The organism is Paenibacillus sp. GYB003, from assembly GCF_036577625.1.
In the GTDB taxonomy this organism is placed as follows: domain Bacteria; phylum Bacillota; class Bacilli; order Paenibacillales; family NBRC-103111; genus Paenibacillus_AB.
Genome location: NZ_JARBDC010000075.1, coordinates 115,344 through 230,686, shown reverse-complemented (window position 1 = coordinate 230,686; position 115,343 = coordinate 115,344). Strand labels below are relative to the sequence as shown.

Annotated in this window: 97 protein-coding genes (2 of these 97 cut by a window edge); 37 read left to right on the top strand and 60 right to left on the bottom strand. The window is 59.9% G+C overall.

Annotated elements, in window-relative coordinates:
* The 10 genes from PV407_RS25025 to pyk form a co-directional block, all read right to left on the bottom strand.
* Positions 1 to 218: the start of an SAF domain-containing protein gene (locus tag PV407_RS25025; protein ID WP_332092739.1), read on the bottom strand. The gene continues 508 nt to the left of window position 1, outside the view; 218 of the gene's 726 nt are visible here — the first part of the coding sequence; its start codon is at positions 216 to 218; its stop codon lies beyond the left edge, outside the window.
* A gap of 130 nt (positions 219 to 348) precedes the next feature.
* Positions 349 to 6,645 carry a PKD domain-containing protein gene (locus tag PV407_RS25020; RefSeq protein WP_332092738.1) on the bottom strand — a complete coding sequence of 2,099 codons (6,297 nt, stop codon included), beginning with the start codon at positions 6,643 to 6,645 and terminating at the stop codon, positions 349 to 351.
* 891 nt (positions 6,646 to 7,536) lie between these two features.
* Complete coding sequence (locus tag PV407_RS25015; protein ID WP_332092737.1) at positions 7,537 to 8,739, bottom strand: S-layer homology domain-containing protein; 1,203 nt, start codon at positions 8,737 to 8,739, stop codon at positions 7,537 to 7,539.
* 629 nt (positions 8,740 to 9,368) lie between these two features.
* Positions 9,369 to 10,106: an oxygen-insensitive NADPH nitroreductase gene (nfsA, locus tag PV407_RS25010; protein WP_332092736.1), complete on the bottom strand. Its 738-nt coding sequence runs from the start codon at positions 10,104 to 10,106 to the stop codon at positions 9,369 to 9,371.
* A complete protein-coding gene (locus PV407_RS25005; protein WP_332092735.1) occupies positions 10,103 to 10,711 on the bottom strand; it encodes a TetR family transcriptional regulator in 609 nt (202 codons plus the stop codon). The genes nfsA and PV407_RS25005 overlap by 4 nt, the downstream gene beginning before the upstream one ends.
* Before the next feature lie 79 nt (positions 10,712 to 10,790).
* Positions 10,791 to 11,957 (bottom strand): YhgE/Pip domain-containing protein, encoded by a 1,167-nt coding sequence (locus PV407_RS25000; RefSeq protein ID WP_332092734.1) that lies wholly within the window; start codon positions 11,955 to 11,957, stop codon positions 10,791 to 10,793.
* 341 nt (positions 11,958 to 12,298) lie between these two features.
* Positions 12,299 to 13,471, bottom strand: a complete 1,173-nt coding sequence (locus PV407_RS24995; RefSeq protein ID WP_332092733.1) for a GGDEF domain-containing protein — start codon at positions 13,469 to 13,471, stop codon at positions 12,299 to 12,301.
* 55 nt (positions 13,472 to 13,526) lie between these two features.
* Complete coding sequence (locus tag PV407_RS24990; protein WP_332092732.1) at positions 13,527 to 14,714, bottom strand: MFS transporter; 1,188 nt, start codon at positions 14,712 to 14,714, stop codon at positions 13,527 to 13,529.
* Positions 14,715 to 14,806: 92 nt separating this feature from the next.
* Entirely contained in the window at positions 14,807 to 15,313 is a 507-nt protein-coding gene (locus PV407_RS24985; RefSeq protein WP_332092731.1) for an NUDIX hydrolase, read from the bottom strand.
* Between the two features lie 94 nt (positions 15,314 to 15,407).
* Positions 15,408 to 16,841 (bottom strand): pyruvate kinase, encoded by a 1,434-nt coding sequence (gene pyk / locus PV407_RS24980; protein WP_332092730.1) that lies wholly within the window; start codon positions 16,839 to 16,841, stop codon positions 15,408 to 15,410.
* Between the two features lie 129 nt (positions 16,842 to 16,970).
* Between pyk and PV407_RS24975 the strand changes: the two genes are divergently transcribed.
* A complete protein-coding gene (locus PV407_RS24975; protein ID WP_332092729.1) occupies positions 16,971 to 17,756 on the top strand; it encodes a helix-turn-helix transcriptional regulator in 786 nt (261 codons plus the stop codon).
* Positions 17,757 to 17,840: 84 nt separating this feature from the next.
* Here PV407_RS24975 and PV407_RS24970 read toward each other — a convergent pair whose 3' ends face one another.
* The 4 genes from PV407_RS24970 to PV407_RS24955 form a co-directional block, all read right to left on the bottom strand.
* Positions 17,841 to 18,464: an MBL fold metallo-hydrolase gene (locus PV407_RS24970; RefSeq protein ID WP_332092728.1), complete on the bottom strand. Its 624-nt coding sequence runs from the start codon at positions 18,462 to 18,464 to the stop codon at positions 17,841 to 17,843.
* Between the two features lie 17 nt (positions 18,465 to 18,481).
* The gene (locus tag PV407_RS24965; RefSeq protein WP_332092727.1) at positions 18,482 to 19,048 is read right to left on the bottom strand and encodes a thioredoxin family protein; all 567 of its coding nucleotides are present in this window, start codon (positions 19,046 to 19,048) and stop codon (positions 18,482 to 18,484) included.
* Positions 19,049 to 19,217: 169 nt separating this feature from the next.
* Entirely contained in the window at positions 19,218 to 19,838 is a 621-nt protein-coding gene (locus tag PV407_RS24960) for a DedA family protein (RefSeq protein WP_332092726.1), read from the bottom strand.
* A 179-nt stretch (positions 19,839 to 20,017) separates the two neighbouring features.
* A complete protein-coding gene (locus PV407_RS24955; RefSeq protein ID WP_332092725.1) occupies positions 20,018 to 20,944 on the bottom strand; it encodes a LysR family transcriptional regulator in 927 nt (308 codons plus the stop codon).
* 115 nt (positions 20,945 to 21,059) lie between these two features.
* Between PV407_RS24955 and PV407_RS24950 the strand changes: the two genes are divergently transcribed.
* From PV407_RS24950 to PV407_RS24930, 5 genes are all read left to right on the top strand, one after another.
* Positions 21,060 to 21,527 (top strand): HPP family protein, encoded by a 468-nt coding sequence (locus tag PV407_RS24950; protein ID WP_332092724.1) that lies wholly within the window; start codon positions 21,060 to 21,062, stop codon positions 21,525 to 21,527.
* A 126-nt stretch (positions 21,528 to 21,653) separates the two neighbouring features.
* Positions 21,654 to 22,142, top strand: a complete 489-nt coding sequence (locus tag PV407_RS24945; protein ID WP_332092723.1) for a cupredoxin domain-containing protein — start codon at positions 21,654 to 21,656, stop codon at positions 22,140 to 22,142.
* 71 nt (positions 22,143 to 22,213) lie between these two features.
* Entirely contained in the window at positions 22,214 to 22,540 is a 327-nt protein-coding gene (locus PV407_RS24940) for a dehydrogenase (protein ID WP_332092722.1), read from the top strand.
* 163 nt (positions 22,541 to 22,703) lie between these two features.
* Entirely contained in the window at positions 22,704 to 22,859 is a 156-nt protein-coding gene (locus PV407_RS24935) for an anti-repressor SinI family protein (RefSeq protein WP_332092721.1), read from the top strand.
* A 148-nt stretch (positions 22,860 to 23,007) separates the two neighbouring features.
* The gene (locus PV407_RS24930) at positions 23,008 to 23,328 is read left to right on the top strand and encodes a helix-turn-helix domain-containing protein (RefSeq protein WP_332092720.1); all 321 of its coding nucleotides are present in this window, start codon (positions 23,008 to 23,010) and stop codon (positions 23,326 to 23,328) included.
* Positions 23,329 to 23,397: 69 nt separating this feature from the next.
* Here PV407_RS24930 and PV407_RS24925 read toward each other — a convergent pair whose 3' ends face one another.
* The 3 genes from PV407_RS24925 to hisC form a co-directional block, all read right to left on the bottom strand.
* Positions 23,398 to 24,288: a phosphotransferase gene (locus tag PV407_RS24925; protein ID WP_332092719.1), complete on the bottom strand. Its 891-nt coding sequence runs from the start codon at positions 24,286 to 24,288 to the stop codon at positions 23,398 to 23,400.
* A gap of 52 nt (positions 24,289 to 24,340) precedes the next feature.
* Positions 24,341 to 25,726 (bottom strand): protoporphyrinogen oxidase, encoded by a 1,386-nt coding sequence (locus tag PV407_RS24920; RefSeq protein ID WP_332092718.1) that lies wholly within the window; start codon positions 25,724 to 25,726, stop codon positions 24,341 to 24,343.
* A 543-nt stretch (positions 25,727 to 26,269) separates the two neighbouring features.
* Positions 26,270 to 27,340, bottom strand: a complete 1,071-nt coding sequence (hisC, locus tag PV407_RS24915) for a histidinol-phosphate transaminase (protein ID WP_332092717.1) — start codon at positions 27,338 to 27,340, stop codon at positions 26,270 to 26,272.
* A gap of 131 nt (positions 27,341 to 27,471) precedes the next feature.
* Between hisC and pdxR the strand changes: the two genes are divergently transcribed.
* Complete coding sequence (pdxR, locus tag PV407_RS24910) at positions 27,472 to 29,004, top strand: MocR-like pyridoxine biosynthesis transcription factor PdxR (RefSeq protein ID WP_332092716.1); 1,533 nt, start codon at positions 27,472 to 27,474, stop codon at positions 29,002 to 29,004.
* A 55-nt stretch (positions 29,005 to 29,059) separates the two neighbouring features.
* On the opposite strand, the gene PV407_RS24905 is transcribed toward pdxR, so the two are convergent.
* Genes PV407_RS24905 through PV407_RS24895 form a run of 3 tightly spaced genes read right to left on the bottom strand, consistent with a single transcriptional unit; the run spans position 29,060 to position 33,131 of the window.
* On the bottom strand, positions 29,060 to 30,655 hold the full coding sequence (locus PV407_RS24905) for a sensor domain-containing diguanylate cyclase (RefSeq protein WP_332092715.1): 1,596 nt from the start codon (positions 30,653 to 30,655) through the stop codon (positions 29,060 to 29,062).
* 53 nt (positions 30,656 to 30,708) lie between these two features.
* Complete coding sequence (locus tag PV407_RS24900; RefSeq protein WP_332092714.1) at positions 30,709 to 31,329, bottom strand: NUDIX hydrolase; 621 nt, start codon at positions 31,327 to 31,329, stop codon at positions 30,709 to 30,711.
* Positions 31,326 to 33,131: a B12-binding domain-containing radical SAM protein gene (locus PV407_RS24895; RefSeq protein ID WP_332092769.1), complete on the bottom strand. Its 1,806-nt coding sequence runs from the start codon at positions 33,129 to 33,131 to the stop codon at positions 31,326 to 31,328. The genes PV407_RS24900 and PV407_RS24895 overlap by 4 nt, the downstream gene beginning before the upstream one ends.
* A 174-nt stretch (positions 33,132 to 33,305) precedes the next feature.
* Here PV407_RS24895 and PV407_RS24890 point away from each other — a divergent pair, with 174 nt between their 5' ends.
* The gene (locus tag PV407_RS24890) at positions 33,306 to 34,544 is read left to right on the top strand and encodes an aminopeptidase (protein ID WP_442951704.1); all 1,239 of its coding nucleotides are present in this window, start codon (positions 33,306 to 33,308) and stop codon (positions 34,542 to 34,544) included.
* 217 nt (positions 34,545 to 34,761) lie between these two features.
* On the top strand, positions 34,762 to 35,529 hold the full coding sequence (locus tag PV407_RS24885) for a sugar phosphate isomerase/epimerase family protein (protein ID WP_332092712.1): 768 nt from the start codon (positions 34,762 to 34,764) through the stop codon (positions 35,527 to 35,529).
* A 124-nt stretch (positions 35,530 to 35,653) separates the two neighbouring features.
* Here the strand turns inward: PV407_RS24885 and PV407_RS24880 are convergent, their stop codons facing one another.
* The 3 genes from PV407_RS24880 to PV407_RS24870 form a co-directional block, all read right to left on the bottom strand.
* On the bottom strand, positions 35,654 to 36,091 hold the full coding sequence (locus tag PV407_RS24880; RefSeq protein ID WP_332092711.1) for a hypothetical protein: 438 nt from the start codon (positions 36,089 to 36,091) through the stop codon (positions 35,654 to 35,656).
* 220 nt (positions 36,092 to 36,311) lie between these two features.
* Complete coding sequence (locus PV407_RS24875; protein WP_332092710.1) at positions 36,312 to 38,558, bottom strand: FAD-dependent oxidoreductase; 2,247 nt, start codon at positions 38,556 to 38,558, stop codon at positions 36,312 to 36,314.
* Positions 38,559 to 38,655: 97 nt separating this feature from the next.
* Positions 38,656 to 38,871 carry a hypothetical protein gene (locus tag PV407_RS24870; protein ID WP_332092709.1) on the bottom strand — a complete coding sequence of 72 codons (216 nt, stop codon included), beginning with the start codon at positions 38,869 to 38,871 and terminating at the stop codon, positions 38,656 to 38,658.
* 313 nt (positions 38,872 to 39,184) lie between these two features.
* Between PV407_RS24870 and PV407_RS24865 the strand changes: the two genes are divergently transcribed.
* Positions 39,185 to 40,000: an AraC family transcriptional regulator gene (locus PV407_RS24865; RefSeq protein WP_332092708.1), complete on the top strand. Its 816-nt coding sequence runs from the start codon at positions 39,185 to 39,187 to the stop codon at positions 39,998 to 40,000.
* A 95-nt stretch (positions 40,001 to 40,095) separates the two neighbouring features.
* Here the strand turns inward: PV407_RS24865 and PV407_RS24860 are convergent, their stop codons facing one another.
* Both PV407_RS24860 and PV407_RS24855 read right to left on the bottom strand, forming a co-directional pair.
* On the bottom strand, positions 40,096 to 41,229 hold the full coding sequence (locus PV407_RS24860) for an ABC transporter permease (RefSeq protein ID WP_332092707.1): 1,134 nt from the start codon (positions 41,227 to 41,229) through the stop codon (positions 40,096 to 40,098).
* On the bottom strand, positions 41,226 to 42,221 hold the full coding sequence (locus tag PV407_RS24855; protein ID WP_332092706.1) for an ABC transporter ATP-binding protein: 996 nt from the start codon (positions 42,219 to 42,221) through the stop codon (positions 41,226 to 41,228). Before PV407_RS24855 ends, PV407_RS24860 begins: the two co-directional genes overlap by 4 nt.
* A gap of 213 nt (positions 42,222 to 42,434) precedes the next feature.
* Between PV407_RS24855 and PV407_RS24850 the strand changes: the two genes are divergently transcribed.
* From PV407_RS24850 to PV407_RS24820, 7 genes are all read left to right on the top strand, one after another.
* Positions 42,435 to 43,367 (top strand): RluA family pseudouridine synthase, encoded by a 933-nt coding sequence (locus tag PV407_RS24850; RefSeq protein WP_332092705.1) that lies wholly within the window; start codon positions 42,435 to 42,437, stop codon positions 43,365 to 43,367.
* A 135-nt stretch (positions 43,368 to 43,502) separates the two neighbouring features.
* Entirely contained in the window at positions 43,503 to 44,138 is a 636-nt protein-coding gene (locus PV407_RS24845; RefSeq protein WP_332092704.1) for a class I SAM-dependent methyltransferase, read from the top strand.
* Complete coding sequence (locus PV407_RS24840; protein ID WP_332092703.1) at positions 44,135 to 44,737, top strand: DedA family protein; 603 nt, start codon at positions 44,135 to 44,137, stop codon at positions 44,735 to 44,737. Before PV407_RS24845 ends, PV407_RS24840 begins: the two co-directional genes overlap by 4 nt.
* A 4-nt stretch (positions 44,738 to 44,741) precedes the next feature.
* Positions 44,742 to 45,437 (top strand): response regulator transcription factor, encoded by a 696-nt coding sequence (locus PV407_RS24835; protein ID WP_332092702.1) that lies wholly within the window; start codon positions 44,742 to 44,744, stop codon positions 45,435 to 45,437.
* 46 nt (positions 45,438 to 45,483) lie between these two features.
* Positions 45,484 to 46,455, top strand: coding sequence for a HAMP domain-containing sensor histidine kinase (locus tag PV407_RS24830; RefSeq protein ID WP_332092701.1), 972 nt, complete (start codon positions 45,484 to 45,486; stop codon positions 46,453 to 46,455).
* Between the two features lie 145 nt (positions 46,456 to 46,600).
* Complete coding sequence (locus PV407_RS24825; RefSeq protein ID WP_332092700.1) at positions 46,601 to 47,194, top strand: TetR/AcrR family transcriptional regulator; 594 nt, start codon at positions 46,601 to 46,603, stop codon at positions 47,192 to 47,194.
* Positions 47,195 to 47,224: 30 nt separating this feature from the next.
* Positions 47,225 to 47,659 (top strand): DoxX family protein, encoded by a 435-nt coding sequence (locus PV407_RS24820; RefSeq protein WP_332092699.1) that lies wholly within the window; start codon positions 47,225 to 47,227, stop codon positions 47,657 to 47,659.
* Positions 47,660 to 48,072: 413 nt separating this feature from the next.
* Here the strand turns inward: PV407_RS24820 and PV407_RS24815 are convergent, their stop codons facing one another.
* Positions 48,073 to 48,810 carry an SDR family oxidoreductase gene (locus PV407_RS24815; RefSeq protein WP_332092697.1) on the bottom strand — a complete coding sequence of 246 codons (738 nt, stop codon included), beginning with the start codon at positions 48,808 to 48,810 and terminating at the stop codon, positions 48,073 to 48,075.
* 183 nt (positions 48,811 to 48,993) lie between these two features.
* Between PV407_RS24815 and PV407_RS24810 the strand changes: the two genes are divergently transcribed.
* Positions 48,994 to 49,920, top strand: a complete 927-nt coding sequence (locus PV407_RS24810; RefSeq protein WP_332092696.1) for an AraC family transcriptional regulator — start codon at positions 48,994 to 48,996, stop codon at positions 49,918 to 49,920.
* 82 nt (positions 49,921 to 50,002) lie between these two features.
* Here PV407_RS24810 and PV407_RS24805 read toward each other — a convergent pair whose 3' ends face one another.
* From PV407_RS24805 to PV407_RS24780, 8 genes are all read right to left on the bottom strand, one after another.
* On the bottom strand, positions 50,003 to 51,214 hold the full coding sequence (locus PV407_RS24805; protein ID WP_332092695.1) for a bis-aminopropyl spermidine synthase family protein: 1,212 nt from the start codon (positions 51,212 to 51,214) through the stop codon (positions 50,003 to 50,005).
* 434 nt (positions 51,215 to 51,648) lie between these two features.
* Positions 51,649 to 51,768 (bottom strand): stalk domain-containing protein, encoded by a 120-nt coding sequence (locus PV407_RS29650; RefSeq protein WP_442951707.1) that lies wholly within the window; start codon positions 51,766 to 51,768, stop codon positions 51,649 to 51,651.
* Positions 51,725 to 51,904 carry a stalk domain-containing protein gene (locus PV407_RS24800; protein ID WP_332092694.1) on the bottom strand — a complete coding sequence of 60 codons (180 nt, stop codon included), beginning with the start codon at positions 51,902 to 51,904 and terminating at the stop codon, positions 51,725 to 51,727. Before PV407_RS24800 ends, PV407_RS29650 begins: the two co-directional genes overlap by 44 nt.
* Positions 51,862 to 52,209 carry a hypothetical protein gene (locus PV407_RS29645; RefSeq protein ID WP_442951703.1) on the bottom strand — a complete coding sequence of 116 codons (348 nt, stop codon included), beginning with the start codon at positions 52,207 to 52,209 and terminating at the stop codon, positions 51,862 to 51,864. The genes PV407_RS24800 and PV407_RS29645 overlap by 43 nt, the downstream gene beginning before the upstream one ends.
* Positions 52,210 to 52,645: 436 nt before the next feature.
* Positions 52,646 to 56,425 (bottom strand): heparinase II/III domain-containing protein, encoded by a 3,780-nt coding sequence (locus PV407_RS24795; protein WP_332092693.1) that lies wholly within the window; start codon positions 56,423 to 56,425, stop codon positions 52,646 to 52,648.
* Between the two features lie 224 nt (positions 56,426 to 56,649).
* Entirely contained in the window at positions 56,650 to 57,360 is a 711-nt protein-coding gene (locus tag PV407_RS24790; protein ID WP_332092692.1) for an HAD family hydrolase, read from the bottom strand.
* 50 nt (positions 57,361 to 57,410) lie between these two features.
* Positions 57,411 to 57,908 (bottom strand): GNAT family N-acetyltransferase, encoded by a 498-nt coding sequence (locus tag PV407_RS24785; protein ID WP_332092691.1) that lies wholly within the window; start codon positions 57,906 to 57,908, stop codon positions 57,411 to 57,413.
* Positions 57,909 to 58,058: 150 nt separating this feature from the next.
* The gene (locus PV407_RS24780) at positions 58,059 to 59,399 is read right to left on the bottom strand and encodes an ABC transporter substrate-binding protein (RefSeq protein ID WP_332092690.1); all 1,341 of its coding nucleotides are present in this window, start codon (positions 59,397 to 59,399) and stop codon (positions 58,059 to 58,061) included.
* Positions 59,400 to 59,644: 245 nt separating this feature from the next.
* Between PV407_RS24780 and PV407_RS24775 the strand changes: the two genes are divergently transcribed.
* A complete protein-coding gene (locus PV407_RS24775) occupies positions 59,645 to 60,508 on the top strand; it encodes an AraC family transcriptional regulator (RefSeq protein WP_332092689.1) in 864 nt (287 codons plus the stop codon).
* A 269-nt stretch (positions 60,509 to 60,777) separates the two neighbouring features.
* Complete coding sequence (locus PV407_RS24770; RefSeq protein ID WP_442951702.1) at positions 60,778 to 61,419, top strand: cell wall hydrolase; 642 nt, start codon at positions 60,778 to 60,780, stop codon at positions 61,417 to 61,419.
* Positions 61,420 to 61,515: 96 nt separating this feature from the next.
* On the opposite strand, the gene PV407_RS24765 is transcribed toward PV407_RS24770, so the two are convergent.
* The 6 genes from PV407_RS24765 to PV407_RS24740 form a co-directional block, all read right to left on the bottom strand.
* Positions 61,516 to 62,412 (bottom strand): hypothetical protein, encoded by an 897-nt coding sequence (locus tag PV407_RS24765; protein WP_332092688.1) that lies wholly within the window; start codon positions 62,410 to 62,412, stop codon positions 61,516 to 61,518.
* A gap of 65 nt (positions 62,413 to 62,477) precedes the next feature.
* Entirely contained in the window at positions 62,478 to 62,990 is a 513-nt protein-coding gene (locus PV407_RS24760; RefSeq protein ID WP_332092687.1) for a GyrI-like domain-containing protein, read from the bottom strand.
* A gap of 12 nt (positions 62,991 to 63,002) precedes the next feature.
* Complete coding sequence (locus PV407_RS24755; RefSeq protein WP_332092686.1) at positions 63,003 to 63,791, bottom strand: VOC family protein; 789 nt, start codon at positions 63,789 to 63,791, stop codon at positions 63,003 to 63,005.
* A 22-nt stretch (positions 63,792 to 63,813) separates the two neighbouring features.
* Complete coding sequence (locus PV407_RS24750; RefSeq protein ID WP_332092685.1) at positions 63,814 to 64,998, bottom strand: VOC family protein; 1,185 nt, start codon at positions 64,996 to 64,998, stop codon at positions 63,814 to 63,816.
* A gap of 3 nt (positions 64,999 to 65,001) precedes the next feature.
* Positions 65,002 to 65,442, bottom strand: a complete 441-nt coding sequence (locus PV407_RS24745; RefSeq protein WP_332092684.1) for a VOC family protein — start codon at positions 65,440 to 65,442, stop codon at positions 65,002 to 65,004.
* Between the two features lie 43 nt (positions 65,443 to 65,485).
* Positions 65,486 to 65,893: a VOC family protein gene (locus tag PV407_RS24740; protein WP_332092683.1), complete on the bottom strand. Its 408-nt coding sequence runs from the start codon at positions 65,891 to 65,893 to the stop codon at positions 65,486 to 65,488.
* A gap of 341 nt (positions 65,894 to 66,234) precedes the next feature.
* On the opposite strand from PV407_RS24740, the gene PV407_RS24735 reads away from it, so the two are divergent.
* Positions 66,235 to 66,846, top strand: a complete 612-nt coding sequence (locus PV407_RS24735; RefSeq protein ID WP_332092682.1) for a TVP38/TMEM64 family protein — start codon at positions 66,235 to 66,237, stop codon at positions 66,844 to 66,846.
* A gap of 721 nt (positions 66,847 to 67,567) precedes the next feature.
* On the opposite strand, the gene PV407_RS24730 is transcribed toward PV407_RS24735, so the two are convergent.
* Positions 67,568 to 68,788, bottom strand: coding sequence for a GTP-binding protein (locus tag PV407_RS24730; protein ID WP_332092681.1), 1,221 nt, complete (start codon positions 68,786 to 68,788; stop codon positions 67,568 to 67,570).
* A gap of 1,177 nt (positions 68,789 to 69,965) precedes the next feature.
* On the opposite strand from PV407_RS24730, the gene PV407_RS24725 reads away from it, so the two are divergent.
* Positions 69,966 to 71,063 (top strand): CobW family GTP-binding protein, encoded by a 1,098-nt coding sequence (locus PV407_RS24725; protein ID WP_332092680.1) that lies wholly within the window; start codon positions 69,966 to 69,968, stop codon positions 71,061 to 71,063.
* A gap of 14 nt (positions 71,064 to 71,077) precedes the next feature.
* Here PV407_RS24725 and PV407_RS24720 read toward each other — a convergent pair whose 3' ends face one another.
* Together PV407_RS24720 and PV407_RS24715 are read right to left on the bottom strand one after the other, a co-directional pair.
* Positions 71,078 to 72,121, bottom strand: coding sequence for a TIGR03943 family putative permease subunit (locus PV407_RS24720; RefSeq protein WP_332092679.1), 1,044 nt, complete (start codon positions 72,119 to 72,121; stop codon positions 71,078 to 71,080).
* 60 nt (positions 72,122 to 72,181) lie between these two features.
* Positions 72,182 to 73,180 carry a permease gene (locus PV407_RS24715; protein ID WP_442951706.1) on the bottom strand — a complete coding sequence of 333 codons (999 nt, stop codon included), beginning with the start codon at positions 73,178 to 73,180 and terminating at the stop codon, positions 72,182 to 72,184.
* A 268-nt stretch (positions 73,181 to 73,448) separates the two neighbouring features.
* On the opposite strand from PV407_RS24715, the gene PV407_RS24710 reads away from it, so the two are divergent.
* Entirely contained in the window at positions 73,449 to 74,282 is an 834-nt protein-coding gene (locus PV407_RS24710; protein ID WP_332092677.1) for an AraC family transcriptional regulator, read from the top strand.
* An 81-nt stretch (positions 74,283 to 74,363) separates the two neighbouring features.
* On the opposite strand, the gene PV407_RS24705 is transcribed toward PV407_RS24710, so the two are convergent.
* Complete coding sequence (locus PV407_RS24705) at positions 74,364 to 75,332, bottom strand: sugar phosphate isomerase/epimerase family protein (protein ID WP_332092676.1); 969 nt, start codon at positions 75,330 to 75,332, stop codon at positions 74,364 to 74,366.
* Positions 75,333 to 75,410: 78 nt separating this feature from the next.
* Positions 75,411 to 76,499, bottom strand: a complete 1,089-nt coding sequence (locus tag PV407_RS24700) for a Gfo/Idh/MocA family protein (RefSeq protein ID WP_332092675.1) — start codon at positions 76,497 to 76,499, stop codon at positions 75,411 to 75,413.
* Positions 76,500 to 76,833: 334 nt separating this feature from the next.
* Between PV407_RS24700 and PV407_RS24695 the strand changes: the two genes are divergently transcribed.
* The 4 genes from PV407_RS24695 to PV407_RS24680 all read left to right on the top strand — a co-directional run bounded on the left by PV407_RS24695 (position 76,834) and on the right by PV407_RS24680 (position 78,959).
* Complete coding sequence (locus tag PV407_RS24695) at positions 76,834 to 77,481, top strand: hypothetical protein (RefSeq protein ID WP_332092674.1); 648 nt, start codon at positions 76,834 to 76,836, stop codon at positions 77,479 to 77,481.
* Entirely contained in the window at positions 77,474 to 77,992 is a 519-nt protein-coding gene (locus PV407_RS24690; RefSeq protein WP_332092673.1) for an accessory gene regulator ArgB-like protein, read from the top strand. Before PV407_RS24695 ends, PV407_RS24690 begins: the two co-directional genes overlap by 8 nt.
* A 3-nt stretch (positions 77,993 to 77,995) precedes the next feature.
* Positions 77,996 to 78,142, top strand: a complete 147-nt coding sequence (locus PV407_RS24685; protein ID WP_332092672.1) for a cyclic lactone autoinducer peptide — start codon at positions 77,996 to 77,998, stop codon at positions 78,140 to 78,142.
* 157 nt (positions 78,143 to 78,299) lie between these two features.
* Positions 78,300 to 78,959: a hypothetical protein gene (locus PV407_RS24680; RefSeq protein WP_332092671.1), complete on the top strand. Its 660-nt coding sequence runs from the start codon at positions 78,300 to 78,302 to the stop codon at positions 78,957 to 78,959.
* A gap of 64 nt (positions 78,960 to 79,023) precedes the next feature.
* Here PV407_RS24680 and PV407_RS24675 read toward each other — a convergent pair whose 3' ends face one another.
* A complete protein-coding gene (locus PV407_RS24675; RefSeq protein ID WP_332092670.1) occupies positions 79,024 to 80,157 on the bottom strand; it encodes an N-acetylmuramoyl-L-alanine amidase family protein in 1,134 nt (377 codons plus the stop codon).
* A gap of 245 nt (positions 80,158 to 80,402) precedes the next feature.
* Between PV407_RS24675 and PV407_RS24670 the strand changes: the two genes are divergently transcribed.
* Both PV407_RS24670 and glsA read left to right on the top strand, forming a co-directional pair.
* Positions 80,403 to 81,893, top strand: a complete 1,491-nt coding sequence (locus PV407_RS24670) for a sodium:solute symporter family protein (RefSeq protein ID WP_332092669.1) — start codon at positions 80,403 to 80,405, stop codon at positions 81,891 to 81,893.
* A 196-nt stretch (positions 81,894 to 82,089) separates the two neighbouring features.
* Positions 82,090 to 83,028 carry a glutaminase A gene (glsA, locus tag PV407_RS24665; RefSeq protein WP_332092668.1) on the top strand — a complete coding sequence of 313 codons (939 nt, stop codon included), beginning with the start codon at positions 82,090 to 82,092 and terminating at the stop codon, positions 83,026 to 83,028.
* A 244-nt stretch (positions 83,029 to 83,272) separates the two neighbouring features.
* Here glsA and PV407_RS24660 read toward each other — a convergent pair whose 3' ends face one another.
* The 5 genes from PV407_RS24660 to PV407_RS24640 all read right to left on the bottom strand — a co-directional run bounded on the left by PV407_RS24660 (position 83,273) and on the right by PV407_RS24640 (position 87,560).
* Entirely contained in the window at positions 83,273 to 83,413 is a 141-nt protein-coding gene (locus PV407_RS24660; protein WP_332092667.1) for a hypothetical protein, read from the bottom strand.
* 700 nt (positions 83,414 to 84,113) lie between these two features.
* A complete protein-coding gene (locus PV407_RS24655) occupies positions 84,114 to 85,562 on the bottom strand; it encodes a nicotinate phosphoribosyltransferase (RefSeq protein ID WP_332092666.1) in 1,449 nt (482 codons plus the stop codon).
* Positions 85,563 to 85,605: 43 nt separating this feature from the next.
* Positions 85,606 to 86,163, bottom strand: coding sequence for a cysteine hydrolase family protein (locus PV407_RS24650; RefSeq protein ID WP_332092665.1), 558 nt, complete (start codon positions 86,161 to 86,163; stop codon positions 85,606 to 85,608).
* A 55-nt stretch (positions 86,164 to 86,218) separates the two neighbouring features.
* Positions 86,219 to 86,995, bottom strand: coding sequence for an NUDIX domain-containing protein (locus PV407_RS24645; protein WP_332092664.1), 777 nt, complete (start codon positions 86,993 to 86,995; stop codon positions 86,219 to 86,221).
* Positions 86,996 to 87,155: 160 nt separating this feature from the next.
* On the bottom strand, positions 87,156 to 87,560 hold the full coding sequence (locus PV407_RS24640) for a hypothetical protein (protein WP_332092663.1): 405 nt from the start codon (positions 87,558 to 87,560) through the stop codon (positions 87,156 to 87,158).
* A 206-nt stretch (positions 87,561 to 87,766) separates the two neighbouring features.
* Here PV407_RS24640 and PV407_RS24635 point away from each other — a divergent pair, with 206 nt between their 5' ends.
* Positions 87,767 to 88,300, top strand: a complete 534-nt coding sequence (locus tag PV407_RS24635) for a 5' nucleotidase, NT5C type (protein WP_332092662.1) — start codon at positions 87,767 to 87,769, stop codon at positions 88,298 to 88,300.
* A gap of 4 nt (positions 88,301 to 88,304) precedes the next feature.
* Here the strand turns inward: PV407_RS24635 and hflX are convergent, their stop codons facing one another.
* The gene (hflX, locus tag PV407_RS24630; protein ID WP_332092661.1) at positions 88,305 to 89,582 is read right to left on the bottom strand and encodes a GTPase HflX; all 1,278 of its coding nucleotides are present in this window, start codon (positions 89,580 to 89,582) and stop codon (positions 88,305 to 88,307) included.
* A 454-nt stretch (positions 89,583 to 90,036) separates the two neighbouring features.
* Positions 90,037 to 91,440, bottom strand: a complete 1,404-nt coding sequence (locus PV407_RS24625) for a M23 family metallopeptidase (RefSeq protein ID WP_332092660.1) — start codon at positions 91,438 to 91,440, stop codon at positions 90,037 to 90,039.
* Between the two features lie 244 nt (positions 91,441 to 91,684).
* Between PV407_RS24625 and PV407_RS24620 the strand changes: the two genes are divergently transcribed.
* The gene (locus tag PV407_RS24620) at positions 91,685 to 93,598 is read left to right on the top strand and encodes a WG repeat-containing protein (RefSeq protein WP_332092659.1); all 1,914 of its coding nucleotides are present in this window, start codon (positions 91,685 to 91,687) and stop codon (positions 93,596 to 93,598) included.
* 114 nt (positions 93,599 to 93,712) lie between these two features.
* On the opposite strand, the gene PV407_RS24615 is transcribed toward PV407_RS24620, so the two are convergent.
* From PV407_RS24615 to PV407_RS24605, 3 genes are all read right to left on the bottom strand, one after another.
* The gene (locus tag PV407_RS24615) at positions 93,713 to 95,530 is read right to left on the bottom strand and encodes an ABC transporter ATP-binding protein (RefSeq protein ID WP_332092658.1); all 1,818 of its coding nucleotides are present in this window, start codon (positions 95,528 to 95,530) and stop codon (positions 93,713 to 93,715) included.
* The gene (locus tag PV407_RS24610; protein WP_332092657.1) at positions 95,518 to 97,380 is read right to left on the bottom strand and encodes an ABC transporter ATP-binding protein; all 1,863 of its coding nucleotides are present in this window, start codon (positions 97,378 to 97,380) and stop codon (positions 95,518 to 95,520) included. Before PV407_RS24610 ends, PV407_RS24615 begins: the two co-directional genes overlap by 13 nt.
* A gap of 417 nt (positions 97,381 to 97,797) precedes the next feature.
* A complete protein-coding gene (locus PV407_RS24605) occupies positions 97,798 to 98,925 on the bottom strand; it encodes an N-acetylmuramoyl-L-alanine amidase (protein WP_332092656.1) in 1,128 nt (375 codons plus the stop codon).
* 213 nt (positions 98,926 to 99,138) lie between these two features.
* Here PV407_RS24605 and PV407_RS24600 point away from each other — a divergent pair, with 213 nt between their 5' ends.
* The 3 genes from PV407_RS24600 to PV407_RS24590 all read left to right on the top strand — a co-directional run bounded on the left by PV407_RS24600 (position 99,139) and on the right by PV407_RS24590 (position 106,423).
* On the top strand, positions 99,139 to 100,059 hold the full coding sequence (locus PV407_RS24600; protein WP_332092655.1) for a polysaccharide deacetylase family protein: 921 nt from the start codon (positions 99,139 to 99,141) through the stop codon (positions 100,057 to 100,059).
* A gap of 440 nt (positions 100,060 to 100,499) precedes the next feature.
* Positions 100,500 to 102,767 carry a M60 family metallopeptidase gene (locus tag PV407_RS24595; protein ID WP_332092654.1) on the top strand — a complete coding sequence of 756 codons (2,268 nt, stop codon included), beginning with the start codon at positions 100,500 to 100,502 and terminating at the stop codon, positions 102,765 to 102,767.
* A gap of 152 nt (positions 102,768 to 102,919) precedes the next feature.
* Complete coding sequence (locus PV407_RS24590) at positions 102,920 to 106,423, top strand: M60 family metallopeptidase (protein WP_332092653.1); 3,504 nt, start codon at positions 102,920 to 102,922, stop codon at positions 106,421 to 106,423.
* A 609-nt stretch (positions 106,424 to 107,032) separates the two neighbouring features.
* Here the strand turns inward: PV407_RS24590 and PV407_RS24585 are convergent.
* The 4 genes from PV407_RS24585 to PV407_RS24570 all read right to left on the bottom strand — a co-directional run bounded on the left by PV407_RS24585 (position 107,033) and on the right by PV407_RS24570 (position 112,631).
* Positions 107,033 to 108,157 carry a nitric oxide synthase oxygenase gene (locus PV407_RS24585; RefSeq protein ID WP_332092652.1) on the bottom strand — a complete coding sequence of 375 codons (1,125 nt, stop codon included), beginning with the start codon at positions 108,155 to 108,157 and terminating at the stop codon, positions 107,033 to 107,035.
* A gap of 229 nt (positions 108,158 to 108,386) precedes the next feature.
* Positions 108,387 to 109,712 (bottom strand): ABC transporter substrate-binding protein, encoded by a 1,326-nt coding sequence (locus PV407_RS24580; protein ID WP_332092651.1) that lies wholly within the window; start codon positions 109,710 to 109,712, stop codon positions 108,387 to 108,389.
* A gap of 2 nt (positions 109,713 to 109,714) precedes the next feature.
* Positions 109,715 to 110,803 carry a glycoside hydrolase family 76 protein gene (locus PV407_RS24575; RefSeq protein ID WP_332092650.1) on the bottom strand — a complete coding sequence of 363 codons (1,089 nt, stop codon included), beginning with the start codon at positions 110,801 to 110,803 and terminating at the stop codon, positions 109,715 to 109,717.
* Between the two features lie 640 nt (positions 110,804 to 111,443).
* Entirely contained in the window at positions 111,444 to 112,631 is a 1,188-nt protein-coding gene (locus PV407_RS24570; protein WP_332092649.1) for a GntR family transcriptional regulator, read from the bottom strand.
* Between the two features lie 197 nt (positions 112,632 to 112,828).
* On the opposite strand from PV407_RS24570, the gene PV407_RS24565 reads away from it, so the two are divergent.
* The 3 genes from PV407_RS24565 to PV407_RS24555 all read left to right on the top strand — a co-directional run.
* The gene (locus tag PV407_RS24565; protein WP_332092648.1) at positions 112,829 to 113,137 is read left to right on the top strand and encodes an antibiotic biosynthesis monooxygenase; all 309 of its coding nucleotides are present in this window, start codon (positions 112,829 to 112,831) and stop codon (positions 113,135 to 113,137) included.
* A 346-nt stretch (positions 113,138 to 113,483) separates the two neighbouring features.
* Positions 113,484 to 114,053: a TetR/AcrR family transcriptional regulator gene (locus PV407_RS24560; protein ID WP_332092647.1), complete on the top strand. Its 570-nt coding sequence runs from the start codon at positions 113,484 to 113,486 to the stop codon at positions 114,051 to 114,053.
* Between the two features lie 76 nt (positions 114,054 to 114,129).
* On the top strand, positions 114,130 to 115,343 hold the 5' portion of the coding sequence (locus tag PV407_RS24555; RefSeq protein WP_332092646.1) for an MATE family efflux transporter. Its footprint extends 142 nt past the window's final position; the window shows 1,214 of its 1,356 coding nt (coding positions 1-1,214); its start codon is at positions 114,130 to 114,132; the stop codon falls past the right edge of the window.

Below are 115,343 nucleotides of genomic sequence, written 5' to 3'. Positions count from 1 at the left end.
AACATCCCTTCCTCCAGAGACCCGGCCAGCACGGGCTTCATCGCGAGCATTCCGGCTTCGATCATCGTGCCGGCGGGAATGAAATCTTTCGGCACGACGACGTTGACCGTCTGTTGCAGCTCCACCTGCCTCAGCTGCAGCTTGTATACGCCATAGACGAGAAACGCCGCCAAGAGCGCAGCCGAGAAGCTGATCAGCAAGTTTCGTTTTTTGTTCACCGGCATATCCCCCTCAAGTAACGAAAAAGGACGCAAACGGTCGGTTGCCCGATCGCCTGCGTCCTTCGCAAACGTTTCTCGCACATGCTATATTCATATAATACCATTTATGTTCCAAATTGTAAACCGCCTATTGCCGCCGATGTACGTCGACCGCATCGTTAACGTTGCCGATAATCCGCACCGGGACGTCCTGCTTTTTGACGACTCCGTTCGCATAGCGGATTTGAAAATGGATCGGCAGCACGCCCACGGGAATCCCTTCGGTCGCCGACATGAATTTGTCGTCGTAAAGCCGTCCTTCGAAACGGGTCGCGTCGGAGTCGGATACGGCCAGCACAGTGGATACGGTTAAGGCGTTTCCGTCGATTCCGACGGTGTCGATCCATGCTTTCGCTTCGCTTACCGGCGCGGGTGACGAGACCGTCTGCACGACGAATATTTCGCCGGAATAAAAATCGATCGGCACCGTCGTCGTGTTGTTGCCTTTTTGTTCATGGATGGCCAGCCACTGCGGCGTATGGCGAACTTTCGCGTCGATCGTCAGCGGCAGCGCTTCGAGCGTTTTCGTGATGCGGCTCTCGGCATATCCGTCGGAAACGGTAAGCGTCACGGTATACGAACCGGGCACCGGAAAAAGCTGAACCGCGTCGGGCGTGCCGCATGTGCGGACCGTTCCGTCCGTCATCCGGATTTCCCAAACGGAAGAAAGCGCGTTGCCGTCCGGATCGGACGACAAATTGTCCAAATGGACGGTGTCCCCTTCCCAAATCGGCTTCGGCGACCAATCGAAATCGGCAACCGGCGGCCGGTTCGTGAGCAGCCATTTGTCGCCGGACCATGGCGACCAGACGTATCCGTCGAATACACGCACGCGAACGCGCAGCTTTTGCCCCGCCGGAAGCGCGGTGCCGACCAGATGGCTTTGCGTCGTTGCGGACGTATGTTGCGACACTTCGCCGGAATCGTAGACGAGCGCCGTGTTCGCTTCGTTCGCGATATGCACCTGATATTTCAAAAATACGGTGCCCGGGTCCGGGTCCCACTGGTTCCACGCAATCGCGGGCTGCGGGCCGGAAATCGTCGGGCTCGCTTGCGATCCGGACGGATACGCGACGTCCGCTCCCGGCGAAAGGTTGATGCGCAGCCAGCCGGTATTCGACCAGTCCGACCAAAGCGCGCCGTCATAAACCCGCACGCGCGCCTGCAGCGGTATGCCGGTCGGCAGATCGGCGGTCACCGTCATGCTTTGGCTCGTCGCCTGCGTCCATTGGCCGGCGGCGTAATCGTAAACGAGCGAACCGTCCTCGCCCATGATTTGGACGTGGTAATGCTGGAACACGTTGCCGTACGCCAAGTCCGGATCGTATTGGTTCCAGGACAGCGTCGGGCGCCGGTTGTCCTGAAGCAGGTTCGCCGCCCCGGCCGAGGGACCGTTCGGGAACGTAAGCACCGCGGACGGCGGGCCGTTGACGATCATCCAGCCGACGTTCGACCAGTCGGACCACGTTTCGCCGTCGCTCGCCCGCACTTGCACCTGCAGCTTCGTTCCGTACGGCAAGTCGACCGGCACGGTCCAGGCGGCGTAATTCGAGCTCGTCCATTGCGGACTTTCGCCGCTCTCGACGACGATCGCGCCGGAGCTGTCGGCAACTTTGACGTGGTAGCCCTGGAAAACCGTCCCCGGCGTGTCGTGCTGCTCCCATGTGATGGTCGGCCGTCTCGTATACACGAGGCTCGGGCTCGCTTGCGATCCGTTCGGAAACGTCAGCGTCGCCGTCGGCCGGTTATTGGCCGGCGGAATCGTCCCGATCGTTATCGTCTGCGAAACCGGGTAGCTCCAGGCGCCGTATTCGTCTCGCACTTTCAGGCCGACCGTATAGACGCCGGTTTCCGTCGGCCGCGTCAGCTTGCTTTGTACGTATTGGCCGCTCGGCGACACGTAATAGTAAAGCCGCTCCATAATGCCGCGCGTCGCCCCGTAATCGATGCCGGTCGCATCCGGGGGCGAGTACGTCCCGGCGTTCACCCATCGATCGGGGTCGTAGCTGGCGTCGCTATAGCCTACCGTACCGTCCCCGTTTATCCATGCAGACATGACGGCGACCGGTCGCCGGTGCACGATGAGCCGCTTCGCATAGGCGTTCGAGTCTTTGCGGTAGCTGTCGAACACGCCGCTCGGCCACAAATAGCTCGGATGCGGATCGTCGCGCGCGCGAAGCGTAATCCAGTATTCGCCGACTTTATCGAAATATTGCTGCGGCCCGGCGAACGTTTGCCCGTTCAAGCCCGATACGCCTTGGTTATTCATAAATTTCGGCACATGCGCGATCGACCAACGGAACCCGCCCGACACCGGATCGTTCTCCGGATCGGCGTACGCAATGTTTTCGTAGCGCGCCTCCGCCCGGGCCGAGCCTTCTTCCCAAATGGCGTATTGCGTCAGCCATTCGACATTTTGCTTCGGAATGCCCTTGAGCGACACGCCTTTGAAGCTGACGTACGATTTGGTCGTAAACGGCCCGAGCTTGCCGCCCGCGAACGTACCGTCCGAGACGGATACGTACGGAACGCCGTTGAGCGTAACGTCGATTTGGCTGCCGGCCATTTTCACCCGGAACGCATAGTCCGTATTCGGCTGGAACGGGTACGGAATGCGGGATAGTACCGTTCGTGCGCCCCCGATATAGCGCGAAACGTAGATCGTAGCGGCGTCCGCTTCGACCGCGTACCGGTTCGTCGGATCCTGCATCCGGAACGAAAATCCGGCGAGTCCCGTATCGATGCCCGGACGTTTCATGTTCATCGTGAACGACAGCTCCGTGTCGTCGTAAGCCGTCCCGGACATGAACTGGCCGAGCCGGAAGCCGCTCCTCACGACGGTTTGCCGCGGCGTTCCTTTGGCGATATAGATGTACCGTTTGCCGGACAAGCCGCCTTGGGAATTCGACTGGTAGTCTTGCTGGTAAATGCCGAGGAACACCCCGTCGGCAATATATTCGCCGCTGACCAGTTCGTCGTTTTTCTCGGATTCGTGAAAGCCGAGATCGTCGCGCCGGGTGTTGTACAAGCCATCGCCCCAGCTGCGGCTCGTCCCCGAATCGTCCGTGATCGTGCTTGGTCCGGAGAGCGGACCGTAGCCGCCGCTCGGCAGGATGCCGAATCCGCCGGACATGTTGCTGATCGGCGTTCCCGACCAGTTCGAAAGCGCGCCGGTTGTTCCGTTAAGCAGTTCCTGGTAGTTCGTGACCGTCGGCACCGTGCATCCGTTGCAATACGTCTGGTAGTAGCTGCGCGTGATCAATTCGTTCGTTACCGGGTTGTAGGCGGCTACCGGACGGCTTTCCCAGTTTTGATCGAACGTCCCCACATCGTGCCTGTACCCGATTCCGCGGAGCTTGGTGATCCAGGCGAGCGACAAATCCGCATTTATTTTGTACGCATAATAGGCGATCGGGTAAGATTGTTCCGCCCCTTTCTTTTTGCACACTTCCTGGATAAACGAGAAGTACTCGCCGTCCAGCCCTTTATACAGGCCGATCGGAATCGTGTAGTAGCAGCTCGTTCCGTCGGCCTCGACCCGGCCCGGGAACGTGACCGTATTTTTACGAATCGTGTTCCCCTGCGGATCGATCTCGATTTGTTCGATATGCATATCGCCGCCGAAAAAGTTGTACGGGCCGCTTACCAAAACGGCGTTGTCCCCTTTGTCGTACATCGTGAAATAGCGGCTCTGTTTGCCGGTATGCTGGAACGGCGTTCGCAGCGATGACGCGAACAAGTCCTCGTTATCCAGCCGGACGTTTTTTTGCGCCCCGGTATACGAATCGTACGAAATGACGCCGACGGCGACCTTGGAAGGGAGGTCCGAGCCGTTATACCCGACTTGCACGACGCAATTGCACCCGGATTGGGTTTCCTCGTCGTAGTATTCGAACGACTCGTAGGCCGCTTTGTACTTGCTGCCGCCGCCGATGAATTTGTAGATCGTGCTGCCGGCCACCTCGAAGCCGTACAAATGGGGGAGATTGTACGTGAGCGTCGTGAAGCCTTTTGCGCCGGAATAGTCCCCGTTCTTGATTTTGTCGGCGTTTTTCCTTATGTCGTCGTAGCTTTTGTACAAAGGCACGGCGTATGAAATCGCGTCGTAAATCCCGTTGCCGGAAATCGTATAGTCGTACGGATCGCCCCCCTCGGGCCAGCGATGCTTCAGCGAAGAACCGAACTGGCTGCTGTTGTCTTTGGAATATTCCGCTGCATACTTCGGCATTTTGCTCAAATTGTACCCTTTGAGCGCGTTCGCGTAGCCGTCGTAGCCCAACATATCGAAAATGAGGTGCGTCTTGTTCGTCTTCAGGATGCTTCCGAACTCCACCGGCTGCAAGGTGGTTATGCCGCCCGAAGCGACCGGCACCAATAAAGGCTGCGACCGGCTCGTATCGAGCGTCTCGATGCCTTTGTAAGGGGAGATCCGGTTCGCCCCGAACCCGTTGTCGGTGTACGGGTTGAAGTACGGCTTGTACGTATTGCCGCCTCCGCCGCCCCAACTGTAGTAGTTGTAAATGTCGTAATATCGTTCCATCCCTTTGCCGAGGCCGGCGGTCAGCGCGCCGTTCGCGTCGCTCCATGCGAAGGCATGGTTTGCAATCCGGTTGTTCGTGTTGACGTCGTACAGCGGCCACGAAAGCATTGCTTGGACGCCGAACGTAACCGGCACGTTGACTTCGGGCTGCTCGTTTTTGCCGAACAGATCGAACGAAACGGTCGGCGCCAGGTTGATCGTATCCAGCACCATGATGCCGACGGACTGCGTAGCCGATGCATACGCGCACTGGCCGTAGTCTTCGCACACGTACACGTCGAACAAATATTTGCCGACGCGGTTCGGCGTAAACGACGATTTCGCCAGCGTACCGGACAGCGATTGCCACGGATCGTCGGCGAAGCCGTTGTTCGCCGCATCGTATTTGTACCGGTAAGCGGCGCTGACGAGCGCATCGTCGTCCGGGCTGTACGATTTGTTGAACAGCTCGTACGTTTGCCCGCGAAGACCGAGCGGCGGCACGTCGAGCTTGCCGACCGGCGGCTTGTCCGGCAGCACATCGATCGTACACGTCGCCGGGGCGAGCGACCGGAGGCCGGCGCTGTCGTAGACGTAAAGCTGCACCTGAACCTTGATCGGTTCCGACGTCGGATTGCTGTACGACGTTTGCTTGTTCGTCCACGCGTTGCGGCTTTCGTCGATCGTACGCCCGACCGGACTAAAGCTGCCTTTCGCGCTGAACTTCGCCGGATCGACCGGCCGGTTCGCCTTGACCGGCGTCGGAACGCTGCAAGCCGCGATCGGGTTCGGCGGGATTACGTCCAAAAAGACGGTACGGCTCGTTTGCGCGCCTCGCCGATCCGTTCCGGTTACGCGTATCGCAAAATTGCCGACTTGGTCGGCTTTGATATTGTAGAAATGATCGTCGCGATTATCGAAGCCGTAGGTCGACGGCAAGCTTCGTATCCAGCCGCTGCTACTTCCCGCGAAGTCCCATCGCCATGTAATCGGGTAATCTTTCTCGGCGTCATACGGCGACGGCGGCGTCGAGCTTGGATCCTGGATAATGCGCAGATTGACCATCGAACCGACGACGACTTGCGTAACCGGATCGGTACCGGTACGGTTATGTTCCAGGAAAAATCCGGCCCGAAACTCGGGCGGCGTGTTCTCGGTACCCGACTCGTTCACGACAAACGGTTTTTCCTTGATCCATCCCGAGTCGCCGCAGCTCGTGTAGATTTGCAGAGCGACCCTGCTGGTGCTGACGGACAAGTTGTCCGGGTAATTCGGATAAGCAAAGGACGTTGCCGCCGTTTGTCCGTTGACGTTGGCCGTCGTCCATGTAATTCCGTTTTGAATGAAGCGATAGTTATGGTATTTGTACGTACAGCCGTTCGGGATTTCGAACTGCTTCGGCACCACTTTGAAATCTTCCGTATATCGGATCGAAGAAGGAACCAGGTCGAAATCGCCGTCGATCCCAACGTTGACGGGAAACTCGAATTCGGCCGTATTGTTCAGTTCGCCGTCGGGGGGCTGTTCCTCGATGTCGTTGTTATAATCGACGATCAAACGGAACTTTACCGTTTGCGGGCCGAGCGGCGTGTAGGAGAATGTGCCGGATAGAAGCTGTTCGGTGTCCGCGCCATTAAATGAAGCCTGGCTCACCTTTCCGCCGGTAATCAGGTTTTGCACGTAGACGGTGAACGGCCGGTTTTCGATCTTTTTGCCTTTGTTTTTGAATTGGTACGTAAACGTTTTTGCTTCGCCTATTTGGACCGGGCCCGTTGTGGTGATGGTGATGGGGACGAGGTCGGGTTTAGACGAGTCGACTTCTTCATACGTTACCCTTAGCGTATATGGCGGGTATTTGTATGTCATAGCGTCGATATCTACGTCGAAGGCAGAAAAATAAACCATGACCTTGGCGCCGTAGGCTGTGAGATTCTTAGAATATCCGGAATCTCCGTTGAAATTTTGATAGTATTGAACGGCAAACTCGCTGGCATCTGATTTCAAGATAACATTGATCGGTTGTGTGCTTGGGTCAGATACGCCATATAAAACATTTGGAAATAGGTCGGCGGGCGCTCCGACTGAAGCTGAATAATCCACTGTAGCTATCCCCACTGCCTCACTTGTATCGACAGCCTGACGATTAATTACAATTCCTTCTGATGTTTTAAAATCCTTATCTAATGCCCCGCTTAGGATTAAGGAATCATCGTCACATCCGGGATATGCGTACATCCCCGTCTCATCTTTCGGTGGCGATATGTCAGATGGATTTGATGAGAGATCGGGACAAGCGCGCTGCTCCCCATATTTGTTGTAGCCACTATCGATTCTTATAAAATTTGCATACCAATCTTTGCGGCTATCTGTTGTAGAATACCGATACCAAGCATAATATCCTTGTGCTGTTTTATTCCCAATTGAATGAATGGGAGTGTCTGTACCTTCAAGGGTAGCTGTCCCGGTCCAAATAGTTTGGCCCGCAGCTGCAGGAATATCTTTTACAATCGTCTCTTCGTTTAGAATCACGGCTTCTTTAATTTTGTAGCCGGGTTTCGATAATTTAATTTCACTTGATGTTAAACTTTTATATTTGCTATAGCCGTTGGACCAACTGTCTGTATTAAAAGTAATGGCCTCATCTGCATAAACCAAATTGGGGGAAGGATAGAGCAGGATACTACTCAACAGAAAACTGACGAGCACAATGGCTGCCCCAGTAATCCATTTTTTCTTAATTCGCATTAGCGGCTCACCCTACTCTATCGACTCCGGTACTTTGGAGTTCAGCAGATATTTTGTGTAAATATTATTAGGAGGAATTGCCGGCGCACTAATGTTAATTGAGATTTCGCCACGAGTTTTAACCTTTTTGGGAATTACTTTTGCTGGATAATCTCCTAGTTTATTTTGGTATATATTACTTACCCCGCTTATTATTCCATTTTCCATATCCTGACGATCGGTCAAAATACCTGAAATGTTTTGAGAGGCAAAAACATCAGAATTAACATAAGTAGATGTATCCCGGTTGTAAGCTACTCGACCTTTAAAATAAATAACATAACAGTTACTTAATTCAAACACAGACTGCCCATTTCGTGTAAAAGGGTTCCACCATTTCAGTTTAGAAACATCCCCCAACAAATTACGATGAGGGTCACTCGGATCATCCATATCAATGGCAATAACGCTATCCAACTCAGCTCGGAAATTCCCATCAGGCGTTTCAACAAACAAATTGTCCGGATTCCAGCCGTCTGTAAGAACGACTCCATTATTGCTTATTGGCAACACCTTCCCAAAAAACTCAGGCATCACCGTAAAAATATTCGTCTTATGCCAAGCCAACTCCGCGCGGTTGACGGCGTATTTGTCTACCTCCAGCTTGCCGCCGCCGTTGACGGTCAAAATCCGCTCGATGACCGTCACCGACTGCGCGCGCGTCGTCGCTTCGCCCTCGCCGAGCTCGCCGCCGCTTAAGCCTTGGATCAGCCCGGCCTTCGTCGCCAAATACATCAGCTCGCCGTCCGGCTTGTTCGTCTCCGCCTTCTGCAGCTCCCGATCCGTAGCCCGAACGACCATCCGCGCCATTTCCTGCCGCGTAATCGGCGTATTCCAATCGCCTCCAGCGAAATCGCTCCAGCGATGAATGCCGGCGCTCACGGCGGCGTTCGCATACGGTACGTACCATTCGCCGCCGTCGGTTTTACCGCTGACCGGGAGCTTTAAGGCGGTGACGACCATCTTCACGAATTCGCCGCGGCTTACTTGTCGGTCCGGACGGAACGTTTTGTCCTCGTAGCCGTCGACGTAGCCTTTGCCGACCGCCTTTTCGATCGATTCCTTCGCCCAATGGGAGGCGCTGTCCGCAAACGAAGCCGAAGCCGTCTCCCCCCCGGCTGCAGACGCTGCGAGCGCAGCCCCCAGAAATACGGGCACGGCCAACTGTTTCCACATCATCCATTCCCCTTTTCGACGCAACTGATTTTACACGTAGTATCCCATGAAATCCGTTCGTCCGTCCACAATTTTCCACATCATCCAGTGTTTATGACGATCCGTCCCCCCTCCCTGTCCCAAAACAAAAACCGCCACTACGCGCGTCCTTTCGAACGCAACATAATGGCGGTGCTTCCGCTTATCGTGTATATTCCAAAACTTAACATATCCTGCAGGTCGTGTCAAGATATCATACTGCCGTTCAAAGTGATCGCATCGGACTCCCGGAACAATCGTGTCGTGGGTAGACCGGCTTCAAGTTGTAAAAACGGGAAAACCTCCCGTAATTTTTCTCAATTTGCCCACTGACGGCCACATTAGCGGGAAAACCTCCCGATAACTTCACCCGAATCGCTCTTATTACCGAGAGGACGCAACATATACGGGAGCTTTTCCCGATAAAACGAACCGCCCCCTATTCGGGGACCAATTAACGGGAGGAATTCCGGTTATCACCGAATTCATTCATTCGTTCCGCCTGACAACCCAAGGAACGCCTGTACGCGGGACGAAAGGGGCCGCCCACCGCACGCACGCCCTACTTCGTTTGCCCCGACCAGCAACAACACCCTTCCAATCCCGTCCCGTTAGTCGAACCGAAACCCCTGCTCCTCCAAATAGTCGCGCACATACGCGCGGGCGGGCCTGCCGAATTTGTCGGCCATCTCCTTCGACCACGTCGTGTCTCGCTTGCCTTTCGTCCGCTCGAGGTAATATTCGCGCATCGTCTTGTCGTACTCGGCGACGGCGGCGGCGTACACGCCCGCATCGTACGCTTCGCGATGCAGAACGGCTCGCAGCGGCAGGCGGGGACGTACGCCCGACGGGCCTTCCGGATACCCCAAGCACATGCCGAAGATCGGATAAACGAGCTCGGGCACGTTCAGCAGCCGCGTCACTTCCCGCAAATCGTTGCGCAGGCCGCCGATGTAGACGATGCCGAGGCCGAGCGATTCGGCGGCGACGGCGGCGTTTTGCGCGGCCAGGGCGACGTCGACGGTCGCGACGATGAAATTTTCCATCGTGCCGGATACCATCGTCACGCCTTCGTTCGCGCACGCAAGCCGGTCGCGGCTTAAATCGGCGCACCAGACGAGCAGCACCGGACACTGCTCCACGTGCCGCTGGTTGCCCGCCACGACGGACAGCGCCCGCTTCGTCTCCGGATTCGTGACGGCGATGACGGTGTAAGCTTGTACGTTGCTCGAGGTCGACGCCATTTGCGCGCAGCGGACGATCGTCTCCAGCATGTCGTCCGAAACCGCATCCGGCTTAAAGCTGCGAACGGACCGGTGCCGCAGCAGCAATTCGGTCACGTCGTTCATACGTAATCCTCCGCCTTTCCCGGTACGCCCAGCCCCCGAAATATAAAAACGGCGGCGTCGCGGTACATATTGTCGAACGTCGGTACGCCGTCGCTCAGGAGCGGCAAAAAATAATCCGTATTTTTATGGAACAGCAGCGCCCCCATGATGAAAAACATCGTGTTGTCGAGCGAGCGGAATCGAAACACGCCCGACCGCCTTCCTTGCTCGAGCAGCTCGCGCACTTTTCGCCATACGGGAAAAATGTTTTCCTGGATCGTCGCCACCCGCGGGGACTGCTTGAATATTTCCTGCTGAATGATGATGACGAGCTCGGGATCGTTCAACCGGAAGCGGGTCACCTCTTCGACGAGCTTCTTGATGCCGACGACCGGGTCGTGAAAATAAGGCTCGTATTCCTCCATCCGGTTGCCGGGAAAAAACGTCTTGAACAAGGCGCCGAACATATTGTCTTTGCCGCCGAAATGGTACGAGACGAGAGCCACGTTGGCCCCTGCCTCCTCGCATATTTGCCTAACCGACGTGCCGTCGAACCCTTGCTTCGCAAACAGTTTTTTGGCCGCCAGCAAAATTTTCATTTTCATGTCTTGTTCCGAAGCGGACATGCGCATCCCCTCAACCATCGTCGTTGCGTGAAGCGGTCGCGTCGCTTAGCGCGTTACGTTTATTATGTCGTTTATCCGCTCAATTCGCAAGCTGCGGCCCGGTAGCGGCGACGGCGGCGGCGGGAGCTTTGTCCTTGCGAAGCCCCGCGATCAGCAAACCGATCGCCAGCGCGACGAGCGCGATAAGCGACAGTCCCCCTACGGCTCCCCCGATGCCTTGCCCTCCGAACAGCAAATCCATGTTGCCTTCCACCGCATACGTCGCCGGCAAATAGCGGCTCAGTTCGTAATAAAAGCCGGACAGCAGCTCGCGCGGCACCATCGCCCCCGACGATACGAGCTGGGCGGACAGCGCGATAATGTTGAGCAGCATGCCCGCATTGCCGAGCAGCAGGACGAACAGCTGCGAAAACGACATGAACGCGAACAGGCAAAGCGCCTCGAACCCCCACAGCTGCATAAAGCCGTGAACCGACTGTCCGCCGAGCAGCAAAACGAACGACGAGCCGACGAACGACGTCACGATCGCCGCGGCCGCATTAAGAACGACGCGGGCGAAAAATTTATGCAGCCGCCCGATTTGGGCGCCGATCATTTGCGACGACTGCTGCATGTTCATGCCCATGATCATCGAGCCGACGTACGACGCGAGCACGAGCATCATCGGAACCATCTGGTTGTTCATGCCCGATACCGGATTCATCGACTGAACCGATCCCGTCACCTTCTCCGCCATCGCTTCCGCCGTTCCTTGCGCCTGGGCCGCCGGAACGTTCATCTGCGTCAGCACCGCCTGGGCGCCGGCCGCTACGGCCTGCTTGTTCACCGCCGCCGTTACGTTCGCCGACACGCCGGACATGATGCTTTTGATCAAAGCCGGGTTCGACTCGTTGATGTAGTAGTGCAGCTCGCCCTTCTGTCCCGGCGTCTGCAGCTGCTTGGAAAATGCGGCCGGAATGTGGATGACCATCTGCACGTCCCGCCCGTTCAACCGCTCCTTCGCTTCGTCCAACGAAGACGCGGCCGACACCCGGAACGGCAAAGTCGTCCGCAATTGCTCGGCCACCTGTTGGCCGAGGCCGGCGTCCTCGTTGACGACGGCGATTTGGAGCTGCGACGTATGGTCCGTAACTCCGTTATAGCCGGTCATCCAGACGACGCTGAAAATAAGCTGGAACATAATCGCCGCCATAATGCCGATTTTCGTCGGCGTCTTTTGCAAAAAAGCTTTTAACGCATTTCCCATTCGCAAACTCCCTCCGCAGCTTGTGTTAAACATTCGTTTTAATTAAACGTTTGTTTAACACTATACCAGCGACATATGCGGCTGTCAACATCCCCGGCATTTTAGTGCGAAGCGCCGATAAGCCGAGTAAAAACGGAAGCCGTTCGAGCCGAATGAGGGCAACCGCGACCTAACGCCGGTCAAGCCGATCGACGTTCGACTCGGCCTTAACGGGACGCAGGTATCGCTGCGTGCGCTGCGGTCGGCGGGAGGTCCCATCGAGGCTTGCGTTCGGCCGGAAACGGGACGGAGTTATCGCTTGCATGCGGCCGCCGGCAAAGCCGAACGCCCCCCGTGCCCGCTCAGCCGACCGTCGTCCGGCCGCCGCCCGCCGACTTCGATTCGTACAGCGCCCGGTCGGCCGATTCGATCAATCGCCGAAAGTCGCCGTCCCGCGGATAAGCCGTCGCCGCCCCGGCGCTGATCGTCACGTACCCGGTGCGGGAAGCGGCGTGCTCGAGCCGCAATGCGCCCACGGCTTCGTGCAAATAGCCGGCCAGCTTGACGACGCCGGCTTCGTCCGTTTCCGGCAGCACGACGGCAAATTCTTCGCCGCCATAGCGGGCGATAAAATCTTTGGACCGCCTCAAGCTGCCGCGAAGCGCCCCGGCGACCGCGACCAGGCAATCGTCGCCCCGCTGGTGTCCGTTTGCGTCGTTATACGGCTTGAACAGGTCGATGTCGATCATGATCAGGGAGAGGCAGCGGCCGTTTCGCAGCGCCGCCCCCCACTCCTCGGCTATGCGCGCGTCGAACGCCCTCCGGTTGAATACGCCGGTCAAGCCGTCTTTGTAGGAAAGCCGTTCCATCGCGTCGTGTTTCCGTTCAAGCTCTTTGCGCTGGGCGAATTCCACGATTTTATACCGCTCCATCACGTAGCCGACGACCGCCGAGCCGATGAACGTGGACAGCAAATACAAATTGCCGTTAATGTAGGACAAATAAGCGGTATCGCCCGCATGAAGCCGGAACGGCTTCTGGACGACGTACACCGTCAGCGCGTAGCCGGCGATCAACAATACGGAAACGGCCGTAGCCTGAATCCAGCGCAAGCCGAACAGCGTATAATTGCCGAACAAAATCAGCATCAAGCCGGCGAAATAAAAATAGTTGGCCGGCTCCTCCGGCGACAGCACGGCGATAATCCCGACCGAGCCGGCTCCGGAAACGAGCTGCACGACAACCATGACGGTCTGCTGCCGCTCCCGGAACAGCTTCGTAAACGTCATTGCGTAGCCAAGCAGAAAAAACGGCACCAAAATGCCGTACCGAATGCCCCACGTTTCGTATTTCGAGAACGGCGCCGCCCAAATATCATCGATGCCGAGCAGGGCGAACAGAAGCAGGGAGACGAGCAGGCCGAAACGGAGAATGGGCAAATGCTTCTCGACGAAATACCGGTCGAACTCTTCCTCCGAATCGGGATCGAGATGAAGGTCGAGTCTTTTTTTCAATCCGGAAACCCAGCTTTTCAAAACCGCTCCACACTCCACCTCGAATTGTCGGGCCGTCTTCCGCTCGCCCGCCGACTCAGTCTCCCGCCGCGGCGGCCGGCCTGCCGAGCCGCAAGCCGTACCAGCCGCAGACCGCGAGCAGCAGCGCCGCAAAGCCGAACGCCGCCGGCAGGCCGGCCATATGCAGCAGCAGCGAGCCGCCCATCGGTCCGAGCGTCATGCCCATATACCGCAAAAAATTGTATACGCCTACGGCCGTAGCCCGCTTATGAAGAAACGCCGACGTCAGCAAGGCGGTTTGCACCGGAAGCGATAAACCGACGAACAGGCCGAACAGCATGTCCGCCGTCAGCAGCAGCCCGAGCGAACGCGAAGCCGTGACGATAAACAGAACGACCGCGGCGGCCGTCAGCAGCGAAGTGGCCGAGAGCAGCCGCTCGGGACGCAGCTTTCCGGCGATTTTGCCCCCGGCGAAGCTGCCGATGACGAGGAACAGGGAGATCGAGACGAACGCCATGCCTTTCTGCGACGAGTTCATCCCGTAATCGGCGGTCAGCACGTCGGGCAAAAACACCAAATAATGATAAAGCGCGTAATACTGCACAAAGCCGAGCGCGGCGACGAACAGCCCTACCGGGTGCGTAATGACGGCCGCATAATCTTTCCACGAAAACCCCCCGGCCGAGCGGACGGCGGGCTTCGTCTCCGGCACGAGCCAAACGTTCAGCGCTATCACGGCGCAGCCGACGCCGAACAGCACCAAAAAAACGGAATGAAACTCGATCCATTGCGAAATCCAGCCTCCGGCCACGGGGCCGAGCACCGGACCGAGCGCGACCATCATTTGGAACGTCCCCATGGCTTTGCCGCGCTTGCCGCCTTCGAACAAATCGCCGATGACCGTCACGGCGACGACCGAGCCGGCGGCGATGCCGATCGCCTGCAAGCCGCGAAACAGAAGAAGCGTCCCGATCGTATCCGACGCGTAGCAGCCGAGCGAAGCGGCCAAATAGATGACGTTGCCGGCCAGCAGCACTTTTCGTCTCCCGATCGAATCGGTCAGCGGGCCGTATACCATCTGCATGAGCGCGAGGCACAGCGTGTACAGCGATACGGTCATGCTCACCCAAAAGGCGGTCGTATGAAAAACGCCGGCCACCTCGGGCAAAACGGGCGTGTAAATCGTCTGCGAAAACGGCCCCAAAAACGCCGAAAACGACAACAAATAAGCGATGCCTCGAATCGGCTTGCGCGTTTGATCCATCCGTCTCTCCCCCAGCCGTATTCGGTATTTCCTCGAAGCACGACAATCGGGACCGCCACGGTTCGTGCGGTCCCTGCTTCATTCTATTTGCGCTATGTTTGAGCCAAAAAGAGGCGGGCCGGCGCTTCCGCGATCGTCCACGTCGCTTCGTTATGCGGAGGCAGCCACTCGACCCTGGCGTTCAAAAAGCCGCGCCGGTTCAAAATATGGTCCAAAAAGTCCCGATGGTAGCCCGGCACGTTTTCGTTCGCCGCGATCCCGTCCAGCTCGACCCAATGGGCGGTCTGCTTGTCCGGCTCGAGCGTTTGAAGCGTTCCGCGCACCTCGCGCGCCGCAAGCAAAAAACAGACCGAATGATACTCGGCCGCAAGGTTCAAAAACGTGACGACGCCGACCATGTCCAGGCCGGAGACGTCGAGTCCGGTTTCCTCCCGCATCTCGCGGATGCACGCCTGCTCGATCGTCTCGGTCAGTTCCACGTGACCGCCCGGCGGGATGTACTTCATGTACGTTTTGTAAACCGGATTCAGCTTTTGGATCATGGCGATGCAGCCGTCGCGCACGGCGATGCACGATACTTGGACGCGGACCGACGACATTGGCGAACCTCCCATCCGGTAGCGAAACCGTTTTTGTTCCGACCTTCGGACATTCTACGCGAGCAAGGCCAAATCCTCTTTTGCCGCAGAAAAATTACGCGTCCGCGAACGCCGGAACTTCGGCGATTTTCATCAAGTTCGTCGCTCCGCTTCGCCCGACCGGCACCCCCGCGGAGACGATAACGGCGTCGCCCGGAGACAGCGCCCCGCTCCGGACGGCGCTGCGCATCGACGACTCCAGCATCTCGTCCGTCGTCGCCGCCGGCTGGCCCAGAACCGGCACGACGCCCCACAGCAGGCAAAGGCCGCCGAGCACGTTCTCGTTCGTCGTCACCGCGACAATCGGCACGTTCGGCCGGTATTTCGACACCATGCGCGCCGTAAAGCCGGTTTCCGTCGGCGTCAAAATCGCCTTCGGCCCGAGCTCGAGCGACGCTCCGACAACCGATTGGCTGATCGCCTCCGTTACGCCGGCCGGGTGCCAGGCGACTTTTTGCTCGAACGATTCCCGGTACGGCAGCATCGTTTCCGTCTTCTCGGCGATCCGCGCCATCGTCGCGACCGACTCGATCGGATAGCGGCCCGCCGCCGTTTCACCGGACAGCATGACGGCGTCGGTGCCGTCCAGCACGGCGTTCGAGACGTCGCTCGCTTCGGCGCGGGTCGGCCGCGGATTCGTCTGCATCGACTCCAGCATATGCGTCGCCGTGATGACCGGCTTGCCGGCGGCGTTGCAAGCCCGGATCATCCGTTTTTGCACGAGCGGAACGTCCTCGACCGGAATTTCCACGCCCAAATCGCCGCGGGCGACCATGATGCCGTCGGACGCTTCGACAATCTCGTCCAAATGGTCGACGCCCTCTTCGTTCTCGATCTTGGAAACGATCCGTATGTGCCCCGCTCCGTGCCGCTCCAGCAGCTCGCGGATTTGCACGATGTCGGCCGCCTTGCGCACGAACGAAGCGGCGATGATATCGACCTTCTGTTCGACGCCGAAGGCGATATGCGCGATGTCGCGCTCGGTGACGCCCGGAAGCGAGGTGCGGACGCCGGGCAAATTGACGCCCTTGCGCGGCTTCAGCTTCCCGCCGTTCACGACGCGGCAGACGACCTCCGTTCCTTCCGTCTGCTCGACTTCGAGCTCGATCAGGCCGTCGTCGATCAATATTTTCGAGCCGACGCGCACGTCTTTGGGCAGCTCCGGATAGTTCACCGACACGCGCTTCCCGTCCCCCGCAATCGGCTCCGTCGTCAAGACGAACGTCTCGCCTTCCGTCAGCTCGTACATCGGCTCGGCCAGCGCGCCGATCCGCACCTCCGGCCCTTTGATGTCCATCAGGACGGCGACGACCGTTCCCGTTTCCTCGGCCGCCCGGCGCACCCGTTCGATGCGCGCGGCATGCTCCTCCAAGCTGCCGTGCGCCATATTCAAGCGGGCGACGTTCATGCCCGCGGCAATCATTCGTTTGAGCACGTCGATCGAATCGCAGGACGGCCCCATCGTACAGACGATTTTCGTTTTGCGCATAACGTGAATTCGTTCCTTTCGCGGATGATGTCGTTCCTATTGTAAGCCGATCCCCGAATCGGCACTATGAAATATAGTACGCATCGTGTAAAATAGTACGTATCAATCTGACGCGAAGGTGACATCGCCATGCTGCAAGTCGAGGACGTCCGCCAGGACAAAGGAACGGGCTGGTACCGGGAAGCGAACCCCGCCGAGCCGCTCCGCACGCTCGTTCTCGTCACGTACGGCTCGTGCGTATACTGGATCGAAGGCGACAAGGTCGTCATGGAAAAAGGCGACGTCCTGCTCATAGCCGACCGGGCGTCCTATTACGGCAAAAGCATTCCGACCGTGCTCCACGAAAAATACGTCGTCTCGTTTCGGCTGACGGAAGGCGGCCCGGAGCTGCCGCTGCTCGCCGAGGAGCCGTACGTGTCGTGGAAAACCGGTCTGTACGACCTGCTCGCCGACCGGCTCAAAACCGCCTGCGACGGCTGGGCCGAGAGGCTGCCGTACCGGGAGCCGATGGCGGCGGCGCTGCTGCTGGAGGCGCTCGTCCATGCGAACCGCGAGCTCGATCGGAGGCGGCCGTCCGGCGAGAAGCAGCGGCTCGCGGAAGCGATGCGCGGCTATATCCAGCTGCATCACCGCGAACCCGTCACGAAGGAACGCCTCGGCGCGGCGATCGGCAAAAGCCCGAACTACGCCGCGACGCTGTACCGGTCCGTGACGGGCCAGACGATCGGCGAAAGCGTCCATGCCGCGAGAATGAAAACGGCGCAGTACATGCTGCGCCATTCGCTGCTGACGGTCGCGGAAATCGCCGAGTACGTCGGGTACGGCGACCCGTCTTACTTTTACCGCATGTTCAAGCGGCATACCGGCCGCGTTCCGTCCGAGCTGCTCGCCGAAAGGGATACGTCGCGGGACTGACCCGGCGGCTCGAGCCGGCGCCAACGCCCCGAGCAACGCAAAGAAGCTTCGCTTCGCCTCCCGGCGTCGCAAAGCTTCCGTTTTTTACACGTAAGGATTGTACTGCTTCTCGTACCCGATCGTCGTCGGCCTGCCGTGACCCGGGTACACCTTCACGTCGTCCGGCAGCTCGAACAGCGTGCCGTGGATCGACTCGAGCAGCTCGCGCTCGCTGCCTCCCGGCAAATCGGTCCGGCCTACCGACAGCCGGAACAGCACGTCGCCGCAAAACAGCCGGTCGCCGAGCAGCAGGCTGACGCTGCCGGGCGAATGGCCGGGCGTATGAAACACCCGGAATTTCTCGCCGAGCAGCTCGAGCGTCTGTCCGTCGTCCAGCGCATATTCCGCCGGTTCCGTCACGATCGGACCGCCGAGCTCCGGCCATCGGGCGGAGCCGTTCTTTTTCGGATCGGTCAGCCAGTCGGCTTCGGCGTCGTGCACGTAGACGGGACACGTTTTCCATTTGCGCAGCTCGTCCACGCCGCCGATATGATCGAAATGCGTATGGGTGAGCACGATCGCTTCGATGTCCATCGTTTCGATGCGCTTGAACAGCGGCTTCGGATTCATGCCGGGATCGATGACGATTCCTTTCGTCCGCTCCGCGTTCGTCAGCAAGTAGGCGTTCGTTTGCAGCGGTCCGAGCTCGAAAGCTTCCACATTCAGCATCGCAAGTCTCCGTCCGTTCAAAAAGTGGAAAGCAGCTCGCGCAGCTCCTGCGCAATCAAGGCATGGTAGCCGGTGCCTTCGCCGTAGCGGGCTTTAATCTCGGCGCGAGTCGCCTTCAAATTTTCTTCGTAATCCGGCGCGTTCCGGTCCGGATTTTGCTGCTTGAATCGGACCATCGGCTCCTGCACGTGCCGCGGACGCGGTCCCCACTGCCCGAGCACGAAGCCGCCCGTATCGGCGAAAATGACGACCGGAATGGAGCGCCCGCCCATCGTCAAAAACTGGTCCATCGTGTCCAGGTTTTCCTCCATGATCAGCACTTCCACCGGAATGCCGGAGTTTTCGAGCAGCCGGAAAACGACCGGCACGTTGCGGACGACGTCGCCGCACCAGTCGGCGGCGATAATGAGACAGCGCAAATCGTCGCGGTTCGAGAGCGATTCGAAAAAGTCGCGGTCGCCGTCCGAGCCCCATTCGAAGCGGTTGTACCAGTCGAGAAATTGTTCCCGGTTTTTCGTCATGCCGTCGATAAACTGCTGCGGCGTCAACCCTTTGCCCAGCTTGTCGGCCACGTTTTTGCTCATCGCCATTCCTCCCTCGTATGTATGGATGCCTCTATATTAGCTAAAAGACGGACCCGTGTCCATTCGACGAAAATACGGCGCCGGCCGTTTCGTCCCGAAAAAAAAGCCGCCGAAGCGGAGCTCCCGGATCTCCGTCCGCGGCTTCGTCGGCTGCGCCTTGCGCCGCCGTTCAGCGGCCGCCCTTTTTCCGTTTCGACCGTTTGTAAATCAGGTAGCCGGCGTACAACACCGTCAGCCCGACAGCGCCCCACATCAGCTCGGTCATATATTGCGAGGCAGTCTCGTCGATATTTTGCCAATTGTCGCCGAGCGTCATGCCCAAATAAACGAACAGCATCGACCACGGAATGACCGCCAGCGTCGTCAGCAGCGTAAACCTCGACAGCGGCATGCGGGCCATGCCGGCCGGCACCGAAATCGCATGGCGGACGACGGGAATGAACCGCGCCGTGAAAATGACGCCCGTCCCGTATTTGTTGAACCATTGCTCCGCCACGTCGATATGGTGCTTGTTGATCAAAATGTATTTGCCGAATTTCTCCAGCACCGGTCTGCCGCCGTACCGGCCGATCCAGTAGACGAATATTTGCGCGATGACGCCGCCGATCGTGCCGAACAGCACCGCCAGCCAGTAATTGATTTCGCCGAGAGACACCAAATAGCCGCCGAAGGCGAGCACGATTTCGCTAGGAATAATTTCGATCATAAGGCCGATCATAATGCCCCAATAGCCAAGGTCGGTCAACCACGCGGTCGCCGTATCGATCAAACCGTGAAGCCATTCGCTCATCCGTACCCAACTTTCCTCGTATGATGGAGCGCCGCCGCGGCGAACGAAGCTGTCCCGCGCCGCCGGCCTGTCCGCTCGCCCCCTATTCTATCATATGGCCGCTAATCGCGCACCCGGACCCTAGGCCGGGCTCCGTCCCCGCGACTCCCTCTTCCCGTGCCGGCAAACGGCCGAACGCCTTACCCTCCGGCCGCGAAAAAATCGAGGAGCGACTGCTTCAGCCGTTTGGGCGCCGCGTTCAGCTCCCGTCCGCCCCGCGCGACGAGGCCGTGCGTCAGCGGCACCGGCTCCGCCCGGAGCGCGCACAGCTCGCCGGCGCGAATTTCCGCCTCGACGCCGACTTCGGGCAGCAGCGCGACGCCGAGACCGCTCCGCACCGTTTGCTTGATCATCTCGAGGCTGGCGAATTCCAGCGCGTCGCCGTCTCCCAGTCCGTGCGCCGACAAAAGCTCGCTCGCGTACGTCTGGTACACGCACCTGCTGCCGAAGCCGACGACCCGCACGCCCCGCAGCCCTTCCCATCCTTCTCTCTCGTGGATGCGCCCGATCTCCGGCGACGCGACGACGATCAGCTTCTCTTCCCGCAGCGGGAAAAAATCGAGATCGCTCTGCTGCGGGCGCTGCGACACGATGCCGAGATCGACCCGGCCGTTCGACACGCTTTCGACCACCTCGCGGTAAAAGCCCGTCTCCAGATGAAGCCGGATGTCCGGATAAGCGGCGAAAAAGGAGCCGAAAAACCGCGGCAGACGCGTCACGCAAAACGACTCGAGCGCCTGCAGCCGGACCGTGCCGCGCGGAGTCTCGATCCGGCTCATCGCCTCCTCGAGCGAGTCGCTCAGGCTGGCGAACTGGCGGGCGAATTTCGCCATCTCGACTCCCGCCTCCGTCGGCTCCACGCCGCGCGCCAGCCGGTCGAACAGCTTTTTGCCGCATGCCTGCTCGAGCGACCGGATGTGCGCCGTCACCGTCGATTGCACGTAGCCGAGCTTGTCGGCGGCCCGGCTGAAGCTTTTTTCGCGAAACACCGCCAGAAACGTTTTGAAAAAACGGCCTTCGAGCTGTTCGATCAACCGGCTCTCCCCCTCGTCAACGCGTTCTGTCATTTCAATTTCGAATACATCCTATCGAAATCATTCGCATCTCAAATCGATAGCATTATGGTATCATCGACCGTACGGATTGACAACAGCCGATACTGATCGACCCGGAGGAATGATGATGCCTTCTGTTCAACGAATGGTTCGCCTCGCCTTGCCCGGACTGGGCGGCTTTCTCGCCGTCTGGCTCGCGCTCGCCGTCGGCGACGCCGCCCGTCTGCCGCTCCTGATCGCCCCCTTCGGCGCCACGTGCGTGCTCGCCTTCGCCCTGCCCGACAGTCCGCTCGCCCAGCCGCGCAATATCGTCGGAGGCCACGTCCTCAGCGCGCTGATCGGCCTGGCCGTGCAGCAGCTGGCCGGGAGCGAGCCCTGGAGCATGGCGCTTGCCGTCGGTCTCGCCATCGCCGTCATGCAGTGGACGAAAACGGTCCATCCGCCCGCGGGGGCCGACCCGCTCGTCGTCATGCTGTCCGGAGCCGGGTGGCCGTTCTTGCTTTCCCCCGTCCTGCTCGGCTCGCTGTTCGTCGTAACGGTCGCCTGGGCGTATCACCGTTTGTCCCGAACGCCTTATCCGAGGCGATGGCTGTAAGCGCGGGGCTCCCGCGCTTCTGTCATGACGAAACAAGCCTTCTCATACGCTAATAAGGAGGAATAGCGCCGCGAGGCTTGCCGGACCGGGTCCGGAAGTCTCCCGGGAAGAGGAGGAGGGACACCGATGGGGTACGACCCGATGCGCCGCAAGCCGGACAAGCGCGGAGCCGTCCGCATATTCGTCTTCGGCAGAAGGAAGCTGCTGCTCGCCGCCGGCATCGCGCTTCTGGCGGCGGCCTACTTGCTGTACGTCCGGCAGGAGCGGACGGCTTTCGTTTCCGGTACGCCCGCCGGAGAACGCACCGTACATATGGTGACCGGCGAATTCAAGTCGACGCTGGAAAACGGCAAAGAAATCGAAGCCTACCGCTGGGATCCCGGAACGGTCGTCGTTCGCAAAGGCGAGAAGGTGAGGCTGAGCATTACCGGCGTGAACGGAGCGAGCCATCCGTTCATCATCGAAGGGCTTGGCATCCGCGGCGAGGTGAAGAAGGGCGAAGAAACGATCGTTTCGTTCAAGGCGGACAAACCGGGCATTTACCGGATCATTTGCCTCACCCATCCCGACTTCGCGCACGGCGGCCCGATGATCGGCTATATCGTCGTGGATTGAGCGGACGGCCGCAGTAGCCTAGCGGCCTCTCTCTGCATAAAGTAACAGCAGAGAGGAGCGATGGTTGGCGCATGATCAAACCTGCGGGCGAAAAGCACAGCGAGAAGCATAACCAAAATTTGCCGACGCTTCGGAAAATACGCCGGGCTTGCAACAAAGAGCTGTACCGGACGGTCAAACGGCTGAAAGTATGGATTCCCCCTGCCCAGCTGGCCGAAGCCGAGGAGCTGTATTTGAAAAAAGTGGTCCTGAATTTGCCGTATATCGCGGAAAACAGCAGCAACCGGAAGCTGCTGTCCGATTGGTGGGACGAAAACGTCAGCGCGGACATCGCGCAGCTGTGGAACGTCGATCGCGCCGAGCTTTCGAAAGCGTTTCGGGACGCGTTCGGCGGCTGACGTTCGCCGCCGCCCGCAAGCCGTAATCGATCGATTATGGCTTGCGCTTCGTTTTGCCAAAAAATTCCTGCCCCCCTCAAAACGGAGGACAAGCGCGAATACTATGATACGACGTCACTTGCATTCAAGCGACAACCACCGAAGCTATTGGGGGAGTTCGAACATGCAAGGCTTGCGCCACTATCAGTACGAAACGAAGAAGCTGGACCCGAATTGGATTCATCTCATGATGGCCGCCAAACAAATCGGCATAACCGTTGAAGAGATACGACAGTTTTTGTGGCAAAGTTCGCCGAGAGAAAAGAAGCCCGAGAATTAACGGGCTTTTGCGGTTCGATTGTTATGAAAGCGCTTAACGGCTTCTCGCCGCTCTGCCGTCTCCTTCTTTGAGTGGACGTAGATACGCGTTTTTCATATAATGAAACTAAAGAAAGAGGAATGCACGTTCAATTCAAAGGGGTAATCGCATGATTGGCAAACGCGTGAAAGAACTCCGTCTCGGAAAAGGGCTATCGCTCAGCGAATTGGCCGAAAAGGCCGGTGTCGCCAAGTCGTACTTGAGTTCGATCGAGCGTGACATCCAGAAAAACCCGTCGATCCATCTGTTGGAAAAAATTTGTGCCGTTTTGGAAATACCGGTCGAAGATTTTTTGAACGATAAAAAAAACGCGGCGCGGGAGCTGGACGCCGAGTGGATCGCGCTGATTCGGGAAGCGATGGATTCCGGAATCAGCAAAGAGCAGTTTCTCGAATTTTTGGAATTCAATAAATGGCGCAACAGCAGATAAGCGGTTGCGCTTCTTTTTTTGCCCCTCTATTGCGCCCGCCGACTTCCTCCGCTCGACCGCTGCTCCGGCTTAAAAGAGAGGCGGCCGCGCGTTCCATTCGTGCAATTCGGCCGAGCCGTGCACGCCCAGCAGCAAATACAGAAACCGGTACGGCGCTCTGACTTGCGACAAATCCGGTATGGCTCGCAGCGACGCGTAGCCTTCCGCGAAAGGCTTGGCCGCGGCGGCGTCCAGCACGTATTCGAGTCCGACGAAGTCCAGCTCGGGCGGGGCGATCACGTAGGCTTCCGTATCGACGATCGCCGTAATCCGGCCGCCGCTCGCGAGAAATTGCGAAGGGTCCATATCGACCAGGACGGGCGCGCATCCGTCCGGATGCGGCAGCCCCGCCGTCAGCGCCGAGATTCGCGCCAGCTCGTCCTTCATCTCGGGGCGGTCGCCGTGCTCGTTTGAAACGAGGCGCTCCATCGTCGACAGCATATGCCGGTGAAACTCATTTTTATGGATCGCCCGGGTGCCGGCCAAATTGCCGAACGTTTCGTAGCGATGGCCGTGGACCTTCGCCAGCCAGCGCCCGAATTCGTACAGCGCGTCGGCGGTCAAATCGGCGAACCGCGCCAATTGCCGGCCTTCCATTTTTTCGACGACGATATATTCTTTGCCCTGCACGATCGCCTTCGACAGCGTCCGGGGCGCCGGAATGACCGATATCCGGTTCAGCAGCCCGGCCGAGTGCTCCATAAAGATCATCCGCCTCGGATCGATGCCGAACAGCCATCTGCAGCCTCCCCAAAATTCGCGGTCGGGTTCGTCCTTCAGCCGCGAAGAGCGGACGATCGCTTCCCGGGTCGGCGTTTTCACGAGCCAGACGCTGCTGGCATGTCCGGAATACCCCGGGTCCAGCTCCTTCGCCTCCAATATCGGTTCCCCCAGCAGCTGCCGAAACCTTTCGTATGCCATAGACTCCCCCGCTTCCCGATGAAATCGGAATCGTACTTCGCCCGTGCGCGGCTTACAGCTTATCGGCGATTCGCTCGGCCGCCCGCTCGCCGTTCGCGATGCAGTCCGGAATGCCGACGCCGTAATACGAGCATCCGGCCAGGATGACGCCCGGGTAGCTTCGTTCGATTTTTTGCTCGAGCGACTTGACGACGCCGTGATGCTCGATATGGTAAGTCGGCATCGATTCGTGCCATTTCGTCACCCGATGCGCAACCGGTACGGCGGCAACGCCGAGGCTGCTTTCGATATCGCCGAGCGCCACCTGCAGCAGCTCGTCCTCCGTCAACCGGCGCAGCGTCTCGTAAACGGGATTGGTGCTTTTATAAAACAAGCGGACGAGCAGCCGTTTGGCGGCGGACGTATGCTCCCATTTCCGGCTCGTCCACGTGCAGGCGTCGCACCGCAGGCCGCCGGACGAAGCGGCGATGAAGCCGGTCCCGTCCTCCGGCAGCACGTCGTCCGGCACGTCGAATCCGACATATACGCTGATCAGGGAGCTGTCCTTCAACCGACGGAAGTCCTCGCTCAGCTCCTCGGAACGGAGCAGCGCCTGCGAGACCGAATGCGGGGTGCTCAGGACGACGAAATCCGCCTCCATGCCGGAACCGTTCGCGAGCGCTATCCGGTAACGTCCGTCCCGCTTTTCGATCGCGCCGACCCGAACGCCCTTGACGACGTCCACGCCTGCGAGCGCCTCCTCCATCTTGTCGACGAGCGACGAGAGCCCGTTTTTGAACGATAAAAACTTGCTGCCGCCCGTCCCCTTGAATGTTTGCCTGTTTTCGGACAAGCCCCGGATAATGCTGCCGTATTCGTTTTTATAATCGAGCAAATAAGGAAGCGTGGAGGCGATCGTCAAGTCTTGAAGCTTGCCGGAATAAACGCCGGACAGCACCGGCGCGATTTGCCGCTCGACGATTTCCTTGCCGAGAAAATGCTCCAGGAACAGCCCGATCGAATCGGTCTTCGTAAACGTTTCGTTCGTCGTATAAAAGTCTTTGAGCGCCTCGACCTTGCCCTCTGCGGATATGAGCTCGCTTTTCGCGAGCGATTCGATGCTGGCCGGGATGCCGAAAACCGCGTCGTCCGGAATCCGCTTCAGTTCTCCGTCGATATGGATGAACGACCGGCCGGTCGCGTTGTAAACGACGTCGTCCTGCAGCCCAAGCTCCTCGATTAACGGCGCCACGTTCGTCTTGCGGGTGACGATGGAGTCCGCGCCCGTTTCCATAATAAATTCGCCGTCGCGAAACGTGTTGATTTTGCCGCCCAAACGATCCTCGGCTTCGATCAGCGTCACGTTCGCCCGCACCCGGCCGGCCTTGATCCGATTGCTCAAGTAGTACGCGGCGCTTAAGCCGGTAATGCCCCCGCCGATAACAACGACCGTCTTCACCTTGTCGACACCTCTGCGCGTGAAAATAATAGATTGTCTCCAGTATACCACATCGGTTTCGCCGGACCGAAACGTTGGGGGGAGGCGTCCCTCTACAACCCGCAAACCGTTCGGGTGCCGCATGGTACTCTTCTTTCCTCCGAATTCGATCGAAATCGCCTCTGCGCAGCGGTTTTCGTTCGATGAAGAGCCCGGTAAGAAAGGTCTATCGACGTATTTCGAGAATGAGCCGAAAACAGCCGGCTTCGGAAACGTAACGGACGCCACGGCGTCTTATTTCGCGAAAATCGGCCGTTTTCCAATCGTAACGGACACCACCTGCGCTTAATGGTTCCGAACCGCCGTCCGAAAGGGGGTTTTTGACCAAATAGCTGTGCCTGTGTCCGTTAGAAAAAATATAAGCCGAAATAGGGCACATTAGCGGCCGCCATGTCCGTTAGACTCTTGGAACTTGGGGCCCGTCCCGCCGCCGCCCCATCATTGTTAAGGGGCGCGGGCGGGATCTGCTGAAAAACGGGGTGCATTTCCAACAAACAACCCTGCCTAACAGACGTTCCCGCCGAATCGCCTCAAAACGCCCAGCAGCGCCTCCATGTCCCCGTCCGTGCCGATGCTGATCCGCAGCTTGTCGGACAGCCGGGGAGCGTCGAAATAGCGGACGTAAATGCGCTCCGCGAGCAGCCGCTCGTACAGCTCCTTCGCGGACGGTCCGTCCTGCGGCGGGGCGGCCAGCACGAAATTCGCGACCGAAGGGACGACGCTCCAGCCGAGCCCGGTCAGCCCCGACGCGAACCGGTCGCGCGTTTGCGCGATTCGCGATACCGTCAGCCGCACATAGTCCGGATCGGCCAAAGCCGCTTCGGCCGCCAGCTGCGCCACCGCTCCCACGCTGAACGTCTCCCTCGCCTTGAGCATCGCCCGGACGAGCCGCTCGTTTGCCGCCGCGAAGCCGATTCGCGCGCCGCACAGCGCGTACGCCTTCGAAAACGTCCGCAGCACGAGCAGATGGTCGTACGTCTCGACGAGCTTCAGGACCGATACGCCTTCCGGCGCGAAATCGATATACGCTTCGTCGACGACGACGAGTCCGTTGTACGACCGCAGCAGCCGTTCGATGTTGGCGGCCTCCAGATGCAGCCCCGTCGGAGCGTTCGGATTGGCGATCACGACCGCTTGCGGGCCCGCTTCGGCCAGCCGCATCGGATCGATGCGAAAGCTGTCGTCCGCCGGCACGCGGACCGTTCGGACCCCGAACGTATCGGCCGTCGTTTCGTACAGGCCGAAAGTCGGATCGGCGATCGCGACGGCGTCGCCTTCCCGCAGAAACGTTTTGAACAGCAGCGTAATGAGCTCGCTCGACCCGTTGCCGCATACGATTCGCGACGCCGGGATGCCGTGTACGGCCGACAGCGCTTCGCGAAGCCGGCCGCACAAAGCGTCGGGATATTCCCGCAGCAGCTCGGGCCCGAGCCGCCGAAGCGCCTCGCGGACGGACGGCGAAGTGGGGTACGGACTTTCGTTCTGGTTCAGCTTGATCGCCCGGGTTCCGGCTTCGGGACGCTCTCCGGCGACATAAGGCTGCAATCGTTCGATTCGGGGATGGATCGGGATCATGGCAATTTCTCCTTTCGCATCGCGACAAGTTGTGATACGGTAACGATAAAACGTATCTGACATTTTGAACATAACCAGAATACGAATTTTGCAGGTGACAGATTATCGCCGGAAAGGAGATCGAATTCCGTATGGAACTGCTTCCGCCGCTTGACGCCGATCATCCCGAACCGTTGTACAGCCAGCTGTACCGCCATATCCGCGGGGAAATCGAGGCGGCGCGCCTCGCCCCCGGCTCGCGCCTCCCGTCCGTCCGCAAGCTGGCGGCGCATCTCGGCATTAGCCGCACCCCGGTGGAGGACGCCTATCGGCAGCTGATCGCGGAAGGTTACGCCGAGAGCCGTCCCCGCAGCGGAATTGCGGTGCTTCCCTACGAGCCGGATTTCACGAGCGTACGTTCCGTATCGGCATCCGGCGGCATCGGCGGCGGCGGCGCGGCGGCGCGGCGCGAAGAAGCTCGTCCGCTGCCGGCCATTGCCGCTTCCGAGGCATCCTTGCCGGCGGAATCGCCGCGCGAATACGGCCGAGCGGCGCGGGAGCGGATCGACTTCTCGTACGGCGACGTCGATCTCGCCCATTTTCCGTTCCCGCTCTGGAAAAAGCTGCTCGGCGGCTGCTTCGCGCCCGAGCACCGCGACTTGTTCCGGTACGGCGACCCGCTGGGCGAGCCGGGGTTTCGCGAGGCGCTGTCCGACTACGCGTACCGGGCGCGCGCGGTCGTCTGTCCTCCCGACCGGATCGTCGTCGGGGCGGGCACCCACCATACGATGGAGCAAATATGCCGGCTTCTGCAGCGCACGCCGTACGGCGCCTCGCTGACGGCGATGGCCGTGGAGCGGTCGATGAGCGACGGCATCGCCGCCATCATGCGCCAGTACGGGTACAGGCTGATCCCGCTCCGCCTCGAATCCGACGGCATCGACATCGAGGAGTTGTACCGCAGCGGGGCGAAAATCGTGTACACGACGCCGTCGCACCAGTTTCCGTACGGGATGGTCATGTCGATCGGCAAACGGCGGCGGCTGCTGAACTGGGCGGCGGAAACCGGCGGTCTGATCGTCGAGGACGACTACGACGGCGAATTCCGCTACGCCGGCATGCCGATTCCGTCGCTGCAAGGGATGGACGCCGCCGCAAGCCGGGTCGCGTACATGGGCACGTTTTCCCGCGCGCTCGCACCCGCCTTCCGGCTGAGCTATGCGGCATTGCCGCCGGACCTTGCGGCGGCGGCACGGACCGCGCTCCATCCGTTCGACCGGCTCGCCTCGCCGCTCCATCAGAAGACGCTGGAGCTGTTCATGACGGGAGGCCATATGCAGCGCCATATCCGCAAAATGCGCAGCGTCTACCAGCGCAAGCAGGCGGCGCTGCTCCAGGCGGCGAAGCGCCGGCTGGAGCCGGACTTTCGCGTGAGCGGCGGGCCGGCCGGCCTGCACGTCCTGCTGGAGCCGGCGGACGGCCGCGACGAAGCGGAGCTGATCCGGCTGGCGGATGAGGCCGGCGTTCGCGTCTACCCGGTGTCCGTATACCGGGTGGAGCCGCAGCCGGACGAGCCGTCCGCCGTGCTGCTCGGCTTCGGAGGGCTGGACGAGCGGCAAATCGACGAAGGCATCCGCCGTTTGGCGGATGCCTGGATGCGGCCGACGGCCGAAAGCGAACCGTAGACACGTTCGTTGCATGTATATAAGAGCGGGCCTATTTTCCCCAAAAACGCCGCCCCTACGTCGCGCTGTCGTCGCACTCGACCCGGTTGCGCCCGCGATGCTTGGCCCGATACAGCGCCTTGTCCGCGCGCTCGATCATATCCTCGAGCGTATTCGTGCCGTACGTGCGCCGCGGATTCGACTCGGCGACGCCGATGCTGACGGTGATGGCGATCTCCCGCTCCTCGTCCCGGTACGGCGAATTGAGCACCCACGTCCGGATCCGCTCGGCCAGCTCGCGCCCTTGGCTCAGCCCGCAGCCCGTGGCCAGCACGACGAACTCCTCGCCGCCGTACCGGGCCGCCACGTCGGAATTGCGCACGCAGGCGACGAGCAGCGCGGCGGCATGCTTCAGCACGCGGTCCCCGACCAGATGGCCGTACGTGTCGTTGATCTGCTTGAAGTAGTCGACGTCGATCAGCAGGATGCAGGACGGCTTGCCGGCCCGCGCCGCCGCTTCTTCGATTTTGGCGCCTTCGTTCATCAAAAACCGCCGGTTGTACACTTCCGTCAAATGATCGACGACGGCCGATTCCTCGAGCAGCCGGACCGTTCGCTCCAATTTGTCCGACATGATGTTGAAGTTGTCCGACAGCTCCTTCAGCTCCGTCGGAGCCGATTCCGTCACGGACGGATCGATCCGGTAGCCGTATTGCCCCGCGCGGATCCGTTTCGTGCCGTCCAGCAAATGGCCGAGCAAGGCGCTGATTTTGCGCGTAAACAGCATCGCCGCCGAATAAGCGAGCAGCAAAATCAAGGCGCTTACCGCCACCAAGGCGGCGAGCAGCCGGTAATACGGCTTGTAGACGTCCTGCGTCCGCGTTTCGCCCACCAGCAGCCAGCGGCGATCCGACGACCATGCGTAGGCGCCTACGACGAATTCGCCGTTAAAGTTCCGGTACGCTTTGCCGTCCCGCTCCCCCGTAACCGCCCTGCGGTAGATGTCCGTCGTATACGGCTCGCCCGTTCTCGGAACGTCGGGCTCTCCCTTCAACCGCGTAATCCGATAGCCGTCCTTGTTCAGCAAAAACGTTTCGCCGTTTTCCCCGAACCGGAACTCGTTCACGATCGCATCGAGCGACGACAGTTGCACCGTTCCGATCACGACGCCGGCGAATAACCCGTTCGCGTCGTAGACGGGGGCCGTAAAGGCGAGCACCGGTTTCCCCGACACGCGTCCGGTCATCGCGTCCGTTACGAACGTTTTGCCGTCGCGCGCCGCCTGGAAGTAGTCCCGGTCCCTTACGTCCACATCAAACGGTTCCGTCATGGTCAGGACGAGCTTTCCGTCCGCGTTCGCGAAGCTGATCGAATCGAACTCGGCATGCGTCTTTTGAAACGTGCGGAACTGGTTCCCCATGTCCCGAATATGGCCCGACCGGGCGGCCGGCGATTCGGCCAAATAAATCATGTCGGCCAGCCGTTCCGTCTTCCATTTATCGATAAAAAGCCGCTGCAAATCGATCGCTTCCTGAAGCGCGGCATGGATTTCCCGTTCCTTCATCACTTTGCCGAAGAGGGAGATGAATACCGTAACGAGCAGACAGATCGTCACGATCAGCACTCCCACCGTGAGCCGAAGACGGCCTTTCAACGAGGAAACCCGCAACATCCTGAGCAGGCTCTGCATCCGGTCAACCCCATCCAATTATGCGTCCGAATCGGTCAGTCTAGCGTTACTTCCTTGCCGGGGTTCCGCAAATAGTCGAACATGAGCCGGATTTGCGATTCCGTCGTCCGGTTCAAAGACAGCTCGGGCAGCTCGTGTTCCCCGAAATAGGCGGCGTCGGACGTTTCCAGCCCGGCCTCCAAAGCGCCGCCCGTCCGCTCGCACAAGATGAACAGCTTATAAATATAGTATGGCTCGGGAGGGTGCGGATGACACTTTTTGTCGAGCACCGCCAGCAGCTTGACCGCACGGACGATCAACCCCGCTTCCTCGCGGATTTCTTTCGCGGCGACTTCCTTCGGCGTATAGCCGATATCCGCCCAACCGCCCGGCAGCGTCCATTTCCCGTCCGATTTTTCCCGGACGAGCAGGATTTTGCCATCCTCGAACACGACGCCGCGCACGTCGACCTTCGGCGTCGGGTAGCCGCTCTCGGAGGCGAACAGCTCCTTGATCACCGGATACGGCGCTCCGGTATGCTCCTGCATGATTCGGATGCTGATCTCCCGCAGCTCCTCGTATCGTTCGATGTCGTATTCGTTCCGAGTATAGGCCAGTCCCGTTTGCGCGATCGCCTGAATGCGCTGCGCCCACTCCAGCCAGCGTGTGTCGTTCATCGCGAAAATGCCTCCTTGTCGTCCGGTTGCCGCGGCATCGTAAGGCCGGCATCCGCCTCCAGCACCATCGAAAAATGGCGCGCCCCGCTGCCGTCCGGCTCGTAGACGACCGCGAGCAGCGAGCGTTTGCCCGTGTCGATCGTCCCGTCCAGCTCGTAGCGCTTCAGGTCGAACGGCAGCGTCTCGATGACGGCATGCTTGTGCAGCTCCTTCTCCGACAGCCCGAGCGCCGCGAATTCGGGAGAGACGCGGTCCGGATCGTCGGCGAGCAGCCGCATGCCGCGCAGCTGGGCCGCTTTGTCCAGCTGGAACTCCCACCATATTTTGCGCGGCTTGTAATTGTGGTTCATGAAATAGTCGAGCTTCATCAGCCCTTCGATCACCTCGAACCCGTCCGTGCCGCGGTCCGTCAAAAACGCCTTCAGCCGCACGAACAAATCTTCGAGCTGGTGGCCGATCTTTTGCCAGCCGCGCGCCTCCCAATAATCGCCGAACTGCTGGAAAAAGTCGAACGCCGACTCGAACCGGCGGTCGATCAAATGGCGGACGGTCCGGTCCATCCGGTGCGCGTTCCAATATTTTTCCAGCACGTCCTCCACCCGCTTGATGCGCATCAGATCGGTGAACGGCAGAATGGAGTTGCCGAGTATTTCGTACGGCGCTTGATCCATATAAACGTAGCCGTATTTGTCCGAGTCCCGGCGTAGTCCCGTGCCGCGCAGCATTTTCAGAAAGCCGAGCTGCAGCTCCTCCGGCTCCAGGGCGAATACGTCGTTGAACGTTTTGCGGAACGACGCGTAATCTTCCTCGGGCAGTCCGGCGATCAGGTCGAGATGCTGATCGATTTTGCCGCTCGCCTTCACCATCGTCACCGTCCGCGTCAGCTTGGCGAAATTTTGGCGCCGCATGACGAGCTCGTTCGTCAGATCGTTCGTCGATTGGACGCCGATTTCGAACCGGAAAACGCCCGCGGGCGCATGCTCGGCCAAAAAGTCGAGCACCTCGGGGCGCATGATGTCGGCCGTTATTTCGAACTGAAACACGCAGCCGCGATGATTGTCGATCAAAAACCGGAAAATGTCCATGGCGTAATCGCGCTTGATGTTGAACGTCCGGTCGACGAACTTGATCAGCTTCGCCCCGGAATCGATCAGATGAAGCAGATCCGCTTTCGTCCGCTCCAAGTCGAAATACCGCACCCCGACCTCGATGCTCGACAGGCAAAACTGGCAGCTGAACGGACAGCCGCGGCTCGTTTCGAAATAAACGACCCGGTTGCCGAGCGCCGGCTTGTCCTCCGCGAACCGGTGCGGCGACGGAATGTCGTTCAAATTCAGCTTCGGCCGCCCCGGGTTGACGCATACGTCGCCGGCCGCATTCCGGTACGCCATGCCGAAGACGAAATGGTACTTGCCCGCCCCGGACAGCTCCCGCAGCAGATGGAGGAACGTCTCCTCCCCTTCGCCCATGACGATGAAATCGGCCTCCGGAATGCGGCTCATCCAATACTCGGTGTCGTACGACACTTCCGGGCCGCCGAGCACGATTTTCAGCTCCGGCTTTATTTTTTTCAGCATGCCGACGACCCGGATCGTCTCTTCGATGTTCCAAATGTAGCACGAGAAGCCGACGACGTCCGGGTCGCGGCGAAACAAGTCGCTCACGATGTTCATCGCCGGGTCCTTGATCGTATATTCGGCCATCTCGACGTCGAATTCGCCTTGGCAAAACGCCTTCAAATAGCGCAGCGCGAGACAAGTATGAATATATTTGGCATTCAAGCTCGATACGACGACTTTCATGGAACCCATCCCTTCTTCCTCATCCTTTCATTGTACACGAAATCGGGGACGCAACAAAATAGCCCGCATCGTTTCTGCGCCCTCCGCCCGCCCATTTGGAACGGACAAACCGGTAATGGTATAGTTAACGTGTAAAGCTTCGCTTCACCATACATATCGTTTGGAGGAATGAACATGCCATCGGAGCGCGATTTGGAAAAATACGCGGAGCTTGCCGTCCGCGTCGGCATCAACGTGCAGCAGGGGCAAACGCTCGTCGTAACGGCGCCGCTTACGGCCGCCGATCTGGTCCGCGGCATCGCCCGGAAAGCATACGAGGCGGGCGCCAAAAACGTCCACGTCGAGTGGAACGACGAACAGCTGACGCAGATCAAATACAAGCTCGCTCCCGACGAAGCGTTTACCGAATACCCGATGTTTCGGGCGAGGGGCTGGGAGGAATTCGCGGAAAACGGCGCCGGCTTCCTCAGCATTTATTCGCCGAATCCGGATTTGCTGAGCGGCATCGATCCGCAGCGCGTCGCCACCGCGACCAAAACGGCCGGAATCGCGCTGCAGGGCTGGCGCAACTATACGATGGCGCACCGCGTGTCCTGGTCGCTCATCTCGACGCCGACGCCGGAATGGGCGGGCAAAATATTCCCGGACCTGCCGGCTGCGGAAGCGGAAAGCCGGCTGTGGGAGCTTATTTTGAAGGCGGTGCGCGTCGACCGGGACGATCCCGTCGCCGCATGGAAGGCGCATAACGCCCGGCTGGCGAAAACGGTCGACTACTTGAACCGGAAGCAGTACAAGCAGCTCGTTTACCGCGCCGAAGGCACCGATCTGACCGTCGACATGCCGCACAATCACGTCTGGCACGGCGGCTCGACCGAGAACGAGAAAGGCGTCACGTTCAATCCGAACATGCCGACCGAGGAAGTGTTCACGATGCCGCACAAGGACGGGGCGAACGGCGTCGTCCGCAGCACGCGTCCGCTGAACCACGGCGGCAACCTGATCGAAGGCTTTTCGCTCCGCTTCGAGAACGGCAAAGTGACCGACTTTTCCGCCGACAAAGGCTACGATACGCTGAAGCTGCTGCTCGACACCGACGAAGGGGCGCGGAAGCTCGGAGAGCTGGCTCTGGTGCCGCACCGTTCGCCGATTTCGGAGACGAATTTGATTTTTTACAACACGCTGTTCGACGAAAACGCCTCGTGCCACTTCGCTCTCGGCCGCGCCTACCCGACGACGATTCAGGGCGGCACCGGCATGACGAAGGAGCAGCTCGAGGCGAACGGCGCCAACGACAGCCTCGTGCACGTCGACTTCATGATGGGCGGACCCGATCTGAACATCGACGGCGTGACGGCGGACGGCCGGAAGGAGCCGATTTTCCGCGAGGGCAACTGGGCGATCGAGCTCGATTGAACGCCGCCGCCGTTGCCGGCCGTACCCGGACGGGTGCGGCTTTTCGGCGTTCGCCGAAAGACGGCGGTTTCCTTGCCGCCCGGAAAAGGCGGGAAAAAGTATGGTTTGTCGCGGCCGATTACGGTATAATAGCGACGGAAAACGTTCACATTCGCCCGCAAAAAGCGCATCCGACGCGGTAGGCCGCAAATTCGTGCAACGGGGAGAGGAAAAACGGATGAAAATAGCTGCACAGCTGTACACGCTCCGCGATTTTTTGAAGACGGAGGAGGACATCGCCGTCACGCTGCAAAAGGTGAAGGACATCGGCTATAACGAGGTGCAAGTTTCCGGCCTCGGACCGATCGGCGACGAGGCGCTGAAAGCGATCGTCGATCGCGTCGGACTCCATATTTGCGCCACGCACATCCCGTTTGCGGATATGGTGGACCATTTGGACGCGGTTATCGCGAAGCATAAGCTGTGGGACTGCAAATATGTAGGCATCGGCGGCTTGCCGGGCGAATACCGGACGAGCGCGGAAGGGTACGCGACCTTCGCCAAAATCGCTTCCGACGTATCGCGCAAGCTGAAGGATGCGGGCCTGCAGTTCGTCTACCATAATCATGCGTTCGAGTTCGCGAAATTCGACGGCAAATCCGGCATGGACATTTTGTTCGCCGAGTCCGACGCAAGCGCTTTCGGTTTCGAGCTGGACGTGCACTGGGTGCAGGCGGGCGGGGCCGATCCGGTCGAATGGATCCGCAAAGTGAACGGGCGGATGCAGGTGATCCATTTGAAAGACTTCGTCGTATCGCCGAACAGCGAGCGGCTGTTTGCCGAGGTCGGCGAAGGCAACATGAATTTCCGCGCCATTTTGCAGGCGTGCGACGAGACCGGCGTCGAATACGGCGCCGTCGAGCAGGACAACTGCTACGGCCGCGACCCGTTCGAATGTTTGGCGATCAGCGCCCGCAACTTGAAGGCGCTCGGAGCGTCGTTTTAAAAGCGGAATGGCTTGCGGGCAATAGGCTCTGCCGAATAAAGAGTCATTGGAGCCACGCATCCGAATTCGGTCATCCAGGCGGGAAGAATCGCTTCGGCGGTTCTTCCTGTTTGTATGCGCCGTTTCAGGGCTGCGGCGCGTGGATCGGTTCTTCGGCGATCAAAGGCATCCGAAGCAGCTCCTCCGGAATGAGCTCTTCCGCGCGCAGCGGCACGCCATGCCGCGAAACGGCCCGTTCGAGCGGCCCCGGCTGCGCCTGCCAAACGCTTCGCCGCACGCTTTCGAGCAGCTCCGCCAAATCCGGCAAGTCATGCCGTTCCTCGACGAGGCCCGACTCTGCCTCCCCTCGCTGCGGCTCCGGTTCGTCCGCCGCGAACAAAACGGCCGCCGGCACCGGCGCGGCTTTGCGCGGCTCCAGCCAAAAATGCGCCTCCCGCAGCATTTGGCGCTCCACCTTTTCTTTTTGCTCGATATATCGGGATCGGTCTTTGCCGCCTTCGGCGATCAACCGCTTCAAACGTTTGCGCTCCTCCATCCATTTGGCGAGGCGATACAAAATCATCGGCTCCACTCCTTTCGAATCTGACTTCATTGTAAAGCCGGAACATTAAGCCAACATTAGCGCATCGTTAATTTCATGTGACAATCTTTTGACAATGGGTCCGGAAGGTAAACTCCGCTTTCCATCAGTATGCCTTCCTGAAACCGTTTTTATGTATGCGTTTTCGTCAAAACGAAAAACCGGGGCCCCCTAAATGGGAGCCCCGCTTCCGGCGCTCGCCTCAGACGACCCGGATCGCCACCACTTCGGCGCACGGCGAGCCGTTCGTCGATCGGACGACGAGCCGAAGCCGGTCGGCCGTCACGGTCCGGCCGAGACGATGCACGTTGCGCCGTTTGCGGTTGTCGTCGGCCTCCGCCAACACCGTCCAGCCGTCGGCGGTGTGCGCCTCGAGCCGGTACTGCTTGACCAGCTCCGGGATCACCTCGAACGGCGTGCGCTTATAATGCAGGTTGACCAGGTCTTCGTTGACGTCGTCGTTGAAGATCAGATGGATTTCCGAGAACCCGCTCGGCTTGTCCCACTGCAGCTCCAGCCATTCGTCGCGGCCTTCGCGCATCGCCGCGGACACCCACATATGCGGGCCGCCGTAAGGCCGCTGGTAACCGTCGATGACTTTTTCCGGCACGTAGGCGGCGGTTTCGTTCAACAGCCTGAAGCAAAACGGCTTGCGCACGAGACGCTTCATGCTCCATTTGACGACCAGCTGCTCGTTGTCCAGGGCGGTCAGCAGGCTGGAAATGTTCGCGCTTTTCTCTTTAATGAACGACAGCGTGCCGGTTGTCGGCGTATGCGACCGGTACAGCGCGATGTCGGCGTTTTCTTTGACGACGACGAACGCGTTTTGCGGCGCTGCCGGAGACCAAGGGAGGCGGAACCGGACCCACTGCCGGCTCCCTTCCTTCACGTTGGCCGAGCCGGCGACGATCAGCCGGTGGGGAATGTAGTTTTCCGGCTTGCCCGTATCCCATACTTCGACTTCGACGACGGTATCCCGCTTCGCGTCGAGCAGCAGCTCGAGCTCGTCGATGCGCGGATCGACCGGAACGAGGAAAGCGACGTCGGTATCCGGCTCGAACGTCGACTCCGGCGTATCGACCGCAAGCCGGGAAAGATGGCTGGACGCCGTTACGCGCGCGCGGACCGCCAAATCGGCATCGTCGTCGCACTTCACGCCGAACATGGCGGCGTCCTGCCACAGCAGCGTTTGCTGCAGCTCGCGAATATGGCTCCGGTACAGCTCTCGCGGCGTCGCGTTTTTGTCCGCGCAGAGCGCGGCGGCGACGCCGGCCGCCTCCCCCATCGCGGAGCAGGTCGCCATCACTCGCGTCGCTCCGAACGCGACGTGGGTCGCGCTAATGTTCCGTCCGGCGAACAGCAAATTGCTCACATTGACCGAATACAGACAGCGGAACGGGATTTGAAACGTCCCGTCGACGCAAAACAGCTTCGACACGTAATCGCTCGCGTACATCCCTTCCGGAGGGTGCAGGTCGATCGACCAGCCGCCCATCGCGACGTTGTCTTCGTACTGCGTCTGGTTTTTCAAATCGTTCATCGTCAGCATATAGTCGCCGACGAATCGCCGGTACTCCCTCTTGCCGGGCACGCTCCCGACCCATTCCAGCGTCATGTTGTCCGCGTCGAACTTGCCGGAATTTTTAATGTAATCCCATATGCCGTAAATGACCGACCACAGCTCGTCGCGGATGCGCTCGTTGTCGCGCAGCGTATCGATTTCCCCGCCCCATTCGATCCACCAATAATGGCAGCCGGAGTCGCCGCTTTTGAACACCCGCTTCATCGGGATCGCCGTCTTCGTAATGTCTTTCGCGAAGCTCGGCGGGATAAATTTGACCGGATGGCCCGCGTCCTTCGTATAAAACAGCAGCGTGCTTCCGAGCGTAATGCTGTCCGCCTCGTCCGGCGCCCAGTCTTCGCCGAATTCGCTTTTCGCTTCGCGGCCGAGCCTGTACTTCGCCCCGGCGAGAAATCCGACGAGCCCGTCGCCGGTGCAGTCGAGGAAAACGGGGCTCTCGAAGCGGATTTTCCGCTCGGAGCCCATCATCCAGCCGGTCGCCGCCCGAACGACCCGGTTCGACTCGTCCCCGTCCGCCTCCACCTCGTGAACGTTCGTATTGAGAAACAGCTGAATATTCGGCTCCTTGCGAACCGTTTCCAGCACGACCAAATCCCACAGGTACGGATTGCCGTCCGGGTTCAAATATTGATTTTCGACGATCATCTCGCCGATAATGCCCGTTTCCCGCGCATAGCGGTTAACCCCCAGCCCGGTCGCGCCGAGCACCCATACCCGGATTTCGCTGCTCGAATTGCCCCCCAGCACCGGACGGTTTTGCACGAGCGCGACCTTCTTCCCGAGCCTTGCCGCCGACACGGCCGCGCAAACGCCGGCCAACCCTCCGCCGACAACGGTCACATCCGAGCGAACCGTTTCGAATCTCATAGCCTTCTCTCCCCAATCGGTTTCGTTTCGGTACCATCATACCGGACGCGATCCGGCGTGAACATGCAGCAATCGTGCAGCGAACATATACTCTGTTTCACTTGCGCCTCTCCTGCCGCAGCCATTGGTTCGCCTTCTCCTCCGCCTCGCGCAGCGCGGTATTGACGTCTTTGCGCTCGACGGCGATCTTCTCCGCCGCTTCGTTCAGAAACGGGCACAAATCTTGGTCGTAAACGGACGCCCTCGGCGACGGCGACAGCTTCGCCTTGATCGCCTTCGTCACGAGCTCCTCCAAATCCGCATCGTTCAGCACGGATGCGTTCTGGGAATAAAACGCAAGCGTAACCGGCTCGTCGCGGTAGCCGTCCCGCTTCTCCGGACCCGGACCGTCCCCGTCCCGCGCCGCCGCAGCCGGCCGTCAAAAGCGATACGAGCACCGAAGCAAGCAAACTTCCGGAAAGCGTTTTCCCAAACAACCGCGCTTTGACAGCCTTCTTGTCGTTCATCGCCGCACCTCTTCTCCGATTCGTTTCAGTTTCATCATCATCAAGAAGGATGACGGCCTAACATGCAGTAATATATCAATAGCATATATTTTATTTCGGACGCGAAGGAGGGAGCCGGCATTGGGCACCGTCAAGCTGTGGGCGCAAACCGTGCATCTCGTATCCCATGCCTATTTCGAACGGAAAAGCCGCTTCGAGGTTCAATCCGACGTATACCCCGTCTGGGTGCTGTTCGCGTTGGAGGCCGGCCAGTTTCGCTACCGGATCGGGGAGGAGCGCGGCGTCATCGGCCCCGGGGATCTCGTCTTTTGTCCGCCGGGCTACGCATTCGAGCGCGAAATGGTGTCGACGCTGTCGCTTCACTATATCGGCTTCGAGTTCGCCGAGACGCCGCCCGTCCCGGACGACGCCTTGCCGCCGACGTTCAAGGCGCATCCGGCCGACGGCAAGCGGCTCGCCTCCGATTTCGCCTATTTGCGCAGACTCGGTCTCGCGAACGATCCCCGGCATTTTTTGCGCAAGCAGGCGGTGCTGAACGACATCTGGCAGCTCGCCTGCGACGAATGGGACGACGAGACGAGCGGCGGCGGCTTGGCGGAGCTGGCCGAGTCGGACGACATGCTGATGAACCGGGCCGCGGAATGGCTCATCGGCAGGGCGCATACCCCGTTCAGCATGCGGGAGCTGTCCGATCTGCTCGCCTTGAGTCCGGTGCAGCTGACGCGCCGTTTTCAGAAAGCGTTCCGGATGCCGCCGTCCGAGCTCGTCCGCCTTTTGCGCATCCGCAAAGCGGCGAAGCTGCTGCTCGATACGGAGCTCAACCTGGAGCAAATCGCCGAACGGTGCGGCTACGAGAACGGCTTCTACTTAAGCCGCGTATTCAGCCGCTCGATGGGAACGAGCCCTTCCAAATACCGCAAGCTGAACCGGTTGTAGAAGGGCTCCCGAACGCAAACACCCCCCGGAGAACGACGGATTGCCGCGCGGGCATCCGCTTCTTCCAGGGGGTGTTTTTCATTGCCGCCTCCTGCCTACTCCCACTTGAACAAATAGCTCGACAGCGCGAACGCGGCGACCATCCAGCCGGCGAGCAGCGCCACTTCCGGCCAGAGCGCCGTCAGGTCGGCTCCGACGTTCATCACCTGGCGCATCGCCGCCGTCAAATGCGAAATCGGCAGCAGCTTGACGATCGGCTGCAAAAATTGCGGCATTTCCTTGATCGGGAAAAAAACGCCGCCCAAAAACAGCATCGGGTACGAGACGAAGCCGGCGATCGGCCCGGCGCTTTCCGGCGTTTTCGCCAGCGAGGCGATGATGAAGCCGAACGACATGAACGTCAGCGTGCCGAGCACGACGAACAAGCCGAGCAGCAGCCACGAGCCGTTCACCTGCGTATCGAAAAACGTCGAGCCGACGACGACGACGAGCCATACTTGCAGGCCGTTCATGACGAGCCTGGCCGTAATTTGCGCGCCGATGAACGTGGCCGCACTCAGCGTCGTGCTCTGCATGCGCCGCAAAATGCCGCGTTCGCGCCAGGAGGCGATTTGTCCGGCGACGCCGTTCAAGTTGTTCGACATGATCATCATGGCAAGAATGCCGGGTACGAGAAAATCGATATATTTCAAATGGAGCGACTGTACGGCCGACGCGTCCACCGTGACGACCGGCGAATAGTTGGCGAGCTGCTTGCTGACGCCGTCGACGACCTGCGACAAAATCGTCAGGGCGATTTGCGACGTCGTCATGTTCGTCTCGTCGTAATACGCTTTGACCGTCGCCACCTCCGGCGTCGTCATGAACACGGGATCGACGTATTCGCTCGATTCGTGCATCGACAGCAGCTCCTGGTACCCTTTCGGCACGACGACGACGATATGGCGGTCTCCCTGCCGAAGCTCCTTGAGCGCTTCTTCCTTGTCATATTGTTCGTGGAGCTCGATCACCGTATTCATCTGCTGCAGCGAGCGAATGAGTTCGCGGGACGCCGGGCTGTTGTCTTCGTCGATGACCGCGCCGGAAAGCGATATCCCGCTGCCGTTGTCGAGAAAAAAGCCGATCATGCAGACGAAAAAGACCGGGAAGAGCAGCGACCAGAACAGCACCTGACGGTTTCTCGCAAACATGCGGAGCTGGGCAAGCGTTAGCTGCAAATAAGCTTTCATGACTCCCTGAGGCTCCTTCCCGTCATATGGAGAAATACGTCTTCGAGCGTCGCCGATCGCGTGCGCAAATCGGCGAACGCGATGCCGTTCGTCCCCGCGACCGCGATCCAATCCGTAAGCGTCGCCTGCATCCGGTCCGTGTACAGCACGTACCAGTCGCCGCGAACGTCGACCTGCTTCACGCCGCTTACGCTTTGCAGCAGCCCGAGCGTCTTTTCCCGCTCCGGACTGTCCGCGGAAGCGCCTTCGAGCAGCGGCAGGCGAAATTCGACGGCGCAGTTCGACCGCAGTCCCCGCACGAGCCCTTCGGGCGTGTCGAGCGCGATCACTTTGCCGCCGTCCATCAGGCAGACGCGGTCGCACAGCATATGGGCCTCGTCCATATAATGCGTCGACAGGACGATCGTTTTGCCGCGCGCCTTCAAATTCAAAATGATGTCCCACAACGTGCGCCGCGCCCCCGGGTCGAGACCGGTCGTCGGCTCGTCGAGAAAAATGATTTGCGGGTCGTTGACGAGCGCGAGCGCGATGGCGAGCCGCTGCCGCTGCCCTCCGGACAAATGCTTGACGCGGTCGTTTTTCTTCTCTTCCAAAATCATATCCTGCAGCAGCGGCTGGATCGGAACCGAGTTTTTATAGAAGCTCGCGTACATGCGAACGATTTCTTTCACTTTAAGCAGATCGAACAGCGAGGTCGACTGCAGTTGGACGCCGATGACCTGCTTCACCTTTTTGAGCTCGAGCTGCGTATCGTAGCCCGCGACGACGACCGTTCCCGAATCGGGACGGCGCAGCCCTTCCATCATTTCCAGCGTCGTCGTCTTGCCCGCGCCGTTCGGGCCGAGCAGGCCGAACACTTCGCCGCGGCGCACGCCGAAACGGACCCCGTCCACGGCGGTGAGCGCGCCGTACCGTTTCACGAGCCCTTCCACCCGGATGACCGTGTCATCCCCGTCAAGCCGGCGCTCCGCCCCGCTCAGCGTTTCGTTCATAAACACCCTCCCTAGCAATTGACACTATTATAGCATTGTTTGAGAGCGTACGTCGAAAGACGCGAATCGCGGGAGCCGATACGGCGGTTCGAAGGCGCGACAACGCCGCCGCGCCGGGCCGGAAGCGGGAAGCGCCGAAAAGGATGCTTTTTGTCGCCGTTTACGATATAGTAACAAGAAAGAAGCTGTATAGCCTATTGACAAGGAGATCGCATGAACGTCAAGAAACGTCCGAAAGCGCATTCGCCCGCATCATCCCCCAAAAACGACGCGACCGAGCTCGTCGTCGGCGAGCCGACGGAGCTGCTCGCCTTTTTGCTCGCCTCGCTGCCCGGCCGAGGGCGCAATTCGGTCAAATCGATATTGGCCCGCGGCCAGGCGGCGGTCGACGGCCGGCCGATCACGAAATACGACCATCCGCTGCAGCCGGGCCAGCGGGTAACCGTCAGCTGGACGAAAGTCGACCGGAGCGGCGGCGACAAGCTGGTCGGGCTGACCATCCTGCACGAAGACGACGATATCGTCGTCGTTCATAAGGAAGCCGGCTTGCTGTCGATCGCCACGGCTCAGGAAAAAGAGCTGACCGCCTACCGCCAGCTGTCCGATTATGTGAAACGCGTCTCGCCGTCGGCCCGCATTTTTATCGTCCACCGGCTCGACCGCGATACGTCGGGCGTCATGATGTTCGCGAAGAGCGAGCGGGTGCAGCAGCTGCTGCAAAACGACTGGAAGGACGCCGTGCTGGAACGGACGTACGCCGCCCTGGTCGAAGGAGCCGTTCGGACGAAGGAAGGGACCGTCAAGTCCTGGCTGAAGGAGAACAAGGCGATGGTCGTCTATTCGAGCCCGAAGCCGGACGACGGCCAGCTGGCGATCACGCACTATAAAGTGCTGCAATCGAACGACCGGTACTCGCTGCTCGAAGTTCGGCTGGAAACGGGACGGAAAAATCAAATTCGCGTCCATATGAAAGACATCGGGCACCCGGTCGTCGGCGACAAAAAATACGGCGCCCGCGGCAGCTCGCTCGGCCGTCTCGGCTTGCACGCGCACGTGCTGTCGTTCCGCCATCCGACGGGCGGAAAAACGATGCGCTTCGAAAGCCCGATCCCGTCCGCATTCCTGCGAATGTTCAAGGAAAAATAAGACGCGGGCCGCCATAGCGTCTCCTCTTTCGTTTTCTTAAACTTTTCTTCAGAAACGTTTAAGAATTTCCTTCGCCAGATCCTGACTTTTATCGATTATGATAGAGTCAGCTGCAAAGAAGAAGGGAGTTTCCCCATGTGGAACCAGATTCGCGATAAAATGCTGTTTTTATATAAATTCGCCCGCGCGCCGAAGCAAATCGGCAGCATTACGCCGAGCTCCGCGTTTTTGGCCAAAAAAATGATCCAGCAGGTGCCGTGGCAACGGGTACAAGCCGTTGCCGAGCTCGGCGCCGGCACCGGGGCGATCACGAAATATATCGCCGCGGCGAAACGCGACAAAACCCGCGTGCTTCTGTTCGAGAAAGATCCTTTATTGCGCGAACAGCTTGCCGAGCGGTACCCGGAATTCGGCTGCTATGCCGACGCCAGCAGCATCGATTCCGCGCTGCGCAGCGAAGGAATCGGCGAAGGCCAGCTCGACTGCATTTTGAGCGGCTTGCCGTTTTTCAACTTTCCGCAGCAGTTGCGCGACCGGCTGATGGAGCAAATTACCCGCTCGCTGAAGCCGGGCGGCTTGTTCATCGCCTTCCAATATTCGCAGCAAATGAAAAAACAGCTGGACCGCAATTTCGAGCTGGAGCATATCCGCTTCGTGGCGCTCAACGTCCCTCCGGCGTTCGTATACGTTTGCCGCAAAAAAGAACATTCCCCGTCCGTCAGAGCCTCGTACGGCTTGCGCACCGCGGGTAAGGAGAGCCCTGTTTTATGAGCTACGAGACATTAATGTCTCTGATCGGGCAGTTCGGATACGCTGCCCTTTTTTTCGCGTTATGGCTCGGCATCGTCGGGATGCCGATTCCGGACGAAGTGATCGTCATGACCGGAGGAGCCGTAACGGCCAGCGGGGCGCTTCATGCGGTCCCCGCCTTTTTGCTTACGTATTTGGGCGTCGTTTCCGGGCTATCCTTGGGATACGTGCTCGGCCGCTGGCTCGGCACCCCGGTGCTCGACCGGCTGCGCCGCAAGAAGAAGCTGGACAAATATTTGGACATCTCCGACAGGCTGGTGCAGAAATACGGCAGCTTCGCCTTGTGCATCGGCTACTTTTTCCCGGTCGTCCGCCACGTGATGCCGTATTTGGTAGGTCTCGGCAAAATGACGTTCCGGCGCTACGCGCTGTTTTCGTATACGACCGGATTCGTCTGGACGCTGCTCTTTTTTTCGCTCGGCCGCGTCGTCGGCGATCACGCGCGCGAGATCGGCTATTTTTTGTACAGCTACGGCTTGAAGCTGCTTTGGATCCCCTTCCTGATCGCGGTCGTTCTGATCGCGATCCGCTTCAGACGAACGAAACGATCGGAGGGATGACGGCATGGCGCAAACCGTGCTCGTAGCGGACGACGATCCGGATATTCGCGACGTCGTCGGCATTTATTTGCGCGGCGAAGGCTTCCGCGTCGTCGAGGCGGAGGACGGTCGGCGGGTGCTGGAGCTGCTGGAAAGCGAGCCCGTCGATCTGGTTATTCTCGACGTCATGATGCCGGGCATGGACGGAATCCGGACGTGCTTCAAAATTCGCGAAGCATCCGCCATTCCGATCATCATGCTGTCGGCCAAAGGGGAGCATATCGATAAAATAACCGGCCTCACGACCGGCGCCGACGATTACGTGGCCAAACCGTTCAACCCGCTCGAGCTGATCGCCCGGGTGAAGGCGCAGCTGCGCCGGCAATCGCTCGCCTCCGGATCGCCGCGGCAGCCGGCGAACGACGCGGTGATCGAGATCGACGATTTGACGATCGACCGGAAGCGCCATCTCGTCACCGTGCGCGGCAAAGAAGTGTCGCTCACCCCGATCGAATTTTCCATCCTCGAATTTCTAGCCGGCCATCGCGGCCAAGTGTTCAACGTCGAGCAAATTTACCGGAACGTCTGGAAGGAAGACAAGTTTTGTTCGGACAACACGGTCATGGTCCATATTCGGAACATCCGTGAGAAGGTGGAGGAGCACCCGCGTGAGCCGCGATATATTCAGACGGTTTGGGGCGTCGGCTATAAAGTGGAGTAAGGCGACGTGGTCTTTCGTCCATTGGAAGAGAAGCATTCGCGGCCGAATGATGTGGTCCATTACGATCAGCTTTTTTCTGGCAACGGCCATCTCTTCCGTCTGGAATCATTTTTGGCTGTTCGTCGTTATGTTTTTCATCATGTTCTCGCTGTTCATGCACAGCACCGTGGCGTACATTCGCACGCTCTCCGACGGGCTTATGCGGATCGCCAAAGGCAATCTGGACTACCGGGTTCCGCCGGACCGTCAGGACGAGCTCGGCAGCGTCGCCCGAAACATCAACTACATGGCCGCGCAGCTCCAAACCATTATGGCCAAGGAGCGCGAGCTGGAGAAATCGAAGATGGAGCTGATCACGAACGTCTCCCACGACTTGCGCACGCCGCTGACGAGCATGATCGGCTATTTGAATTTGCTCAAAAACGACGATTACGCCAATCTCGAAGAGCACAAGCGGTACATCCAGAACACGTACAACAAAACGCAGCAGCTGAAAAAACTGATCGACGACCTGTTCGAGTATACGCGCCTGACGAGCGGCGCCTCTCGCTTCGCGTTTCGCGACGTCAACCTGGCCGGCCTGCTCGAGCAGCTTATCATCGAATTCGAGCCGATCGCCGAGGAGCAGTCGCTGACGGTGCGGCTCATCGCGGAATCCGATCCCGCGTACGCCCGTGTCGACGTCGAGCAGTTCGTGCGTGCGCTCGACAACTTGCTTATGAACGCGCTCAAATTTTCGCTCAAGCCCGGCGACGTGACGGTCCGGCTGTTCGAGCGGGACGACCGCCTGCGGCTCTCCGTGGAAAACCGCGGCCGGCCGATCGCGAAAGAGCAGGAGCGGCTGCTGTTCGAGCGGTTTTACAAAGCCGAGCCTTCCCGCTTCGACCCGTCGTTTCAGCCGGGCGCCGGACTCGGCCTGTCGATCGCGCGCAGCATCGTCGAGCTGCACGGCGGCGTGCTCGGCCTCGCCCACAGCGACGGTCTGTTCACGTTTTTCATCGAGCTGCCGAAACGGTGAAGCGGCTTATAAAAGAAGGGCGGCGAACTGCGACGAGGTCCGGCGCCGCTGCTTCTTTTTGAGGATGCCTGCCATCTATTATTTACAAACCGATGGTCGGTATATATAATGGAAACAAGGAAGCTCAACGAAAAGGGGGATGGCCGTGAAACAGGAACAACGCAGGCGGCAAACCATACGGCTGCTGATCGAGACGACGAGGGATTTGGTGCTGGAGAAAGGCTGCCCTTCCGTAACGATGCAGGACATCATGAACCGGTCGGGCTTGTCCAAAGGCGCGATTTTTCACTATGTGAAAAGCAAGGACGAGATTTTTGTCCGGCTCCTGGATGAACGGCTTGAGGAGACGAACGCGCGCTTCATGCAAGAAATCGAGCAAGGCCGGCGGACGTTCGAGGAGCCCATGAAGGTGATCAGGGAAAGCATCGTCGCTTACGGGCAGGCTCATGACGTGACGAACAAAGTGCTGACGTATTTGCTTGGCAAAGAAGACGATCCGGTTGTCGCGGCGGCGCTGAAGCGATACTACGAGCGATCCGTCGCGTTATCCCGGACGTGGATCGAAACGGGGCAGCGGCACGGCCGAATACCGGTGGCGGTCGATGCGGAGACGACGGCGGAGCTGTTCGTGCTGCTTACATTCGGCCTTCGCGTTCGCGCCTCCATCCCGGATGCGAAGGCGGTTCTATCCGGGGACGATCTGGCGTCGTTTATCGCCGATAAGCTCAATCCCCGTTAAGCGGGAAGCAAATCGACCGGAGGGATTCATATGATTCCGCTTTATGCGCTGATCGCGGCTTTTCTGATGTTCAAGGGCCTCGGCCTGCTCGGCGTCGCGTATTTCGAAGGCTGGCATCCCCCGCTGCGGGGGGCGGTCGCCGTCATGATGCTCGTCGCCGCATCCGCGCATTGGGGACGCCGACGTTCGGACCTGATCCGCATGGTGCCGGCCGGCTTTCCCGGGCCGGATCGGATCGTGACGATCACCGGGCTGCTGGAAATAGCCGGGGCCGTCGGCATTTGGTTTCCGGCCACTTCCCAAGCGGCCTCCGTGGCGCTGGCTCTTCTGCTTGTCGCCATGTTTCCCGCCAACGTGAAGGCAGCCCGGGAACGATTGACGATCGCCGGACGACCCGTACCGAATCTGCTTCCCCGAACGATGCTGCAGATCGTCTTTGTTGCGGCGATCCTTTTGGCCGGCTAGTCCGCAATAGTTCGTTCGATCTTATTTATCCTCTACTTGAACGTTGGATTCGTGTCCCTTTGTTTGATGCGAATCGTCCAGACATCGGACTTCGTATCGTATTTTGCCGTTTTGATAACCGGTATTCCATTATTCCCTTGTAGGGTCAAAGCCTTTCGAATCGCTTCCGCTTCGGATAAATTTGCGCCATCGGGTTTATGGCTGGGGAGAACGGCAACCTTCTTAGCATCGGATTGTCCGGGATCCGTCAATTCCCGGTTCGATATCGGCTGAATTTGAACGACAACCAAACAGCGGAAAGCTCAGGATTAAGGCGATTCCAACGTACAAAAATGCTTTCATCGCACACCTCCTTGCTTCATTAAACGTTTATGTTTGGAAGTTTGTTCCGCTATGCCGCAAATCCGCCATATTCAGTTGAACCCGCCGTTTACGCGAATCGTCTGGCCCGTGATCCAGCGGGCTTTGTCGCCGACGAGCAGCTCGATCGCATTCGCGATGTCCTCCGGTTCGCCGAGCCGTCCGAACGCGTTCATTCGGCGGTACGAATCGATCAGCTCCTCCGATTTGCCGGTCAAAAACAACTCGGTCGACACTTGCCCGGGCGCGATGCAGTTGATCATGATGTCCTTCGGACCGAATTCCTTTGCCAATTGGCGGGTCAACTGCTCGACCGCGCCTTTCGTCGCGGCATAGACGCTGTACGTCGGGAGCATCGCGCCCGACACGGAGGTCGAGAAGTTGATGATCGTCCCGCCTTGCGACATATGCTTCATCGCTTGTTGGCAAGCGAAATAAGTTCCTTTCACGTTCACGGCGAATTGCCGGTCAAACATCTCCTCCGTCACGTCCGCGATAGCCGTGCATTCCATAATGGCGGCATTATTGACCAGAATGTCCACGCGCCCGAAACGCTCGAGCGTCTCCGAGAATAACGCTTCGACGTCGCTCACCTTGCTTACGTCGGCGCGGATGGCGGTCGCTTCGCCGCCGTTTTGCACAATCGTCTCGACTACCTCGTCCGCTTTTCCCGGATTCGAGGAATAATTGACGACCACCTTTGCTCCGATTTGCGCCAATTGAATGGCCGCTTGCCGTCCGATTCCCCGCGACGCCCCGGTGACGATCGCCACTTTTCCGTTTAAACTCATTTCCGCTCTCTCCTTTATGTCGTTTTTGGCCGTTCGGTTATCCGCTTCGTTCGACCTCGCTCATTCATTATAGCCCACGTTCGGACGTACGCGTTAGAACATACCTGTTCAATCCTTGCCTAATTCTCTTCGATCCCGCTATGATAAAATAAATGACGCCGTACCGGAAAGGAATTCAAGAACATGGACGAATCTTTGCGCATGGAGCAAGCGCTGCGGCAACTGGCGCTCTTGATACGCCGTCACGCTCCGTCGAACGGCACGCATCGGACGGCCGTGGCTTCGTTGACGCTGATGCATACCGCGCAGCTGTCGGAACCGCTGGAATCGATATACAAGCCGTCCATTTGCGTCGTGGCGCAAGGGGCGAAAACGGCCGCACTGGCCGACGAAACCTTCCGATACGATCCTTCGACTTACCTCGTCACTTCCGTCGAATTGCCGATCGTCGGCAAAATCGTCGAAGCTTCGCCCGAGATCCCGTATTTAAGCTTGAAACTGAGCTTCGACGCCGACGTCATCCTGGACATTATGAAAGAGATGAACCGCCCCGTTCGCGTTCCCGCGGAAGGCTGCCGCGGCATCGCCGTGAACCGAACGTCTCCCGCATTACTCGAAGCCATCGTGCGGCTCATGCAATTGCTCGACGCGCCCGAGGACGTTCCGGTTTTGGCGCCGCTCGTGATTCGCGAAATTTTATATCGAGTGCTTCAGAGCGAACAAGGCGCGCTCCTCCATCACTTCGCGATAATCGGCAGCCATGCCCATAACATCGCCAGAGCGATCCAATCGATTAATCGGCAATACGACCGGCCGCTTGCGATCGAGCAGCTTGCCAAGTCCGTAAACATGAGCGCGTCGGCGTTTCATAAACATTTCAAGCGCGTCACGGCGATGAGCCCGCTGCAATACCAGAAAACGGTGCGCTTGCAGCAAGCCCGGCGCTTGATGCTGGCGGAAGCCGTGCAAGCCTCCGAGGCGGCCTTCCGCGTAGGCTACGAGAGCCCCTCCCAGTTTAGCCGGGAATATGCCCGCATGTACGGACGGCCGCCGGTTCTGGACGTTCGGGAGCTTCGCGATTCGGTCGCAAACTCCGATGCGCTTGGTTGACTGTCGAAGCATGGGGAGGAACGGGTCCCTGACGATCGGTCGATCGTTCAGGCCCTGTTCTCCGACAAACTTACGGTCACAATCAGGCGCTTCCGTCTGCCGCACCGTTATCCTCGTCGTTCCTTCCCGGAGCTATCGTTTTTTTGCCCACCATCTCAAACGTATCGTGGCCGCAGCGATCGCAGCCTTCGTTTTTCAGCTGCTCGATGGTCGCAACCGTCCCCGTTATGCCGACTTCTACATCTCCGGAGCACCGCTTGCAGCGATACGTGCGCAGCGTTTGCTTCACTTCGCCCGTGTACAAGGCGTCCGTGAAGTTCCCGGGGTATTCCGGCCTCGTCTGATCCGTTGTCCGCAAAATAAACATCTGGCTCCGGTTGGCGATCATTTCCGCGCCTTCGTAAGCATTGAACTGCGGAAAATTCGCGCTGACCGTCAGCCCCATCCGGACAAAATCCCGCTGCATGGCCAACATGAACGCAGGCGATTTATGGGCGAAGGACAGAAAGACAGGCAGTCCCTTTTCCCGTTTCAATGCCTGAATCCCGCGCGATACGAACAGGTTCATCCCCTGAAGCGTGTAGGGAGGATCGGTGAAAACACAATCGTACCGCCCGTGAAGGTTGTCCGGCAGCGGCTGCCTTACGTCCAACCGCCGGCATCGAATCGGCAGTCCCCGCTCCGCGGCAATCGATTCGATATAATGCAAAAATCGTTCGTCAATATCCAAAACCTGCACATGCGTAGCGGTATGACCGCCCGCCGGAAACAGCCGCTGCAGGAGCAGTCCTATGGACACGCTCACCAGGTCGTCATCGCCGACGCATACAATGTTTTTTCCGATCAACGCATGCTGCTTCAGACAAAGGATGGCGCGACGCAGGCTTGTTTCCGGCGTACATTTCGACTGATCGATCCGAACGTCGACAGTCGGTCGCAGCGAAAACAGACCCTCCAGTACGGTTAACGTATCTTTGAGCGCCTCAGCCCATCCGGTATCATGGCGCAAATCGCGATAAAGCGAACGATTCAACCCGCGATACCCCCATTCCCGCTCGATCCAGGCCGACCCGTCCGGCGTGCAGCGGACTCCGCGGTCCTGCACCAGCGCCCCTGCTTGTATGAATTCCCGTTTGATGGCGGCGGCTACCGGAGTAGGCAGCAGCGTGCTGCGCGCCAACTCTTTCGTGGAAATCCCCGGGTTCAGATAGCACTCGAGAAGCAGCTGCTCGATAGCCTGCTTCCCTTCCTGTAACCGGACCTTCTCACTTGCTTGTTCGATGTACGTTTTCACTTATACCCTCCTATGCGTTCGCTCCGGCAATGAAAATACAAAAAGGGCAGGAATGAACATACGTCATCCCTGCCCTTGTTTGGCAGCCGCCTAAAAAACACCGCAAAAAAACAAAAATCCGAGCCGAACGCAGCACGGATTGGGTGAATCGATAGGCAGCCCTTAGGCTTTGATTATGTCCGCTGTTCTTAACTAATTCCGAAGTCTTCGCAAGCCCGTTGCAAAACGAACCATGCTGTTTCAGCAGCTGGCCCTTGGGACTGTCGAAAACTTCAAATATGGAATTTCATTAGTTAAGAACGACCGCAGACATCAAAATCTCTCCTTGGAGAAAATTGGTTTTATTTTACTACACGCTATTTCATTAGTCAAGCCGATTGTCGCTTTTTGGACCCGCAAAACCGGTTGTCGGCCGACGGGCACCCTTTGGATCTTCAGAGCCTCGTCGTATCCGTTGTAATCTTGACGGTTTTGGACTCGTCTTCCCAGGATACATGCGCACCGAGAGACTCACTGATAAATCTTAACGGAACTAAGGTATTGCCATTTCGGATGATAGGGGCTATCCAGGATGACCGTCTCCTTATTTACCAATGCTTCGAGCTGCCCTATGGTCAACTGTATAGTAGTGTCTTCCTTTCTCGCTACTAGGGTTGAAATCGATTCCACCCACTCGATGCTAGTTCCCATGGCAGCGCATGATCCGCCCCGGCCGCAATCATCGCAACATTCCGTAGGCCTGAAACTTGGACCGGTATCATCGGGTTCTCCGAGGACATTTCGCCGTTCCCAAAAGCCCCTGACCGATTTGTTTCTCCCCAAGCCCAAACCGATCCGTCATGCTTAACGGCTAAGCTGATTCGGCCGCCTGCCGCGATATCTGTCCATCCGCTTGTTGCAACTTCGGCAGCAAATGCATCGCCAGGTCTCCAAGCAGCGGCAAAAGCCTCGCCGAGCAGAAGTAATCCATTAAATCGATTTCTTAGAATGAGCATTTGATCTCCTTTTTCTACGCGTGCTAAAATTAAAACGGACCATTCACAAATTCGTCATATCCATTCCAATTCCTTTAACCGACCTTTTTGCACGCCGAAACGGCAGCGGAGCGGGAAACGGAATGGAAATGTTCCCGTTATTTTCGGTCGTTTCCCGTATCCGGGCAAAACAACGGGAAAACGTCCCGCTACATTCGTCCAAACCGCGCTTTTCGCCGAATCGACGCCATTTTACCTGGAGCTTTTCCAGTTATTTCGAAACGACGCCTATAGGAGAGCGAGGGAACTGGAGGTTTTCCAGTTAATCGAAGCACTTCGATGATGCACATTCGTGTATTAGCGGAAACTTATTCCCGGTAAAGAAACATTCGCTTTATGATCAAAAAAAGCGGCAGTCCCGAAGAACAGCCGCTCGCTTCATAGCTATAAGTCGCGCTTACAGCGTAATCTCCACTTGATGCGTTGCCGCCGTCATGCTGTTGATCGTCAGCAGCTTGGTCGCGGCGTTGTACGCGTATTGCCCCGCCGCAAGCGTTACGCCGTCGACCTTCACCGCCGAAACGGAGGGGACGTACAGCTGCGGCGAACCGGCGGCCGTCAGGGTCACCGTCCCGGTCCATTGGGTCGCCGACGTCTTGCCGAGCGCAGCGCCTCCGCCGGCCGTCATGCTGACGAGCACCTGCGAGCCGTCGGACAGCACCGTGCCGGTCGCCGAGGCGTTGACGGCCGCATAGCGATCGTAGCCGCCGCCCGCAAGCTTGCGGGACAGGCATTGCGTAGCCGCGCAGCTGATCGTCAGGTTGCTCGCGGTCGTGACGGCGGCGTTCGTCGGGTTGACGAATACTTGATCGGCCGCACCGGTCAAAGTGACGACGAGACCGGTCGCCGGTCCGTTGGTCGCCGTGGTGACCGGATAAGGCGCCGCTTTGGCGATGACCGTCCCGGCCGGGGTCAGTCGGACATAGTCGAGCGAAATCGCGTAGCCGGCGCTGGACGCGTTTTTGCCGGTCGCCGTCAGCTTCAGCGTATGCGTACCCGCGGTAAGCGTACGGTTCAGGTAGCTCGACTCGCTCGGATCATAGTAGACGTCGTACAAATCGAGGCCGGTGCCAAGCGTCGCGCCGTCGAGCTCAACCTTGATCGTGCCCGCCGACGGGGTCTTGACGAAGCCGAGCCGCAAATCGTAATTTCCGGCGGAAGGGACGGTGATCGTGTAGGTGACCGAATCGTTAACGGCCTTTGCCGCATACGTAACCGCCCGATAGTATTTGAGCATGCCCGCGTAATTCGGGCTGCCCCCGCTTGCCGCCGCCGGCAGCAGCGTTTCGCCTTCGATAATGCCTTGACGGTCGACCGTCGTCCGGATGAGCGTCACGAACGACTCGGAGGCGACGGGGGACGAAGGCTTCACGCTGCCCCATGTTCCGTATTTTTCCGCACCCGAATATTGCGTGTACAGCCGGGTCGAACCGGTCGGCCGGAGCAGCTGCACCGAGGCGGACGCTCTGGCCTTCTCGATCAGGAAGGAGGCCGGCAGCGTCGAGCCTATCGCGAGCGGCGTCCCGTCCGATGTGAACGTACCGCCTTTGTCCGTATGAAACAGCATCTCCGGCGTACCCGCCGAGGCCAGCGCCACATTGTCGACGATCAGATGGTAGTCGGGCTTCACGTTGATCAGACGGCGCTTCCATTGGCTGACGTCCGGCGTCGTCGCATACGACCCCGTAGCGTCGCCGACCCCGAGCTCGAACACCGGGGAGGTGAAGAAACCGACCGTGCCGCCGCCGGTTTTTACCGTCTGCCCGCTTCCGTTTACGAGCATGACGTTGTGTCCGATACTGCCGGTCGTCATGGCGGTGGTTGCCGGACTGCTGTTGTCGAAATAGCCCGGGTCGGTCAGCAGCCATTCTCCGCCGGCGTTCAGAATGAAGCTGTTGTCGTCCTGGTGGTTATGCCCGTAATTGCTGTTGTCGGAGTAGAAGGCCAGCAGCTCGTCATGTTCGCCCCAACCGGTGCGGAACGCCTGGTATCCGATGTCTTGGAATTGAGCCGAGAGCGGCAGCCCGGCCGCGTCCGGCGCCGTAATCGCCCCCGCATTGCTCAGGTAAACGAACCGGCCCCAGTTCGCCGAATCCGACAGCTGCTCCTTGGCATACCATCCGGCCAGGCCGTCGCCGTTGCTCGCGAGAATGAGCGCCGGTGTCGCGATATTGCCGGCCGTATCGGAGTCGCTGAAGTTGGCGTTGCCCGTGCCTTGCGGACCGTTGAAGTAGACGAGCCACTTCGACAGCCGGTCGGAAATGAACGGGTGCGAGAACGCGTCGTCGACGCCCGTCACCCGCCGAATGAAATCGTCGGCGGCGAAGATGCTGTTCAGGCCGACGCCCGTATACAGAAACCCTTCGGATTTTCCGGATGTGTTGAGCGTGTTCAAGTAATTCAGATGAATTTGATACGCCTGATTCAAGTACGAATCGTACGAATCCCGTTCGCCCAGCCCGACGACCGCCGCGGTCGCCATTGCGCCCGAAACCGCATAGTAAATGTTCTGATCGACGAACGTCTCCAGGTCTTTCTTCATAAGCCGGATGCCCTTCTCATACATGGCGTCGAGGAGCTTCTCGCGCTCGGCCGGCGTCAACAGGTCGTAGACCATGTCGTAGACGGTGGCGACGCCCCGCGTAATGTAGCTCGAATCGAGGCAGGAGAAGCCGCTGCCGCCGCCGAGACACGGATAGGCCGGATCGCTCCAAACGTCCCAATCGGCCAGGCTGAGCGCATAATCTCGGGCTTTTTGCCCGTAGACGGGGTTATTCGTGACGACATACGCCAGCGACAGCGTTTCCAGCCGAACCTGAATCTGGGACCCGACCGCCGTCCAGAACGGGTAATGGCCGGACGTATAGGTGGAAGGATTCTCATGAGGAATCGGCTGCACCGGCGGCAGCGGGTACGTGACCGTGATGCCTCCGGCGTAATTCACGCTGAAGGACGTTTCGCCAAGATAGCTGTCCGCCTGCGCCTGCACCTTGCTCCAGATCGATGCGTACGATTCCCCGTATGGATTCGGGGATGTGTCGAGCGCCTTCGCGCGCAAGCCCGGTACGTCGGCCGCCGTAAAATAAAGCCGCGGATGCCCCGTTACGATGGGCGTGAAGGCGGTGGCCGGAGCCGCGTATGTTTGCCGGACGGAAAAGTCGTCGAAATAAGCCGTCGTCGTGCTGGAAACCGGCGTGTACGCCATCACGACCAAATAATCCGTATTCGCCGGCGCAACGCCCGACACCGTCAGCTTTTCCCAGGAGCCGGTCGTCGTGCTGCCGATGAACCGCACGCCCACGCGGGTATCGGAGGCGTTCCCGACCGTGCTTTGCCAAAACTCCAAATACAGCTGTCCGGCACCCGAGATATTGCGGACCCAGCCTGTCGCTTCATAGGCGGAGCCGGCGGACGCCGGCAGCTTCGCCGACCTCATGCCGTAGCCCGCGCTCGCGCTGCCGTCCACGATCTTCAAGCTCTTCGTGCCGCTATGGGCAAAGTCCGCGCTGACCGCATACGTTCCCGCGGCGTACGGCGTCCAGTCCGCCGGCATATTGGAGCCGTCCGTGCTCTCGAAGCTCGGGTTCGGCACGCTGCCGACCTCGTCGATCCGGCGGATCGAGACCGCGTCGAAGTAGGCGGCGCCCACGTTCGCCTTACTCGAATACATCATGACGCTGACCGTCGCCGTGCCGGCAGGCGCTTGGCCGCTCACCTTCACGTACTCCCACGCCCCGGTCGCGGTCGTGACGGCGAACTGCACGCCGATGCGCGTATTCGTGCTGTCCCAAAATTCGAGATACACCTGCCCGCTGCCGGACTCCGCGTAGACCGAAGCGTAAGCTTCATAGACGGAGTACGGATGCGCCGCCATCCGGTCGCTGACCATGCCGTAAGCGGTGGCGCTGGTCGTGTCGTTGATTTTGAGACTTTTGGTTCCGTCAATGCTTCTTGCCGTAGAGATGGTTTGCTGGGTTCCCCAAGCTCCCCCGAACACCGACCAGTTTGCGGGAGGCGACCCCGTCTCGAAGCCGCCGTTCGCGATCGTCACCTTGGAAGCGTCGCCCGCTTTGCCGGGCAAAGGGTACAGGAGGACCGGGACGAGTAAGGCCAGGACGAGAGCGGATGCGAACCAGAACCTTTTATACCTGTGTTTTACCGGTTTAAAAATGGACACAAAAAAAACCTCCCACCATTCAAAAATGTGTGTAGGCTTATTCTGGTTGCCGAAAGTCCGATTGACCGCCGTTCATGCCGCTATGACGTCCTTATGTTCCCGCAGCTTTCGTGCGGGCTCCCTCCCTTCGGCCGAAGCCGGGCTATGCAGCGTAGTTTCATTATAGCATGAATTTGATGGAATAGGACGGGGGCCGCGCCATCCTGCAAGAAATAAAATAATGTTCAAACTTTGCTTCCGTCGAAAAGGATCGAGCGAATGTCGCCGATCCGTTCGACCGCGTAGCGCGGCGCGATTCCGGCGTCGAGCGGCGCCCGGCTGCGGTTGTAGAAACAAAAATCGATGCCTGCGGCGAGCGCCCCCGCGTAATCGCATTCGAGCGAATCGCCGACGAACAGCGCCTCCGACGGCCGTACGCCCAGCTCGCGCAAGGCGATTTCGAATATGTACGGGTCCGGCTTCCAGCGGCCGACCTCGTCCGACACGATGAAGGCGTCGAACAGACGGAAAATGTCCCCGCTCGCCGTCCGTTTCCGCTGCGCTTCCCCGATGCCGTTCGAAACGACCGCCAGCTTGCGGCTGCCGTGCAGCTCGCCGAGCAGCTCCTTCGCTCCTTCCTCGAAGTGGCATAGGGCGCAAAAATGGTCCCAGTACGTTTCCGCCAGCTTCGCCGAACGGGATGCGTCCCAATCGAGCCGCGCGAGCGTATCCCGAAACGAGTAGTCGAGCACTTGACGGATGCTCAGCTTTCGCTCGGTTCGCTCGTTCCAATAGACCCCGTTAATCGGAGCGAACGTTGTCCAGAACAATTCCCACGAAAAACGCTCCCACTCCTCCAGCCCGTGCTGCCGCCCGGTCATCAGCATCGAGTCCGCTTCGCACCGGTCGTAATCGAGCAGCGTATTATCGAGATCGAACAGTATCGCTTTGTACAAGCAGGCTCTCCCCTTTTCTCCATTCTCTATAAGCGGATGTCCGATGACTCTTACAGCCGCTTTTCGAAGCCGATCCGATACGTCTCGAATCCGAACTTCGCGTGAAGCGATCGCGAGGCGGCGTTTTCCGCCCCCGTCTCCGACCGGAGCAGCCCGGCCCCGTTCCGTTTGGCCCGATCCTCGATCCGTCTGAGCAGATCGAGCCCGAACCCTCGGCCGCGATATTCGCGAGCGACCGCGATATCGCATATTTCGGCGATCGTCAGCGCGTAATCGGGCACGTCGACGAATTGCACCCACAGGTAGCCGACCGTTCGCCCGTCCTCCGTTTCCGCGAGCTCGGCCATCGTCCGGGGATCGTCCATCGAGCGAAGCAAGCTTTCGAAAAACTGCCCGGGCTGCGACGTGGACATCCATTTGTCCCGATACGCTTCGTACGGCAGCTCGCGCGCCCACGACGTGTCGCTGGCATAATTGATTTCGCAATGCAGCTCGAGTACGGTCGCCCGATCTTCCGCGCGTATCGTTCTATATCCGATTCCGTCCATAAGTTGAATCGCCTCCCGCTTCGGCTTCGGGCATGCGACGCGCCCCGAAGCGTTCCGTCTATATTCCATGCGGCCGGGCCGAATTCCTTCCTGCGCCGCGGAACGCGAAAGACTCCCCGGTCCGATGCCGGAGAGTCTGGGCGAAGCCGTTTATTTCTTTTTGCTTTTTTCCGCTTCGACGAGCTGCTTCAGCTTATCGTCGAGCTGTCGGAGCGACGTGTTCAAATCCGCCTTGCCGCTCACATAATCGACGAACGCCGCGCTGACCGCCGATTGCTGCGAAGCAAGCGGAACGTCGACGAGACCGGGCTTCCGTTTCGGCGTCGGATCGGTCGGCGGATAGTAGGAAACCGCCTTCATGTTTTTCGTTTTGTAGATCGGATGCTCCGTACCGAGCGCGTTCTGAATATCTTTATTGTTGAGCGTCGTCGGAATGCCCTGCTTCGAGTCTTCGAGCTGAATCTCGTCTTTCAGCATTTCCATAATGACCTCGAACGCCTCGTCCTTATGCTTGCTCGTTTCGGTAATCGACCAATACGCCGGACCGCGCTGGCTTACCCGCTTCGGAGCGCCGTCCATCGTCGGCAGCGACACGATGTCCCAGTTGATTTCCGGCGGAATGATCAAGTATACGCTGTGCAGGTTGGCGGAAAGCGCAGCTTCGCCTTTGCCGAACATGTTCATGTCTTCGGCGGCCGTTTTCGGATATTCGTTGCCGGGGACGTCGTAAAACCGCTTCAAATTGCTGAACACCTTCGACCATTTATCTTGGTCCGTCAGTCCGTCCTTTTCCGGATCCAAAATCGCTTGGGAGAACGGATTGTCCCGCAGCATCCCCGTCAAATTGGCGCTGAAGCCGCGTATTTGCTTGCTGCCGTCAAGCCGCGTCATTTTTTTGGACAATTCGTACGTTTCGTCCCACGTCATGCCGTCCTTCGGATAAGGCACGCCGAACTTGTCGAACAAATCTTTGTTGTAGTAAAGCACGTTCGGGAAAAACGGCGGGACGGGCAGCCCGTACAGCTTGCCGTCACGGGTATAGTCTTTGATCTCCTGAATGAACACGGGGTTGAACCGATTCAAATCGTACTTGTACTTTGTCACGTACGGCGTCAAATCGACACCCAGGTTCAAGTCGAGATAGCCGGTCCGGAGCGTCGGAATATCGGTACGGATCAAGTCCGGGATTTCTCCGCGCGTCACCAAGTCCGTAATATTGTTGCCGGTCCCGCTCGTCTGGTAGTTGAACGTAATGTGCGGGAACTTTTTTTCGAGCGTTCCGCGAAACCGTTTGTCGAACTCCTCCTTGCTGACCCCCGCCGCGTAAATGAGCATCGTGTACGGATCTTTTTTCGCCTCCGCCTTCGGTTTGTCCGTACCGGTGTCCGCTCCCCCTGGGCCGCCCGAGCCGCCTCCCGAGCCGCAGGCCGACGCCGCAACGAGTCCGGCGCACGCCAGCAGCGCCAACGAAACATTTCTTCTGTTGAGCATAGTGCGATCTCCCCCCTAATTTTGATAACGCTTTCAACAAATACACTTCTTCATTATCGCAAAAAGGTAAAAATAGGATATGACGTTTTTTTACCACAACCGACCTGTTTTTTACGTTCCTGTACATTACATGTATAGTTAGTTATGGTACAATATATTCAAAACGATGCGGCAGGTGAACGTCATTGACAGTGTACCCTTTGTACCAGGATTCGCTCGCTCACGCGCAATACGGAAAAAGCCGAATGCCCATCTTTGTCGTTCTCAGTCAGTTAAGACACCATTATCCGCTGCACTATCACAATTTCGCCGAGCTCAGCCTCGTAATCGAAGGAAGCGGAACGGAAATCGTCAACGGGAAGCCGCACCGTTTCCGCAAAGGGACCGTTACGTTTTTGCTGCCCCACCATATCCACGAAGTGCGCCTGACCAGCCCGAACGCAATGAAATACAACTGCATGTTCGACCTCAACCTGCTGTTCCTGAGTCCGTCCGACCGGGAGCTGGCGAACGCTCTTCTGCGCACCGGCTCGGATTACCCGTCGCACTACGATTTGGACGAGGAGCAGAACGCGTATTTGAGCTCGTTGTTCGAGGCGATGCGGCAAGAATACGAGCATGAACGATTCGGCAAAGATTCCGCGCTCCGCTCGAAACTTTTGGAAGCGTTTGTATTTTTGCTCCGCACTCCGTGGCCGCAGGGCGCTTCCGAGCGGCAAGCCGTCAAGTACGAAAGCGGGGGCAGCATCGCCGAGCGCATTTTGCAATATTTGCATATGCACTACCAGGAAGAAATTACGCTGGGCGGACTGGCGAAGCAGTTCAACATCAACGCTTCGTACTTGAGCCGCATTTTCAAACAAATGGCCGGCCGGACGTTTACCGACTATTTGCACTCGCTTCGCGTCGGCCGCGCCGCCAGCCTGCTGGCGACGACGTCGATGAGCGTGACCGAAATCGCGATCGACGTCGGCTTCGACCAGACGCGAACGTTTACCCGCGCGTTCAAGGACGTCAAAGGGACGACGCCGAAGCAGTACCGGGCGCTGTTCCGCAATGCGGCCGGAGGGGAAGACGCGCCGCTGCCGTCCGCTGCCGAGAGCCATTAACGCGTCGTGCAAACGCCAGCGCTTCGGGCCGGTTTTCCGCCTCCCCGTTTCGACTTATGCCGCGCCCGCAGGCCGCCCGCCGCGAAAGACGGGCCCAAACGGAACGTTTGCTGCGAACCCTATGGGAGACAACCATGCGTTGTCTCCTTCTTCGCGTTTTGAGCGTGTACGGCGACCTTCCCCGTTCTAACGAACATCCCCCCCAATTATGATGCTGCCGCAGCCTTTCGGCGGCCCGTAAAAGGAAGAGGAGGTTATGACCTGCAACGATGAAGAAAACCCCCGTACTGGCGGCTGTACTCGGTTTGGCCGCGACGATCGTCACGATGGCGGTACCGGCCGGCGCAATTACGCTGGAAAAAGGCTCGAGAAGCGAGCACGTTTTGACGCTGCAGGAGCAGCTTCGTTCGCTCGGCTATTTGAAAGCCGGCAGCACCGGCTATTTCGGCTCCGCTACGAAAGCTGCCGTGCAAACCTTCCAAACGAACGCCGGCCTGTCCGCAACCGGCGTCGCGGACGACGCCACGATCGCCGAGCTTAACCGCGCGGCCGCCCCGGAGCAGGACGTGCTGGAGCAGCTTGCCCGGGTCATTTACGCGGAAGCGAGAGGCGAATCGTTCGCCGGACAAGTCGCGATCGGCGCCGTCGTGCTGAATCGCGTTCAGTCCGACGCTTTTCCCGACTCCATCACCGACGTCATTTTTCAGCCGGGACAATTTACTTGCATCCAGGACGGACAATATGACTTGACGCCGGACGCGACCGCCTTCGAGGCGGCCAAAGCGGCGCTGAACGGAGACGACCCGACGAACGGGGCGCTCTATTATTACAATCCGAGACTGGCTACATCCTCCTGGAGCAAATCGCGCCCGATCCAAGTGCGCATCGACCGGCACGTCTTTACGAATTGATTAAACCGCTCTTGCCGTTTCCATAGACTTCCCCCACGCTCAAACACAAAAAGCTCTTGCGCATGGCGCAAGAGCTTTCCTCATTTTTGAAAACGATCAGGCTAACGTCAACCGCTGCTGCAGCTTGTCCGCGAGCTCCTCCGTCCGCTCCCAGACGATCGGGCGGAGCTGGTTGGAGCCGACCGGCAAATGCTCCGCGTCGTCGCGTTTCACGGCGCACAGCACCGGCACATCCAGGCCGAGCGCATAGCCGGCGGCGAAATAAATGTTCGCGTTCGCGCCGGACAAGTCGGCGATGAGCAATTTGCTCTCGGCGATCGTCCGCATGGCGCCGTCGCCTATTTTGTTGAACGGCGAATATTCGATCATGCGCGGAAAATAGCCGCATTGCTGCAGCTTCGGAAACACGTTCATCGTCCATTCCGCGCGGACTTCCTCCGGTTCCGTGACGATGACGGCGCACGGCTTCAGCCGTTTGCCGCCGGCTCTCGCGTCCGCTTCGCGCCAGCCCGCTTCCGTCAACCGGAACGCGGAGCCCGTTCGTTCGAGCAGCCGCTCGTCCCGCAGCTTTTCGATAATATGGACGAGCTCCTGCAAGTTCGGCGAATACGTCAAATTATAATGGTCGGCCAGCTGCCGGATGACGACCGTTTCGTTCGGTCCCGCGGCATGCCGGTGAAAGTACGCGAGCAGCTTGTCCGCTTTCGCTTCGATCGTTACCGGCACGCGGGGCGAATGGCGAATCGCCTCCAAGTCCTCGAACGCGAGCGTCACGGACTCCTCGCAGTCGACCGACTCCCGAATGTACGCGGAAATGATCGGGAACATCTGGTGCTTCGTATGATGGGGAAGCGAGGCGTAAAGCTCGTAGCTGTCCTTGCGAAGCTTGTACGACTCGCCGGGAGCGCAGTTGCAGCCTAAGAAGTTGTAAGTTTCGTCGTTCGCTTTGACCGGCACGATTTTATCGCAAAAGACGCACCGTTTCGTGTCCATCGCATTCATCCCCCTTACCATGAAAGTTCGTATTGCGGCGGCGGGATAAGGGGGCGGCGCGACCATTATTTCGCGGAACGCTTGCGGATCGGGTACAGCATGTCGAAGTCGAATACGGAAACCGACTCGTACGGAATCGTAAACGGGTTGACCGGCTCCAGCCGGTTCGCTTCCACCCCGTAGGCGTCGGGATCGAGCTCGTACTCCCCGTTCGTTCGCAGCCAGCCGAACATGGCGCCGTAAACCTCGTTCATATGCGCCTCGTCGCCGTATACGCGCAGCTTCGCGCAGAGCGACTCGGGCAGCTCCAGCAGCTCGATCCCCTCGGGCACGGCTCCGGCTTCGAGCACGCGAAGTCCTACCCACAGCGACTCGACCTTCGTCCCCCATTCCCGCTGGGGGATCATCACATAGCCGGTGCCGGTGTCGCTCCAGCGCGAATCGTCCTGCGGAATCGCCTCCGTCAGCTTTCGCCACGCGGCGCGGGTGCCGCCCTTGTCCGAGCTGGTCGACGTCCGGACGGCGAGCACGCGCAACGGCGGCACGGTCACGATTTCAACGTTTATCGTTTTCTCCATGAATCTGTCCTCCTAATCGAGCGATTGGACAACGGCAATCCGGTTGCCGTCTTCGTCGCGAATTTGGAAAAAAGGCGCTTCGCCCGACCGGTCGATATCCGCGACGACGTCGAAGCCGGCGGAGCCGGCGAAATCGAACGCCGCCTCCAGACGATCGGTATAGATCGTAATCCGCGCGGAATGCCGCCCCCGGGCCGGCCCCTCGTTCGTATCGCTCGCTTCGAGCGCCAAGTCGGTGCCGTTTTGCATTCGAAATACGTGCAGACCGTCATGGACGCGATCCGCCGGATTGACGTTCATATCGAGCAATGCGGCATAGCGCCCGGCGGCGCGATCCAGATCGCGTACGGACAGCGTAACCGTGCCGATATGCGGCCGGATCGGACTGCGCCTTCCGCCCGGACGGCCGTCGACGCCGCCGAACGCGATCGCGTACCCGTCGGGGTCGCGAACGACGAACTCCTTCCATGGGCCGCCTTCGGGATACGTTACGATGTCTTGGGCGATGAAGGCGCCCTTCGCCTTGAATTCCCGGAACAGCGCCTCGAGCCGATCCCATGTATCCACATACGCGTACATATCCGCGCCGACGGACTGTCCTTTCGCCGGCGCATTCGGCTTCACGTCCTCGGGCGACGCCGCCTGCAGCAGCTTGAGCGCCAGGCCGTTCAAGCCGTCCCGCTCCGCCCACCAATCCGTGACGTCGAAGCCGAGCACGTCCCGGTAATACGCTTGCGACCGGGACGCGTCGCTGACGAGAAGCACGGTGAGCGAAGCTCCTATCGTTTTCGGCTTAGCCATGTTTCCTCCGATACGGGATAAGTCATCCACTTTGATTGACGCACAGAAGGTGTCCGTCCGGATCGTAAAACTTGACGTACCCGCCGCACGGCTGAACGAAATACGGGGAGGCTTCGATGCGCACGCCGGAACGGACAAGCCTGCGGTGAAGCTCCCGAACGTTCCGGCTGTGCAGCTCGAGCCCGTGAATCGGCTTCCCGTCGCGCAGCCAATGGTCGGTTTTGAATTCGCCGGCGGCCACTTCGAGCAGGTGCAGTCCCGGACCCGATCCCGATTGGGTGCGCAAAAAATAATGATCCTCGACCGGCCGCTCCGGATGCTCGGGCACGTATCCGAGCAGATCCGTATAGAAGGCGACGGACCGCTTCAAATCGGTAACCGGCAGCTGGACGAGCGTATAGCCGTCGATGTCTCCGGCACGCTCTTCTTCGTCGCTGCCTACCATGACCAGATTGCCGTCCGGATCGGATAAGGTGAAGCACGCGACGGTGCCGTGACGCTGGATGCCGTGGAATACGCTCATTCCATGTTCGACCGCGTACGCGTAGGCGGCTTCGATGTCGTTCGCGTCGAACATGAACGGGATTTCGAACGTCTCGCCGTTTCGCGCGCGGTTGTCGTCCAGCAGCAAATCGGCCCCCCGGGCCGCCGGCACGACGTAAATCGACTCGGACGTCTCCTCTTCCTTGAGCGGTACGCCCAGCAAATCGCTGATCCAAGCCGCCCCCGCCCGCATGTCGCGAACGTTCAGGAAAACGCCGCCGATGCGGGGCCTGATCGGGCTTAAGCTTGTCGGCAGCTCCGGCTCGGCGCCTCCGTCCTTCGACCAGCAAACCATATGCACCCGTCCGTCCGGCGCGCGGAAACAAAAATGGGCGACGTCCGCATACCGTTCCGGTTCGCCCAGCGTTTCCGCCTTCGTCCCGATATAAGCGTACGCTTCGTCGATATCGTCGCATGCAAACATGACGAACGGCTTCATATCTTCCCGCCAATCCGGATTTCGCCGGTTGCTCGAATTGTCGTCGAGAATAAGGCCGGTTCCCGGCAAGTCGAACCAATAGACCGGCCCTCCGAATCGTTCTTCCTTGACGGGCAGTCCGAGCAAATCGCTATACCATTCCGCCGCGCGGCGCAAATCGGTCACGTGCACGAACAGGCTTGCCGCCCCCGTCTGCAGCGGAATCCGCTGCGAAGCCGTTTCCATGCGTCATTCCCCTTTCTTGCCGGGCTGCTGCCAAGCTTGGTACTTGTTGCCGTCCGGGTCTTTGAAATCGAGCTGCAATCCGCAGCCGCCTTCGTCGCGGATCGCCGCTTCCACCCATACGCCCGAAGCGAGAAGCGCCGCGTGGAGCGCCGCGATGTCTTCCGTCTCGAAGCAGAGCGGGAACATTTCGAACGATTCGCCTTCCCCCGCCCAACCGGTCGTTTCGAACGTCAGCGGCGTCATGCCCGGACTCGGCAGCAGAAACAGCCATTGTCCGTCGCCCATAATCATAATCGCGCCGCGGCCCGGCCGTACGGGGGAGCGCAGCTTCAGGCCGAGCACCCGTTCGTACCAGTCGGCCGCGGCCGCCGGATCGGATACGGGAACGTAGGCGCAATCGATTTTTTTCAACAGGGCTTTCTTCGTTTGCGTCTTTGCGGTCATTCGGTCACTCGCCTCTCATCGGGATCGATCGTCGGGCGGTCCGTTACCGGACCGGCGCAACAATCGGAATCATTTCGATCAAATTGATCGGATGGCCGTCCGGGTCGTACACATCGAACATCAGATGACGGTTCCAGGGACTATCCCAAGCCACCAGCTCCGTTACGCGGCAGCCGCGCGCCTGCAGCGTGCGATGCATCTCCTCGACGTCGCCGCACGAAAAATTGAACAGCGGCCGGTCGGAGACGTGAAACGGCTCCTTTCTTTCGGCCAGCGTCACCATGGCCGCACCGGCGGGCGGATTGTTCACGAACAACGTCGCGCCGCGCTCGCCGTCGCCCCAATCCTCGATGCCCCGGCATCTCAATTGCAAATGTTCGGTGTAAAATGCGATCGATGCTTCCAGCCTGCTGACCGGAATGAAAATGCTTCCAAGCAATTTGACGGCCATAGTTCCAGCTCCTCCTCAGTTCGTCCGCGATCGGCGGCGACGGGTATTCGTCTGAATAACGAGCGGGACGGACGATTCCATACATGCCCGCCGACATTTTTTTTCGAACCGATGCGACGGAGGCGGATATCGACCAATCGCTTCCATAAATGCGTTTCCATCTACTACCATACAGAACGTATGTTCGAATGTCAATATGGAAAATTTCGTCGGACGGGGCCGGGCTTCGACACGGCTTTGCTTGTCTCCGGCTTAGCGGGTATGCTAGTGGTAGCAAGTGTGTCGCGACGGCTGCAGTTAGCCGCGCGGCCTGCCCCATAACGATGATACGGGAGCGCTCTATGAAAATATGGCAAATCGGCCTGGTTTATACGGTGGCCATCGTTATCGTTTTTTTATACAGGGACGAGCTCGCCGATTGGATGCAGCGCTACCATCCCCCGCTGCCCGTCGCTTTCGGGGTCGCTCTCTGCTTCGTCCTGTTTCCCGTGCTGCCTTATAAATTGATCATCGGCATGCTCGGCTACATGTACGGTCCGCCGCTCGGCTTTTTCGTCAGCTGGTCCGCGGCGACGCTCGCTTCCGTCATCCTGTACGCGCTCGTTCGAAGCTCGTTCCGCGAACGGGGGAGGGCGTATATGGCCAAATTCGAACGAATCGACAAGCTGGCCCGGTTTATGGAGCGAAGACCGTTCGCCGCCATTTTCGTCGCGCGTCTGATCCCGGTGCTGCCGCAATCGCTCGTCAACGTGTACCCCGCATTTTTGTCGATACGGCTGTCTACATACGCGACCGCTTCGGCGCTCGGGAAAATACCGAACATTTTGCTGTTCGCGTACTTGGGCAACGAGCTGTTCGCAAACGTACGCAACGCGCTGATCGTCGCCTCCGTTTACGGCGTGCTGCTTGCCGCGACGGCGGTCGGCTACCGAATCTGGGTCAAACGAATATAAAGCGTTTGGCGAGGAGTGTCCGCGCTGGGCGGGTAAGGTGTAAAGGTACATTAGTCGGGCCTCTGTCGCACGGACTCGCGCCCGCGTTGCCCGGATAAGATGCAAAGGAACCTTATCCAGCCGCGTCGCCGGCTTTTTCGCGCGAATAAGGTTCGAAGGAGCATTATCGGGCGCTCACTCGCCTGCGTTCGCGCCCGCGTTGCCCGGATAAGGTGCAAAGGAACCTTATCCCGGCGCACCGGCGGCTTTTTCGCGCGAATAAGGTTCGAAGGAGCATTATCGGGCGCTCACTCGCCTGCGTTCGCGTCCGCACAGCCCGGATAAGGTGCAAAAGAACCTTATCCAGCCGCGCCGCCGGCTTTTTCGCGCGAATAAGGTTCGAAGGAGCATTATCGGGCGCTCACTCGCCTGCGTTCGCGTCCGCACAGCCCGGATAAGGTGCAAAAGAACCTTATCCAGCCGCGCCGCCGGCTTTTTCGCTCGAATAAGGTTCGAAGGAGCATTGCCCGCGCCTCCGCCTCACGGACCCGCGTCCCCGCCACGCTTGCTCGCTCGCTCGCATTGCTGGCCGTCGCCCTGCAGGTCGACGCCGTAAACGGCAAAAAGGCCGCCTAAAAGCGGCCTTCTGCCCGTATTCGTCGTCGCCCCGCTACATGGGCGGCCTCCCGTTCCCGCCGCCGACTCCCTGCGCCTTGCGCCTGTCTGCCACCGTGCCCCCGGCTTATGTCCGGGCGGCTTCCGCCAACTCGTCCGTCGCAACGTTCGGGAAGTCGTCCGGGAACGCACTCCAATCCATCCCCATCTCCTCGTCGGTCAGCAAGCATTCGTCCAGCGATGCGGCAAGCGCGCCGCGATCGATGTCGATCCCGATCAAGACGAACTTGTTCGTCCGATCGCCGTATACCGGGTCCCAGCCGGCGCACAATGCTTCGTCTTCGGCAAGCAGCGCCCGCTTTTCCTCTTCCGGCAGCGCCGCCGCCCAGTAGCCGGCCGGCCCGAATTGAATCGACGGCCCCGCCTGACTCAGGCTTTGCGCCATATCGCCGCGGGTCGCCAGCCAAACGATCCCTTTCGCCCGGACGATCTCCTCCGGCCAATCGGACATCCATGCCATCAATCGGCCCGGGTGAAACGGTCTGCCGCGCTCGTAAACGAACGACGAGATGCCGTACTCTTCCGTTTCCGGAATATGCGCCGGCTTCTCCAACTCCTTCATCCAGCCGGCGGAAGCGCTCGCTTCGTCGAAATCGAACAGGCCGGTATTCAATATCGCCGACGGGTCCACCCGGCCTCGGACCGTCCGAATCAGCTTCGCTCTCGGCTGCAGCTTGCGAAGCACCGCCTCCAAGCGCTGCAAGTCCGGCTCGTCGACCCGATCGCATTTGTTCAACAGCAGCACGTCGCAAAACTCGATCTGATCGATCAGCAGGTCGACCACATCCCGCGTATCGTCTTCCCCTACCGCCTCGCCTCGGTCCAGCAGCGTCTCGCCGGAAGCGAAATCGTGCCAAAACCGGTACGCGTCGACGACCGTCACCATGCAGTCCAGCCTGCAAAAGCGGGACAGATCGATGCCGTGCTCCTCGTCGACGTACGTAAACGTCTGGGCAACCGGCACGGGCTCGCCGCCCCCGGTCGATTCGATCAATATATAGTCGAACCGGCCTTCCTTGGCCAGCTTTTCGACCTCGCGGAGCAAATCTTCGCGAAGCGTGCAGCAAATGCAGCCGTTCGACATCTCAACCAGCTTCTCGTTCGTCCGGGACAGTCCGCCTCCTTCCTTGATCAGCCCGGCATCGATGTTCACCTCGCTCAAATCGTTGACGATGACGGCCACTTTCAGCCCGTTCCGATTATGCAGCACGTGATTCAAAACCGTCGTTTTCCCCGCACCCAAATAACCGCTCAAGACGGTTACCGGTATAAGCTTGCCAGTTGTCATCGGTTCCAAGCACCTCGTTTAAAAGTAATTTTTACGATTAGATACGAAAAAAAATAAATGCTCATTCCGTCCAATAGGATCGCCCCCAGGGCAACCGCATTAGAAGCAACTTCAGACTCTAGACTCTGGACTTTAGACTTTAGACTTTAGACTTTAGACTTTAGACTTTAGACTTTAGACTTTAGACTTTAGACTTTAGACTTTAGACTTTAGACTTTAGACTTTAGACTTTAGACTTTAGACTTTAGACTTTAGACTCCTGACTCCTGACTTCTAACCCCAGACTCCTGACCCCAGACTCCTAAAACTCCAGACTCCAGTCTCCAGACTCCTGAACCTCAGACTTCAGACTTCAGACTTCAGACTTCAGACTTTAGACTTCAGACTTCAGACTCCATACTCCAGACTTCTGACTCCAGACTCAGACTTCTGACTTCTGACTCCTGACTCCAGACTTCTGACTCCAGCAGACTTCAGACTCCAGACTTCAGTCGCTTCTGGCGTTTCCACGCCCGGCCCCCTGACATAGGAGGATGCGGCAGGAGCGGAAACGGGAATATCTACCGTTATTTCGTCTCCGGTTTAGCATCGAATCGAAATACCGGGAAATGCTCCCGGTAAAATAGCTTCGCACCGGCGAAAGAGCGGTCCGCTGCAAAATTACCGGGCGGTTTTCCCGCTAAATGTCGCCGGTAATCGGAATCGACAAAAATAGATGGACGTTTTCCGGTTATGACGACTTTTATCGCGGTTGTTTACCGGTACAGCCGGGACGAGCCGACCGGGCGGACCGGGCGGCGGACCGGGCGGCGGACCGGGCGCTCGCCGACCTGGCGGAATTTGATTCGCTGCCGGTTCATAGTATCATGCGATTGCCCCGGAAACGATCCACTCCTCCATTGACATTCATCGAAGGAGATGTTTATTCGTAATTTTTACACTAAAAGTATATCAGTATGCCTTCTCCCCGTCAACGCTCCGATATTTATTCCTCGCCTAGGCGCTGCCATACCCAATTTTTCGTTGCGATGAAAGCGGCCTGCCGCTCGAATCGTTGATCAACATGTCGGAGAGGTTTGACACGCTTTTCGACAATGATTGCGATTGTGCACGACGTCTAAAAATCGTAAAATTTACTATATAATTAAAAAAACGCCCCCGAAAGGAAGGATCGACGATGCGTATTCCGGTTATCGTGTTAAGCGGTTTTTTGGGCAGCGGGAAAACGACGCTGCTCGTCCGCATGCTGGAGGAGGCCGGCAGGCGGGCCATGAAGCCCGGCGTGCTCATGAACGAGCTCGGAAAACGGGACGTCGACGGCCTCATCGCCGCGGAGGGCGGCAATGCCGCCGTGCAAAGGCTGCTGGACGGCTGCGTATGCTGCGGCAAAAAGGGCGAGCTGCTCGCCGCGCTCCGGACCCTTGTCGGCCAAAAGCCCGACGTGATCGTCATCGAGCTGACCGGCGTCGCCAATCCGGAGGAAATCGCCGATGCGCTGACCGAGCCGGAGCTGCTGCGCGCCGTACGGTTGATGCGGATCGTTACGGTGCTGGATGCCGAGCATGTGCTCGAGTATAACAGCGTCTTCGCCTCGGATCGGCAGCTCGTTCGCACGCTGCGGCGGCAAATCGAAGTCGCCGACCGGCTCGTGCTGAACAAAACCGATCTCGTCCCCGCCGCCCGGCTCGCCAAAATCGAAAAAGCGATCCGCAAGCTGAACGAACGCGCCCCGATCGTCCAAACGACGCACAGCCGCATCGATCTGAGCGAGCTTTTCGCCGGCATCGGGGAGAATGCGGACGCTGGCGCGCAAGCTCACGCTCACCCAAACGAAAAAACACACGTATACGAAAGCGGAAGCGCAAGCACTATCCCGGGCGCTGGCGCCGGCCCGGGTCCAAGCCGTCCCGCGGTCAGTCGGGCGTCATACGGCTCCGTCAAAGTCGCCGTAGGCGGCGCCGCGCCCCGCGCCGCGAAGCCGCAGCCGGCCGCGTCGTTTTCCCGCGTCAAATCGGTGGCGCTCCCCTGGAAGGCCGGCGGCAAGTCGACGGCCGCCCGCGCGGAACGGTTTCTCCGCGCCTGGAAGGACCGTCTGCTTCGCGCCAAAGGCTACGTCCGATTCGACGGCGACGGCTGCATGCGTTTGATGCAATATGCGGGCGGGCGGACGTACTGGGAAAAAACCGGTTACGACGGCGAAACGTATATCGTCTTTATCGGCATCGACCTCGACGAAGCGGAGCTGGCCGACCAGTGGGGCCGTTTGTACGATTGACGGCGCCGCCCGTTTCAATCGGCCAGCTCCTCGAATGCTTCGAAGTACGGGTAGACGTAAGGCGTCTCGGGCGCCTGCACGTTTTGGATCGACGACGCGTCGAGCTTCATAATTTCGTTATCGTTGTACTTCGTTTTGCCGATCGTGCCGACAAGCTTCACCCACTGGTCTTTGCCGAGCTTTTTCGCCATCGGGCTTTCGACCATGACGCCGTACGGAGACGAATCGGCCGAGCAGCACTGCATCGCCAGCCGGGCGACCACAAACTGATTGTCCGCCATGTCCGGCTCGCGATAGACGAACCCGGTCAGTTCCATCGTTTTCCCTATATACCGGTCCAAAAACAGGTCGACGGTCGTGAGCAGCTCCATAAACCCTTCTTCCTTGATGACGATTTTCTCTTTGGCGTACAGCTTTTTGCCGAGACCGACGAACGGCTTGTTGAAATCGTCCGCGGCGAACAGCTTGTCGAGCTCGTCGCCGACCGCCGCGCCGGGCCGCTCCGCCCACGTTTCGCTCCCCGGCGCGCTTCCTGTCGGATCGGCCGCGGATACGCCCGGGGCCGGGCCTTGCGCCGACGGGCCCGCGTCCACGCCCGCATTCGCATCAGCTGCCGCTCCCCCCGCAGAGGCGGCCTCCCCGACGCCGCCGGTCTTGTCCGCTCGGGCGACGCCGCCGATGCCGCCGCCCAAATTCATCCCCTTCATCGCGGCGATATCGCTGCCCATCAGCTTGTCCGGCAGCAGGAAGCCGAGCGTCAGCGGCAGCAAAAACAGTCCGTACAGCCAAACGTTGCGCACGATCGAGCGCGGAGGCTCATGCCCGCAATCGCAAGGCTCGCCGTCTTTGCCGAAAAACGACCGCAGCCCGAGAAAGCCTTGGTACAGCGCGAAGACGAACAGGCCGATCGCCGCGCATTTGACGTATACTTCCATGCGCGGCGCGATATAGTACATAAGACGGCCGGTTTTCGTCAAGTGCAAAATATAAAACGCGAAGCCGGACATAATGAAGGCCCGAAACCAATAATGGGCGGTAAGCGAACGCCGTTCGGCCATAAGGCGACCCTCCGTTTCGATTCGGCCCGCGCTCGGCACAGGCGTCCGAGGCCGGACCGTTTAGTATGTCAGCACAAGCAGATCGGCGGCATGCGCCCCGAGCAAAACGAATGCGGCGATCAGAACGGACAAAAGCAGCACGAATCGCGGACGGAACACGGAGGACAGCATCAGCGTCGTTTTCAAATCGAGCATCGGTCCGAACACCATGAACGTCAGCACCGATCCGATCGAGAACGTCCCGACGAAGGAGGAAGCGACGAATGCGTCGGACGTCGAACAAAGCGACAGCACATACGCGAGGCCCATCATAAAAAAATGGGAAACGTACGGATGCTGCCCGATCTCGAGCAGGCTTCCCCGGGGGACGAACGTCTGGATGGCCGCCGCGACGCACGAGCCGAAAATCAAATATTTGCCCATATCGATAAATTCCGCTCCGGCATGATCCAGCATTGCGAAAAACCGATTGCCGCCGGAATGGCCGTGGCCGTGGCCGTGGCCGTGGCCGCGGCCGCGGCTGCGACCGCGTTGATCGCCTTCCCCCTCGCCGTCGGAGCCGTAAAGCGAAGCCGCGCTATGCTTCAGCGCGTTGTTTTTCACGAACGCGTAGACGAACAGGCCGACAGCCGCGCCGACGAAGAGGGCGAGCCCCGTACGCGAGTACACCAGCTCCGGGCGATTGCGGAACGCCATGTACGTCGCCGCATAGACGACCGGATTGAAGATCGGGCCGACCACGATGAACACGACGCCCACGTACAACGGCATGCCTTTGGCGATCAGCCTGCGTATAACCGGGACCATGCCGCATTCGCATATCGGAAACAGAAACCCGAGCAGGCAGGCGAACGCGATGCCGAGCAGCGGATGCTTCGGAGCGAACCGGCGAATCCAGCTGTCGGGCACGAACATTTGCACGAACGAGGAGACGAGCACGCCGAGGACGATAAAAGGCAGCGCTTCGAGCACGATGCCGATCAAAATCGTTTTGAACGAATGGACCGCCCGAGCTTCCGGCCATTCGAAATCGAGCGGGACGAGCACGCCCGGATTCATGGCGATGACGATCAGGAAGCCGATCAGCAGCAGAAAAAAACCGTGGAGCGCCATTTGGGAAAGAACGGAGCGCAAAGCGGCACGCCTCCCGTATGTAGATTTACGATGAAATGGCACGGATGATAGCGGCAGCAGCGGTGATTGTCCGCCCTTCCATTTTAACAGTAATAATTACAAATATCTACCGAAAATAAACCGTTGTCGGACGGCCGATTCGTATCGATAATAAAGAAGGAGAAGAAGTCCACATCCGCAAACGGAGGTTTCCATGAATCCGCTGACCTGCGAAGTGCTCGCCGCCGGCTATTCGCACCATTCGAAGCCGTTCAACGTAAAATCGACCCGCGGCCTGCGCAACTACCTGATCCGCTTTCAGGTGGAAGGCTGCTGCCGCGCGCTGGTCGACGGCGAGGTGAGATTGATCGTTCCGGGCGACCTGCTCGTGTATAAGCCGAAAGACCAATACGACCTGCGCGTCGAAGCGGAGCTGCAGTCGAACGGGGAAGTCGAGGTGTCGAGCGGGGACTACTATTTCTTTTGCCGCGGCACGTGGCTGGACGCCTGGTGGGCCCGCCTGGCGAAAGAGCGGCCGGTCAGCCTGAAGCTGCCGATGAACGAGGACGTGCTGCACCTGTGCCGCCAAACGATATTGGAGCAGCGGCGCGGCAAACATCCGGCCAAAGAAATGGCCGGCTATTATTTGCGTCTGCTGTGCCTGACGATCGAGCGGACGAGCCACGAGCACCGGCCCGCTTCCGGCAAAGGCCGCTCGTTTCTCGCCTACGAAATGAAGCGCTACATCGAGGAGAACGCCCTGTCGCCGATCAAAATCCAGGACGTCGCCTCGCACGTCGGCCTGAGCGTCTCCCGCGCCGTTCATCTGTTCAAGTCGGTATTCGAGCAGACGATCATGCAGTACGTGCAGCAGATCCGGCTGTCGGCCGCGCGCGAACGCATTTTGTTCAGCAAAATGTCGCTCGAGCAAATTTCCGAAATGTGCGGCTTCAACAGCTATACGTATTTCTACCGCGTCTTCCGCGCCCGCTACGGCGTCAGCCCGAAAGAATACCGGGCCGGGGAATGGAACAATCTGGTCGACTGAACGGCCGAACCCCGGCCAACCGATGCGCGGACGAAAAAAAACCGCTCCCCCGACGAATCGGAGAAACGGCTTGACTCGCTGTTATACCCACCACATTTGGCCGAGCGGCTCGCGCAGCAGCACCTGCTGCAAATTGGCGACCGCCTTCGTAAACCCTTCGTCGACCGACATGAGCCCGTCTTCGTGCTCGATGCTGACGACGTAATCGTAGCCGACCAGCCGGAGCGCGCTCAAAATGTCCGCCCACGTTTTCAGATCGTGGCCGAAGCCGACCGTGCGGAACTGCCAGGCGCGATCGAGCATCAGCGCGTACGACTGCATGTCGGTGACGCCGTGCTTGTTGACGTTGACCGGATCGATCGTCGTATCCTTCGCGTGGAAGTGATGAATCGCCCCCGCGCGGCCCAAAATATGCACCGCCTGAACCGGATCGATTCCCTGCCACCACATATGGCTCGGATCGAGGTTCGCGCCGATCGCCTCGCCCGCCGCTTCGCGAAGACGAAGCAGCGTGCCCGGGCTGTGCACGGAAAATCCGCCGTGCAGCTCGAGGCCGATTTTCACGTTGCGCTCCGACGCGTACCGGCCCCACTCGCTCCAGTACGGGATCACTTTCTGCTCCCACTGCCACGTCAAAATGTCCTGATAGTCGTTCGGCCACGGCGCGACCGGCCAGTTCGGATATTTCGCGTCCTCGTGGTCGCCCGGACAGCCGGAAAACGTGTTGACGACCGGCACTTCCAGCCGCTGGGCCAAATCGATCGTCTTCACGAACGCGTCGTGAAACTCTTTGGCGATTTGCTTTTGCGGGTGAAGCGGGTTGCCGTGGCAGCTCAGCGCGCTGATCGTCAGCCCCCGCGATTCGACCGCCTGCTTGAACGCCTTCAGCTTCGACGCGTCGCCGAGCAGCGCGTCCGGATCGCAGTGCGCCTTGCCCGGGTAGCCGCCCGTGCCGATTTCGACGGCTTCCAGCCCTTTGGAAGCGATATAGTCAAGCGCTTCCTCGAACGGCCGGCCGGCGAACAAAACGGTAAATACGCCCAATTTCATAGCGATGCCTCCTCTCCGTTATTGCGGCAGCCTCGTATCGTCCGACGGACGCCCGAAATGGGCGGCCCCCGGTCCGAATTACTGATTCAAGTAAACCGTCTTGCCGGTTCTGCCGGATTCGTACAGCGCTTCGAGAATTTCCGTCACGACGAGCGCCTGCTCCGGTTTGACGAGCGGTTCGGTATCGTTCAAAATCGCTTCGACCCACAAACGCGCTTCCATGTCGCCGCTCGACTCTTTTTTGCCGTCGTAGAACGCCACGCCGCCGGCGTCCGTCTTCACGGTCGTATCGAACAGACGGCTGAATTGCTCGCCGTTGATGCGCAGCCCGTTCTCCATGTCGGCGCCGCCTTCGGTGCCGCACAGAACCGTCTTCGCTTCGCCTACGAGCAGCGTGTTAAGCGCCCAGCTCGATTCGAGCACGATCGTCGCGCCGTTTTCCATCTTGATAAAGCCGAACGCGGAATCTTCGACCGTAAACTTTTTCGGATCCCACGGACCCCAGGCGTTCGCCGCGTTTTCCCGGCTGCCCAGCTTGTGGAACACGGAGCCCGTCACGCTGACCGGCTTATAATTGTCCATCATCCAGAGCGTCAAGTCGAGCGCGTGCGTGCCGATATCGATAAGCGGACCTCCGCCCTGCTTCTCTTCGTCGAGGAATACGCCCCACGTCGGAACGGCGCGGCGGCGAATGGCAAGCGCCTTCGCGTAATAAATTTCGCCGAGCTGCCCGCTTTCGGCCACCTGCTTCATGTGCAGGCTGTCCGGGCGATACCGGTTGTTGTAGCCGATCGTCAGCTTCTTGCCCGTCCGCTTCGCCGTTTCGACCATGCGGCGCGCGTCGGCCGCCGTCTTCGCCATCGGCTTCTCGCACATGACGTGCTTGCCGGACTCGAGAGCGGCTATCGAAATTTCCGCATGGGAATCGTTCGGCGTACATACGTGCACGACGTCGAGCGTGTTGTCCTCCAGCAGTTTGCGGTAATCCGTATACACTTTCGCCCCTTCGGCGCCGTATTGCTTGGCCGCTTTCTGAGCGCGCTCCTCTTCGATATCGCAAAACGCCACAAGCTCGACCTGCGGAAGCTTGGACAGCGCCGGCATATGCTTGCCGTTCGCGATGCCGCCCGTGCCGATAATGCCGACTCTCAGTTTCCCGTTTGCCATGAACGTTACCCTCCTACGGATTCGCTTTTCGTAAAAATGCGATTTTCAGTTCTATGTAATCATAAAGCGTATTCTTTGAACATGAAGTATATGACCGGAACATGAACTATTTGGCTACGATTATTGCCGCTTCGCGAGCCGGGATCGGGCAAAGCCTTGTGCGCGTAGAGCCGCGCTGCGCGAAAACTGTCGCATCGTGCGACGGAACGTCAAAATTTACCGAACGAAGTCTATCGTTTTGCCGCTGCTTTGCGGCTTTTTCGTTCCGATTCCGTATTGTATAATAGAAGCCGGTCTCTCTCTCATTATCGCATAACGGAATTGGAGCTCGGGCATGAATGCTTTGTCGTTTTTACTCGTTTCGATGCTGGAATGGTTCGCGCTGATCGTTCTGAGCTTCACGATGTTCAGGATCGAAATCGTCGGCAATCGCGGCCAAATTGGGTTCACCTCGTTTTTATTGTCGCTGCTCTCCTACATTTTGATCGTTTCGCTCGGGCTCGTTACGATGGCCACGCTCGTTCAGCCGCCGGTCGTCTTTTTGTTTTACTGGCAAATGTTCCGGATTCCCGTATTTTACGCCGGGCTCGTCATGACGAACGGTTATTTGGCCTACATTTTGCTCACCACGGTCGTATTCGGCGTGCTGCAGCAATTTCTGCCGGACATTATGCCCGACACGACCGTCGGCTTCGTCGCGCAAATCGCCACGGCTTGCACCGCCCTGATTGTGTCGCGGCTTATCGATCGCTATCGCCTCGGCTACACGTTCGTGCCCCACGGCAACCGCGTCAGCGTCCGATTCACGAAAATCAACGCGCGGCTTCTGCTGTTCACGATCGTCGGCTACCTCGTCATGACAAGCTACAATTTCCTGTATTTCCTCGGCAATTACAAGCTGTTCGTGCTGCTGCCGGTGTTCGTTTCTTTGGCCGCTTTGCAATATTGGGTGTTCCGCAAGGAGCATACCGGTCATGATTGACGTCTGGGCCGAAAAAATCGCCGTTGCGATCAAAAAGGCGAATGAAGAGGAAACGGCCAGCGTGCCGGTCATGACATTCGCCTTGACGGTGCTGCTCAATCTGATCGTCCCTTCGCTCTGTTCGCTGCTGATCGGCCTGCTGACCGGCGCGCTGCCGGAAACGGCCGCGTCGATCGCCGCATTCGTCGCCATCCGCACCGTTTCCGGCGGCTACCATTTCCGTTCGCCGATTGCTTGCATGATTGCGATGGTCGCCATTACCGCGGCGCCTCCCCATATCCCGCTGTCCGGCTTCTGGACGACGCTGCTGACGGCCGCCGCCGCCGTTTGCATGGCTTGTCTGGCGCCCTCCCATATGCGGGGCTACAATACGATGCCGGAACGGGTTTACCCGCTGCTGAAAGCGGCGTCGGTCGCGCTCGTATGCGGCAATTTCGTGCTCGGCTCTTCGACGGCGGCGCTGTTGTTTTTCGTCCAGGGGATCTCGCTGTTGCGATTGAAGGAGGTGTGACCGATGATCAAAATCGCTGCCAAAATCGTATCGGGCATCTTGAGCAAAATAGCCGGCTATTTCGTCGTTTCCGCTTCGCCCGTCATCCATCGCCCCGAAATTCCGCAGGAGCTGAAACAAAAGCGGGACAAGCGGAAGGCCGGAACGTGAATCGCGCGGATATGCGCCGCGACGCGTTTGCCGGAGAAAGAACGGACGAACGGGGCTTGACGCGCGAATTCGCACGATCGTATTTCGCTGTCGTCCCGAGGCCGGGTATAGTATGATAGAACCGTCAACATCACCATAGCGCATAGACGGAGATCGTATGAACATATTCGCGTTTTTGACCGTTTCGATGTGGGAATGGTTCGCCATGTACCGGTTCGAGATCAACCAGTACATCGGCCAGCTGGCTTTTACCGCTTTTTTGCTCGCTTTGTTCTCGTTCATGCTGTTCAACGTGTTCGAATTGAAAATGTTCGCCACGCTCATACAGCCGATCGTCGTGTTTTTGTTTTTTTGGCTCATGTTCAAAGTGCCGCCGCTGTATTCCGGGCTCATCGCGGTGAACGGGTATTTGGCTTACTGTCTCGTAACTTCGCTGCTTTATTTTACGGCGCAGCGATTCGGGATCGCGTTCACTCCCGCCACGCCGCAATGCTACGCGATTCAGCTCGTAACGGGACTGATGGCGCTGCTGATCGCCAGGCTGTTCGTCAAATTGCGCTGGGGCTTTTCGTTCGTTCAGGCGGGCGGCGCGGCGGCAGGCGCGGCGGGGACGAACGCGAAGCTGCTGCTGCTCGTTCTGGTCGGCTACGTTTCGCTCGCCAGCTTCAATTTTTTATATTACGGAGCGGGCCATACGCTGCTCATGATGCTGACGATGATCGCCGCATTCGTTCTGTTTCAATATTGGGCGCTGAAAAAGGAGCACGAGGTCGCCTTTTGGCGCAGAAACAAAAAATTTAAAATCGACGCCCCGTAGCAAGCCCCGGATCGCCTTTGTCAAGGCGGAACCGGGGTTTGCCGCGTTTTTCGCGCATCTGCGCTTACGGCCGCCTGATCCAGGCGTCGCCGAGCCACGTGCGGATGCGAACCCAGTCGCCCCACGCCTCGAACGCTTCCGCCGGCTGCGGCGCCAGCTCGCCGATCGGCGGTTCTCCGCCGGACGGGTGCGGGTACAACGGCGTCGTCTCGGCGAGAACGACCGTCTCGTTTACCCGCTCGACCGTGCCGATCACGGCCGACGGCGCGTAAATCCACAGGCTCCCGAGCCATGTGTCGACCCGGTACCAATGTCCCGCCTTCTCGCGGGCGCGCAGCGGCTGCGGGCCCAGCCGCGCCCCGACGGGAACGAGGCGGCCGTCGACCCGCTCGTGCAGATCGGCATCGTCCAGCAGCGCGATCGTGTCGTCGAACGGCGCCGGATTCCATGCGGGCTTGCCGGCGACGTCCGTCATATACCGTTCGATGCCGTCGGCGATGCCGGCCGCCAGCTTCTCCTGGTACTCCTCCGTCGCCAGCAGCCGATCTTCCTCGGCGTTCGTCATGAAGCCCAGCTCGATCAGCACGTTCGGCACCGTCGACCAATTGAACCCGGCCAAATCGCCGCGCGCTGCCGTGCCGCGCGACTTGGCGCCGCTGGCCCGGACCATGTCGGCGAGCATGATGTCCGCGGCCGCCTTGCTCCGGGCGTATTGCTCGGCCGTCGCCGACGCCGCTTCGGACGGGTAAAGCGCCGAAGCGCCCCGGACGTTCGGCGAAGCGTCGCCGTCCGCATGAATGCGCACGAACAAGTCCGCGCCGGCGGCGTTCGCCGCTTCCGCGCGCTCCTTGTTGCTGATGTCGACGTCGTGCGACTGCCGCGTCATGACGACCGCGAAGCCTTTCGCCTCCAGCTTGTCCTTGATCCGGACGGAAACCTCCAAATTCAGCTCGTACTCCGGCTTGCCGGTCGCAACGCCGCGAGTGCCGGCCGTCACTCGCGGCTTTTTGTCCCGGGAACCGGGGCCGACCGGTTCCAGCTCGCCGCTCGCCCGCTCCTGGTGTCCCGGATCGAGGCAAACGACCGGCGCGCCTCCCGTCTCCGCCGGGGCCGCACCCGCCGATTCGGTTAGCGGCGCCGGCGAGCTTCCGAGCAGCAGCATCGCGGCCAGCAGCAAAGTTTTCTTCTTCGAAATCATGTCCGTTCCTTCCCTTCCGTTCCGAAATCATCCGCGCCGCGCCCGCCATTACGGGCCGTTTCTTCACGCAGCCGCGGCGACGGCGGCGGGCCGCCATGTCCGCAACAAGCTGTCATGATTACGGTAAACGAAAATATGCTCATAGTAAAGCGATTTCAACCCGTTTCCCCGATCGGGCGGATCGCGGCGTTCCGCTTTTCGGAGCCCGAGGTCCGTCCGTTTACAAACGCGAAGGAGGGAACAACATGCACACACTCGATTGGGTCGTCATGGGACTGTACTTCCTGCTCATGGTCGGCATCGGCGTCTGGTCGTATCGGCAAGTCAAAGGAACGGGCGACTTTTTCACGGCCGGAGGACGCATGCCGTGGTGGCTGTCCGGCATTTCGCACCATATGTCCGGCTACAGCGCCGCCGTTTTCGTCGCCTATGCGGGCGTCGCGTACAAATACGGCTTCACGCTCTATATTTGGTGGGCCGTTCCGGTCGCGATCGCGGTGTTCGCCGGAGCGAAATGGATCGCCCCGCGCTGGTCCCGATTGCGCCAGCGACTCGGCATCGAATCCCCGACGGAATATTTGGCGCAGCGGTACAACGTTCCGACGCAGCAATTGATGGCCTGGAGCGGCGTGCTGCTGAAGCTGTTCGACGTCGGCGCCAAATGGGCGTCGATCGCCGTCATCCTCAACGTATTCGCCGGCGTGCCGCTCGCGACCGGAGTCATCGTCTCCGGGCTGCTGTCGCTCTTTTACGTCACGGTCGGCGGCCTGTGGGCGGACGCCTGGACGGACTTCGCCCAATTCGTCGTCCAGCTCGTCGCCGGGCTCGCCATGTTCGTCATCGTGCTCGTCAAGCTGGGCGGCGTCGGCTCCGTTATCGACATATGGGACCGGCTGCCGCCGACGCACAACGACGCGTTGGCCGGGCCGTATACGCTCGGCTTCGTGCTCGCCTATCTGCTTATCGATTTTCTCAGCTACAACGGCGGCACGTGGAACCTCGCGCAGCGGTACATCGCCTCCCCTACCGGGAGGGAAGCGCGCAAGGCGGCGTATTTGTCGGCCGCGCTCTATTTGATATGGCCGCTCATCCTGTTTTTCCCGATGTGGGCGTCCCCGATCTTCTATCCGTCGCTCGCCGATCCGAACCAGTCGTATTCGGTCATGGCGATGGACCTGCTGCCGCCCGGACTGATCGGGCTCGTGCTCGCCTCGATGTTCGCGCACACGATGGCGATGACGACGTCGGACGCGAACGCGATCACGTCGGTCGTCACCCGCGACATTTTGCCGAAGCTGTCCGCCCGCTTCCGCGCGTTGAGCGGAAGGGCGTCGCTGGCGGCCGCGCGCGTCACGCTCGTCGTCTTCACGACGCTGACGCTCGTCGTCGCGATCAACCAGAGCAACTTCGGCGGCATTATCGGCCTGCTCATCACCTGGTTCGGAGCGCTGATCGGGCCGATCTCGATTCCGATGCTGCTCGGCCTGCTTCCCGCGTTCAAGCGGAGCGGCCCGGCGGCGGCGATCGTCTCCTGGACCGCCGGCCTGCTCACCTTCGGCTACGTGAAATATATGATGGACGGAGCTTCCACGGCGACATTGGTCGCATCGCCGGTTATCGTATCCGGCGTCCTGTTCGTCGCGATCGGCCTGCTCACGCACAAGCACGCCGTGCCGCCGGAAGTCGACGAGCTCGTCGACTCGCTGAACGAGGACGCGGCGGATTCCGCCAAATGACGCCCGCCGCGGCGCCGTCACCCGCTTTCGCCAAGCAGCATGCCGTGCGTTTCGACCGTTTCCGGTCGAGCGCGCAAGAAACTCCGCCGGGGAAAAACGCTCCGGCGGTCTTTTTTGTGCCCGCAACCGACCCGTGCTGCCGTTTTGCCGAACTCCCGGCTGGTGTATAATGAGAAACAAAAGGGGAGACTGTACGATGCCGACCGATTTCAACGAATTGACGCAGCGGCTGCCGCATTTGGTCGAAACGTGCCGCGCCTACGCGACGCAAGGACGCGTCGCCACTTACATACCCGAGCTCGCCCATGCGCCGCAGCTGGCGCTCGGCATTACGCTGCGCCACAAGTCCGGCTTGACCGCGACGGCCGGCGACTGCGGCATCCCGTTCACGCTGCAAAGCATCTCGAAGGTGATCACGCTGCTGCTCGCTCTGATGGACCGAGGCGAACAAGCCGTGTTCGAGAAAGTCGGCATGGAGCCGACCGGAGACGTGTTCAACTCGATGCTGAAGCTGGAGCTCGTGCAGCCGGGCAAACCGTTCAATCCGCTCATTAACGCCGGAGCGATCGTCGTTTCGTCGCTGATCGACGGCGATACGGCGGAGCATAAGGCGGAGCGCGTCCTGCGCTTCGTTCGCGACCTGGCCGGAGACGACAGTCCGTCGTTCAACGAGAGCGTCTTCCGGTCGGAAGAAGCTACGGCGTACCGCAACCGGTCGCTCGCCTATTTTTTGAAGGACAATAAAGTGCTCGATCAGGACGTCGAACCGACGCTCCACGTCTATTTCAAGCAGTGCGCCATTGAGGTGACGTGCGCCCATGTCGCCCGGATCGGCCTGATCCTGGCAAACGACGGAGTCGATCCGTCGACCGGCCGGCAGCTCGTGCCGAAACGGTATGTGCGCATCGCCAAATCGTTCATGGTCACGTGCGGCATGTACAACGCTTCCGGCGAATTCGCCATCCAGGTCGGCATTCCGGCCAAGAGCGGCGTGGCCGGGGGCATTCTCGCCCTCGTCCCCGGCGAGCTCGGCATCGGCATCATCGGACCGGCGCTGAACGACAAAGGAAACAGCACGGCGGGCGTTCACCTGCTGCGGCTGCTGTCCGAGCAGTTCGATTGGAGCATGTTCTGAGCGAACGACGGCCCATAAACCTAAAAAGCCTCCGTCCCGTATAGGATCGGAGGCTTCGTTTTGTCATGGGTGATGCCGGGACGATCGGCTTATGCGGAAGCACCGCCGTTCCGCGGCCGATCGGCCGAATCTATGTAAAGACGTCTGAACGTCCTATCATCGGAACCGGTAATACGGGTATGTGACTAAAGTACGTACTTTACTAAGCCCCCCAACCTCGTTGGATTATCAAAGTGGCAATGTCCTAGCTCGAGTACCGCCTCCTGACCAGCTTCAGCGACTCCTTGCGCGCCGTGGCCGCCTCCGATTCGGGGTACGGCTTGAGACCCATTTGCGTCAAGATCGCCCGAATATCCAAGCTGATTTTCGCGGTGCCGATGTTCATTTAATTAATCCCTCCGTCTTTCATGCGAATTGTTCTCATTCATAGTTATCGCATGAACAGAGTGTAAATGCTGTAAAAACATGTCGATGCCCGTTTTAAATTTTCATATAAAATTTCAATAAGAAAACTTAATAAATGGGTGCGCCAAGCACTGGGACACCGGTTGCCTGAAGCGAAAAGAACTACCCGGAAAGCCCCGAACCATTCCCCAAGAACTAGTCGGAAAGTCTGAATTTTGTCTAATCGTAGCACTATTTCGCCATTTGTCGAGAACGCCGCGAACCGGAGGGCGACAAACTTCTCTTTTGAAAAAAATGGGTTTGGAGGGGATTTCATGAAGATTGCGCAAAATGGCGAACGATGTCGATATTTTCCCAGAGACGGAACGTGGCGCCTCTCCGACTTCGCCCGTACGGCACGGCATTCGCCGCAACCGGCCGAACATCGAACCGCGGCAAGTGCGCGCAAAAGTCCGTTTCCGGTTCCGAAGCACTATTTTTCGGGCAGGTGCATTCCGTGTCGATTCCCTCTCCGAAGCAACGCGGAAGCACGCGAAAGCGCGGTTCCCCGTCCGGGGAACGGCCGGACCGCTACGTTGCCGCGCCTGAACGCCCGGCGACGGCGCCAAAAGGGGACCTTGATTCCAAGGTCCCCTCAGCGGGAAACGGCGGACCGATCCGTCCGGCGTTCGGCCCAGGTCCTATTCTTTTTTCGTATGCCGGTGCAGCAAATTCATTTTGAGCTGCCACGCCGTTTCGCTCAAATCGACCGGATACGTCTCCGGATTCAGCTTGCGCAAATGCTCCGGCCAAAACAGCTCGAGCTGCTCGCGATGATAGGCGCGAATGGCGTTCAGGTCCGGAAGCTCGCAGGCGAGCTCGCCGCCGGCGAAGACGGGCCGAAGCAGCGGACGCGCCTCGTAATCCTCGACGTATTTGTGAATGTAAGGATGAACCGGATCGAACAGCTTGATCCGCTTCCCTTCGCGGACGTCCGTTTCTTCGCTTAACGCGATGTAATCCGCTTCGGCTTTGCCGGTTCGCCGGTTGACGATCCGGTATACGTCCTTCACGCCGGGCGTCGTAATTTTTTCCGGATTGCCCGATATTTTAATGACCGGCTGCCAGACGCCCCCCGCTTCCCGCGCGACGAGCTTGTAGACGCCGCCCAGAGCGGGCTCGGTTCCTCCGGTAATCAGCTGCGTGCCGACGCCCCACGTATCGATGCGCGCGCCCTGCGCCTTCAAGTTGAATATGAGCGTTTCGTCGAGATCGTTCGAGGCGACGATTTTCACGTAGGGCAACCCGGCCTGATCGAGCATGTCGCGCGCCCGTTTGGACAAATAAGCCAAATCGCCGCTGTCGAGCCGGATCGCGTTCATCCGCTTCCCCTGCTCCTCGAGCCTTTTCGCCGTCCGGATCGCATGGGGCACGCCGCTTGCCAGCGTATCGTACGTATCGACGAGCAGCGTCACCTGATCGGGCAGGGCGGCCGCGTAATCGTCGAACGCCTCCTGCTCCGAATCGTGCCCCTGCACCCAGGCGTGGGCGTGCGTGCCTTTTGTCGGGATGCCGAACTTCATCCCGGCCAGCATGTTCGACGTCGCGTCGAAGCCGGCGATGTAGGCGGCGCGAGCCCCCCATACGGCGGCGTCCGCTTCCTGGGCGCGGCGCGAGCCGAATTCGAGCAGGACGTCGTTCTCCGCGACCCGCTTGATCCGCGACGCTTTCGTGGCGATCAGCGTCTGGTAGTTCATGAAGTTGAGCAGCGCCGTTTCGATCAGCTGCACCTCGAAAATGCGGCCTTCCACGCGGACGATCGGCTCGTTCGGAAAGACGAGCGAGCCTTCCGGCGCGGCGTGAACGTTCGCCGTAAACCGAAACCGGCGCAGCTCCTCGAGAAAGTCTTCGCGGTAGTTTTCCTCCTGCTCGCGCAAATAGGCGATTTCGTCGTCGCCGAACGAGAGGGTGCGGATATACTCGACGATCCGCTCCAGTCCGGCGAATACGGCGTACCCGTTGCCGAACGGCAGCTTGCGGAAGTAAACGTCGAAGACCGCCTTGTCGTTATGCGAACCGGTAACCCAATGGGCGTACATCATATTGATCTGGTATTTGTCCGTATGCAAAGTCAAGTTTCCGCCATGCACCGCATATCATCCTTTCCTTATCCGATAGCCGTATAACTCCGCCTCAGCCGCGAGCCGGTTTGCCGCCGCGCAGCAGCGCCGCTCCGAGCGAATTCGCGAAATGCTGCAGCGCCCAGTCGTGACCCGCGGGATTGAACGAGGCGACCGCATCCTCGTGCACGCAAATGCGGAACCCTTTGTTGTAGGCGTCGACCGCCGTGTGCAGCACGCAAATGTCGGTGCAGACGCCGGCCAGGTGCACTTCGTCGACGCCGCGCTCGCGCAGCCGCAGCTCGAGATCGGTGCCGCAAAACGCGCTGTACCGCGTTTTGTCCATCCAGTAGATCCGGTCCGCGAAGCGGTCGTACGCCGATTTCAGCTTGCCGTACAAGCTGCGGCCTTCCGTGCCGCGAATGTTGTGCGGCGGAAACAGCCGGTGCTCCGGGTGCAGCGCATCGTTCTCGTCGTGCAGATCGACGGCCATCGCGACCCAGTCGCCTTGCCGGACGAACGATTCCGTCAACTCCGCGATGCGGCTTTCGATGTCGATCGCCGGCTGCCCGCACGGCAGCTTCCCTACGACGAAATCGACGGTGTAATCGATCACGATCAATGCTTTCATGACTAACGCGCCTCCTTATGAATCGGTCCGCCGCCCCGGCTTACGAGGCCGCGGCTTATCCGTAGATGGACAGCTTCGGCTCGTATTCGGTAAACCGGTACAGCTGGGCCGCACGCTGGGAATACCGGTTGGACAGCTTCCGCCGGCCGTCCTCGTCCGTCGCCTCTTCCAAAATGCCTTGTCTCGCGCGGGTGGACGTAATTTTGCGAATAAAGTTCGGCTCCTCGAAATCCGGCACGACGGTCCGGATCACCTGATACAGCTCGCCGATCGTAAATTCCTCGGGCAAAAACTCCTTGGCGATCGTCGTCGCCAGCATCTTCTCTCTTACTTTGTCCAGCGCGTCGCGCAAAATGAGCCCGTGATCGAAGGCGAGCTCCATGCCGAGCGCCTCGTCGACCGGGAACAGCCGGACGTCCGCCGCATCGTCCTGCGCCTTGCGATCCGCCAAGTAGCGTTCGTGCACGAGCGCGAAGAAGGCGTGGGAAATGATCCAGCCCCGCGGATCGCGCTTCGGCTCGCTATAGACGTTCAAATATTCGAGATGGACGTCGGCAACTCCGGTTTCCTCCATCAGCTCCCGTCTGGCGCAATCGTACATGCTCTCGTTCTCGTCGCAAAATCCGCCCGGCAGCGCCCATCGGCCTTCGAACGGCCACTTTTTCCTCTGGATCAGCAGCACCTCCAGCCTTCGGTCCGGCAGCGCCTTCGTGCCGGCCGCCCGCTCGCGCGACGTAATCGTGAAGATGACAATGTCGCTGGGGGCCCCGTCCGGCGTCCGGTATCGGCTCGCCGTATAATTCGACTCGTTCTCTTCGGGCTGTCGTTCCATCGGTTTAGCGTCTCACCTCGATTATTCAATTTTGATAGTATCATAATGACATATTAAAATCCGAATGTCAAGCGCGCATAAAAAAACGGGCTGCATCGGGCAATTCTCCCGAAGCAGCCTGAGCGATCGCTTATTTCGTTATCCAATCCGCCATGCGCCGTTAACCTTGCGATCCGGTACCGGAGCCGCCCTCCAGGATGACGACTTCTTTCGCCTCTCCCTGTACGATCCCCATCTCCTGCGCCGGACCGGCGAAGCGGACTTCGACGCGCAGCCCGGATTTCAAATCGGATACCGCCGCCTTTTCCTTTTTCCCGTTCGCCATTTTGTATACGTTCGCCGTTTTTTGCGGCACGCTGACGTTTGCTTTATCGTATCGGGTATCCTCTTCCTTCTTCCCTTCGACCAGCATGAGCGTCCCCGGACCGTTCGGCAATTCGCCGACGGCGATCACCTCGCCGCGAATCGCGATGCCCGCGTCTCCCGAGCTTCCGCCCGCGCCGCCGCAGCCTTGAACCAGAAGCAGGCTGCCAAGCAGCAGGACGGCCGCCGCTATCGTTTTCATACGCAATCCTCCTTTTCGTACAAGCTGCCCTTACCTATGACGTCGCGAACCCGGATAAAGTTGCACTTGTTCCGAGCCGCCGCGGTTGACCTTCCCGCCGATTCGGGCTAGCATTTAGAGGGAACCGTTATTCATAGCGTTGACAGACGCGGCCCGCGTATTCGTCGCGGAACGCAGCAAAACAGAACGGATAGGAGCGTCTGCATATGGGAGACACAAAAAAGCGCATCGCCATCGACATGGACGAAGTGATGGCGGATACGCTCGGCAAAATGATCGAATGCTACAACCGCGACTACGGCGATACGATTACGCCCGAGCGGCTGCACGGCAAAAAGCTGCGGCACGTCGCCAAATGCGGCGACGAGGTGTCCCGCTACTTCGACGACCCGTTGTTTATGCGGGATTTGAAAGTGATGCCGGACAGCCAGGACGTCATCCGCGAGCTGCAGACGCGATACGAAATTTTCGTCGCCTCGGCCGCGATGGAAGTTCCCGCCTCGTTTACCGCCAAGTACGAATGGCTGCAGGAGCATTTTCCGTTCATCCCGGCCACGCATATCGTGTTTTGCGGGGACAAAAGCATTATCGACGCCGACTATTTGATCGACGATCACGCGTACCAGTTCGCCCGTTTCCGCGGGCAAGGCATTTTGTTCACGGCCAGCCACAACGTGTTCGAGGACCGGTACCCGCGCGTCGGCAGCTGGCGCGAAGTCGCCGATCTGTTTTTGAAATGACCGGTCATTCCGGACCCGCGACGACGTAGTCGCGATATTTGTCGTAGTCGGCTTTCACGCATTCCAGCGTCAGCTTCGTTCCGTTTTCCTCGTAGCTCGTCGACGTGACGTTGGCGTTTTCGTTCAAATACGAAACGAGCCGCCCCTGCTCGAACGGGATAAGCATTTCGCAGCGGACGTAGTCCGTGAAAATGCGCTCGCGGATGCGCCGCACGAGCTCGTCGATGCCGTCGCCCCGCTTCGCCGACACGCATACGCGGTCCGGCTCGTCGGCCGGCCGTTCGGGCGCCAAATCCGTTTTGTTGTAGGCGTACAGCATCGGAATATGATCCGCTCCCAACGCCTTCACCGTTTCGTTCGTGACGGCGATCAAATGCTCGTGCTCCGGATCGGCATAGTCGACGACGTGAACGAGCAAATCCGATTCGGCGACCTCCTCCAAGGTCGAGCGGAACGCTTTGATCAGATGATGGGGCAAATTGCGGACGAACCCGACCGTATCGGTCAGCAAAAACGATTTGTTGTCGGGCAGCTCGATGCTGCGCACCGACGTTTCCAGCGTGGCGAACAGCATGTCTTTGGCGAGCACGAGCTTGCCCCCGTCCGGATGGAACCGCTCGATCAGCGCGTTCATCAGGCTCGATTTGCCGGCGTTCGTATAGCCGACGAGGCTGACGACCGGAATTTTGTTTTTTTGCCGCTGCTTCCGCTGAATTTGCCGCTGGGCGACGAGCGTCTCCAGCTCCTTGTGCAGCGCCGCGATTTTCGCCTCGATGCGCCGCCGGTCGAGCTCCAGCTTCGTTTCGCCGGCGCCCCGGTTTTTCGTGCCGACCCCGCCGCTCTGCCGGCCGAGCGACTCGCGCAAGCCGACGAGACGCGGCAGCATGTACTGCATCCGGGCCATCTCCACTTGAAGCTGCGCTTCTCTCGTCCGGGCCCGTTCCGCGAAAATGTCCAATATTAAAATGGTGCGGTCGATCACCTTGCACGCCAAATCTTTTTCCAGATTGCGAATTTGCGAAGGGGACAGCTCGTCGTTGAAAATGACGATGTTCGCCTCGTACGCGCGCAGCATCTCGGACAGCTCCGACACTTTGCCCGTGCCGATATAATGCGACGCGTTCACGTGGGCCGCCTTCTGGGTCAGCTCCCCCACGACCTCCACGTCGCACGCCGCCGCCAAATGGCGCAGCTCCTCCATCGAATCGACGAAATCCGGCTGATTGTGCAAATTGACGCCTACCGTTATCGCTCTTTGTTCCGTTTGTTCCCTTTGTTCCATAGATGAATATCCTCCCGTACATGTGGATGAAAAAACAAAAACACAGACAACTTTGGCCGCTGCCTGTGCGCATATGCGAAGAGGATATCGAGAACGATCCGTGTCTGGAACGAGCCGCAAAAGCGGCACGCAGACCGGACTTGCGGGTCTTCGTGTTTTCATACGAAAAGAAAGCGTGCAAGCGGACGCCTTTCGCCGCCTGCGACATCCCGCCGCGGGAAGCGAACGGCAAGCTCTCGCCGCCATCGCCGTATATGAAAATGTGGACAGACCTATCCCGAGTCCTCTGCCGCAGGCAGAGCCGTTTACGCTATACGATTAGCCGCGCAACGTCCTGACCCGAATAGAATCTATCACGACGAACCCTCCGTTCCGGTAATTGCATTCATCTTACCATAATCGCGCCGCGCGAAGCAATCGGCATGTCGGTTATAGCGAATTTTTCCCGCGGACGCTATTGCGCCGGATTCGCCCACCGCTGCGGCGTTTTGCCGAAAAACAGGTTCGGGTTCGCCTGCACGTTGTGCACCCAAAACGTGAAATGCAGGTGCGGTCCGGTCGAAAAACCGGTCGAGCCGACGAGTCCGATAATGTCGCCTTTTTTCACCCGGTCGCCGGTCTTGACGCGCAGCTCGGACAAATGCGCGTACTGCGAAAACAGCCCCATCCCGTGATCGATATAAATCGCGTTGCCGGTCAAATACAAGCTGTCGGCCAGCGCCACGATCCCGTCGTTCGTCGCTTGGACCGGCGTCCCTTCCTTGGCCGCGAGGTCGATCGCCATATGCGAGCTGTCGTATTTGCCGTTGACGTAGCGGGTATGGCCGTACGGCGTCGTCAAAACGCCTTGAACCGGCTGGACGAACGGCGAGTCGAACAAAAAGGCCGGCTCCGACTTGCTGCGCGCCGCGTCGATTTTTTTCTGGTCGGCCTGAATGCGGACGGTATCCTGGCGCATGCTCTCCATTTGCTTCGTCACCTGCAAATATTGCGTATCGAATGTTTTCGCCTGGATCGTCAGCTTCCGGTCGCCGATCGAATAGTCGCCCGGCTTGACCGACATCGGAATCGGAATGTACGTATAGTAGCCCGATCCGAACGGCTGCAGCTTATACGTCTTCCCCTGCCACTCCACGCTCCCCGGCTTGTCTTGGCGCAGCAGCGCCACGTCGCCCGGCGAAACGCGGCCCGGCATGAGCGACGACGGGGCGCGCATCGCTTGTCTGGCCGCCTCCGGCGTTTCGTACAGCGACGCTTCGAGCTCGGCTTCCGCTTCGCGCTTTTTCTCCGCTTCGACCGCCGCCTTCACGTCCGCGGTCATCTCCGCATGCCACGTCTCTCCGCCGTCCGTCGTCACGAGCAGCGGAGCCGGCAGCCCTAGGCCGCCTTCCGGCAGCGCCCAGCCGATCCGGTCGGTCAAAAATTGCGACTGCTTGACGGCTACCGTTTTCGCGCCGTACTCGATCGACGCCGGCTTCTTCTCCGCGGCCGGCGCAAGAATCCGCTCGCTACGTCCCGAGCCGTCGCCGTCCCCGGCGGCCTTCTCCCCCGCCGCGGCGGAAGCCGCTTCCCGCCACTGCGCTCCCCCGTCGCTCGTCACCTTCACCGCGCCGTCCGAATATTTCAGCCAGCCGTTGTCGAAGTCGGTCATGCGAAACTCGACGACTTCCGGCGCCGGCCGCTTCACCTCGAGCGACTCGATCACGGCGTCGATCGAAGGCGCAAGCGCGGAGCGCTGGCCGTACGCCGCCGCGACGAGCCCGGCTAGAACGGCGGCGGAAACGATCAGCGAAAGCCCGAGCTTGCGCGACGGCGCGGCGACGGCGCGGGAAGCGGCGGTTTTGTTGCGTTGTTTCATGCGGATAATCCTCCTCGGCGGCAGCTGCGCGTCAGCAGCCGTCTATATGTTCCATCATACGATACGGACGGTCATATTTCTATCCCGAGCCTCTTTGCGGCTTTGAAGAAGGCGACCTTCGTTCTTCGACGAACGAGCATTCACCCGCTTCGTTCCGCCGGACCGACTCGAATCGTTCACCAATACGCCGCTGCGCCCATATGCTATAGGCATCTATCCTGATCGTAAAGGAGCTGCTTCACGCATGACGAACGGATGGCATTCCGGATACCGGCTTCGGCCCGCGCCGGTGTACGGCACCGTTTCCTTCCCGTACGGCGGCCTGCGAATCACGGTCGTGGCGCTGTTCGGACAATCCGCGGCCGCCCCCCGCCTTTCGGCGAACCCGATCGGGCAAGTCCGCAGCGCGAGCGCGTCGGCGGCGGCACGCCCCGCCGCGCCTTTCCTGTATCCGGTTGCCGTCAAAACGGCGAGCGGCAACCTGTGGGGCTATATCGACGAGAGCGGACGCATCGCCGTCGCGCCGCAGTTCGACTACGCGTACGATTTTCAGCCGAACCGGCTGGCGATCGTCCAGCGCGGCGACAAGCAAGGGGCTATCGACCTTTACGGCCGGTACGTCGTCCGGCCGATCTACGACTCGATCTCGCCGTTCTCGGAAGGGCGCTCTGCCGTCATCGACGGTCAAGGCTTTAAAGTGATCGACGATTTGGGCCATCCGTTGACGCCGAAGCCGTACGGCTATATCGGATCGTATCGGGAAGGGAGAGCGGTGTTCGCCGAGCGAGGCGAGGACGGTCCAAGTATGTACGGTTATTTGGATTTGCAGGGCAAAGAGGCGATCCCGGCCCGCTTTTCGGAAGCGAACGACTTTGCGGACGGCAAAGCGGTCGTTCGAACGAAGGACGGCGAATATGCGCTGATCGATCCCGACGGCACAACGCTCGCTTCGTATCCGTACGCGTTCGTCGGCAATCCCGGCGACGGACTGCTGGCGTTCCGGAAAGAGGCGGACGGGAAATACGGATACATGGACGAAAAAGGAAACGTCGTCATTCCGCCGCGCTTTACCGGCGCCCTTCCGTTCGAGGACGGCTACGCGATCGTCGACACGGGGGAAGATGACAAGAGCCGGTACGGACTGATCGGCAAAACGGGCGCGTTCGTCATTCGGCCGGAGTACGACGATATGAACCGGCTCGGGGAAGGCCGCGTCGCGGTCGGCAAGGCGATCGATCCGAGCCGGCCGTACATCGGCTCGACCTACGCGCTTGCCGATACGGAAGGCCGCCTCCTGACCGATTTCCGGTTCTCGACTATCGGCGAATTCGATCGCGGCTACGCCTCGGTTTCCGAGGGCGAATCGACGTACTGGATCGACCGCGGCGGCCGGCGGGCGCAAAACCTCCCGGCCTTGCCGGGAAGCGGAACGATGGCGTTCGACCACGATCTGATCCGCGCCGACGTCGATCAGCGGCTGTCGTACTTCGACAAGACCGGAAAGCAAGTATGGAAGCCGAATGCGGCGATTCCGCTTACCCCGCCCTACGTCGTCCGCGAAGTCAAATACAAGCCGAATCAAGATTATTTGGTCTATTATCCGCAGATCGAAGGAATGACGAATCGCGAGGCGGAACGCAGCGTTAACGACCGCCTGAAGCGGCTGTCGGCCGTGAAGCCGGTCCCCCCGGGTCAACAGCCGGACGCGAGCTATACCGGCGACTTCGCCGTTTTGTTCGCTCGCGGCAAGCTGCTCGTTCTCGAGCTGGACGGCTATCATTATCCGTTCGGCGCCGCCCACGGAATGCCGTCCAAGGCATTCGTCCATATCGATCTGGACAGCGGCGCGACATACGGGCTGTCCGACTTGTTCAAGCCCGGCAGTTCTTACGTGAAACGCATCGGCGACATCGTCCGCCGCAACATCGAAACCGATCCGAAGTATTCGTACGTCTTCCCGGGCAGCTTCAAGGAGATCGCGCCCGATCAGCTGTTCTACGTCACGGACGACGCGCTGCACATCTTATTCCCGCCCTACGAGATCGCTCCGTACGCCACCGGCTTTCCCGAATTCGTCATCCCGTTTTCCGAGCTGGCGGACATTGTCGATCCGAACGGCGCATTCTGGAAGTCGTTCCACGGAACGTATCAACGGTAACGCGCGCCCTCCCTTGCGGTTGCAAAGACCCCGAATCGGCGAAAGCCTTGCTCTTTTGGCGGAGAGCAAGGCTTTCGGTTTTGCGGGGGCGGCGCGAAGCCGGGCGGCGCCCGTTTACGGGCGCGCCGTCTGCATCGGCGGCGACTCCCGGTACCATTGCGACTGCAGCGCCCACAGCCGCGCATATTCGCCGCCCGCGGCCAGCAGCTCGTCGTGCGTGCCGAGCTCGATCAGCCGGCCGCCCTGCAGCACCATGACGCGGTCGCACAGCCGGGCCATGCCGAGCCGGTGCGAGACGAGAATGGCGGTCCGGCTGCCGGCCATCGCCGCAAACCGCTCGAACACGTCCGTCTCCGCCTTCGGATCGAGCGCCGCCGTCGGTTCGTCCAGCACAATGAACGGAGCGTCTCGCATAAAAGCCCGCGAAATCGCCACGCGCTGCCACTGGCCGCCGGACAAGTCCGTTCCGTCCGAAAACTGGCGGGTCAGCATCGTTTCGAAGCCGTCCGGCAGCGTCCCGGCGACCTCGTCCGCCCCTCCGAGCGAGGACGCCCGCCTTATCGCCTCCATATCGTCCGCCCGCTCCGCGCGGCCGAAGCCGACATTGTCCCGCAGCGAGAACGCATAGCGGATAAAGTCCTGGAACACCGCGGCGGAACGGTCGCGCAGCCGTCGCAGATCCAGCCGCGCCATGTCGAGGCCGCCGTAGCGAACGCGCCCCGATGTCGGCGCGTACAAGCCGAGCACAACTTTGACGAGCGTCGTTTTGCCCGAACCGTTGCTTCCGACGAGGGCGATCCGCTCCCCTTCCCGGAGCGAGAACGAGATGTCGCTTAACGCGTCGCGGTCGCTTTGCGGGTACCGGTACGACAAACGTTCGACCGAAAGTTCCCCGAGCGATTCGGGCGATTCGCCGCCGACCGGCTCCTCCGGTCCCAAATCCAAATAAATGAACAAATCCTCGATCCGCAGCAGCCGGTCGCGAAAAAAGCCCATCCTGCCGAAAATAAGACCTACGCCTTCCTTCATCTGCTGCAGCGCGAACATCATCGCTCCGAACTCGGCGGCGGTAAGGCTTCCGGTCGCGACCGTCCAAGCGGTCCAACCGACGCCGGCCGCCAGTCCGATGGCGCTTGCGCCCGACAAGGCCGCCCGCGTATGCTGCTGCGCCCGCTCCTGCCGATACAGCGTATCCGTCACGTTTCGGTAAAGGGATTCCCACCGGCCGATCAGCCAGGGCGCGGCGTCGAACGTTCGCACTTCCTTCGCCGCTTCGCGGGACGCGAGCGTCGAAGCCAAATAGCCCATCACCCGCTCCGGTTCGGTCTGCTTGCGCTTGAGGAAGAAAGCCGATTTGGCCTGGATGAAGCCGGCGATCGGCTCGGGCAGCGCCACGACGACGAGCGCGAGCAGCAGCCAGCCGTTCCATGCGGCGACGAGCAGCGCGACGGAAATCACTTTGACGGCCGACGTCAACAGCCGGTAAAACTCCCACAGCAAATTGAGAAACTGACCGGGTCCCGCCATAAACCGCGCCCGCGTCAGCAGGTCGTAAAAATCCGCCCGCTCGAACGCTTCCAGCCGAAGCCGGGCCGCCTTATCCTGCAGCCGGCGGAGCAGACTGTCCTCCATCTCCTGCCTGAGCCGTTCCGTATATACCGCTTCGAGCGGGCGAATGAACAGCTGCAGCAGCGACGCGAACGCCCATATCGCGATCCATTCCATCAGCGGCCGCACGCCTGACGTTCCGTCGTATACGTGCATGATTTGTCCGAAGATGCCCGCCGCCAAGTAGACGTGGATCGCCGGAAAGACGCCTTGCAGCAAGTTCAGCCCGATGGAGATCAGGGCGCGGCGGGGATCGGTGACGACGATCCATTTTACGAATCGAAGCAGCGTAACGAGTACGCCCAGCCGTTTTAACGGTACCATCCGGCCTGCACCTCCCACATTTGCGCGTAAACGCCGTTTGCCCGGAGCAGCTGCTCATGGTTGCCGTCTTCGACGATGCGCCCGTCCTGCAGCACGATGATGCGGTCGGCCAGCCGCGCCGAACCGAGCCGATGGCTGATCAGCAGCACGGCCCGATCTTGGGCGGCCGACACGAACCGGGCGTAGATGTCCGCTTCCGCCTTCGCGTCCAGCGCCGCCGTCGGCTCGTCGAGCACGAGCAGCTGCGGATCCCGCATGAAGGTGCGGCTGATCGCGATGCGCTGCCATTGTCCTTCCGACAGCTCGCGGCTGCCGTCGTACAGCTTGCCGATCGGCGTATCGTACCCTTGCGGCAGCTCCGCAATGAAGGCGTGGGCCCCGCCTTTCCCGGCCGCCGCTCGAACCCGGTCGAAGGATGCGGGGCTTTCCGGCTCTACCGGGAACGGTTCGGCGTCTGCGCCCGATCCCGCCGCCGACGTTTCGCGCATGGCTATGCTTTGGGCAGCGGTAAAAGCGAATTTGTAATAATCTTGATAAACCGCCGATACGTGCTCGTGCAGGCTTTCGCGGGAAAGCTCGGCGTAATCGACGCCGTCGGCGGTAATCGTCCCTTCGTCGGGCTTGTAAAGTCCGAGCAGCAGCTTGACGAGCGTGCTTTTGCCCGCGCCGTTTTCCCCGACGAGCGCCACTCGCTCGCCCGGCCGCAGATGCAAATCGAGCTTATGCAGGACGGGGCGTTCCCGGCCGGGATAAGCGATGGAAACCCCGTTCAGCCGGATGCCGTCGACGAGCGGGGAAGGAAACGGTTTATCCCCTTCTTGGGCGCTGTCCGCCGGAATCTGCAAAAAGTCGCGAACATAGCCGACGTCGATCGAGCATTTATGCAGCATGCCGATACCGAAGCTGATGCTGTTTGAGCCTTCGTTCATTTTGCCCACCCCGCGAAACAAGGACATGAACACGCCGGGCGTAATGCGCTGCGGAGCAAGCCACAAGGCGAGCGCGACGACGACGGCGACTTCGGTTGCCCAATACAGCGCGTTGGGCGGAATGCTTCCGAGCTCCATTCTTTTTTTGACCTGCATCGCTCGCCCGCGCTGCTCGCGCCGAAGCGTCTCCCATCGTCCGGACAGCGTCCCGGACAAGTCGAACGTGCGCAATTCCTTCTGCTGGCCGCGCCCCGTCAGCAGCCCGCTCACATAGGAGGAACGCCGCTGCTCCTCGGTCTGATCGTACGTGAAGCTCATCCATTGCCGCTGGCTTTTCGAGCCGTAGATCGCTCTCGGCAAGATGACGGCGACGAGAGCCGCGGCCAGCGTAGGCGATACGTTCCAGAACAATGCGGCCACGCCGGCGACGCTGATCGCTCCTTTTGCCGTGAACAGCACGTTTTGTAATAGCTCGGCTATTTTCCGGCCCGGTTCGGAGCTTCGCGCCAGACGATCGTAGGAAGCACTTTCTTCGAAAAACGTCAGCGGCAGCTCGGAGGCGTGGGCCAGTCGTCTTTTTTCCAAAACGTAATGAGTCCGCTGCCGCAGCCGGGTCAGCAGCGGGTCCCGAAATCTCCACAAAACTTCATACCCGAGCGATAGCGAAACCGCAAACGCGAACAACCATGGCAGCACGGCCGTCAGTCCTTCCCGTCCTCGCCCCGCCGCCGCAATCACCGAATCGATGAGATGCTGCGTGACATAGATCGAAAACACCGGGGACAAGCCTTCCACGACGGCCAACGCCGTCAGCCCCGCCGCCTGCCAAGGAGCGGCCCGGGCGACGACTCCCGCCGCCCAGCGGACGGACGCCGCGATTTCCTTCATGCTGCTCGTCTTGCCGAAGTTTAATTCGCTCAATACCAGCCCTCCTCCAGCCTAATATTCATACTATATTAGGAAAAATCAGGGAATCTCAAGGCTGTTTTTCATTTTAATGATGTGGTATAATATACACAGGGAAAATTTCAAAATCGCTTATGAACCGACCGCCTGCGGGCGGTCTTTTCCCGCTTATCGGTATTAGCGCCAAAAATAGAAGACCCAAACGTCTCTTATCCGCGCCCCCCTCGCGTTTCTGCCACAGCCGCATGCGGCAAAAGTCCCATAAACGCAAAACGACGCGCACCTGTCCAGGTGCGCGTTCGCTGCGTTTATGGGAAAGGATTCGCCCGGCCGGCTGTTTCCCTGCGAGGCATTCGGGCGTATCCCGCCGTCCGGCCGACAATCCCGACCCATCCGTTCGGGCGAATCTATGCGAATGATTTCGGTCCGCGATCAGTCGGCGAAATAATCGGCCAATCCCGCAACGACGGCGGCCGCCGCCTTTCGCTGGTAGTCGTTTTTGCGCACGACCGATTCGTCGCGGGAATCGGTCAAAAACCCGAGCTCGAGCAATACCGAAGGGCGATCGTTTTCCCGCAGCACGTGGTAATCGCCGAACGAGATGCCGTTGCTTTTCAGACCGCCGCTTTTCGCGAGGCTCGCTTCGATGCTTCGGGCAAGCGCCCGGTCTTTCGATACGGAGTAGTAGTAAACGAGCGTGCCGGACACTTTTTTCGGCGAGGCGTTGTAATGGATGCTGACGAAAGCGTCCGCCCGCTGCTTGTTGCTCGCCTCCGCCCTCTCGGACAGCTCGGGCTGCTCCTTGTCGGCGGTCCGGGTCATGACGACCCGGGCGCCGGCGCGGCGCAGCTCCTCGGCGACAAATTGCGCGGTGCTCAAGTTGATCTTCTTCTCCTCGGTCTTGTACGTCGTCCCGATGACGCCCGGGTCGTCGCCGCCGTGGCCGGGATCGAGAACGATCAGCTTGCCTTTCAGCCCGCCTCCGTTCCGGACCGCCGCCGTTTGAACGCCGCCGGACTCGTCCACGTAGCGCGCGGATACCCAACCGGCCGCGCCGCCCGTCGTCCGCACCTGCATCCAGCCGTTCCGGCTGTCCGTGATGCGCAGCCGCGTCCCTTTGAGCAGCAGCTGTTTCGCTTCGCTGTCCGTTCCCGGACCTTCCCGCAGCCACAGCTTGTCCGCCGTGACGACGCCTTCCTTCGCACCGGCCGCCGCGGTCCCCGCGGTCTTCGCCGTACCCGCTGCGGCGACTTTGACGCCGCCCTTCGGAGCCGGCTTCGCACCGCCCGTTTTGATCAAATAGTGGGCCGCGACCCAGCCCGTTTTGTTGCCCGTCTGCACTTTCGCCCAGCCGTACGATTCCTCGGAAACGGTTACGGTCGCTCCTTTGGCGAGCGAGCCTACAATGCTCGAACGGCCTGCCGGCTCCGCGCGGACGTTGAGCGTATCCGCCGCCACCTTCGCCGTATACGTGTCGGCGCTCGCCTGCTCCGCCGAAATGAGCCAGGCGCCGAGCACGACGCCGCCGGCCAATATCGCCTTCCGCATAATAGGTTTCATAGCAGCCCTCTTTGTTTTCTCCGGTTTATTCTACCATGATTAATGTACCATTCCCGACAAAGAGAAACAAATGCCGACAGTACCGGTTTCGTTACCGGGAACCTCGCAAAAAAATGTTGAACCGGCTCGAAACTTGCAAAACTTGCAGCCCTCGCCCGACGTCTAATAGAATATGAAAACGGCGCGACCGATAGAGAGAGGATACGAAAGGATATGGGGAGACACAGAGGCTGGAAATTGCTTGCCGTTTGCGGAATCATGCTGCTTATTTTTACCGGCTACACGAGCGAGACCGCCCTCGTATCGGGCGATGAGAGCTTAGCGCTCGCGATCGGGGACAAGGCCGGGGCGAAACCGCCGGATACCGTCGCCGCGCCGGCGAAAACGGCGGCCGCTCCGTCCGTGTCGCATACGGATATCTCCGCGGATCGCAAGACGCCGGGCGGCGCCGGAAACGAATCGGCGGCCGCTGCGGAGGCGGCCGTTCAGCGCGAACGGACCGTCGACGAATCCGCGGGCCAACCGGCGAAGCCGCCGGTCAAAGTGAAGCGGGTCGCGCTGACGTTCGACGACGGACCGGACCCGAAGTATACGCCGCTTATTCTCGACGAGCTGAAAAAATGCGACGTGAAGGCGACCTTTTTCGTCGTCGGCGTTCAAGTGTCGCGAAACGGCGAAATGCTGAAGCGGATCGTCAAGGAAGGCCACGCCGTCGGCAACCATTCGTGGGATCACGCCAAATTGACGAAACGGACGGCGGAGCAAGTCCGCGACGAAATCGTCAAAACGGACGAGGCGATCCGCAAGACGCTCGGTACGACGACCGATCTGTTCCGCCCTCCGTACGGAGCGGCCGACGACAACGTGAAGAAAATTGTCGAAGCCGAGCGGCGCCGGCTGATCGGCTGGACCGTGGACACCCGCGACTGGGCGGGCACGCCTCCGAGCGAAATGCTGGAAAACGTCAAAAAGCATACGAAGCCGGAAGGCATAATCCTGATGCACTGCTTCGGCGGCAAAGACGGCAAGCTGGACAACACCGTCGAGCTGCTGCCGCAATTGATCGATTATTTGAAGCAGCAAGGCTATACGTTCGTCACCGTGCCGGAGCTGGTCGGCGGACAGCGCAGCTAAAGCGGAACGTCCCGTTAAACGGGTACCGATTTCGTTGACACCAAACGTTTAAGACAAAGGCACTCGACCGCCGGATCGGGTGCTTTTGTTTTTGCCGATGTATAATATTGACAATCGATCGATTACGGTTTAAGATTGAAACGTTTCAACATCATCTTCAACTTTCTCCGCCCAACCTCACACAGCTTCGACGTATGCCCGTCATCCGCGTAGCGCAAACATAGCGATCGGCCGCAAGCCTCGATTCCGGCGACCGATTATTGGGCGACGACCCCGGACGAACGGCTATGCAAAGCGTCGGCGGACGATTCTGCGACACATGATTTTGTAAGCGTTTTTACGACTTCCCGCCCGGGACGCGGCGGCGCAACCGAATTCGACCGAACATCGTTTTTTTCTTAATGATTGAAACGTTTCAACAAAAAAGGAGCCGAGTGAACATGCGATTTTTTTTGGAAAAGCTCGACAGCGATTTGGACTTGTTCTATCAAGGCTTGGACGGCATCCCGACGTTCGCGGAAACCGGAGGCGTCACCGCCATAGGCGAAACGGCGTTTCCGGTCGCGGCGGGCCGCTCCACCCCGTTTATAGCCGCAGCGCGTTACGGAGACGGTCGCGTTGTCGCGGCCGGACACGAAAGCTGCTTCGATATCGCCGCGGCCGGAGATGGCGCGCGGGAGTCGTTGACGCGTAACGTAACGGCTTGGCTTACGCAAGACAGCGGCCCGGTCTTCGGCGGCAAAATCGCCATCCTGCTTCCCGCATCGCGCGAAGCGAGGGCTTCCTCCTCCTTCGAACCGGTCCGCCTTGCAAGTTGGGCGGCCGAGCGCCCGGACCCGCGGCGGTATCCGCTCGCCTTGCTTGACGAATCGCTGAGCGAGTCCGACGTACCGTTTGCCGAAGCCTATATCAAGAGCGGCGGAGCCGTCATCGTCGCCGCAAAGGGGTGGGAGCTCGAGGAGAAGCTTTCCCCGGCCGGCCGCCCGATTCCGTTAAACGAATATCCGCTGCAAAAGCTGCTGAACAAAGCCGGGCTCGGCTTGCTCGGCAATGTGGCCGTTTGGAGCGCCGCCGACCCGCTGCCGAAGCTTTCCGCGGAAAGAGCGATGCATGCGCACGCTCTTTTCCTGCTCGACAAAGCGAAATCGGTCGAAGCCGGCGCGCTTTCCATCGAAGACATCCCGATCGGACCGCTAGAGGCGAACGCCAAACAAAAAACGGAAGCCGTCATGGCCGTGCTCAGCCGAACGATCGAGTCGTTGACGGACGCCAGCCCGCTCTACCGGCGCATTCAAGAAGACGAACGAAGCTTGCCGGACGTCCCGCTTCCGCTCGACCGGTCCGCCATGCCGCATACGGGAGCTTTGCTCGTGCGCCGCTTTAAGCGGGCGAGCCTCGCTCCCGACGGCGGCAAATCGCCTTACGCCGACCTGTTTCCCGGCCGGGTCGCGGACGGCGCGGACATCCTCCGAAACGTGCCCGTGCGGGTCGATTTCGGCTACGACGACCTCGGTTATTTGCGCACGCTGTACGCCCCCGGAACCTGGCAGAGCACGGGGCTTTACGCGCCGCCCGGACAAACGATCGAGTTCGACGTCCCTGACGGAACCGACGATTTGGACGTGCAGATCGGCTCGCATACCGATACGCTGTTTCATCTGTCCAAATGGGATCGCGCGCCCCTCATCGCGCTTCGCACGAAGCTCGCGCCGGGAACGAACCGGCTCGGCAGTCCGTACGGCGGACTCGTTTACTTCATTCCGACCCGGCCGAAGCCGGGGACGGTCGCGACGATAACGGTGAGCGGCGCCGTGCAAGCGCCTTACTACGTCGCCGGGCAGACGAGCGACGAGGCGTGGAACCGCACGCTGCGCGGAGCTCCCGCGCCGGTAGCCGAGCTGCGGGGCGCGCGCATCATTTTGACGCTTCCGTCCGACTGCGTGCGCGAGCTGGAAAACCCGCGGCGGCTGATGGCGGATTGGGACGCGATGGTCGACCAATTCGACCGGCTGATCGGCGTCGCGCCGGATAACCCGCTGCCGCATCGGAGCCCGAACCGTCCGCACCGGATCGTCGCCGACCGGCAAATCAGCGCCGGCTACATGCACGCCGGCTATCCGATCATGATTCCGATCGAGCCCGCGGGCCGGGACGCGACCGATTTCGCCAAGGTGCGCGACGTCAAAAGCGGCTGGGGATTTTGGCACGAGCTCGGCCACAATTACCAGCAAGTTCCGTGGTTTTGGGGGCTGATCGTCGAGGTGACCGTCAACCTGCATTCGCTCCATATGCAGGATCGTTACGGCAACCGGTCCCGGCTGTTTACCGCCGACAAGGAAGGCCGGACGCACTACGACAACGCGCTCGAGTTCGTCAACAGCGAGAAGCCGGGAAAGCATTTCGGCGACATCGGCTTTTTCGAACGGCTGGTCATGCTTCGGCAGCTGCAGCTCAAGTACGGCATGGACTTCTATACGAGGCTGCACGTCGCCTACCGCGAGCTGCCCGAGGAGGAGCTGCCGCGCACCGACGGGCAGAAGCTCGACCGACTGGTCGTCATGATGAGCCGGGTGAGCGGCGACAATTTGCTGACGTTTTTCGACAAATGGGGCTGGCCCTATACCGAGGAAGCGAGGGCGGAAGTGGCGGCGCTGCGCTTGCCGGAGCCGGACGCGGACTTTTGGACGTGGAAGGAGCCCGGGGAATAAGCCCGCCCGTCAAGGCCGGCCTGCCGGAAAGGGGGTGAATGATTGCACGGTCGGTTCGAAAAGGCGGCGTCAGCCTGGAAAAACGACGCCGCGAACGTTAGGCAGCACAATAGCAGCAGGTCAGTCCGGAAATCGATTCGCGGGGTGAGAGCATGATTCATTCGTTCAAAAAATGGACGATCGTGTCGCTAAGCCTGATTACGATGGCAGCCTCAGCCGGTCAGACAGCAGCCTATGCCCAATCGGCCGCGGCCGAGCCGTCGGCGGCAGCGGCGACAACGTCGAACGAAACGCTGCAAAACGACTTGGCCGTCCTGTACAAAGATTTGGCCGGCATTCCGACGTATTCGTCGTCGAACAGCGGCGGCGTCAGCGCCATCGGGGAACAGGCGTTCAACGTCGCCATAAGCCCGTCCACCACTCCGAACATCGCCGCGGCGCGATACGGCAAAGGGCGCGTTTACTTGGCCGGCGACGACCTGTATTTCAAGCCTTCCGAGCCGTCGGACCCGGACAGGCTGAAGCTCGTCCGCAACAGCCTGCTGTGGCTGACGCAGGACAGCAAAACGGCAAACCCGGGCGTCGTCGACTACGAGGATGCGCTCGCCGGACGCGGCCGGCTGCAAATGATTACGACGTCCCCGTCCGGCCGGTTCCAGGTCAACCCGGCGCTGCCGATCGATCTGAAACGTATCGACAGCTGGTCGTCGGCCGAGCTCGACCCGGCCCGGTACCCGGTCGCCTATGTCGATTTCCCGATTTTCCAAACGTCGGACGCCGATATCCCGTACCTGGAAGCTTACGTGCGGGGCGGCGGCAGCATCGCGGTCGCCGCCAAAGGCTGGGTGCTCGAGACGTACGCCTCCAATTATTTGGGCGACAGCTACAAAGGGAAAACGGCGAGTCTCGGCGTCGACTACCCGATCCAGCGTCTGCTGAACGTGTTCGGGCTCGGGCTGATGAACAATACCGCGACCAAAACGAACGGCACGCTCCCCGCCCCGACCGCCCTACAAGCGAACGGCGCGCACGTGCTGACGCTCGTCTCGCAGGCGAAGGCGATCGAAGCCGGCACGCTCGATATCGGGCAGGTGAAGCTCGGACCGCCGGGCGCGGATGCGAAAACGAAGCTGACGATCATGGCGTCCATCTTGGGCGGCACGGTTCAAGCCTTGACGCCGAACAGTCCGCTTTATCCCGCCATTCAAAACGATATCAGCAATCTCGCAAGCCTCTCCTTCCCGCTCGACCGGTCGAAGGCGCCTTACAGCAGCGCGCTGCTCGCCTTCGTCCTGAACAAAACGGGCCAGGAGGCCGCGCCCGCCAAGTCGCCGTTCGCCGACCATTTTCCGGGCGTCGTGCCGGAAAACGCCCAGGTCGTGAACGGCAAAGCGATCGAGGTCGATTTCGATTACCCGGATTACGGCTATTTGCGCATGTACCGGCCGCCCGGCACCTGGATCAGCACCGGACTATACGCGCCCCCGGGCAAGCCGATCGTCGTCGACGTACCGGCCGGAGTATCCGGTCTTGACGTGCAGATCGGCACCCATACCGACAATTTATCGAGCAAGGACGTTTGGGAGCGCATTCCGATCGTGACGAAGCGGCAGACGCTCGCGCCGGGCGCGAATACGATCCAGAGCGCGTACGGAGGCCTCATTTACTTCATACCGACGCAGCCGAAGCCGGATACGAAAGCGATCGTCTCCGTCAGCGGAGGCGTGCAGGCGCCGTATTTCGTGCTCGGACAAACGAGCGCCGCCGACTGGAAAAACACGGTGCGCCGCTACCCGGCGCCATGGGCCGAGCTGCAAGGACGCCGCGCCGTCGTCACCGTACCGTCCTCCCTCATCCGCGGGCTGGACGATCCGGCGCAGCTGATGGAAACGTGGGACGCCATGGTCGACCATATGGATGTTCTCGCCGGCTTGTCTCCGGACAGCCCGCCGCCGCATCGCAGCCCGGTCGAGCTGCCGTATCGCTACGTCGACGACGTTCAGATTACGGCCGGCTCCGCGCACGCCGGATACCCGATCATGTTCGATAATTGGGGCGCGCGGCTCGTCGACGTCGCAAACGTCCGAAACAAAGGCTGGGGGATCTGGCACGAAACGGGCCACGAGTATCAGCCGAATCCGTGGAAATGGAGCGCGATCACCGAAGTATCCGTCAACATTTATTCGCTGTACGTGCAGGAAAAGTTCGGCAACGCTTCGAATCTGCTGAGCCGGGACGCGCAGGGCAGAGACTCGTACGACAAGGCGTTCGCCTACCTCCTAAGCGACATCCCGGGCAAAACGTACGGCAATACGTCGCAGCTCGACCTGTTCGGACAGCTCGTCCTGTTCAAGCAGCTGCAGCTCGCGTACGGCTGGGACTTCCATACGGCGCTGCATGCGTATTACCGCGAGCTGCCGGCGAGCGAGCTGCCGCAAACCGATCAGCAAAAAATCGATACGTTCGTCGTCGCCGCTTCGCGGCTGTCGGGCGAAAACTTGCTCTCGTTTTTCGATAAATGGGCGGTGCCTTATACGAAGGAAGCGGTGCGCGCCAAAGTCCAGGCGCTGGGGCTGCCCGAGCCGCAAACGCCGGTCTGGACGCTGAAGGAAACGAACCCGCTCGCTCCGCCGACGATCGAGTTGTCCCCGGCGCCGGACGAAACCGGCTGGAACAAGACGGACGTGACGGTGACGCTCGTAAGCGGCGGCTCGCAGACGCCGGGCGTTCCGGCGAGAAGCCAGTACCGCATCGGCGACAAAGGAACGTGGACCAACTATGCGTCTCCGCTTATGATCCGTACGGACGGCGAAACGGTCGTCTATGCGAGAATGATCGACGACGCCGGGCTGACCAGCGAATACGTATCGAAAACGATCCGCATCAAACGCCCGGCCGACCAAACGCCCCCGGTCACGACGGACGATGCGAAGACCGGCTGGCATAACGCGGCGCAAACGGTCACGCTGACGGCCGCGGACGAGGGAAGCGGCGTCGCCAAGACGTTTTACAGCGTCGACGGCGCGCCTTACGCCGAAGGCCGCACGATCCTGATCGAGTCCGAAGGTACGCACACGATCCGGTATTACAGCGTGGACGCGGCCGGGAACGAGGAAGCCGCCCGCACGGCCACCGTGCGCATCGACAAGAGCGGACCGGCCGTGGAAGCGACCGTCACCGGCTCCGTTTACCAAACGGCCCCGATCGCCATCGACGTACATGTCGCCGACCCGCTGAGCGGAGTGGCGAGCGCCGTGTACGAGCTGGACGGTGCGGCGATCGGCGGCCCGATCGTTATCGAGCCGCTTACGTTATCGGTCGGCGGGCATACGCTCCGCGTTACGGCTGCGGACCATGCGGGGAATACGACGACGAAATCGTTCGCTTTCGAAGTCGTCGTCGGCGTCGACCAACTGGGCGACGTGCTGCGTACGGCGGGCGAGAAAGGTTGGATTGCCAACCGGGGCGTTTTGCAAAGCTTGCTCGCGAAGGCGGAACAGCTCCGGAAGAAGCAGGGCGACAACGAGCAGGCGCTGCAGACGCTTCATGCGCTCGAAAACGAAGTGAACGCCCAGGCGGGCAAGCAGATCGACGCGGGCTTTGCAAGCTTGCTGCTCGCGGACATCCGGTATTTGGAGAGCGCGAATAATCGTTAAACCGGCGGATGTGCGCTCCGGCTTCCGTCCGAACGCGGCGTGAGCGCAGCGCTCGTGACCGGCGACCGCAAACCTGCAAGGTCGAAGATGATATGCGAGATCGAGGTAATCTGCTTGCGTGGCCCGGAGTCACTGGCTGGGTCGAGCCTGCCCCGCATGGCCGAGGGTGGCCCTTCAGGTCGAAGATAACCAGGGAACGGGAAATTGTCCTCGGGGCAGCGGTAAGGAAGGAAGCGAAGGGAGCAGGTATGCCTGCTCCCTTTTCCCATGGAATATCAGGGGCTTCTTAAGCCCATGTCATGACGAGGTCCCCGCAACTGCAAACGGAAATAGGACTCGCTGCGCTTCAAATCCGGCAAATTAACAGTCTTTGGAGCATCTTAATTCGGTCCGATCGGCCCCCACACGAAAATAGCGGCCTTTTGCGCCTCTTATTTCGTACAAAAAGCGTTCCTCGGGACTTTAGAGAAACGTTGAAGATAAGCGTCTCCAACATCTTCTATTTCTCCGAAAGAGCCGTTTTGTCAAAAATAAGGGGCTCAGAAGACTGCTAATCGTATCCCATGCCCGAAGGCGCATGACATACGAAGAACGGTGCCTCCGCGGCTTTTACCCTCTCGGGCAAGGCTCCGCTTCCGACACGGCCGTCGGCAGCGCCTCCTGGTAGAAGAAGTTCGGCGTCGCGATGCGGTTGTCGTAATGGCTGTGGAACAGATGGGTCGTCGCGGGAGAAACCGGCGGCACGAGCCAAGTCCAGTCTCCCGTCACATCGCGGCCGCATCCTCTCTCCCGCTGCTCGAATTGCGCGAACTGCCGCGCCGCCGTATGATGATCGACGATGCTGACGCCGCGCGTCTTGTACGAGTGCAGGACGGCGACGTTCAGCTCGACCAGCGCCTTGTCGCGCCACAGCAGCGACTCCCGCGACGTGTCCAGTCCCATCAGCTCCGCCACCCGCGGAAGCAAGTCGTAGCGATGCGCGTCGGCCAAATTTCGCGCCCCGATCTCCGTGCCCATATACCAGCCGTTGAACGGAGCAGCCGTATACGAAACGCCGCCGATTTCCAGCCGCATGTTCGAAACGATCGGCACGGCGTACCATTTCAGCCGCAAGTCGGCGAAGGCGGGCAGCTCCGGATGAATCAGGGGCACCTCGAGCACAAGGTCCCGCGGGATCGGAAACAGGCGGGGCGTCCGCTCCCCGATCTGCACGACGAGCGGCAGAACGTCGAAGGCGGTCCCCCCTCCTTCCCAGCCGAGCTCCATGCAAAGCTTCGTAAACGCGACCGAGTCCGGATCGCCCACGATGCCGTTCTCCGTCTCGTAGCCGGCATAGCGGATCAGCTGGTAATTCCGGATGCGGATCGGCCCGCGCGGATCGGCCGCCGGACGGAATACGGTAAGGAGCGGACGAATTTTGCCGCCGTTCGTGGCGTACGCGATATGGTCCAGCAGCGCCTCCGCGATCCGCTCCTCCGTATCCGCTTCGCGGGCGTCCCGCACGTGCAGCGAATCCCAAAACAGCCGGCCGATGCACCGGTTGCTGTTGCGCCAAGCGACCCGGGCGCCGTGTCGCAGCTCCTCCTCCGTATGGTCGTAGCGGCCCTTCTCCGCGATGTCGCGTTCCGCTTCGCGAAGCCGGCGCTCCGTTTCCTCCGCGCTTTTGCCCAGCTCCGCGTAAGCCGTTTCGATAAACGCCCGCGCTGCCTTCAGCCGTTCTCGGTGCCCGTCCATAGCGCTCGTTCCCCCGTCCGCATCGTTTATCCGTATTATACCGAAAGCGGTCGGAGGGGGACAAACGAGCACTTTGTGAACGTTGCGCGGAACGGCTCGCACGCGAAGCGCCGCACAACCGGGCCTCCCGGCGGCAGCCGCGGAAAACGCCGCGGACGAACCCGCCGGCGGGAAAGGCCGCGGGGGCGCCAAAGCGCCGCGACAGCAACGCCGAGCAGAATGCCAACGTTCAGCCGCCGCTTTTCGCTTTTTCCTCGGCCAGCATTTTGTTAACCTCTTCCTCGGCTTTTCGCAGCGCGCTGTTCAAATCGGTCGTCCCTTTCAAATATTCGAAAATTTCTTTGTACAGCAAGCTTTCCGCCTGCGAATCGTACTTCGTTTTAACCGGAGTGGCGGCGAACCGGTTTACGAATACCGAATAATAGTTTTTGCCCTTCTCGGGCGCATCGGCGCCGAACGCCTTTTTGACCGACTCGTCCTTCAGGATCGTCATCATTCCTTTGCGCGACATGTCCAGCTGGTATTCGTCCGACGTCAAAAATTTGATCACTTCCATCGCCTGATCCTTATGCTTGCTCATCCGCGTCACCGAAAAGTAAGTCGGATACGCCTGCGAGCCGACGCCCGGCGCCTCCTTCATCGTCGGCAGCGAAACCATGTCCCAATTGACGTCGCCCATATCTTTCGGCCGCACGCTGTAGCCGGACAGGAAGATCGACATCGCCATCACTTTGTCTTTGGCCATCTCCCGCAAGTCATTGCCGGGGAAATAGTTTTTTTGCTGGATGAATTCTTTGAAGCCGGGCTGAGCCGCCACCCGATCGAACACGGATTGGAACAGCGTCTTCCACTGGTCGGTATTGACCGCGGCCTGACCGGTTTTCGGGTCGATATACGGCACCGACAGCTGGTTCATCCGCATCATGTGCAGCGGCGACATGCCGAGGCCGATATACCCAACGCCGCCTTCGGTGCGGGACATTTTTTGCGCCAGCTCGAGAATTTCGTCCCACGTCATGCCGTCCTTCGGATACGAAACCCCGAATTTGTCGAACAAATCTTTGTTGTAAAACAGGGCGAGGTTGTTGTTCGTCACCGGCAAGCCGTACAAGCCTCCGTTCGACAGCTTTCGCATCGCGTCGAGCGGCATATCCTCGATGCGCGACAAATCGATTTGATGCTTTTTGATCAGCTCGGTCATGTCGTATTGGAAATTGTAGTTGAGCAGCGGCTTCGCCAATACGCCGATCGAATCCCAATGGATGTCGAACGTCTGCCCGGTCAGCATCAGATCGTCCAGCGTGCTGCCTTTGTCCGGAATGTATTTGATCGTGTAATTCGGAAACTTGTTGCGGATCGCGTCGCCGAACCGCTGGTCGAAGCTTTCCTCGGAATCCCGGCTGGTCGAGAAAAAAACAAGCTCGACCGGCTCGCCGCTCTGCGCCGCCTGCTCCCCGTCGCTCGGCTTCCCGTCCGGCGTTTTCGCGCATGCCGAGGCGAAGGCGGCCAAAAGCGCCAACCCGGCGGCAGCGGCTATTTTGCCCTGATGTCGCATCGTTATGTCCCCCTTGTCGAAAAAATGGATGGCGCCGATTCGCCGCGGACGCGGCCGGCCAGCCGGGCCGCCTGCTCGAGCAGCTTCGCCGCGCTCAGCTGCGCGCTTAACGGAACCGGACTGCCCGGCGCGGACGCCCAATCCGTGCCGAACAGCGCGGCGTCGGGCATCTTCCCGCTGCGCCATAACGTTTCCGCGTTCGCCGCGATCAAAGCGGACACATCGTCGGCGTCGCCGGGAGGCGCGACGTCGGCCAGCTCCGCGGCATAGCGCACGAAGATGCCCTTGAACAGCCCGCCGTCGCCGCTTCCTTCGTCCGGCAGCAAGCCGGTCGCCGGATCGGCCAGCTCCCGCTTCGCGGCTTCGTAGGTGCGAAGGGCGTCGCGCAAATACCGGCCATCGCCGGCGATCCGGTACAGCTCGACGGCCGCGCCGATAAAGACGCCCTGGCAGTACGTAAACTTCCAGTCTTTGTCGATGCTTCCGTCGCCTTTGCGGTTTATGCCGTCCCAGACGAAGCCGGTCGCCGGATCGACCAAACGGTCGCGCTGCCAGTCGTAAATGCGGCGTGCCCAGTCCAAGCTTTCCGCCTGCCCGAACGCCCGGTGCAAACGCGCCGCCAATATGGCCGCCGGGGCGTTCGCCGGCGTGTTTTTGTAATCGGTTTGCGACTTCCGCCAAGCGATGCCGCCGCCCATATGACCGTTCCAGCCGGTTTGGATGTCATCCCACAGCTCGAGCGCCGCCTGCCGGTACGACGGCTCGCCCGTCGCCCCGTATGCGCGGAGCCAGGCGAGCGCCATCCACTCCATGTCGTCGTACAGCTCGTTCGGCCAAGCTCCTCCGTTGCGCCTTGCAATCCCGCCGTGAATCGCCGCCAGCCGCCGCTCGTACCGCTCGCTGCCCGTTCGCAAATACCCGTCGACCAGCACGTCGACCGCATGCGCCATCCACCAATAGTGGAAGATCGTCTGGTCCGTTTCGGCCGTGACGGGGAACTCGATGTCGTACATGCCGAGCGAATCGTTCCAGAACAAGTCGTCCAGCGCCTCCTGCGCTTCGTCCGCCCGCTTCTCCCATAGTCGTTGCACCGAACGAATCACCCCCGCTTTTTTTACTTCCGGATTTCCAAAAATCTGCCCGCGCTGCGCCGATAACGCGCCCGCAATCGAACCGCATTCGAAGCCGCCGGCAACAAACGGGACGACCCGCCCGCAAAAAAAGGTGCAGCGCTTACCCGGCGCAAAACGATCTTTGCGCGCCGTTTGGATAGCGGTAACCGCCAACAGGCTGCCGTAAGCGGACGGCTCGCTTTTTTTGCAACCGCTTTCATTGTCGCCGGTCCCCTCGTCTAACGCTCGCGAATCCGAGGCGCTTTGACACTGCAAGCCGGTCGGTCGCCCCTCGACAGCACGCCCGCTTGCTCTCATTGTCGCCCCCCGCCTTCCGGCTGAAGCGCCGCCACTATTCGACGCTTCGCATGACCGGCTGCCCTCGCGTCGCGCATGCGGAATGAATGCGCTAACACAACCTAGTATATTGTCATATCATTTATATGTCAATCACCAATTTATATCTTATCTGATATATCAATATAATCATTTAGAATCGATTCCAGGCGCGGATTTTCTGGCTGCCATTCGATGCTCTGCCCCCGCTTTTTCCGGGAACGGCGAAAACCCCCATCGAAGTCGATGGGGGTGGCGGGCGAACGTTGGTCCGATCCGTCGGTCATACCGTTTTCGTTTCGGCCGCCGGGCCGGTCGATTCCCCGACGACGAGCTCCGCCTCCAGCATCGTTTTGTTCGGAACCGGTTCGCCGTTTCGCAGCCGCAGCACATGCTCGACCGCCAGCCGGCCCATCCGTTCTTCGTCCTGACGCATATGCGTGAAGGCGTATCCTTCTCCGAGCCGTGTCGGCGGACTGTCGAAGCAGACGATCGAGACGTCCTGCGGCACGCGCAGCCCGAGCCGCTCCGCCGCCTTCCTGGCGAGCAGGGCGATGTTGTACTCGGTCGCGAACAGAGCCGTAATCGCCGGCTTGCTTCTCAAATGCTCGGTCAGCGCGGCGATATCCCGTTCGATATTGTCGTCGCGGAAACGGCTCGGCAGCGTCGACGTCAAGTCGGTCGCCCATAACGTTCGGTCGACCGCGACGCCCCGTTCCGCATGAGCGCGGATAAACCCTTCGATCCGTTCCTCCACGGCCGTCGTATCGGCGGGGGGCGGCGAAACGAACGCGATGCGCTCGTGCCCGAGACCGAACAAATATTCGGTCGCCTTCTGGGCCGCGGCCGCATTGTCGGTGCTGATCGAAGCGGCGGCGACGCCTTTCAGATGCCGGTCGACGAGCACGAGCGGAAACTTGCGGATGACCAGCTTCAATATTTCGGCATTGAAATATTCGCCCTGCGCCGGAAGCACGATCAGCCCGTCCACCCCGAGCTGGAGCAGTTGCCGGATCGATTGCTCCTCTTGATCCGGCACGCCGAACGACCGGCGCAGCACGAGGAAGCAGTCGCGCTCCCGCGACGCGCTTTCCATGCCGTACACAAGTCCGGTCCCGTAGCTGTTGCCGAAATCGGTCATAATGAGGCCGATCGTCGTCATCTCCGGCTTGCCCGCAGTCTTGACCGTCGGCCGAGCTTTTCCCGCCCGATCCGGGACCGCGGCTTCGTCCGTCCCGCCCGATTCCGGCTCGGCCACGAAGGAGCCCTTTCCCGGCTTGCGCACGATCAGTCCTTCGCCCGCCAATAGTTCGAGCGCCTTCTTGCTCGTAATCCGGCTGACGCCGTGTTCGTCCGCCAGCTGCTTTTCCGACGGAATTCGTTCGCCGGGCCCGTACGCTTTCGATACGATGCGCCGCTTCACTTCTTCGAATATTTGCTCGTACATCGGCTTGGACGACGTATCGCTCATGACGGGCTGCCTCCTGCAATTCGTTTTGCGCGCGATAGGGTGTACAACTTAATATATCATGATATATTCGGCATTGTCGACAGCCGGCGGCAGCAGACGCGGGACGGACGGCAGCGCGGCGGCGGAGCCGAAGTTTGGTCTTCCCCGCCGCATTCGGTATAATGAGAAGGAAACGAGACCCGCAGGAGGCGATCACGATGTTTGTCGTTACGAATACGATCCGAATCAAGGCCGGGCACGGAAAGCAGGTGGCGGAGCGGTTCGCCGCCGCGAAAGGCGTTCGGCAAATGCCCGGATTCGTCCGCATGGAAGTATGGCTCGGCGAAGGCCCGGAAGGCGAAGAGGAGCTCAAAGTGAGCACGGTTTGGGAAAACGAGGAGTCGTTCAAAGGGTGGACGTCCAGCGAGTCGTTCCGCGAATCGCACCGCGGCGGCGGCGAAAGCCGCGAAGTCATGCTCGGCGCGTCGCTGAACAAATACGAGCTCGTCGTCTCGCACAGCCGCTAATTCGGCTGCAGTTCCGCTGCAAAACGCCGCGGGCTTGAACGGCTTCTTCCGCGTAAAGGCGGCCGGATCGGCCTTCGCAACGCGCGATTCCGTCTCGCCTACCCCGGCGCCCATCGCGGCGCCGTTCGTCGTATATTTTACATGCCAAAGCCTCCGAAACCGCCGCACGATGCGCGGGGCCGGAGGCTTTTCGTTCGCCGGACTTTCCGTTCGACGTTCGGCAATCGGGCCGATACCTGACTGCGGTCAGCCTTCGATTGACTATGTATCGCGAACTATGTTATGATACCAATCACATTTACCTGACCGCAGTCAGTTACCTATTTGAAGGGGGCGATCGTATCGCATGAGCCGAAGGGAAGAGATCAAGAAGGTCGCGGTCGGCCATCTGCTGCAGTACGGCTTCGAAGGAACGAAGCTCGCGGACATCGCCGACGAGGTCGGCATCAAGAAGCAGTCGATGTACGCTCATTTCGCGAGCAAAAAAGAGCTGGTCGTCGAAATTCACGAGGAGGCGACGAAGCAGGAAATCGCCTTTCTCACCTCGTTTTTCGACGAGCATCGGGGGATGCCTCTTCGCGAGCTGCTGAACCGGTTCGTCCTCGAGATGAAGGACCGGTATGCGCACAACCGGAACGTGAAGCTGATGTTCTTGATGGCGTTCATGCCGCCCGAGCCGCTGCAGGAGCTTTTTTTGACGATGTACGAGCTGTATTCGCATCATTTGCTCCATTTGCTGGAGCTCGCGTTCCGGCACGATGCGACCGTTTCGGCGGACCCGAAGCAAGGGGCGCTGGCGATCCATACGATTTACGAGGGACTTGCGGCCAAGCTCATTTTCGGAAGTCCGGACTATTTTGTGCAGGCGTCGGAAGCGACTTTCGATTTATTGTGGAAAGGACTCGAACCTAGTTAAATTCCGAGAAAGGAGCCCGGAAACGCGCCTTGTCAAAGGCGATGTTTCGCGGGAAGAAAGCAAGAGGTACTTTTTTATGCAAACGACATCGACTAAACCGTTGCCGCTCGAAACCGATTCGGTCGGCAAAGTATTCGTCCGTTATTTGATTCCGTCCCTGGTCGGCATGTTCATGATGTCCGTCAACGTCGTGATCGACGGCATTTTCGTCGGGCAGCGGCTCGGCGAGGTGGCGCTCGCCGGCGTCAATGTGGCGGTGCCCGTGTTTTCGCTCTATATCGCGATATCGTTATGGGTGGGCATCGGAGGGGCGTCGATTTATTCGAAGCATCTCGGCGCGAAGCGCATCCCGGAGGCGCGGGCCGTCTTTACCCATTCGCTCGCGCTCATTTTCGGCTTGACGCTGCTGCTCGCCGGGCTCGCCTTCCTGTTCCGCGAACGGCTCGCCGTCTTTCTCGGCGCCAACGCCGAAACGATGCCTTACGTGATGGACTACATGAACGTGCTGCTGCTGGGCGGCTTCGCGATTACGGTGCAGAACGCGTTCAGCGTCTTCGTGCGCAACGACGGCAACCCGACCTTGTCCATGCTGTCGCTGCTCGTCACGGCCGTCTGCAACGTCGCGCTCAACTATTTGTTTTTATTCGTGCTGGACTTCGGGGTGTCGGGCTCCGCGCTTGCGATCGTGATCGGGGCGGCGATCGGCGCGTCCGTGCTGTTCGTCCATTTCGGTCGTCCGACCAGTACGCTTCGTTTCGTGCCGCCCCGCTTTTCGCGGGAGCTGGCGATGCGCACGTTCACGATCGGCTTCCCCAGCTTTCTCGCGGAAGTCGGCATCGCCGTCTTTACGGCCGGGTACAATATGGCGATGGTGTATGCGGCGGGAACCGTCGGCGTATCGGCGTTTTCGATCCTCAACTACGTGCACAGCGTCATGCTCATGCTGTTTATCGGCATGGGCTCGGCCGTGCAGCCGCTGCTCAGCTATTACCGGGGCGCGAAGCTGGCGGCCCGGCAGCGGGAGCTGATCCGGATCGCCGTCATGACCGCCTTCGGCGCCGGGCTGACCGTCTTCGCAACCGGTCTCGCGGCCGCGGAAGCGATCGTCTCGATATTCGGCTCGTTCGCGGACGAGGTCCGCACGATGGCCGCAGCCGGCATCCGGCTGTTTTTCGTCGGCTATTTGTTCATGGGCGTCAACTTCGTCATGATGACGTATTTCCAAACGACCGACCAAGTCAAAATGGCGACCTGGATCACGATCGCCCGGGAAATGCTGCTGATGGTCGC

Coding starts and splice junctions, on each gene's coding strand:
- PV407_RS24560 (WP_332092647.1), top strand. CDS start 113,484: ATGAGCCGAAGGGAAGAGATCAAGAAGGTCGCGGTCGGCCATCTGCTG.
- PV407_RS24940 (WP_332092722.1), top strand. CDS start 22,214: ATGATCAAACCTGCGGGCGAAAAGCACAGCGAGAAGCATAACCAAAAT.
- PV407_RS25000 (WP_332092734.1), bottom strand. CDS start 11,957: ATGGGAAATGCGTTAAAAGCTTTTTTGCAAAAGACGCCGACGAAAATC.
- PV407_RS24675 (WP_332092670.1), bottom strand. CDS start 80,157: ATGATTTCGAAGAAGAAAACTTTGCTGCTGGCCGCGATGCTGCTGCTC.
- PV407_RS24810 (WP_332092696.1), top strand. CDS start 48,994: ATGGACGAATCTTTGCGCATGGAGCAAGCGCTGCGGCAACTGGCGCTC.
- PV407_RS24685 (WP_332092672.1), top strand. CDS start 77,996: ATGATCAAAATCGCTGCCAAAATCGTATCGGGCATCTTGAGCAAAATA.
- PV407_RS24950 (WP_332092724.1), top strand. CDS start 21,060: ATGCCTTCTGTTCAACGAATGGTTCGCCTCGCCTTGCCCGGACTGGGC.
- PV407_RS24955 (WP_332092725.1), bottom strand. CDS start 20,944: ATGACAGAACGCGTTGACGAGGGGGAGAGCCGGTTGATCGAACAGCTC.
- PV407_RS25005 (WP_332092735.1), bottom strand. CDS start 10,711: ATGTCCGCTTCGGAACAAGACATGAAAATGAAAATTTTGCTGGCGGCC.
- hisC (WP_332092717.1), bottom strand. CDS start 27,340: ATGATCCCGATCCATCCCCGAATCGAACGATTGCAGCCTTATGTCGCC.
- PV407_RS24605 (WP_332092656.1), bottom strand. CDS start 98,925: ATGAAACCTATTATGCGGAAGGCGATATTGGCCGGCGGCGTCGTGCTC.
- PV407_RS24880 (WP_332092711.1), bottom strand. CDS start 36,091: ATGATTTTGTATCGCCTCGCCAAATGGATGGAGGAGCGCAAACGTTTG.
- PV407_RS24715 (WP_442951706.1), bottom strand. CDS start 73,180: ATGAATCCGGGCGTGCTCGTCCCGCTCGATTTCGAATGGCCGGAAGCT.
- PV407_RS24700 (WP_332092675.1), bottom strand. CDS start 76,499: ATGGCAAACGGGAAACTGAGAGTCGGCATTATCGGCACGGGCGGCATC.
- PV407_RS24885 (WP_332092712.1), top strand. CDS start 34,762: ATGAAAATAGCTGCACAGCTGTACACGCTCCGCGATTTTTTGAAGACG.
- PV407_RS24660 (WP_332092667.1), bottom strand. CDS start 83,413: ATGAACATCGGCACCGCGAAAATCAGCTTGGATATTCGGGCGATCTTG.
- PV407_RS24835 (WP_332092702.1), top strand. CDS start 44,742: ATGGCGCAAACCGTGCTCGTAGCGGACGACGATCCGGATATTCGCGAC.
- PV407_RS24745 (WP_332092684.1), bottom strand. CDS start 65,442: ATGACCGCAAAGACGCAAACGAAGAAAGCCCTGTTGAAAAAAATCGAT.
- PV407_RS24720 (WP_332092679.1), bottom strand. CDS start 72,121: ATGGCCGAACGGCGTTCGCTTACCGCCCATTATTGGTTTCGGGCCTTC.
- PV407_RS24570 (WP_332092649.1), bottom strand. CDS start 112,631: ATGAGCGATACGTCGTCCAAGCCGATGTACGAGCAAATATTCGAAGAA.
- PV407_RS24890 (WP_442951704.1), top strand. CDS start 33,306: ATGCCATCGGAGCGCGATTTGGAAAAATACGCGGAGCTTGCCGTCCGC.
- PV407_RS24970 (WP_332092728.1), bottom strand. CDS start 18,464: ATGCTGAATGTGGAAGCTTTCGAGCTCGGACCGCTGCAAACGAACGCC.
- PV407_RS29645 (WP_442951703.1), bottom strand. CDS start 52,209: ATGCTCATTCTAAGAAATCGATTTAATGGATTACTTCTGCTCGGCGAG.
- PV407_RS24960 (WP_332092726.1), bottom strand. CDS start 19,838: ATGAGCGAATGGCTTCACGGTTTGATCGATACGGCGACCGCGTGGTTG.
- PV407_RS24775 (WP_332092689.1), top strand. CDS start 59,645: ATGCCCATCTTTGTCGTTCTCAGTCAGTTAAGACACCATTATCCGCTG.
- PV407_RS24585 (WP_332092652.1), bottom strand. CDS start 108,157: ATGGACGGGCACCGAGAACGGCTGAAGGCAGCGCGGGCGTTTATCGAA.
- PV407_RS24965 (WP_332092727.1), bottom strand. CDS start 19,048: ATGAGCAAAAACGTGGCCGACAAGCTGGGCAAAGGGTTGACGCCGCAG.
- PV407_RS24930 (WP_332092720.1), top strand. CDS start 23,008: ATGATTGGCAAACGCGTGAAAGAACTCCGTCTCGGAAAAGGGCTATCG.
- pdxR (WP_332092716.1), top strand. CDS start 27,472: ATGGAACTGCTTCCGCCGCTTGACGCCGATCATCCCGAACCGTTGTAC.
- PV407_RS24860 (WP_332092707.1), bottom strand. CDS start 41,229: ATGAAAGCTTATTTGCAGCTAACGCTTGCCCAGCTCCGCATGTTTGCG.
- PV407_RS24565 (WP_332092648.1), top strand. CDS start 112,829: ATGTTTGTCGTTACGAATACGATCCGAATCAAGGCCGGGCACGGAAAG.
- PV407_RS24705 (WP_332092676.1), bottom strand. CDS start 75,332: ATGAAATTGGGCGTATTTACCGTTTTGTTCGCCGGCCGGCCGTTCGAG.
- PV407_RS25020 (WP_332092738.1), bottom strand. CDS start 6,645: ATGACATACAAATACCCGCCATATACGCTAAGGGTAACGTATGAAGAA.
- PV407_RS24815 (WP_332092697.1), bottom strand. CDS start 48,810: ATGAGTTTAAACGGAAAAGTGGCGATCGTCACCGGGGCGTCGCGGGGA.
- PV407_RS24975 (WP_332092729.1), top strand. CDS start 16,971: ATGCTGCAAGTCGAGGACGTCCGCCAGGACAAAGGAACGGGCTGGTAC.
- PV407_RS24830 (WP_332092701.1), top strand. CDS start 45,484: ATGATGTGGTCCATTACGATCAGCTTTTTTCTGGCAACGGCCATCTCT.
- PV407_RS24760 (WP_332092687.1), bottom strand. CDS start 62,990: ATGGAGAAAACGATAAACGTTGAAATCGTGACCGTGCCGCCGTTGCGC.
- PV407_RS24895 (WP_332092769.1), bottom strand. CDS start 33,131: ATGAAAGTCGTCGTATCGAGCTTGAATGCCAAATATATTCATACTTGT.
- PV407_RS24850 (WP_332092705.1), top strand. CDS start 42,435: ATGAACGTCAAGAAACGTCCGAAAGCGCATTCGCCCGCATCATCCCCC.
- PV407_RS24595 (WP_332092654.1), top strand. CDS start 100,500: ATGCGATTTTTTTTGGAAAAGCTCGACAGCGATTTGGACTTGTTCTAT.
- PV407_RS24755 (WP_332092686.1), bottom strand. CDS start 63,791: ATGGCTAAGCCGAAAACGATAGGAGCTTCGCTCACCGTGCTTCTCGTC.
- PV407_RS24945 (WP_332092723.1), top strand. CDS start 21,654: ATGGGGTACGACCCGATGCGCCGCAAGCCGGACAAGCGCGGAGCCGTC.
- PV407_RS24640 (WP_332092663.1), bottom strand. CDS start 87,560: ATGAAAACGATAGCGGCGGCCGTCCTGCTGCTTGGCAGCCTGCTTCTG.
- PV407_RS24905 (WP_332092715.1), bottom strand. CDS start 30,655: ATGTTGCGGGTTTCCTCGTTGAAAGGCCGTCTTCGGCTCACGGTGGGA.
- PV407_RS24875 (WP_332092710.1), bottom strand. CDS start 38,558: ATGAGATTCGAAACGGTTCGCTCGGATGTGACCGTTGTCGGCGGAGGG.
- PV407_RS24935 (WP_332092721.1), top strand. CDS start 22,704: ATGCAAGGCTTGCGCCACTATCAGTACGAAACGAAGAAGCTGGACCCG.
- hflX (WP_332092661.1), bottom strand. CDS start 89,582: ATGGAACAAAGGGAACAAACGGAACAAAGAGCGATAACGGTAGGCGTC.
- PV407_RS24855 (WP_332092706.1), bottom strand. CDS start 42,221: ATGAACGAAACGCTGAGCGGGGCGGAGCGCCGGCTTGACGGGGATGAC.
- PV407_RS24770 (WP_442951702.1), top strand. CDS start 60,778: ATGAAGAAAACCCCCGTACTGGCGGCTGTACTCGGTTTGGCCGCGACG.
- nfsA (WP_332092736.1), bottom strand. CDS start 10,106: ATGAACGACGTGACCGAATTGCTGCTGCGGCACCGGTCCGTTCGCAGC.
- PV407_RS24680 (WP_332092671.1), top strand. CDS start 78,300: ATGAACATATTCGCGTTTTTGACCGTTTCGATGTGGGAATGGTTCGCC.
- PV407_RS24925 (WP_332092719.1), bottom strand. CDS start 24,288: ATGGCATACGAAAGGTTTCGGCAGCTGCTGGGGGAACCGATATTGGAG.
- PV407_RS24600 (WP_332092655.1), top strand. CDS start 99,139: ATGGGGAGACACAGAGGCTGGAAATTGCTTGCCGTTTGCGGAATCATG.
- PV407_RS24820 (WP_332092699.1), top strand. CDS start 47,225: ATGATTCCGCTTTATGCGCTGATCGCGGCTTTTCTGATGTTCAAGGGC.
- PV407_RS24990 (WP_332092732.1), bottom strand. CDS start 14,714: ATGGATCAAACGCGCAAGCCGATTCGAGGCATCGCTTATTTGTTGTCG.
- PV407_RS24695 (WP_332092674.1), top strand. CDS start 76,834: ATGAATGCTTTGTCGTTTTTACTCGTTTCGATGCTGGAATGGTTCGCG.
- PV407_RS24750 (WP_332092685.1), bottom strand. CDS start 64,998: ATGGAAACGGCTTCGCAGCGGATTCCGCTGCAGACGGGGGCGGCAAGC.
- PV407_RS24670 (WP_332092669.1), top strand. CDS start 80,403: ATGCACACACTCGATTGGGTCGTCATGGGACTGTACTTCCTGCTCATG.
- PV407_RS24840 (WP_332092703.1), top strand. CDS start 44,135: ATGAGCTACGAGACATTAATGTCTCTGATCGGGCAGTTCGGATACGCT.
- PV407_RS24765 (WP_332092688.1), bottom strand. CDS start 62,412: ATGGACACGAAACGGTGCGTCTTTTGCGATAAAATCGTGCCGGTCAAA.
- PV407_RS24650 (WP_332092665.1), bottom strand. CDS start 86,163: ATGAAAGCATTGATCGTGATCGATTACACCGTCGATTTCGTCGTAGGG.
- glsA (WP_332092668.1), top strand. CDS start 82,090: ATGCCGACCGATTTCAACGAATTGACGCAGCGGCTGCCGCATTTGGTC.
- PV407_RS24740 (WP_332092683.1), bottom strand. CDS start 65,893: ATGGCCGTCAAATTGCTTGGAAGCATTTTCATTCCGGTCAGCAGGCTG.
- PV407_RS24730 (WP_332092681.1), bottom strand. CDS start 68,788: ATGACAACTGGCAAGCTTATACCGGTAACCGTCTTGAGCGGTTATTTG.
- PV407_RS24710 (WP_332092677.1), top strand. CDS start 73,449: ATGAATCCGCTGACCTGCGAAGTGCTCGCCGCCGGCTATTCGCACCAT.
- pyk (WP_332092730.1), bottom strand. CDS start 16,841: ATGCGCAAAACGAAAATCGTCTGTACGATGGGGCCGTCCTGCGATTCG.
- PV407_RS24625 (WP_332092660.1), bottom strand. CDS start 91,440: ATGAAACAACGCAACAAAACCGCCGCTTCCCGCGCCGTCGCCGCGCCG.
- PV407_RS24645 (WP_332092664.1), bottom strand. CDS start 86,995: ATGGAACGACAGCCCGAAGAGAACGAGTCGAATTATACGGCGAGCCGA.
- PV407_RS24725 (WP_332092680.1), top strand. CDS start 69,966: ATGCGTATTCCGGTTATCGTGTTAAGCGGTTTTTTGGGCAGCGGGAAA.
- PV407_RS24620 (WP_332092659.1), top strand. CDS start 91,685: ATGACGAACGGATGGCATTCCGGATACCGGCTTCGGCCCGCGCCGGTG.
- PV407_RS25015 (WP_332092737.1), bottom strand. CDS start 8,739: ATGTGGAAACAGTTGGCCGTGCCCGTATTTCTGGGGGCTGCGCTCGCA.
- PV407_RS24785 (WP_332092691.1), bottom strand. CDS start 57,908: ATGGACGGAATCGGATATAGAACGATACGCGCGGAAGATCGGGCGACC.
- PV407_RS24635 (WP_332092662.1), top strand. CDS start 87,767: ATGGGAGACACAAAAAAGCGCATCGCCATCGACATGGACGAAGTGATG.
- PV407_RS24780 (WP_332092690.1), bottom strand. CDS start 59,399: ATGCTCAACAGAAGAAATGTTTCGTTGGCGCTGCTGGCGTGCGCCGGA.
- PV407_RS24590 (WP_332092653.1), top strand. CDS start 102,920: ATGATTCATTCGTTCAAAAAATGGACGATCGTGTCGCTAAGCCTGATT.
- PV407_RS24580 (WP_332092651.1), bottom strand. CDS start 109,712: ATGCGACATCAGGGCAAAATAGCCGCTGCCGCCGGGTTGGCGCTTTTG.
- PV407_RS24800 (WP_332092694.1), bottom strand. CDS start 51,904: ATGGGAACTAGCATCGAGTGGGTGGAATCGATTTCAACCCTAGTAGCG.
- PV407_RS24735 (WP_332092682.1), top strand. CDS start 66,235: ATGAAAATATGGCAAATCGGCCTGGTTTATACGGTGGCCATCGTTATC.
- PV407_RS24845 (WP_332092704.1), top strand. CDS start 43,503: ATGTGGAACCAGATTCGCGATAAAATGCTGTTTTTATATAAATTCGCC.
- PV407_RS24690 (WP_332092673.1), top strand. CDS start 77,474: ATGATTGACGTCTGGGCCGAAAAAATCGCCGTTGCGATCAAAAAGGCG.
- PV407_RS24985 (WP_332092731.1), bottom strand. CDS start 15,313: ATGTCGTCGGTCCGCGTCCAAGTATCGTGCATCGCCGTGCGCGACGGC.
- PV407_RS24615 (WP_332092658.1), bottom strand. CDS start 95,530: ATGGTACCGTTAAAACGGCTGGGCGTACTCGTTACGCTGCTTCGATTC.
- PV407_RS24900 (WP_332092714.1), bottom strand. CDS start 31,329: ATGAACGACACACGCTGGCTGGAGTGGGCGCAGCGCATTCAGGCGATC.